Below are 113,849 nucleotides of genomic sequence, written 5' to 3'. Positions count from 1 at the left end.
CTTCTGACGCTGGCGGCGATGTGCCTGGGCGTGATGATGACGTTCCTGCTCGTCACCGCCACGATCTCGGCGCTGTCGGCGATCCAGGCCGATCTGCACGTCGGCCCAGGCGCGCTGATCTGGATTCCCAGCGCGTACACGCTGGTCGTGGCCGCTCTGGTGCTGTCGGCCGGCACGCTGGGCAATCTCCTGGGCCGCAAGCGGATGTTCTGCGTCGGCGTGGTGATCATGATCGCGGGAGGCGTGCTGGCCGCGACCGCCGACACCACTGCCACGGTGATCGCCGCGCAGCTGGTCTCCGGTGTCGGCGGTGCGCTCGTCCTGCCCAACAGCCTGGCCGTGCTGGGCGCGGCCTTCGCCGATCCGCAGCGGCGGACCGAGGTGATCACCGTGTGGGCGGCGTCGTCGGGCATCGGCCTGGCCATCGGCCCGCTGCTCGCAGGTGTCCTGCTGGACCGTTTCAGCTGGCACGCGGTGTTCGTGTCGAACCCCGTCCTGGGTGTGATCACGCTCCTGGTCGCGGTCCCGTTCGCCGCGGAGTCCCTGGCGCCCGACGGCCGTCTGGACGTGGTCGGCGCACTGCTGGGCACCCTCACCATCGCGAGTCTGGTCTACGCCCTCATCCAGGGCGGCCAGGACGGATACACCGCCGGTCCCGTCATCGCCGCCTGGGTCGCGGCCGCGGTCGGCGCGGTGGTGTTCGTCGCCGTGGAGCTACGGGTGGCGGCGCCGATGCTCGATGTGCGGCTGTTCGCCTCACGCTCGTTCAGTGCCGTGATGCTCATCGCCGCGGTGTCGCTGTTCGGCTTCACCGGCGTGGCCGTCCTCGTGGTGATGTTCTACAACAACGTCCAGCACCTGAGCGCGCTGGACACCAGCTGGCGCATGCTGCCCCTGTTCGGCGTCTACGTCGTCTCGGCGTTCCTCACCGGCAGAGTCATCCGGCGTACCGGCTTCAAGGCGCCTCTGACAGTCGGTCTGCTGCTCGGCGCCCTCGCCGTTCTGGGCCTGACCACGGTCGGCGCGGACACCCCCTACAGCCGGGTCTGGCCGCTGTTCGCCCTGTTCGGCGCCGCATCCGGCCTGGTCATCGCACCCAGCACGGCCGCCGCGCTGGTCAGTGTCACCCCTGAACGCGCGGGCATGGCCTCCGGCGCCGTCAACACCGCCCGGCAGGTCGGCGCGGTCATGGGCACCGCGCTGCTCGGCTCGCTGCTCGCCGGCCGCGTCACCGCGGACCTGCCCCAGCAACTCGCCGAGCACGGCATCCCCGCCTCAGCCCGCGCACCCGTCGAGCAGGCCGTCGCCTCCGGGACGACCAGCACCACTGCGCCGCCCGGCGACGCCGTGCGCGCGGCGATCGCGGACGCCTTCACCTCAGGCGTGCACACAGGCCTGGCCGTCACCGCGGCCGTCTTCCTCGCCGCCGCCGTCGTGGCCCTGACCGCCGTACACAACCGCCCCCACCAGAACGGAACGCACATGCCCGCCCCCACGACCGCCCCCACCACCTCATGAGCACGCACGCCAACCCTCAGCACCGCGCCTACACCTGGCAGGACCCCCGCCCGACCGCCGAGGCCATCGGGCAGCTGAGCGGCCTGGAGGTACTCCAGGGAATCGGCAAGGGAACACTCCCGACCCCTCCGGCCATGGACACCCTCGCCATCGAGCCCCTCGAGATCGAACCGGGCCGCACCGTGTTCGAGCTGACCCCCGCGGGATGGCACTACAACGCGCTCGGCACCGTCCACGGCGGCGTCCTCGCGACACTCGCCGACAACGCCCTGGGCGCTGCCGTCTTCACCCGCCTCCCCGCCGGAACCGGCTACACCACGCAGGGCCTCACCATCACCTTCCTGCGCCCGGTCACCGTCGACACCGGCCGTATCCGCTGCGAGGGCACGGCTGTCCATGTCGGCCGCCGTAGCGCCTATGCCACCGCCACGGTCACCGACCTCACCGGTCGGCTGCTCGCCCACGCCACCACCACGTGCCTGATCTTCCCGGCCGACGGCCGACAGCCCGCTCGCACCAGTCACCACGCTGCCCACGGCACCGGCCCGACCGCCTGACCCACCCGGACCGGCAGCCAGACACAGCCTGCCGCCCCCATCCGACCAGTACTCCATCCCCTCATTCAGCACCTGCACCAAAGCACCAGGAGCTTGCTCATGGACCTCTCCGCCAGCACCGTCCTCGTCACCGGAGCCAACCGGGGCCTCGGCCGCGCACTCACCGCCGAACTGCTCAGCCGCGGCGCGACCGTCTACGCCGGTGCCCGTAACCCCGACCAGGTCGACCTGCCCGGCGCCACGCCGATCGCGCTCGACATCACCGACCCCGCCTCCATCGCGGCCGCAGCCAAGGCCACGGGGGACGTCACCGTTCTGATCAACAACGCCGGCATATCCGTCGGCGGCAACCTGCTCACCGGCGACCCGGACGGCATCCGCCGGGACATGGACACCAACTTCTACGGCACCCTCTCGGTGGTCCGGGCCTTCGCACCGCAGATCACCGCCAACGGCGGCGGCGCGATCCTGAACGTCCTGTCCGTCCTGTCCTGGTTCACCTTCCCGGATCTCGGTGCCTACTGCGCCGCCAAGTCCGCCCAGTGGTCGCTCACCAACGCCCTGCGCGTGCAGCTCGCCGACCAGGGCATCCGGGTGGCCGGCCTGCACGTCGGCGGCATGGACACCGACATGTCCCGGGACCTGGACGGGCCCAAGACCGCCCCCGCCGACGTCGCCCGCCTCGCCGCCGACGGCCTCGCCGAGGGCGCCTACGAGATCGTCGTGGACGACGTCAGCCGCCAGGTGCTGTCCGGTCTGTCCGGAGGCGTCGCCGCGCTGTACCCGCAGCTGCCCTGACCGACAGCCGGCCCGCACGCCGATGAGTGAGACCACCGATCCCTCCGCCCAAACCGTCGCCGAACGAAGAGAGTGGCCATGTCCACCGAACTTCCCGAGTCATACGGCCCTCCCCCCGAAGGGCAGCCGTCGCCCCCGTCCCGACGAACGTTCATCGCCACGACGACCGCCGTCGGTGGCGCCGTGATGGCGGGCGGCCTGGTCGCGGGAGCCTCTCCGACCGGCGCCGCCGAGACGTCCGCGGCCGAAGTTCCACCCAGCGGCCGTGTCTCGCTGACCGTCAACGGCAAGCGGCACACCGCCGTGATCGACAACCGAACCTCACTGCTGGACCTGCTGCGCGAACAGCTCGGCCTGCCCGGCACGAAGAAGGGCTGCAACGCCGGTGCCTGCGGGGCCTGCACGGTCCTGGTCGACGGCGAGCGCAGCGAGATGGGGGTCCCCCCGGCCGGAGGCTGGGGGAGGGTCAACTCCTGCCTGACGCTGGCCGTGCGCCTGGACGGCGCCGAGGTCACCACCATCGAGGGCCTGGCCGACGGCGACGAACTGCACCCACTACAACAGGCGTTCGTCGACCAGGACGCCTTCCAGTGCGGGTTCTGCACCCCGGGTCAGATCATGTCCGGCGTCGGCTGCATCGAGGAAGGCCACACGGACTCCGCCGAGGAGATCCGGGAGTGGATGAGCGGCAACATCTGCCGCTGCGGCTGCTACGTCAAGATCGTGCGGGCGGTCGAGCAGACCGCCCGCCGGAAATGAGGCCCGGCCCCCATGTACCCCTTCTCCTTCACGAAGGCCGCGGACACCCGGAGCGCACTCGCGGCCGGGCAACGCGGCGGGCGCTACATAGCCGGCGGCACCACCCTGGTCGACCTGATGCGCGAGACCGTCGAACGCCCCGAGACGCTGGTCGACATCAGCGCGCTGCCCCTGCGCAAGATCACGGTCACCGAGCGCGGAGGCCTGCGCATCGGCGCTCTCGTGCGGATGGCGGAGGCCGCCGCCCACCCCAAGGTGCGCACCCTCCACCCGGTCATCTCCCAGGCACTGGAACTGAGCGCCTCCGCCCAACTGCGCAACATGGCCACCATCGGCGGCAACATCATGCAGCGCACCCGGTGCACGTACTTCCGGGACGTGACGGCCGCCTGCAACAAGCGCGAGCCGGGCTCGGGTTGCGCGGCACTCGAAGGCTTCAACCGCACCCACGCGATCCTCGGCACCTCCGACGACTGTGTGGCCACGCACCCCTCCGACGTCGCCGTCGCCTTCGCCGCGCTGGAGGCGAAAGTGCACCTGCTCGGCCCGGACGGGGAGCGCAGCGTCGCCTTCGCGGACTTTCTGCTGCGGCCCGGCAGCACCCCGAACCGTGAACAGGCGCTGCGCAAGGGCGAGTTGATCACCGCAGTGGAGATCCCGGCCCATCCGCGCCCGCTGAAGTCGGGTTACCTGAAGGTCCGCGACCGGCAGTCCTACGAGTTCGCCCTCACCTCCGCGGCCGTCGCCCTGCACATCCGCGGCGGGGTGATCCGGGAAGCGAAGGTCGCCGCCGGGGGCGTGGGCACCGTGCCGTGGAAGCTGCCCGCCGTCGAGCGGCACCTGATCGGCGAACGCCCCTCGAAAGCCCTGTGGACGGCCGCTGCGGAGCGAGCGGCGGAGGGAGCCCGCCCCCTGGAGCACAACCGCTTCAAGCCCGAGCTCCTGAAACGCACCGTCGAGCGTCAGCTGCGCATCGTAGGAGGCACCGCATGAGTCCGCAGCCGCAGGCAGCCGTCGGCGCCCCGCTCTCCCGGGTGGACGGCCGGCTCAAGGTCACCGGGAAGGCGCTGTACGCCGTCGATCACGACATCGACGGAGCCGTGCACGCGGTCGTCGTCGACAGCAGCGTCGGTCGGGGCCGCATCACCGGCATCGACACCCGCGCCGCCCTCGCCCACTCCGGCGTCCTGAAGGTGATCAGCCACCTCAACGCGCCCACACTGCCCTACCAGCGCAACCCGCTCCCGGTCGCTCCGCCCGGCGAGCGGCTGCACGTCTTCCAGGACGACCAGGTCCTCTTCCACGGTCAGCCGGTCGCCGTCGTGGTGGCCACCACGCTGGAGGCAGCCCAGCACGGCGCCAGTCTGGTGAAGGTGACCTACGACGCCGAGCAGCCGTCGACCGACATGGCCGACGCACCGGCAGGCGAGCCCCAGAAGTACGCGCGGGGCGACACGGCAAAGGCGCTGGCTTCGGCCGCCGTACGCATGGAGATGACCTACCACCTCGCCCGCAACAACCACAACGCGATGGAGCCGCACGCCACCACCGCCCGCTGGGACGGCGACAAGCTCACCGTGTGGGACAAGACCCAGTGGGTGTTCGGCACACAGATAGAACTCGCCGTGGTGTTCGGTGTCGCGCCGGAGTCCGTCCGCGTCATCTCGCCGTTCGTCGGCGGCGGCTTCGGCAGCGGGCTGCGGGCCTGGCCTCACGTCACCATCGCGGCGCTCGCCGCCCGCGAGACGAACCGCCCCGTCAAACTCGCCCTGACCCGCAAACAGCTGTACTTCGGAACGGGCTTCCGGCCCACGTACGAGTACGCGGTCCGCCTGGGCAGCGACCGGCGCGGCCGCCTGACCGCCATGGCTCACGACGTGCGCGCGGAGACGTCGTCGTACGAGACGTTCATGGAGTCCGTCCTGACCCCGGGCCAGATGCTGTACAGCATGCCCCACGTGAGCCAGGAGTACCGGACGGTACCCCTGGACGTGCACACCCCGCTGTTCATGCGCGGCCCCGGATACACCACCGCCTCGTACGCCATCGAGTCGGCGATGGACGAACTCGCCCACAAACTGGGCATCGACCCGATCGAACTGCGACTGCGCAACGAACCCGACGAGGACGAGTCCAGCGGGCTGCCGTTCTCCACCCGCAAGCTGCGCGAGTGCTACACCGTCGGCGCCCGCGAGTTCGGCTGGCACCGGCGCGACCCGAAACCACGCTCCACCCGGGACGGCGACTGGCTGATCGGCACCGGCATGGCCACCGGCGTCTACGACACGGCCCGCAACGACGCCCAGGCGTCGGTCAGGCTGGACGCCGACGGCACCGCGCTGGTCCAGTCCGCGGCCAGCGACATGGGCCCGGGCACCTACACCTCCAACACACAACTCGCCGCGGACGCACTCGGCCTGACGATGGGCAAGGTGACCTTCCGCCTCGGCGACTCCCTCATGCCGCCCGCACCGCCGCACGGCGGCTCCTGGACCATGGCCAGCGTCGGATCGGCCGTCCAGGACGGCTGCGACACACTGCGGAAGCAAGCCATCAAGCTCGCCGTCGAGGACGAAGAGTCGCCGCTGCACGGCGTCGACCCCGAGACCGTCGTCGTCCGCGCCGGCCGACTGCACGTGAAGCACAACCCCACACGCGGCGAGACCTACCGGCAACTCCTGACCCGCAACAAACGCACCCACCTCGAAGCGATGGGATCCTTCACCCGGCCCACAGGACCGGAACGGCACTCCCTGTTCGCCTACGGCGCGGTCTTCGCCGAGGTGGCCGTCGACGCCCGCCTGGGTCTGGTGCGGGTCCGACGGATGCTCGGCGTCTACGACGCGGGCCGCATCATCAGCCCCAAACTCGCCGACAGCCAGGCCCTCGGCGGCATGGTCGGCGGCATCGGCCAGGCCCTCCTGGAACACACGGTCACCGACCACCGCGACGGCCGCATCGTCAACGCCGACCTCGCCAACTACCTCGTCCCCGTCAACGCCGATGTCCCCGCCCTCAAGGCCATCTACCTCGACGGAGACGACCGCGAGGCCGACCCCATCGGCGTCAAGGGCCTGGGCGAGATCGTCCAGGTCGGGGTGGCGCCCGCCATCGCCAACGCCGTCTTCCACGCCACCGGCCGCCGTATCCGCGAGCTGCCCATCACCGCGGAAGCCCTGCTCTGAGCACCAGGGCGCCCCCGGGCGCCCCTCCGACCGTCCGGCGGCAGGTGAGCGGCCCACCGCCGGACACCAGGGCCGCCGCGGTGTCGCCTCTCCCGCGCCGACACCGCGGCGGCCCGCCCACCACCACGTCCCTCACGGAGACCCGTCCATGCTGAACATCGCCGACACGCTGCACGCCTGGTGCCACGAGGCCCGCCCCTTCGCCCTCGCCACCGTCGTCCAGGTCAGCGGCAGCGCACCCTTGCCGCCAGGCACCTCACTCGCCGTGGACATCGCCGGCGAGGTGGTCGGCAGCATCTCCGGCGGCTGCGTGGAAGGAGCCGTCTACGACCTGTGCCGACAGGTGCTCCAGGACCACGGCCTCCCCGCCCGCGCCCGCTTCGGCTACTCCGACGACGACGCCTTCGCCATCGGCCTGACCTGCGGAGGCGAGATCGACGTCCTGGTCCAACGCATCGAGCCGACAGACCTGCCCCACCTGACCGCCGCCCTGAACGAAGCAGTACGGGACAGACCCGCCGCCGTGGCCCAGATCGTCGACGGCCCCGCCGAACACCTCGGCCGCACCCTCACCCTCCTCGGCGACGGCAGCGCGTACGACGGCACCCTGGGCGGCGAGAACGAGGACAGGGCGGTCGCGGCACAGGCCCGCGCCCTGCTCAGAGCAGGACGCACCGCCCGGATCGACATCGGCGGCCACCCCGACACCTGCCCCACCAAGCTCTCGGTCCTCGTCCACACCCACGCCACTCCACCCCGCATGCTGATCTTCGGCGCCATCGACTTCGCCGCCGCCCTCTGCCAGGCCGGCCGCTTCCTCGGCTACCGCGTCACCGTCTGCGACGCCCGCCCCGTCTTCGCCACGCGTGCCCGCTTCCCGCACGCCGACGAAGTCATCGTCGACTGGCCCCACCGCTACCTCGCAGCCACCGAGACGGACGCCCGCACCGCCATCTGCGTCCTCACCCACGACGCCAAATTCGACATCCCCCTCCTGAGCCTGGCGCTGAGCCTCCCCGTCGGATACATCGGCGCGATGGGCTCCCGCCGCACCCACGCGGACCGCAACCAGCGGCTGCGCGAGGCCGGCGTCACGACAGCACAACTCGCCCGCCTCAACTCCCCGATCGGCCTCGACCTCGGCGCCCACACCCCCGAGGAGACAGCCATATCCATCACCGCGGAGATCATCACCCACAGCCACCGGGCCACCGGCCTGCCCCTGTCCCACGGCACCGGACCCATCCACCGCTCCGGCCCTGCGGCCCCGATGCCCGCACAAGCAACTTCAACCGCAGCGTGACCCGCTGTCCGGGCCTGGCGACCACACCGCGCCCGAGGACGGCCCGGACGTCCACACCCAGCTGATCGAGTGTCGCGGCGACGCCCACCGACAGGTAGAGCCGCCTACTCGAAGGTCCCCGGACAGCACTTCTGACGTCCTTGCGTCCTACCGGCGTCCCGCGTATGGGGCGAGTGGGACTCGAACCCACGGCCGACGGATCATGAGTCCTTTGAGGATCTTGGCGGTCCTTGCCGATCAGTGCCTATTCACGCCGTTCTCGCAGATCAGGCAAGTGCACCTGCGTCGGCCTCGCGCAGTCCTTGGCGGTTGGTTCCTGTCCTTGCGGTCCCTTCGTGGTCCCTGCCGCTCCCTGAGAGACTGCCCATGGGGAATCCCGGACGTCGCTCCTGCTCAGCGGACACGGTCGAAACATGGCACAACGGATTCTCCTTCCACCGCGCAGAGACTCCGCCCGCGCAGGCTCTGCGGCGGGTGCCGCTGTCCGCCGAGGGAGCTACGCGCAGGTGTCCACCATGAGGTGACGATTCCGGGCCGTTTCCGGCGAACTCGATGTCGCCGAGTTCGGCGACAGCGGCCCACAGTGGCCCGGCTCAACACCGGATGCCCACCGGTCTGCGGAATCGAAGACCAGGTGCTACCACACCCGCGTCCCGAGCCACGCGACGACCATCCCGACCGCGGCCCGACTGGAGTACTGGTCCGCCCCCGCGGGACATACCGGCCCGGCATGACGGGTGCGGCCGTGAAGCCGGTGACGCGGCGGGAGGGCCGCGTCACCGGCGGGTCGGGACGGCCGTACAACGGGCCCTGGCTGCTACGAAGAGATGACCTTGCCCTGCCGGGCGTTGCGTGCCAGCCGCTCGCGGACCAGCGCGAAGGCCACCACGGCCCCGGCCACCAGGGTGGACAGGACGACCTGGTCGCGGCCGCCGCCGTCGGCGGTGTCGGTCAGCATGTAGACCAGAACGAACGTGATCATCGCGATGGTGGCCCAGGTCAGGTACGGGTAGAGCCACATCCTGACGACCAGCTTGTCCGGCGACTCCCGCTGGATGATCTTGCGCATCCGCAGTTGGGAGAAGCAGATCACCAGCCAGACGAAGAGAGCGATCGCGCCGGAGGCGTTCAGCAGGAACTGGAAGACCGTGTCCGGCCAGAGGTAGTTGAAGGCGACGGCGACAAAGCCGAAGACCACCGAGGCCAGGATGGCCGCCTGCGGGACTCCGCGTCCGGTGGTGCGGGCAAAGGCGGCCGGGGCGTCGCTGCGACGGCCGAGCGAGAACGCCATCCGGGACGCGGTGTAGAGGCCGGAGTTGAGACAGGACAGCACGGAGGTGAGCACGATGGCGTTCATGATCTCGCCGGCGTGCGGGATGCCGACGGAGTTCAGCGCGGCGACGTACGAGCCGTCCTTGAGGATCGCCGGGTCGTCCCAGCGCAGCAGCGACACCACGACCAGGATCGAGCCCAGGTAGAACACCGCGATCCGCCAGATGACGCTGTTGGTGGCCTTGGTGACCGCGGCCTGCGGGTCGGCGGTCTCGCCGGCGGCCAGGGTGACGATCTCGCTGCCCATGAAGGAGAAGACCACCATCAGGATGCCGGTGAGGATCGCCCCCGGCCCGTTGGGCAGGAACCCGCCGTGCTCGGTGAGGTTGGTGAAGCCGGATGCCGGGTGGTCCGAGCCGGGCAGCAGGCCGAAGATCGCGAGTCCTCCGATCACGATGAACGCGGCGATGGCGACGACCTTGATACCGGCGAACCAGAACTCGAACTCGCCGTAGGAGCCGACGGAGACGAGGTTGGTGGCGGTGAGGACGACCATGACGAGCAGGGCCCAGCCCCACTGCGGGACCGCAGGGATCCACCCGGCCAGGATCTTGGCGCCGGCGGTCGCCTCGACGGCGAGCACCACGACCCAGAAGAACCAGTACAGCCAGCCGATGGTGAAGCCGGCCCAGCGACCCAGCGCACGGTCCGCGTAGGCGGAGAACGAGCCGGAGGTGGGGTTGGCCGCGGCCATCTCGCCGAGCATCCGCATGACGAGGACGACGAGAGTGCCGACGAGCAGGTAGGAGATCAGGATGCCGGGACCGGCGGCGGCGATGCCCGATCCGGAGCCGACGAACAGGCCGGCACCGATGACACCACCGATCGCGATCATCGACAGGTGACGGTTCTTCAGTCCGGCTTGCAGGCCGGATCCTTCTGAGGCGCTCTCGGTGGTGGTCACCGGATCGGGGGCGGGACGCGGGGCTTGTGTTGTCATCTCGACATCCAGGAGGCAGGTGGGGACGAGGGAAGGTGCCGGCGGGATCGGGCGGGATCGCCGCGTGGATGCCGCCGGGCGGGGTGCCGGGTAACGGTGCTGGTGGCGATCACGGTCGGTGGGAGGGCATGGTGGACCGTGGCCTCCGGGTCCGGTGCCTGCTGGACCGGTCGAACCGGCGGCGTTCAGGAAAATAGTTCAGGACGATCGAATAAAACAAGGGGTCCAGTCGCCCACCCCATGGCGTCAACGCGCCGCCTCCCCAGGGCACGCATGCCTCGCACCCGCCCCCCTCTCACCCCGTCGGCGGACCCCGACGACGGGCCCACCGGGGCGTAAATCCCCAGGTCGGGGCTACGACGAGTCGGCCGCCACCCCTGCCCCCTCCTTCCCCTTCCGGACCGGTCGCGACAGGGTCTTGTTTAACTGTTCACCTTGCTCTAATTTTTTCCTGCATCGCGACCCGCTCCTCCCGTCGCGACGCCCGTACCCGCGCCATGCCGTGTCCCGGCTGTTCCGGGCCGATTCGGAACCTCCTCGGGAGTCCCCATGCACCACACAGTGGCGTCGTCGCCGGAACCACCGGCGGACCTCCCCCCTCACCGAGCGCGAGCTCGCCCTCGGCGTCGACCCGGCGCACCGCACGAGGGCCGTCGTGGGCAGCGACCGCGATCAGTAGGCCGTTAGGGTGGCGCCGTGGCGAATGCAGCGGGCAAGTTCGGGCCTTACAACCCGCCAGGCCCGGCCCAGACGACATCGGTCACCGGCGTGGGACACGCCCGCGCCCTGCCCGGCGGGGGCCAGAGCGGATCCGATCTCGTCCGGTCACGGATCGCACTGCGGGTACGCCTGCGATCCGTGCAGCCTGGAGACCGGCTGCCGGACGCCGGGGTCCTCGCCGAGGAGCTGGGAATCGGCGAGATCACCGTGCGCCGCGCACTGGAGGGCATGTGCCAGGACGGCCTGCTCGACCGCCGGCGCGGACGGGCGGGCGGAACCTTCGTCGCGCAGGACTGGGCCACCGTCGTAGCCCTGACCCACGACCCCGAGGAGGCGGCTTCGCTGGACGCCTTCCAACTCCTGCTCGAATGCGGCCTCGTGGCGCACAGTTCGGGAGAGGTCCCGGCCGAACGGCTGGACGGGCTCCGGGCACTGGTCGAGGAGATGGAACAGACCGACGACCCGGCACGCCTGGCCGAGCTGGAGACCCGATTCCACCTGGACCTCGCGGTGGCGCTCGGCGGCGCCGCAATCCGCGAGTTCGCCGCCGATCTGCTCGGCCGGCTGTGCCTGCTGCTGCCCGCACCGGAACCCGCGGTCGTACGGGCGCAGAACCGCTGCCACGCCGAACTTCTCACCGAACTCGGGCGGGGGGCGACCGATCCGGCCGTGCAGGCGGTGAAGGCACACCACCGTTCCCAGCACCGCTGACACCCGGTCCGTGCCGGCCCGGCCGCCGAGAACCCGCGCATCCGTAACCCGCGCATCCGTAACCCGCGCATCCATCACGCCGCCACACCGCACGAGGAGTTGCCGCCATGCCCAACCCCGGAGCCGGCCCGCTCTCCCCGCCGGGTCCCGTCGGCGGCGCGCCGCAGCGGCTGCGCGGCGGCGTCCTCGGCATGGCAGACATCGCCGCCGCCACGATGGCCAACGTCGGCCCGGCCATGAGCTTCTTCTTCGGTTTCGCCTTCCTGGCCACCACCGCGGGCGTGGCGTCACCGCTGACCATCCTGGCCGCGGGCATCGCGGTGGCGCTCCTCGGCAACACGCTGGCGGAGTTCTCCCGGGCGCACCCCTCGGCGGGCAGCTTCATCACCTTCGTCGGCAAGACCTTCGGGCCGGTCAGCGCGGTGACCACGGCGCTGCTGGCGGCGCTGGGCTACATCATCGCGATGGCCGGCGTCATCTCGATCTCCGGCGGGTTCGTGCAGATCACCCTGCGCCACTACACCGGCGTAGACCTGCCGTGGATCATCTGGACGCTGCTGCTCACCGGGCTGGCCGTCACGCTGATGCTGCGCGGGGTGGTGGTCTCCACCAAGTGGGCCGGCTACTTCTTCGGCGCGGAGATGCTCGTGCTGGTCGTGGTCTCGGTCGCCGCGCTGGTGGAACACCGCGGCGAGCTGTCCTTCGACCCGTTCCTGCCCAGCCACATCAGCGACGGCTTCAAGGGGCTGGCGGCCGGCTTCCCGCTGGCGGTGTACCTGTTCATCGGCTGGGAGAACTCGGCGGCACTCGCCGAAGAGACGGAGAATCCGCGTCACAACGTCGGCCGTGCGGTGTTCTCCTCCGTCACGATCATGACGGTGAGTTACGTCCTCTTCGCCTACGCCACGGTGACGGGCTTCGGCTACGACGTGACCCGACTCGGCGCCTCCCGGATCCCCTTCATCGAGGTGGCCCACCACACCCTCGGCGCGCTGGCGTTCCTCGCCTACCTCGGCGGACTGACCTCCACCCTCGGCGTGCTGATCGCCGGCATCAACTCCCAGGCCCGCCTGGTGTTCAACGCCGGACGCGAGGGGCTGCTCCCCTCCTTCTTCGGTTACGTGCACCCCATCCGCCGCACACCGAACAAGGCGATCATCACCTTCACCGCCACCGCTCTGCTGATCATCGGCGGCTGGGCCCTGGGCCACCTGCTGGGGTCCTCCGGCGACTCGATGAACCCGGTGGTCTTCTTCACCGAGTCCTCGACTCTCGGCGCCATCCTGATCCTGCTGGTCTACCTCGCGTCCAACATCGCCCTGCCGCTGTACTACCGCAGGTACCGGCCGCAGGAGTTCCGGGTGGTCCGGCACCTGGTACTGCCCGCGCTCGGTACGGCGGCCATCCTGATCCCGCTCTACTACCTCGCCAAGCCGGGCCAGCCCGCGCCTTACAACTGGTTCCCCTACGTGGCGGTCGCCACCCTGCTCGCCGCCGTCGGCTACGCGGCCCTCCTGGTCCGACGCGACCCGACCCTCGCCGAACGCGTCGGCTCCATCGTGGCCGACGCGGACTGAGCCCTCACGACCGGCAGAGCGCGTGAGGACGGTGTGCCCGTGGTGAACCGCGGTCGCACACACCGACAGATCGATCGCTCCAGCCGCGCGATGTTGGCCCCGCTGGGTCAGTTTGTACTGGGCAGTGTCGACCCAACGCCAGTCGTTCTTCGGCACGGGAGAGAGCAGGCAGAGTGCGTCCAACTCCTTCGCGAGCTCGTCCCGGTGGGACGGGCTGGTTGCCGAGTAGCGACATTCGGCCCGTGTCGGCTCGCAGAGGTGGAACACCCCAGCGGCGATGTGCCCCTCCCAGGGCGGCAATGCCCCATGGGTGCGGAGCAGATGCCACAGGGCGGAGGTGTCGAGCAGGTACGTGATCACTCGAAGGCCTCGCGTCGGGCACGCTTGCCCGCGTCATGTGCCGCCGCGGCCTGCTCGAACTCGCCGCGCGCGGCCAGCTTCTCGGCGGCCTTGAGGCGCTCGCGACGGTGGCCGACCCGGATCACCTGCTCACCGATCTGCTGGCGACGCCTGAACTCAGCTGTCGACCTCCAACTTTTCTTCAGGGTGCGGTGACACCCGCGATGACGGCGGTCGTCAGCACCCAACCAAAGGCGATCAGCAAGTAGGTCGGTGAGCTGCCGGTGCAAACCCGTGCCGCTCCGTTTGGTAGCGGCTTGCTCAGCAAAACTACAGATGCGGAACAGGGTCGGTTCATCGCCCACGGAAATCGTCTGCCGGGTCCCCACCCGACGCAAAAGGATACGCACCTCACATGAGCTTTGAGAGTTCTGGCCAAATGTCCCGGAGGGCCGTCGTCACCGGGGCAGCCGCGACTGCTGTGGCCCTGACGGCTCCGTTGACGGCGGCGTCCGCGCAGGCCGCCACCTCAACCACCGGTGCCGGCCCGGTCATGGTCGTCTCCCCGTGCGGGCGCGTACGAGTGACACTGCGCCTGGACGCCGGCACCCCGACGCACACCGTGGCCGTGGACGGTGTCGAGGTCGTTCCGCCCAGCCCGCTCGGGCTCATCCTGGACGACGCGGACTTCGCCTCACGTCTCACGCTCACCGACCGGGGCCGTCCGAGGACGGTGGAGGTCGACTACGAGCTGCTCCAGGGCAAGGTCTCCCGGGTCCGCAAGACGATGACCGAGCGCGTCGTGTCGGTGCGCAACGCCAAGGGCCTGCCGATGGACATCGTGCTGCGCGCGGACAGCGAGGGGGCTGCCTTCCGGTACCGCTTCCCGGACCGCGGTGACGGCGCCACACACACCGTGGTCAGTGAGGCCACCGGTCTGACGCTGAACGTCCCGGCCGACGGCGGCGCGCAGTTCACCCTGCCGTACACGGTCCAGAAGCCCAAGTACCAGGAGTGGTACATCCCCCGCGACCACCACACCGTCCCCGCGCTGGGTGACGCCACCGCCTCCCCGCGCGGCGCCTCCTTCCCGCTGCTGGCCCGCACCGCCGCACGGGACGGCCAGGAGTGGTGGGTGCTCGCGAGCGAGTCCGGCATGGACGGCACGTACCCGGCCTGCCACCTCACGCAGCCCACCCTCGACGCGGCCGCCGGCCACGTCACGTACTCCGTCGCCTTCCCCTACGACGACGAGGCGCTCGGCACCCTCGGCCCCGGCACCCCCCAGGTCAGCGGCGCCTGGCAGACCTCCTGGCGCTTCGTCGCGGTGTCCCGTACCGCCGCGCAGGTCGCCAACACCACCCTCGCCACCGACCTCGGCGTCCCCTGCGCGCTGGACGACACCTCCTGGGTCCGCCCCGGGGCCGCAACGTTCAGCTGGATGATGGACCACGCCAGCCCCAGGAGCCTGGAGCAGACGATCCGCTGGTTCGACCTGGGCAAGGAGATGGGCTGGCCGTACGCGCTTGTCGACGCCCGCTGGGACCAGATGACCGACGCTGCCGGCAACCGGATCCCGCTGGAGCGCATCGTCGCCGAGGCCGACCAGCGCGGAATGAAGCTCTTCCTCTGGCACAACTCCGGTGGCGCCAACAACACCGGCACCGGCACCCCGCGCGACCTGATGACCGACGCGGCCACCCGCCGTGCCACCTTCAAGCGGCTGCGCGATCTCGGGGTCGCGGGCGTCAAGGTCGACATGTGGGAGGCCGACAAGCAGCAGCTCATCGTCTGGCAGCGGGAGGTCGTCGAGGACGCCGGCCGCTACCGGCTGCACATCGTGCTGCACAACACCACCATCCCGCGCGGCTGGGACCGCACCTACCCGCACCTGCTCGGCGTCGAGGCGGGCATCGCCAGCGAGCACTACTCCAACACCAAGGCGCTCGCCGACCAGATCCCCGAGCAGACCACCATCGCGGCCATCAGCCGCAACATCGTCGGCGCCTTCGACTACGGCACCACCCTGCTGTCCCCGTACGCACTCCCGGAGAGCCCGCGGCACACCACCGATGCCCATGAGCTCGCCCTCACCGTCGTCTACCAGTCCGGCTTCAACGGCTTCGCGGACGCCCCCGAGGCCTACCTCAGCCAGTCGCCCGAGGTACGCGAGCTGCTCAGCACGGTCCCGGTCGCCTGGGACGAGACCCGCTTCCTGGCCGCCGACCCCGGCAGCCATGTCGTCGTCGCCCGCCGCAAGGGCCGCGCCTGGTACATCGCCGGTGTCAATGGCAAGACCCTCACCATCGCGCCCGGCCTCGACTCCTCGGCCTCCGGCTACGCCCCGCCCACCGGCCGGGCCCAGCAACTGACCGTCGACCTACGGGACCTGGGCATTCACACCCCGGCCACGCTCCAGCTCTTCTCCGACTCCTCCGTCACCGACCCGACCCTGCGCCTGACGACCCGGCACGGCCGCAAGTTCACGATCGACACCGCACCCTTCGGCGGATTCATCGCCGTCCTCTGACGGCCCCGGCAGAAACCCGGCCCCGGCAGCTTTCCCCTGCCACGTGCCCCGACGCGGCCGACCCTGGAACCCAGGGTCGGCCGCCACCGGGTTCCGGCGCGTTTCTGATGCTCTCCAGATACTTCCGTCCCGGTTTCCCCCTCCTGCGGAAGCGGCAGCACGGGCGGTAGCACGGGGAGCTCCACGGTCACCGGAGCCCCGCGGCAGCGGCTCGCTCGCCTTCGCAGGCACGGCGTCCTCCTCCCGGCGGCGGCCGCGGTCGTGCTACCGCTCACGTGCGGCAGCGTCCGTCTTCCCTCGCCGCAGGCCGGGTACGCGCGTTCGGCCGGGCGCCGCGGCGTCGTGAACGCTGGCGCGCGGTGTGGAGGACGAAACCTCCGCCGGGGGCTCTCCCGACTTCTTCCCCTGGGGGTACATCTCGGTCACATGGAGCCGCCAGGTCCTCCGGCTCGGGGCCGACGACGCTCACCTCGGCGATCAGCCGGATCACCCCCGGCGGCACGTGCCACCCGTCCACCTACAGGCCAGGGCCCACTCGTGCCGTATTCGGCCGTGCCCGAGCCCGCTAACGTGGCACAGGCGAGAGGGGGGAAGCGATGCGTCTGCCCGTCGGGGAGCGAATCTTCCTGGTGCTGGTGGTGTTCGCACCGGAGAGCGGGTTCCTGGCCGCCTGGTTCACGGCCATAGTCATGGAAGGCCCTATGGATCGGCGACCCACGGCGTCACTACTGTGGACAGTCGGGCTGTCGGTCTTCATGTTCGTCGCCTGTCTGGTCTGGTACCTGACCGGCCGTCCGAACCAGAACGCCTCGGGGCCCAGATCACTCGGTGAGGCGGAGAGCGCCTGGGCCGCCGAGGAGGGTGGCGGTGGCGCCGACAGCTGCGGCAGCGGCGGTGGCGACTGATGCCCCCGTTTGCGTTTCTCGCGGTCCCGCAATGGGCCGCTGGCCTCCGTGCCAGACATGAACGCGTCCCCCTGTCGAAGGGCCAGGTAGTCACGGTCTCGTGGCCGAGGCCGAGGAGATGGCGGGTGGCCTGAGCAGCGGTCGCCCGGTCGTCCAGCCAGAGCTGGGGCCGGTCGCCGGGGCGGCCGTCCTCGGGCCGTTCCACCGCCGCCGCTGCCGGGAACCCGGCGACGCACGCGGCCAACGGCGGCATACGTGCACCCCGCCCGCCACGCACACCGCCCCCTTGTGCGCCAGTGTGCCTACCTGCGAGCAATCTGCACACGTTGCCCTAAAAATTACCTATCGGACCGATAGGGGGCGACGGCGCCGCCGGCTCGGCATGCGCGAACGCGTCACCGCCCTTGGCGGCCGGCTGCGCGCGCGGCCGCGCGCCGAGCACGGTTTCACCGTCCAGGCCGAACTTCCCGTGGAACGAGCCTCATGATCCGTGTCCTGCTGGTCGACGACCAGCCGCTCATCCGCAGCGGCTTCCGCGCGCTCCTCGGCCTCGAAGACGACATCGAGGTGGTGGCCGAAGCCGCTGACGGCGCAGAGGGTCTGGCGCTCGTCGAGGAGCACCTGCCCGACGTCGCGCTCATCGACATCCAGATGCCGGTCATGGACGGCATCGAGACGACCCGGCGCATCGCCGCGGACCCGGCCCTGGCCGGCGTGCACGTCGTCATGCTGACCAACTACGGCATGGACGAGTACGTCTTCGAAGCGCTGCGTGCCGGCGCCGCCGGGTTCCTGGTCAAGGACATCGTGCCGGAGGATTTCCTGCACGCCGTCCGGGTCGTCGCCCGCGGCGACGCCCTGCTCGCCCCGTCCATCACCCGCAAGCTGATCCACCGGTACGTCACCCAGCCCCTCCCCACCCCCGGGACGGCACTGGAGGAGCTGACCAGCCGTGAACGCGAAGCGGTCGCCCTGGTCGCGCGGGGCCTGTCCAACGACCAGATCGCCGCCCACATGGTGATCAGCCCGATGACCGCGAAAAGGGCGGACTGCGCCAGGGCGAGCTGAGCAGCCCTGCCCGATGCGTGGACCATCCCCGTAAGCGCCGGTAGCAGCCGGACACGACGCGGTCAGACCGCGACGGCATTGGGAACCATCCCCGCGGGCGGCCGAGAGGCGGACCGGCGGTGACCACGGTCACGGCCGCGTGGGTGGCCGCTGTCGAAGGCACACGCGCCGGCGCCCTGAGCCAGTCACCCAACTGGAAGATCGCTCCCCGGGGATCCCAGCGATGGCCGGGAAGGGACGCGGACAACGTGGGAACGGGTGCGGCCGGCCTGGACCGGGAACTGGCACAGCAGATGGTCGAGCGGGCCCGTGCGCCAAGTGCGCCTGGGCGCCGCCCCTATGCCGAGCGGGTCAGGGCGGCTCGAACCCTTCGACAGGCCCTCGTGATCGAGTGGCCGCGTATCCCGTCGGAGTGCTCACGCAGGAGAACGGTGGGATCGGAGCGCCGGGTGAGTTGTCGTAGCTTGGTGCGGCTGCAGTGCTCGACGAGGATCGGCACGTAGTTGGGAATACGAGCGTTGCTGAGTGGCTGGTAGCAGTCCTGCACCACATCCCGCACGATTGCAGCCGTCAACAGGTTGGCGTAGGCGGCCGTCAGTCGGTCCGTCAGCTCCTGGATAGCGTCAGGTACCGCGGTTTCGGCCGTGTTCGCGCCCATGGGGCGCTCCTCACTGTCGCAGATGGCCGACCGCGGCGTCCGATCACGATCCGGGTGCTCGGTGGCGGCCTGTCCACTTCCCATAGTTGCACGGACCGCGTCCGTGCAACGGCCCACCGGATCTGTTCATGAGCTCGACATGTCGGATGGGTCGACCCGCGGGCTGGGCGGCCGAGGGGGTTCGCGACAGCAGCAGTCGCGGTTGCCTTGTTCACAGCACCGGCAGGTCAGGCGACGGGTGTCGCTACCGACTCCGGCACGGGATTTACGCGACTGATCGGCGCCGTCCGGGGCACCCGGCATGTACATGTAGCGGCGCAGCCACCGGGATCACGTGTGGTTCGTCGTCCACCGACAGGGGTAGACAGATGCTCGCATTCGTGGCCGCCGCACTCTTCGTCATCGCCTTCGTCATCCGTGTCACCGAGACGTCGACCGAGGTGATCTTCAGCCCGACGAGCCTCATGCTTGCCGGGCTCGCTTTCCTCGCTGTGCATTCGGCCGGCGTGGGGTCTGGCTGGTCCTCCCGGGGAAGCGGGCGTCGGCGCTGAGGAAGTGATGCGCTCCATCCTCGTGCCGGCGGATCCGAACGGGGAGCGGCCGGGTATCTCCCATCAGCGGAGCGGAGTTGCGCCCGGATCAGGCGATCACCGCCTGCAGTCGGTGGCTGACCCTATGCCGGAGGATCGATGGGGCGGAGTCCTTGCCCTGGCCGCCTCGCGACCAGAGCACGCGGTCCTCGCTGGTCTGCGGCGTGCCCCCGTCCGGCAGGCGCACGTCGTTGTTCGGCGATGTTCACCTCGACGGCTTCCAGGCCCGCCTCCGTTCCACCGCCGCGATCACGTTCTCGCGGACCTCTGCGGCAACCTGGCGGATACCGACCCCGTATGCGACGACGACCTTGAGGTCGATGGCGGTCTGCTTCTCACAGACCTCGACCTGACGCCGCGCCCCGCGCTCCCGTGCCCGCCCGGGACCCGGTCGCGCACGGCGCCCATGGTTCGAGTGAATCCGCCGCCCAGTTCGTTGATTCCGGGGACCTCCCGTGCGGCGATCCCGGCGATCTTCTCAACCACCCCGTCCGCTATGGTCGTTTCGTCACGTGGCCCCGGTGGTTCCTGAGGCCGGCCGTGCGGCCTGCAGCATCGTGCCGACGCCGGTGCGGAGCTCATCGGGATCGGACTCGTGCAGGGTTGAACTGTTCGGCCCCGTCATGCGAAGCCACCACCTCGGGCGGTGCACGGACTGCCGTGCCCGGGCGGCCGTCGGCCGACAAGTCTCGTGCTGCACCCGCCAGTACCTCACGGTGCGCCGGATATGCGCACCACCGCGTTTCGACACCACCCACATCCTGGGAATGGGCGGCTTCCGCCCGTCCACCGGACCGGGTCAAGGACTATGCTGCTGTACGGACGCCCCAGACCCCGGCGGCTTGTCGTTGCTCTACACAGATGGCTCCGGGGAGCGGACCTTTCGTCCGTCACCCGGCGCATCCCTGGAGGGAACCGGGTGGGGCCGCTGTCCTGTCGCACAGGCTGTGGGACCGACCGTTGTTCCACCTCCGCCGAACGTACGTCCCTGCCGACAACACACCGAGGGGGCCGGGAATCCCGGCGTCACCGCGTGCACTGCCGGATGGTCATCCGAACCGAGGCGTCATGCCCCTTCCGCAGCTCACCGTCCACCGCCATGCCCGAAGGCACCGGGCACTGATCACCCTGGCCGGTGAGATCGACCTGGAATCGGCGCCGCTGGTGCGCGCGGCACTGGCGCGGTGTCTGGGCGACGGTATCCGCATCATCGACGTCGACCTCACCTGCGTCACCTTCTGCGACTGCAGCGGCCTCAACGCCTTCCTCGACGCCGCGCAGAAGACCACCGAGGCCGGCGGGACCCTGGGACTGCACCACCCGCCACCGACACTGGGCCGGATACTCAATCTCACCGGCTGCGGCTTCCTGCTCCTTGGCCTGCCCTTCGGGCCCCTGTCACCTCCTCTCGCGACGGGTGTCCCAGACCCGGCCGCCCAAGCCCCGCCGCACCGGCATGTTCCGCTTGTGCCTGTCCTCTCGGGCGATGTGCGGTGACGGCCCGGCCCATGCGGGGGCAGTCGTACGGGCCCAGTGGCGGCGAGTCGCCCGCGCTGGACGCGGTGCGGTTGCGTCGGGTGAACCGCTGGCAGGCGCAGGGCCTGGGCGAGGAGCCGGCGGATCTGTACGTGGACTCCCGCGAGACGTCTCCCCGTGAGACCTACCGTGCTCCCGGCCGCCAGGACTTCCTGAACCGTCTCACCAGCGACATCCGCCGACCGGGGTTCGCCATGGTGATCGCTGAAACGGATGGCCTGGTGGGATGCGCCTTCGGCTTCCCGGTGCGCGGCGACGGCTCCTGGTGGCTCGGGTTCGACGGGGCGCTGCCGCGCAGCATCGAGCAACTCACCGAGTCGGGCGGAGTCTTCGCGATCACCGACATCCTGGTCCGCCCGCACCCGCAGGACGAGCACGTGGCCCGCCGGTTGCAGGAGCGGCTGCTGACAGATCACCAGGCGTCGCTCGGCGCAACCTTGGTGGACCGGGCTGATCGCCCGACTCTCACCGCGCTCCGTTCCTGGGGATGGCTGGACGTGGGAGAGATCTGGCGGCCGATCAGCGCCACGCTGCTCCGGGTGCTGGTCCTTCCCGTCGGGGAACGTACCGCGGCGAGGCTGGAGGGCCTGGCGCACGATGCCTGGACGCGGTGGCCCGCGTGAGGTCCGACAGCCGCTCGGCCCGTATACAGGCGCTGGTCGCCGAGCAGGCGGCCGGACGCGGCGCCCGGGTCGGCGTGGTGGACGTGTGCACCGCGGCCGTGGCCGCGCTCCCGGTCGGCGGAGCCGGAGTGTCCGCGATGTCCCGGACCACGACAAGCCACCCGCTGTGCAGCACCGACGACATCAGCGAGCAGTTGGAGGAGCTCCAGCTCACGCTGGGCGAGGGACCCTGCGTGGACGCCTTCACACAGGGGTCCGCCATCCTGACACCCGATCTACTGACCCGCGCAATGCGGGACCGCTGGCCGGTGTTCGCCGATGCGGCGCTGGAAGCCGGAGCACGCGCGGTGTTCGCGCTCCCCCTGCAGATAGGGGCGATCAGCCCGGGAGTCCTGGACCTGTACGCCAACGTACCGACCGTGCTGGACGCGGAGGAGTTGGCCGACGCGCTGGCCTTCGCCGATCTCGCGACACTGCTCCTGCTCGATACTCGGGCCGGGGAGACGGGAACGCCGACCGCTGGACCGTTGCCGGACCGTGGCTTCGAGGACCTGGGCGGATACCGGCCGGAGATCGACCAGGCCACCGGCATCCTCACCGTCCAACTCGGCGTCGGCATCGACGAAGCCTTCGTCAGGCTCCGCGCCTACGCCTATACCCAGGGACGCCGACTCGCCGAGGTGGCCACCGACGTGGTGGCCCACCGGCTCCGCTTCTCCCCCGACGCGGAACCGAGACGGACCGACGAAGAAACCTGACGCACGGGTGGCGACCGACGAACGTGCTGCACTTCCCGCCCCCTCCCGGCGGGACCAGTCTCAAGCGAGGGTGTCACGATGAATCAGCAGCTCCTGGCCAAGACCTTCGTCGAGCTGGCGGACAACCTGGTCGCCGACTTCGACCTGATCGACTTCCTGCGCCTGCTCACCGACCGCTGCGTGGGCATGCTCGGCGCCAGTGCGGCCGGGGTGCTGCTCGCGGACCGCGACGGCGAACTCCGCGTCATGGCCGCCTCCGACGAACAGGTACGCCTGCTGGAACTCTTCCAACTCCAGAACGACGAAGGCCCCTGCCTCGAGTGCTTCCGCGCCGGCACACAGGTGATCGTCCCCGACCTGACCCGGGAGGTCGACCGCTGGCCGCGTTTCGTCGCGGCAGCCCACCGCAGCGGATTCGGGGCCGTCCAGGCCCTGCCCATGCGCCTGCGCGACGAGGTCGTCGGCGCCCTGAACCTCTTCCGCGCCGCCCCCGGCCCCTTCGACCCGGCCGCCACCCTCATCGCCCAGGCCCTCGCCGACGTCGCCACCATCAGCCTCCTGCAACAACGCACCACCCACCGCAGCACCGTCCTCAACGAACAGCTGCAGACCGCACTCAACAGCCGGGTACTGATCGAACAGGCCAAGGGGAAACTCGCCGAACGCCAGAACATCGACATGGAGCAGGCCTTCACCGCACTGCGCGGCTACGCCCGCGCCCACAACCGACGCCTGTCCGACGTCGCCCGCGCCTTCATCGACGACTCCGAACCCCTCCCCGGCCTGGTGGCCTGACACCGACGCCGAGGCGGCGACCGCACGCAGCTGCCCAAGCACGAGGAATCACGCTCGGATCACGGGCCTTGCTTCTGGAGGCGCGGTGCTGCTGCACGGCTGTCGGCTGACGCCCGCTGTGGTGCGCCGCCCGCTGCGGGGCTGATCCCGGGCTCCGGGCCCTCGCCCTCGGCTGTCTCGCCGGACCGCACCGCCGTCCCCGCTCCTGTCGCTGTCCAAGCGGCGCAGTACAGCAGCAGCCTGGCCATGAGGTTGATCCACAGCACGACGGCGACCGGCACGGCGAAGGCGCCGTACATGCTCTTCGCCGCAACGCCCTGCAGGTAGCCGGTCAGCAGCCACTTGAGTAGTTCGAAGCCCACCGCACCGATCAGCCCGGCGACCACGACCGCACGTCGGTCGGGATGCACCCGCGGCAGCCGGGTGAGCATGTAGACCAACAGCAGGAAGTCGACAACCAGGGCGATGGCCAGGCCGGCGAAGAACAGCAGGGCCCGTCCCGCCCCGCCCTCGATACCGGCCTTGTCGGCGGCCCAGCCGACGGCACTGTTCGCGAACACCGAACTACCGATCGCGACCAGCCCGACCGCGCCGAGACCGACCAGCACCACGGAGTCCTTGAACTTGAGCAGGAACGGATTGCCCGGGTCCTGCTCCTTCTCCCACACCGCACGCAGGCAGCCGCGCACGGCGCCGACCCAGTTGATGCCGATCACGAGCAGCAGCGCGCCCGCGATCAGTCCGACGGATCCGGCATGCGCGACGAGACTGTCCAGGTCCAGCAGGTCGGAGAGGCCCGGCGCCTGGGAGGCGATCTCGTCCTGGAGTTTCCCCAGCTGGTCGTCGCTCAGCAGCTTGGCACCGATCGCCGCGCCCACGGTGATCAGCGGAAAGAGCGCGACGAAACTGGTGAAGGTGATGGCCGCGGCGAGCCGGGCCCAGTGGACGGCATCCAGCCGCTCGTACGCCCGCCAGGCGTGCGTACGCATCAGCTTTCCGATCACAGGCAGCCTTCTCAGCCATTCCATGAGCAACACCCACTCCCTGCGTACCCACAGACGGGAAGAGAGGCATCCAACGGGGAACCCGCGCGCTGCAGTTCGCCAGGCGGCCGACCGGGATCGTCAGTGAGCGGCCCTGTGGCGGAACCAGTGGTCCTTGTGGCGGGGGCGTTCGACCGGTCCGGCAGGGTCTTCGGCATCCCTCTCCGTCCGCGCCGTCCGCGCGCTGGCGGAGTCGCGTTCGTGGAGCAGAACGCGACGCTCCTGTTCGGCTGCGGCTGTCTCGCGCCGAGACTGCTTGAGCCCGTGACGTGCGGTGCGGCCGCGACGAGCGGTGCGGCGTGTACCGATCAGGAGCAGGCTCAGCCCGAGGAGAGCCGCCGCCCCGACGACGATGCCGTAGAGGAAGAGGGTGCCGGTGGAGCCGGTGACGTCGACTCCGAAGACGGAGAATCCGCCGGTGAACTCGTGGGCGCTACCACTGTTGGAAAGAACGCCGGCGACGCCGATGACTACCGCGGCAACGAGAATGATGAGTCCGAGGATGATCATGACGTGCTCCTGGGATCTGCTGCCTGCCCTCACGGTAGAACCGTTCTACCCGGCACGCCACCGCCAGAGGTTGCGTCTACCCTGAAATTGAGGTAAGGGCGCGTCCGGAGGACGCTGGCACTACTGGTGGACGACCTCATGGTCCGCCCATCCGCCACGACCCCAGGAGGCATAGCGCCATGGTCTTCTTCCTGGTTCTTCTTGGGGGGGGCGCCATCGCTCTGGTCGTCATCGGCGCTGTCGTCGACGGCGTGCTGTATCTGCACTCCATCGCCGTGCTGCTCCTCATCGCCGCCGTGCTGTACCTGCTCGTGCGCTCCGTATCGCGCTCGCGCCGACGCCAGGCCCACTGACGCGTGGTGGTAGACGGACCGCCACTCCACGGGCGAGCCGCGCATCCCGCCCATCCGTTCCCGCCGCGGCCGCCGACGGCGCAGGCCCGCCAAGCTCCACGCCGACCAAGGCTGCGACTACCCCCACCTGCGGAAATGGTTATGTCAGCGCGGCATTCGCCACCGTATCGCGCGTAAGGGAATCGAGTCCTCCCAGCGGCTTGGACGCCTGGACCATAGAACGGACCATGGCCTGGCTCGCCGGCTGTCTCCGACTCCACCGCCGCTACGAACCCGCTCAATGAGCGGTGGTGGCGGAACTGCTCGCGGCACCGCTGCTGGACGGCCCGGACGACGCCGAAGACCTGGGACCGGAGCTGGGACGGTGACTCGGGCTGGGACTGTGACTCGGGCTGGGACTCGTGCTGGGACCAGAACTGGTGTCCGGCGCCGCGCTCGCGTCCGGCGAGGCAGAGCTGCCCGTCTGCGGCGCCCCGCCGCTGGACGCACCCGGGGTGGGGGGTGTCCGGCTGGCGGCGGGACCAGGAGTACCGGCCGAGCCACCGCCCACCGAGGTTCCCCTGCCCGGCTCATTCTTGACGACGGCCGCCACCGGCTTACCCATGATCAGCTCCACCGCGGTCACCATGACCATCGCCAGGGCGAACACCAGGCCCGTCGCCAGGGCGTACTTCTTCCAGCCGATGGTCCTCCGGACGGAGCCCCCCCGATAGGTGGTGACCGACTCACCTTCGGAGGGCGTGGAGGGCGGTACCGCGTCGACAACCGAAGCGTCGGCCGGTAACCCGAACGCCGCCCGGGCGTCCGCGCGGTGTTCCGCCCGCTCCTCACCCGGCGTCCTCGGCGCTCCTACCGGCGGCACCCGGCTACGAATCCCCTCGCCTGTCCGTCGGAAAGCATGCGAGAAGACCGCCGCGCCGGTGGTCGCGCTGGCACTGACCACGGCGGCGCCGATGATCGTCCCGGTCACTCCCAGCAGGGACGCCAGCACCGCGCCCACCACCGTCGCGAGTGCGCTCGCCACCACCTGCACAACAGTCAGGTCGAGCACCTTGCGCTTCGGCGCCCGTCCCTCTTCTTCTCTGCGATTCTCCATCAATATCCCTTGATAGTTCCGGAGCCGAGGGCCATCGACACCGTGACCATCGGCGTGATGGCGGACAGCGAGGACGAAGCCGAGCGACAACTCGCCGGCCACTGCGTGACGGCCGGACTTGTCCCGCTCACGGTGGCGTTGACGCGAGCTTGACGGAGGTCCGGGAGCGTTTCGCGGTCGCGTGGAAGCACCCCCTGCGCGGATGGAGCTGTTCGCACCGGACGAGAAAAGGTCGATACGGGTTGACCCAGGCGCGAGTTGTGCGGTTTCCGCTGAGCGCAGGGGTATGGAAGGCGCCTTCGACGGTGCGGACGGTACAACGGGACGACTGCCCGGTTGACGGTGTTTCACCCTGCGATCAGCGACCCCAACCGGTGTGCTGTCAGCCGCACATGGCACTCACGTCACCAGCATGACGACCAACCGAATCGCCGACCGTGTCGGTGGGCAACGCGGCAGAGCAGCCCGGCATCGGAGCCGCCCGATCACCACCGTGTAAACATCGTGGTGCCCCTCTCCCGGACCAACCGTGGGACCGGCCTCAGGACTATGCTGTGTACGGACGTCCCAGACCCCGGCGGGCCACCGCTGCTTGGCTTACATGCCTGCGGAGAGCGGATCACTCGTCCGGTCGCCCCGCGCATCCCCGAGGGAACCGGCTGGGTCCTACGCCCCGGAACATCGGCTGCTGGATCGGTCATTCACCTGCCTGCACGACAGTACGACCGTACCGGGAGCCCGGCACGGTCTCGTGAACCGAGGCACCCTGCCCATGAGTGTCCCACCCATCCTGAACGTCTACCGGCACGACACCGACAACCGGGCGCTGGTCACCCTGACCGGTGAGATCGACCTGAATTCGGCGCCTCTGGTGCACGCATCACTGGAGCGGTGCCTCCACGATGGCATCCGCACCATCGACGTCGATGTCACCGCCGTGACCTTCTGCGACTGCAGCGGCCTCAACGCCTTCCTCTACGCCTTGTTGCGCACCGCCGCGGCCGGAGGATCCCTGCAACTGCACCACCCCAGCCCGGCGCTGAAACGCCTCGTCGCCCTCACCGGCTCCAACTCCCTCTTCCTCGCCCTCCCGGATGCCTTCGCCGGGAGCCGACCGCCCCCGCGGCCCTCTCCCGTACACCAGGTCGCGCAGCTGCTCGCTCCAACCCTGCCTGCTCTCCCGGGCGGTGTGCTGTGACAGCCCCGCCCGGGCCGATCCGATCGCGGAGACCACCAGCCGCTCGCCACGCGCACGATGCCCCCGAGCCTGCGGCGGCTCAACCGCTGGCAGGCCGAGGAACTGCGGGAGGACTGGCGGACCTGTACGTGGAGTCCTGGTGCCACGCCACCCGGTTGGGAGTACCGGGGCCGGAAGGACTTCCTGCGCCGTGGCACGCATGACACCTGGCGACCGGGGTTCGCGATGCTGACCGCTGAAGCATCGAACCTGGTGGGGTGCGCGTTCGGATTCCCCGTGCCGCGTGACGGCTCCTGGTGGAGGAGCTTCCGTGGAACACTCCCGCAAGACGTCGAGCAGCTCACCGCGTCCGGACAGGTCTTCGCCAACAGCGGGATCGTGGTCCGTCCCTCCGAGCGATATCACGGCCTGGCCGACCGTTTACAGGAGCTGCTGCTCGGCGACCACCGGGCTCTGCTCGGCGCGACCCTGGTGGACCGGACCCCTCGTGCGGCCTGTGCCGGGTTCCGGTCGCGGGGCTGGCGCGACATCGGCCTGGTCCACAGGCCACCGGGCCCCACGGTGTTGCGGGCCCTGATCCTTCCCCTCGGAGAGCGGACGGCGGCGGAGCCGGGCGGCCTCGAGAACCGCCGGCCATGTCCTGCTCATCGGCGACGCCGCGGGCCACCTGGATGCCCTCGCCGATGAGGGCATCGCCCTCCTCAGCCGCGGTCGACCCACTGCAGTAGTGGTCCGGCCCCTTTTCCATGCCGTCCATGGCGTATCGCCAACACCTCATCGATACGGGGCAGTTGGCTGGCACGACCAGCAATGACCTGTCCGAACTGGCTGCGGCCCGCAAGCGTATCGCCGAGCTGGCTGGTCCGGGGCTACACGGCGATCGCGCCAGCTCGGAGGGGGTCTCGAACCCGCCTGCAGCGGATTCCCCTTCCAACGCACGGAGGCTCCGCCCGTATTCGGGGGCGGAGCCTCTCTGGAGCGAGCAGCTGAGTGCCTTACCGGCGAGATGGGCACCGCCCGCCTCGCCCGCGGGTGGAACCGCGCGGCTTCTTCGCAGGTCAGCCACCGCCCGGAGTGGATCAGATCGCCAGAGACCGTCTCGGCGACGGCCGAACACGGGCCCTCTTCAGCCGCCGAACAGACCGGGGCGGCGCTACAGCGAGCCTGCCGATGCCCGGGAAGTATTCACGGCAAAGTGGGCACCACTCTTGGCGCAGTGAACTCTCACGCCCTGAAAGGGCTCCGACATCGCGTGCCGCGTCACGAACGTCCTACGACCAGAACTCGTCGTACATCTTCGGGTCGGCCGTCAGCACCCAACCCTCGGTGATCTTGTCGTCCCTGATGTGGAAGACGAGGGCGTAGTCCATATCGAGCTCCTTGCCCTCACGTGACGCCGTGACGTGCAGGAGCGCGACTGTGTGGTCATCGTTGGCGAGCACATCGTGGAGCTGTGGACGGTACGTGCCCTCTGCCAGCTGGAACTCCCGCTCGAACGCCGCGAAGGTGTCCTCGCGTCCTCGGTACTCTCCCGCCAGTGGGTTGCTGCCTCCGATATGCCACACCACCTCGGGGTGAAAGACCTTCGCCAGGGCATCCATGTCGCCGACCGCGAAGGCAGCCATGGCGCGCTGGAACACAGCGATGTTCGGGTGATCGGTCATCAGCGCCTCTCTCGGCCCCCTGGGGAGCGTACGTCGCGCGACACACCATGGCTCTGCGGCGCTAGGCCGTCAGGCTGAGCGGCACACAATCGAGCTGCGCGGCCGCGGTGACACTCCGCCCCGGCCAGCGTCCACCAGCACGCCACGCTGCCGGGAAAGGCGGTCCTCTGAATCTCACGGGGGGGGCGGCGCTGCCCCGGCGCAGGTACCCGGATGGCGGCCTTAGGTTGGCTCTCCGGCGGGGACACATGGGGGCACCGAGGAAGGAGCGGTCCCATGGCGAAGAACGCGCATGTGCGTCATAGCGGTGACGGCAAGGCATTCTGGATGCTGAACGGCTTGTACGAGGTCAAGGCGTCGAGCGACGAGACCGACGGCGCGATGACCGTCGTGGAGATGACCATTCCGGAAGGGATGGGCCCACCGCCCCACACCCACCCTGGCACCGAGAGTGTCTACGTCATCGAGGGGACGCTCCGCTATCACATCGCCGGCGAGACGGTTGAAGGCGGTCCCGGGTCCTTCTTCCACATCCCTGAGGGCACCCTGGAGCGGTTCGAGCCCACCAGCACAGTACGGATGCTGATCACCTACACACCGGGCGGCATCGACAAATTCTTCGCCGAGGCGGGTGAACCCGCCCAGCGACGCGAGTTGCCACCCCAGTCGGACACACCGCCGGACGTTGACCGCCTCATCGAGATCGGCAAGCGGCACGGAATTCAGATGCAGCCGATGCCTGAGTAGCTGTTGGTGTCCCGAACCATGACTGCGGCGCTTGCGATGGTCAGGCATAGGGGCGGTGGTTCCTTGGGAGTGGTGGCCTGTCGCAGACATCTTCGCCACCACCGGATAGTCGCACTTTGAGCTGTCCGATTCATTCCCGCAAGTCACAGGCCCAACCGGACTGTCGGACAGCTGGGACCCCCTCCACCTCAGGGCGTGATCCCCAGCGAGGGTCGGCCTGGTGCCGGAGCAGGGGCGGCGGAAGTACGGGCGACGTAACATCGAATGGGAGGCAGCGCACCACCGTGAGGAGGTGTCGTCCATGCCCGTGGCACCTGGAATCGGGCACATCGCCCTGACCGTGAGCGATGTGAAGCGCAGCGCGGAGTTCTACAACCGCCTGCTGGACACTCAGACGGTTCTCGACGTGGAGGACGAATACGGCCCGTTCGTGGCCAACGCCTCCCCGTCATTCATTCTCGGTTTCCGCAAGCATGAGGCGACGAACGAAGCCGATGTGTTCGACCCGGCGCGCGTCGGGCTCGACCACTGCGGGTTCCACGTCGCCGACCGGGGCCAACTGGAAGTCTGGGAGGCCCGGCTCGACGAGCAGGGAGTGTCGCACTCCGGAATCGTCGAGGACCCGTTCGGACTCCATCTCAGCTTCAAGGATCCGGACAATATCGCTCTGGAGTTCTTCTGCCCGGCGGGACAGGGCTGACCCAGGACTGATCCGCACGGCAATGACAACCAGTCTCCCAGCTCAACCGGACAGCCGGGCAGCCGGGCAGCCGGGCAGCCCGGACACCTTCGCCGGGTGCGGGAGCGGTGTCCGTCTCGGATGGGCGAAACCGTCTGGTGGAAGCCCGCGCTCGGCCAAGGCCCGGACGTGGTCGGCTGAATGCAGCAGTGACGGCTTGGCGTTGCTCACCAACAGCCGTCCGCGTAGGCGCGTCTTGGCACGGCGAAAGGAGCGGCCATGACCAGCCATACAGTGCAGGATCGGCTCTTCATTGGCGGGGACATGATCGCGCCTGCCTCGGAAGACGTGATCGATGTCATCTCCCCCTTCTCGGAGGAGCGGATCGGTACCGTTCCCTCATCGACGCCTGCCGATATCGACCGCGCAGTACGCGCGGCGCGCGCCGCCTTCGACAATGGCCCCTGGCCCCGCATGTCTCCACAGGAGCGTGCGGACGCGCTGGGTCCGTTCGGCGAGTACCTGCGCGCACGTGTCCCCGAGATCGCACAGCTCATCACCACAGAGATGGGCTCACCGATCAGCTTCTCGAACCAACTCCAGGCACCGGTGCCCGTGATGCTTTTGGACTACTACCGGGAGCTTGCCTCGACGTTCCCCTTCGAGCAGGATCGACCAGGTCTCAGCGGGCCCGCGCGGATCCTTCGGGAGCCTGTGGGTGTCGTGGGGCAGATCGTGCCGTGGAACGCGCCGCTCATCCTGACGATGGTGAATCTTGCTCCCGCCCTGATCGCCGGCTGTACCGTCGTGCTGAAGCCCGCGCCCGAGACCCCGCTGGACGCGTACCTGCTCGCCGACGCTGCCATGGAGGCCGGTCTGCCCCCGGGTGTCCTCAACATCGTGCCCGCCGGCCGGGAGAACAGTGAGGCGCTCGTGCGGCACCCGCTGGTTGACAAGATCAGCTTCACGGGCAGCTCCGCCGTAGGGCGGCGGATCGGCGCGCTGTGCGGCGAGCAGTTCAAGCGCGTCACCCTCGAGTGCGGCGGGAAGTCGCCCGCCATCATCCTCGAGGACGCCGACATCGACAGCGTCGTGCCCGCCCTCATGCCGTACGCGATCATGATGTCCGGCCAGCACTGCCTGGCACAGACCCGGATCCTCGCTCATCGCAGCCGCTACCAGCAGGTTGTGGATGCGATCTCGCAATCAGCTGCTGCGCTGCGGGTCGGCGATCCGGATGACCCCTCGACCGAGGTCGGCCCCCTGGTGGCCGAGCGCCAGCGGCGGCGGGTCGAGGACTACATCGCCGGCGGACGGAAGGACGGCGCGACGATCACGGTCGGCGGCGGCCGGCCCGCGCGCCAGTCGAAGGGCTGGTACGTCGAACCGACGATCTTCGCAGACGTCGACAGCTCCATGCGCATCGCGCAGGAGGAGATCTTTGGCCCCGTGCTCGTCGTGATCCCCTTCGACGACGACAACGACGCGGTCCGTATCGCGAACGACTCGAAGTACGGCCTGTCGGGAAGCATCTGGACCAACGACCTGGACCGGGCCATGCGCATCGCTCGCCAGGTGCGCACGGGGACCTTGACGCTGAACGGGTACCGGATCGAGTTCGCCGCCCCCTTCGGCGGATACAAGGAATCCGGGATCGGCCGAGAGTTCGGGCCCGAGGGCCTCAGCTCGTTCCTGGAGTACAAGACCATCAATCTGCCAGGCGATCTAGGCAGGTGAACTGCCGTACCCACCCGCCGTATTTCGTCGATCACTTGTCGGTGGTCGCGCCACCGGGCGCAACGCCGGGGTCACACGTCAGGAGTACCGGCAGGCCACGGTACCGGCTCAGCTGTCGACCGCTGTTGGTTACTGGTAGGACCGGTCGCGCTCGCCGCTCTTCGTTGTCGGTCGAGTCACCCATACGTGTACCTGTCCCGGAGGACGACGTATCGGGGTCCTTGCAGCGTGAACTGGTGGTCCAGGGTTCAGGATCCGGTGCGATAGCGGGTGAGCATGAGGGCGACGGCTTCGTCCACGATCGCGGTGTCGGTGGGGTCGGGCGGGACGAAGTCGGTGCGTACGAGCTGGGGCCACAGGAGCTGGCCGCAGATCATGCCGAGGAACTGTTCGGCCACTGCGGAGGTCTGCTGTGTCTGTCCGTCGGCCGAACGGAAGTCGAGTGTGCCGGCCTGCGCTTCGGCGTCCAGGTAGTCGCGGAGCCGGTCGAAGAAGGGTCCGCGGTCGATGGCGAAGCCGGTGCCGACGATGTCGGCGAGTTCCGGCATCTGGGGAAGTTCGGTGATGATGAGGCGGCACAGTGCCGCCGTGCCGGGCCGCGAGACCAGGCAGGCGCAGTCGCGGCCGATGTGGTCCAGACCTTACCGGGGATCGCCGGGCGGGGGCGGTGCGGCGTACTGCACGTCCAGTCGCCACTGTTCGGAGGTGACGGCTGCGAACAGCGCGGCTTTGGAGAGGTACCGCTTGAAGAGGGTGCCGGTGGAGACGCGCGCCTCCCTGGCGATCTGGGCCAGGGAGGTCTTGTCGTATCCCCGGGCGAGGAAGAGGTCGCGGGCGGCGCGGATGATGCGCGCGCGGTTCTCCGCTTTGATCTGCGCGTGATACCCGGCCTGGCACGTATCGCCACCGGTTTCCGCTCGGTCACGGTCCGCCACCGACATACCCACGCCCTTCGCCCGTCTCCCAGCCGCATCCTCGCTGTCAGAGAACGGTCTGGCCACCGGCTCGCACAGGCCACTTGCGGCGGCTTGCCTCGGTGGTGGGCTACCACGTCTGCGCAGGTCACGTGCCCGCCGTGTGGCCCACACCTGCGGAGCTGTCCCCCTGTCGCCGACACGTGCGCGAGGCCGACATGATGGCGCTCTGTGAAATCGGCCACCCCCTGCTCAGGGGTGTCCCCACACCTGCTTGCGATTCCCCAGCTGTGAAATGACCTCCTGGGGCAGGGGCCCGTTTGTCCTCGGCCGATGATTAGGTCTGGTTTGCGATCCGGCGGCCGAGCTGTTCGAGGAACTCCTGCAAGCTGGACGCGGTGACCTCGGAGCGGGGCCGTACTCACGGAAGTGCTCCGCCGCCGTCGCAGGTGAGTGGATGAAGCACCCGCTGTCGACGTCGAGCAGCGAGGCCTCACCGATCACCCAGTAGAGCGGGGTGGGCCGTTCGAGGGTGGGGCTGAGCTGGGGCTTTGACAGAACTCAAACCGCCGTTCCCAATCGCGTGGAGATCATCACCCGACTGCGTGCATATCGCAATCATGTAGGCCTCCGGCCCTCCGAAGCAGTGTCGCTCCGCCGACCTGATCGGCTGCAGCGTCCTGTGTTTTCTCGTTATTCCACAGCGCGGCCGATGAGTTTGTGGCTCCCGGCCGGTCCAAGCTCGTGACACCCCAGGAAAGGACACCGCCATGTCGGAGCTTCTCGTCGACTTCATCACCTCCCTAGACGGCCACGCATCGGGAGAGGGATGGCCCGGGTTCTGGGGCCTCGAGGGCCCGGAGTACCTCGCATGGCTCGGCGAGCAGCCCGAGGCCACCTACCTGATGGGAGCGAACACCTACCGCCTGATGTCGGGCTTCGCCGCAGGCGAGGTCCCGAATGGCCAAGACGAGTTCAGGCCCGAAGAAGAGGCGTCCGTCGACGAGCTCACGCAAGCGTCCAAGGTGGTGTTCTCCTCCTCACTCGAGGAGCCACTGACGTGGGCCAACTCCACGCTTGTCCGCGACGACGCCGTCGAGGCGGTCCGCGCCATGAAGTCGAGTGGCTCGGGGCTCCTCAGCACGATCGGCAGCCTCAGCCTGTCTCGGTCCCTGCTACGAGCCGGACTCGTCGACCGCTTCCGGGTCGTGATGTTCCCGGTGATCACCGGGGCCACGGGCGAAGAACGTATCTACGACGGCTATCCGGACGTTGCCCTCGAGATGATCGAGCACCGCACCTTCGACGGCCGCATCCAGCTGGTCGAGTACAAGCCCCGCGTGCTCGAGCACCCGCCGCTCGGCGTCCCTGCGTGACGTCGCCCCGTCCGCCGGTCTGAACGGCCGCCAGACCGGCGCCGGCGGCTTCAGTCGCTAGGCCCTCACACGCGCTCTCTTCACTCCCCACATTCCCCACACGCTTCAAGACGCAACGAAGTGGACGGAAGAGCGTCCCTGGCCGATTTCAGGGCTCTGGCCGCGGTTCCGTGTCGCGTTTACGGCTTGGCCCGCTCGGCGCGTTTGCGCAGGCAGTCGCGGTGCTGGTGGCAGGTCTTCTCCACCGCGGCGGACAGGTTCTGCAACAGGTGCCAGCGATCAGCGACTTCCAGGGCATGAGGGGCGGCTTCCTTGACCGCCTTGGTGTATGCGGTGGCCCGGTCACGGCAGATGATCTCAGCTCCGGGATGCTCGGTGAGCCAGGCCGCGAACGTTTCGGAGGTGCGGTCGGGCAGCACGTCCACGACCTGGCCGGCCTCGACGTCGACCAGAATGGTGCCGTAGGTGCAGCCCTTGCGGAAGGCGAACTCGTCCACCCCCAGCACCAGCGGCGCACGGTCCCGCACCGTCGGCGCCGTTAACAGCCTGAGTAGCCGCGTCCGGCCTGCGGCCAGCCGCAGGCGGCGGCACAACCGCGCGGCTGGACGCCCGCCGAGCTCGATCGCGATCGAACGCAGCCAGCCTGTCAGCCCGGTGCTGGAGCGGACGTGCCGCTCGGACAGGCCCGGCACCTACTCGACGAACGTCTTGCGGCAACAGCTTTTCCGGTCACAGAAGTATCGGCGACCCGTAGCCGGACTATGACCCGGCGAGAGCCCAACGGCCTTTCATTCAGGGCGCGTTGGTACGTGCTGTGGATGCGCCTCGCCTGTTTCCGGCAGTCCGGGCACCGGCCCGGGCGAGCGATGGACACCGCCTCCACCACAAGGACGTCGGAGGAGTCGCTGACGCGCTCCACTCGCACATCGATCCCGGGAAACAGCACAGCCTCTACCGTCTTGCTCGCCATGGCAGGCGCCCGCTCCGTCACCAAGTGGTACGGCGCCCCGAAAGAAATCGCCCCGGGCTCCCCACGACTGGAGGGGACCGGCCAGGCGTAGCAGAAGCACGGAGGTCCAAGTAGTTCAGCCAGCGGACCCGCGAGAGCTAGGGTGCTTTCCTGGCCCCACACGGGCATAGGTCAAGAGCGCGTCCATTCTGACCTTCGGCCTCGCACACGCGGGGATAACTCCTACGTCGCCACAACGCTGGACGACCTGCACACGTAGGCCTCGCACACGCGGGGATAGCTCGCCGACACCGGTTCCGTTCATCAGAACGTATAGGTCGGCCCCGCACACGGGGAATAGCTCTGCGGTGACCATCCGCTCGAAGGCCCCCACCAAGTGGGCCATGTGTGCGCGGGGATAGCTCAGTCGGGCTGTCCCGGGTGGCGGCACCTGTTCAGTCGGCCCCGCACACACGGGGATAGCTCCATCCTGTCCGACGAGCGGCGGCTCAAGAGCGCCTCCTTCGGTCTGCGGGCTTTTTCGCCGCTGGCAGCGCCGGGGAGTGTGAGCAGCCCTGCCCACGCTCCCCGGCGCGAACCAACGGGCGCGGTCGCATCGAGTGGTCGGCGAACGTCGCCCCCCCGATCTGCCGGACTCACCAGCATGCCGCCGGGGCACGCCAGGTCGGCCAGGCCCAGTAGGAACCGCCTTGGCCCGAGCGATCCCGCGAGCCACGAGGAGTCCCGTGGCGTGCGGTGGTGCGTATGGTCGAACCCCTTACCGAAAGGACTGCTGGTGCCCCCCTCGGAGACATCGATCACTGAGGTCAGAGGCCGACAGACGTGATCCTGCTCCGGAGATCAAGCTCGTGCGTCTCGCTGCTGGACTTCCTTGAGGACTCCGGCCACCGTCGCGAAGTCATTGTCCACGTGGAGGACGGTGTGCCCATGGTGTACAGCTGTTGCACACACCAACAGGTCGATCGCTCCCGCCGCCCGATGCTGACCCCTCTGGGTCAGTTTGTACTGGGCGGTGTCGACCCACCGCCAGGCGTTCTTCGGAACCGGGGAGAGCAGACAGAGCGCGTCCAGTTCCTCGGCCAGCTCATCTCGGTGAGACGGGCTGGTCGCCGAGTAGAGGAATTCGGCACGTGTCGGCTCGCAGAGGTGGAACACCCCGGCGGCGATGTGTCCCTCCCAGGGGCGCAGCGCACCTGGGGTACGGAACAGATGCCACAGAGCCGAGGTGTCCACCAGATACGTGATCACTCGAAGGCCTCGCGCCGCGCACGCTTCTCGGCTTCATGCGCCGCTGCGGCCTGCTCGAACTCGCCGCGCTCACCTCGCGCGGCCAGCTTCTCCGCGGCCTCAAGCCTCTTGATCCGCGCCACGTAGTCCCGAAGCGCCGCGTTGACGGTCTCCTTCTTCGTCGTGGCACCCATGAGCCGCATGGCCTCGGCCAGCGCCTCGTCGTCGAGATCAATCTGAGTGACGGACACCGGGGACACCTCCAACATATGCAATGTATGCATCCAAGATACATCGCCAACATTACATACGACCACTGATCACAAAAGACCGCTCAAGGGAGGTGCGCAGGATGGCGAGGCGTTTCCATTCGGACCGCTTCCCGACACAGGACGGATCAGCGGGGCCTGCTGCACCCCGACATGAATCACCCCATGGACCCCATGACCGACTTGACCGTAATCGGCGTCCCGAATCTGTCCTGCCGATCATGAAAACACGTGTCGAGACGCTCTACGAGCGTCCCTCAACTCGCTGCCCAGCTCGCATAGTTACTGGTCAGATCGATTCTTCTCGCGTAGCGAGTGGTGGGGCGGGTGGGACTCGAACCCACGGCCGACGGATTATGAGTCCGCTGCTCTAACCGGCTGAGCTACCGCCCCGTACGGCGTGTCGCGCACATTTGTGCGCGCCGTCTGCCGCAGCATAGCCGCTCATACGATCTCCTGCTTCGGATGGTCGGCCTTCGCATGCGCTTGTTGACCTTGAGGACTTCGGCTCGGCGCGCGCGGTTCCCCCGGACATGAAAAAGGACCCCGACGGGGTCCTCTTCCGGTTGCTCTCCCGACTGGACTCGAACCAGTAACCTGCCGGTTAACAGCCGGCTGCTCTGCCAATTGAGCTACGGAAGATCGAAGCTCCCCCGACTGGACTCGAACCAGTAACCTGCCGGTTAACAGCCGGCTGCTCTGCCAATTGAGCTACGGAGGATTGCCTCGTTGCATCGAACGTACCTCCCTGGGTATTCGCCAGGGGGCGTGCGCTCGCTGCGACACATACATTAGCGCAAGCAGGGGGGTGCTCCGCCAATCGGTATCCCCCACGCCCGTCGCCCACGCAGGGCAACGCAAGGGACCGACGCAGACGTAAGGGAAGGGTGACCGCCATGCGGTATCGGCTCACGTTCTTTGCCGGACTGGCCCTGGGTTACGTGCTCGGCACACGCGCCGGACGCGAGCGCTACGAGCAGTTGAAGAAGTCCGCCCAGCAGGTCGCGCAGAACCCCGCCGTGCGCAACACCGCGGAGTCGGCGGCCCAGCAGGGGCGCGTGTTCGCCGGCAAGGCGTACCACGTGGTCAGCGAGAGGGTCGGGGACCACGTGCCCGACTCGGTCGCCGAGAGGGTCCGCTCCCTGCGCGCACGCAACGGGCACGGCTCCGCCGGAGACGACTGGGGTACCAGTAATACATAGCGACCGGATTGGGTCGGCCGGACCGACGCGCGGCGCTCCCACCTCTTCCCGTGCGGCAGAATTTCTGCCATGGGGATAGTCGCCGGGCTGGACAGTTCGCCCGATTTTACGCGCATTGTCGTCTGTGACTCGGACACAGGGGCCGTGCTCAGGCAGGGGTATGCCCCGCACCCGTTGGAGGCGGCGGAGGGCGGGGCGCGTCCGTCGGACGTCGATCCGCAGGCGTGGCTGCTGTCTCTGGGGGAGGCGGCCACAGGCGGGCTGCTGGAGGGTGTGCAGGCCATCGGGGTGTCGTCCCAGCAGAACGGGCTGATCGCGCTGGACGCGCAGGGCAACACCGTGCGCCCGGCGATGGTCGGCGCCGACAGGCGGACCCAGGTCGCGGCGGCCGACCTGGTCGACGCGCTCGGGGGGCGCGGGGCGTGGGCGGAGGCCGTCGGCTGTGTGCCGGGGGCCGCGCAGCCGGTGACCAAGCTGCGCTGGATGAGCCGTACGGAACCGGATGCCGCGATGCGGACCGCCGTACTGCTCCAGGCTCACGACTGGCTGGTCTGGCAGTTGCTGGGGCGGCCGGTGCGGCGGACCACCGACCGGGGCGGGGCGTCCGGCACCGGGTACTGGAACGCGGCGACCGGGCAGTACCGCACCGATCTCGTCGAGATGGCCCTGGGGCATCAGGTCATGCTCCCCGAGGTGCTCGGGCCCTCGGACGCGGCCGGTACGACGCCGGAGGGGCTCCTCATCTCCGCCGGCACCGGTGAGACCATGGCCGCCGCGTTCGGACTGGGCATCGGGCTCGGTGACGCAGTGGTGTCGCTGGGGGCCTCCGGGTCCGTCATGGCCGTACACACCGAGGCGCTCGTCGACTCCTCCGGGATGATCACCTCGCTGGCCGACGCCACGGGGATGCATTTGCCGGTCGTCACCACGCTGAACGCCGTACGGACGCTGCGCGGGGCCTCCGAGATGCTGGGCGTGGCCGATCTGGAGGGGCTGTCCGAGCTGGCGATGAAGTCGACGCCGGGGTCGCACGGGCTGGTGATGCTGCCGTATCTGGAGGGCGAGCGGACGCCGAATCTGCCGCACACGGCCGGGACGCTGGCCGGGCTGCGGCGGGAGTCGATGAAGCCGGAGCACTTCGCGCGGGCAGCGTTCGAGGGGATGCTGTGCGGGCTCGCGGACGCGCTGGACGTGCTGCGCGGCCGGGGCGTCGACGTACGGCGGATCTTCCTGCTGGGTGCGGCGGCGGAGCTGCCCGCCGTGCAGGCGGCGGCGCCGGCGCTGTTCGGCGTGCCGGTGGTCGTGCCGCAGCCCGCGGACTACGCGGCGGTGGGCGCGGCCCGGCAGGCGGCCTGGGCGCTGGGCGTGACCCAGGGGACGCTCGACCCACGGACACCGCCGCTCTGGCCCGGTGCGGCCGCTCAACTGCTGGACCCGGGGGACGAGTTGGCTGTGGGGCAGGCGGTTCGGCAGCAGTACGTCTCGGTGCGTGAGCAGACTCACCCCGGGGCGTTCCGGGCCTGATCATCTGCGCAGACACGGCATCGGACCTTCACCGTTGGGTTAATTCGGTTGAGGTAACGCGGGTGGAGTGTTCGACGATGGGGGGTGGTGCATCCCGAACCCCGTCCTCGACTCCGAGAGATCTCGCGTGCTCATACGATTGCTGAGAAGTCATCTCCGTCCGTACCGGACACCGATCGTCCTGCTGGTGCTGCTGCAGTTCGTGCAGACGTGCGCCACGCTCTACCTGCCCACGCTGAACGCGGACATCATCGACGAGGGCGTGGTGGAGGGGGACACGGGTTACATCCTGTCCTTCGGCGCGTTGATGATCGGTATCTCGCTGGTGCAGGTCGTCTGCAACATCGGGGCCGTGTACTACGGCGCCCGTACCGCTTCGGCGGTCGGCCGGGACATCCGGGCGGCCGTGTTCGACCGGGTGCAGTCGTTCTCGGCGCGTGAGGTCGGTCACTTCGGTGCGCCGTCGCTGATCACGCGGACGACGAACGATGTGCAGCAGGTGCAGATGCTGGTGCTGATGACGTTCACCCTGGTGGTGTCGGCGCCGATCATGTGTGTGGGCGGCATCGTGCTGGCCCTCGGCCTGGATGTGCCGCTGTCGGGGGTGCTGCTCGCCGTCGTACCGGTGCTCGGCGTTTCCGTCAGCCTCATCGTGCGCCGGCTGCGCCCCCTGTTCCGCACGATGCAGGAGCGGCTCGACATCGTGAACCGGGTGCTGCGGGAGCAGATCACCGGCAACCGGGTGATCCGGGCCTTCGTGCGGGACGACTACGAGAAGGACCGGTTCCGGAAGGCGAACGTCGAGCTCACGGACGTATCCCTGGGGACCGGGCGGATGCTCGCGCTGATGTTCCCGATCGTGATGACGGTCATCAACCTGTCGTCGATCGCGGTGGTGTGGTTCGGCGCCCATCGGATCGACAGCGGCGGGATGGAGATCGGCGCGCTCACCGCCTTCCTCGCCTATCTGATGCAGATCGTCATGGCCGTGATGATGGCCACCTTCATGTTCATGATGATGCCGCGTGCGGAGGTGTGCGCCGAGCGCATCCAGGAGGTGCTCGACACCGAGACGAGTGTCGTGCCGCCGGTGGAGCCCGTGCGGGAGCTGCGGCGGCACGGGTTCCTGGAGGTCCGGGGTGCGGGCTTCCGCTATCCGGGTGCCGAGGAGCCGGTGCTCAGGTCGATCCAGGTCGTGGCGCGGCCGGGTGAGACGACCGCCGTCATCGGGTCGACCGGCAGCGGCAAGTCGACGCTCCTCGGGCTGGTCCCCCGACTGTTCGACGCCACCGAGGGCGAGGTGCTGGTGGACGGTGTCGACGTACGGACGCTCGATCCGAAGCTGCTGGCCAGGACGGTGAGTCTGGTGCCGCAGAAGCCGTATCTCTTCTCGGGGACCGTGGCGACGAACCTGCGGTACGGCAATCCGGACGCCACGGACGAGGAGCTGTGGCACGCGCTGGAGGTGGCGCAGGCGAAGGAGTTCGTCGAGCGGCTCGAAGGCGGGCTGAACGCGCCCATCGCGCAGGGCGGGACGAATGTGTCGGGCGGGCAGCGGCAGCGGCTCGCGATCGCGCGGACGCTGGTGCAACGGCCGGAGATCTACCTCTTCGACGACTCCTTCTCCGCGCTCGACTACGCGACCGACGCCGCCCTGCGCGCGGCGCTGGGGCGGGAGACCGCCGACGCGACCGTCGTGATCGTCGCCCAGCGGGTGGCGACCATCAGGGACGCCGACCGGATCATCGTGCTCGACGAGGGCCGGGTCGTCGGTACCGGCCGCCATCACGAGCTGATGGCGGACAACGAGACCTACCGGGAGATCGTCCTCTCCCAGCTCACGGAAGCGGAGGCAGCCTGATGGCCGGGCCGTTGGGACGGATGGCGGGGGCCGGAGGCGGCCCCGATCAGCACACCATGGACTTCAAGGGGTCCGGGAAGCGGCTGCTCGCGCAGTTCAGGCCCGAGCGATTGACGATGTACGCGATGGTCGTGTGCGCGGTGCTCAGCGTCGGGCTGTCGGTGCTGGGACCGTGGATCCTCGGCAAGGCGACCGACCTGGTGTTCGCGGGGGTCGTCGGGCGGGAGATGCCGGCGGGCCGGACGAAGGCCGAGGTGCTGGAAGGGCTGCGGGAGCGTGGGGACGGCGCGGTCGCCGACATGCTGTCCGGCACGAACTTCACGCCCGGCAAGGGCATCGATTTCGACGCCGTAGGCGCCGTGCTGCTGGTTGCCCTCGGCATCTTCCTGGTCGCGGGACTGCTGATGGCGGCGGCCACGCGGCTGTCCAACCGGGCCATCAACCGGACCGTCTACCTCATGCGCGAGGAGCTCCAGGCGAAGCTGTCGCGGCTGCCGCTGTCGTACTTCGACCAGCGGCAGCGGGGTGAGGTGCTGAGCCGGGCGACCAACGACATCGACAACATCGGCCAGACGCTGCAGCAGTCGATGGGGCAGCTCGTCAACTCGCTCCTCACCATCATCGGTGTGCTGGTGATGATGTTCTGGGTGTCGCCGCTGCTGGCGCTGGTCGCGCTGGTGACCGTACCGGTGTCGTTCCTGGTGGCCACGCGGGTGGGCAAGCGGTCGCAGCCGCACTTCGTCGCGCAGTGGCGGACCACCGGGAAGCTCAACGCGCACATCGAGGAGATGTACACCGGGCACACACTGGTGAAGGTGTTCGGGCGGCAGGAGGAGTCGGCGAAGCAGTTCGCCGAGGAGAACGAGCGGTTGTACGAGGCCGGGTTCAAGGCCCAGTTCAACAGCGGGATCATGCAGCCGCTGATGTTCTTCGTGTCGAACATCAACTATGTGCTGGTGGCGGTGGTGGGCGGGCTGCGGGTCGCTTCGGGTGCCCTGTCGATCGGCGATGTGCAGGCCTTCATCCAGTACTCCCGGCAGTTCTCCATGCCGCTGACGCAGGTGGCGTCGATGGCGAACCTCGTGCAGTCGGGCGTGGCTTCGGCCGAGCGGGTCTTCGAAGTGCTGGACGCCGACGAGCAGGACGCCGACGCCGTGCCCGGGGTGCGGCCGGAGGAGCTGCGGGGGCGGGTGGCGCTGGAGGGCGTGTCCTTCCGGTACGACGCCGACAAGCCGCTGATCGAGGATCTGTCGCTGGTCGTCGAGCCCGGGCACACGGTGGCGATCGTGGGGCCGACCGGGGCCGGGAAGACGACCCTGGTGAACCTGCTGATGCGGTTCTACGAGGTCACCGGTGGGCGGATCACGCTCGACGGGGTCGATGTCGCGTCCATGTCCCGGGACGAACTGCGGGACGGGATAGGGATGGTGCTCCAGGACACCTGGCTGTTCGGGGGGACCATCGCGGAGAACATCGCGTACGGGGCGTCGGCCTCGCGGAAGGTCACGCGGGGGGAGATCGAGGAGGCTGCTCGGGCGGCGCACGCGGACCGGTTCATCCGGACGCTGCCCGACGGGTACGACACCGTGATCGACGACGAGGGGACGGGGGTGAGTGCGGGTGAGAAGCAGCTCATCACGATCGCTCGGGCGTTCCTGTCGGATCCGGTGATTCTGGTGCTGGACGAGGCGACGAGTTCGGTCGACACGCGTACGGAGGTGTTGATCCAGAAGGCGATGGCGAAGCTCGCGCATGGGCGGACGTCGTTCGTGATCGCGCATCGGTTGTCGACGATTCGGGATGCGGACACGATTTTGGTGATGGAGGGTGGGGCGATCGTGGAGCAGGGGGCGCACGAGGAGTTGTTGGCCGCGGATGGGGCTTATGCGCGGCTGTACAAGGCGCAGTTCGTGGAGGCTGTGGCTGAGGTGGACTGAGGGCGGCGGGGGCGCGCGGGGGCTTTTCTCGCCCCCGCCGCCCCTACCCGTCCCATCCCCAGGGGCTGCCGCCCCTTCGACCCCGCTCAGGTGTGTCGGTTGTCTGCGGGCGGGTGGGGGCTGGTCGCGCAGTTCCCCGCGCCCCTAAAAGACCAGCCCCTGCTTTCCAGGGGCGCGGGGAACTGCGCGACCAGCCCCCACCCACCCCGCACCCGAAGACGACAGCCCTCAGTCCAGGTAGCCCCTCAGTTGGTCCGCGAAGGCGTGGTCCCGCAGCTTGTTCAGCGTCTTGGACTCGATCTGCCTGATGCGTTCGCGGGTGACGCCGAAGATGCGGCCTATCTCCTCCAGCGTGCGGGGGCGGCCGTCCGCCAAGCCGTAACGCAGCTGGACCACCTTGCGTTCGCGTTCGCCGAGGGTGGAGAGGACCGCTTCCAGGTGTTCGCGGAGCAGCAGGAACGCGGCCGATTCCACGGGGCTCGCCGCGTCGCCGTCCTCGATGAGGTCGCCGAGGGCCACGTCGTCCTCCTCGCCCACCGGGGCGTGGAGCGACACCGGTTCCTGGGCGAGGCGGAGGACCTCGCTGACTCGCTCGGGCAGCAGGTCGAGGTGGGCGGCCACCTCCTCGGGGGTGGGCTCGTAGCCCCGCTCCTGGAGCATGCGGCGCTGGACGCGGACGACCCGGTTGATGAGCTCGACCACGTGGACGGGGACGCGGATGGTGCGGGCCTGGTCGGCGAGGGCGCGGGACATGGCCTGGCGGATCCACCAGGTCGCGTAGGTCGAGAACTTGTAGCCGCGCGCGTAGTCGAACTTCTCGACGGCCCGGATGAGGCCCAGGTTTCCTTCCTGGACCAGGTCCAGCATGGTCAGGCCACGGCCTACGTAACGCTTCGCCACCGACACGACGAGCCGCAGGTTCGCCTCGATCAGGCGGCGCTTGGCCATGCGGCCCATGACGACCAGCTTGTCGAGGTCGAGGGCGAGTTGGGTGTCGAGGTCGGGGGCGCTGCCCAGCTTCTCCTCGGCGAAGAGGCCGGCCTCGACCCGGCGGGCGAGTTCCACTTCCTCCGCCGCCGTGAGCAGCGGGATGCGGCCGATCTCGCGCAGGTACTGGCGGAACAGGTCGGAAGACGGGCCACTGGTGTCCGGGCGGCTGCGCGGGAGTTCGACGGGTTCGGGGGGATCGGCCGTCTCGATGGCCTCCACCACGGCGGCCGGTGGCTCGTCGAGCTCGGGCGACGCCTCCGGCGCCGCCTCGGGGTGGTGCGCGGCGCGGCTCTGGGCGGGCACCGCCGTGATGACGTCGGTCTCCGCGTCCGGCTCCGCGCCGTCGGTACTGACGGCCGTACTGATGTCGTTCTGGTCGGTACTGATGGCCGTACTGATGTCGTTCTGTATGAGGGTCTGGGTCTGCACGGGGGCGACCTCCAGGAATGTCGCTGCCAGGGCGTACGGCAGCGGTACGTCTGGGATGGCGCGGGCGGCCTCGCCGCCGTCCATCCCGTACTCATCGAGCGGAACCGCGGGGATCTCGAACCCATGGGCGGGTCGGCCGCGCTCCGAGGACTCAGGCACCGGAACCCAGTGTGGAGTACGACACACAGCCGCCACGAGGGGCGTGCGGTGACTTTTTGCGTCCGGTCCGTGACCTCACGGTTACTCTGCCGTACGAGTGCGCTGCTGAGAGGGCTGTAACCCGCTTGAAGGCCGTACGGAGAGGGGGTGCTCCGGCGCGGATTGGCATGTGCGCCAGGGACGTTCACGCGGGCGGGCGCCGCCGGGCACCGCCTCAGAGCGCCTCCGCGCCCCGCTCCCGCAACGCCTGGTCGTACTGCTGGAGGACCCACAACTCGTTCTGTACGGCGGCCAGCTGGGCCGGGTCGCCCTGGGCGGCCGCCCTCGCCAGGCTGCCCTGGACGTCACGCACCCGACGTTCGACGGCCCGGCGGCGCACGGTGACCAGCTGGGCCCCGGCATACACCTCGTCGACCGTCTTGCGCATGATCGCCTCGACGGCCAGCTCGGTCACCATGGCCCGCACCGTGTCGTCCGGTGCGGCCTCGCGGACCCGGACCAGATACTCCTGCGGGTCCTCGGCGCCGTACTCGACACCGCCCGCCTCGATGATCGTCTGGCGGACGGCCGCGTACTGCTCGGCGGTGAACTCGTCGACCCCGTAGGCGTCGAAGGCCGGGGCGACCAACTCCGGGCGCTGGAGGGCGAGTTTGAGGAGTTCCCGCTCGGTGGCGAAGACCGGGTTGCGGAGGGTGAGGGCCGGGCCGGACGGGGGCCGGGCGGTGGACTCGTACGGCTGTGACGGGCGCTGGGCGGCCGGGGCGGGGCCCTGGCCGCCGCGGTCGCGGGCCCAGCGGGCCAGCTGGGCGACGCGCTTGACGACGAACTGGGTGTCGAGGATGCCGAGCATGCCGGCGAGCTGCACGGCGACCTCGTGCTGGGCGCCGCTGTTCTTGATGCGGGCCACGACGGGCGCGGCCTCGTCGAGGGCGGCGGCGCGGCCCGCCGGGGTCTCCAGGTCGTAGCGGGCGACGATCTGGCGGAGCGCGAACTCGAAGAGCGGGGTGCGGGGTTCGGTCAGCTCGACGACCGCCTCGTCGCCCTTCGCCAGCCGCAGCTCGCACGGGTCCATGCCGTCCGGCGCGATCGCGATGTACGTCTCGGCGGCGAACTTCTGGTCGTCCTCGAAGGCGCGCAGGGCCGCCTTCTGGCCGGCCGCGTCGCCGTCGAAGGTGAAGATCACGCGTGCGCTGCCGTTGTCCATCAGCAGCCGGCGGAGGATCTTGATGTGGTCGCCGCCGAAGGCCGTACCGCAGGTCGCGATGGCCGTGGTCACCCCGGCGAGGTGGCAGGCCATGACGTCCGTGTACCCCTCGACCACGACGGCCCGGCTGGCCTTGGCGATGTCCTTCTTGGCGAGGTCGATGCCGTACAGGACCTGGGACTTGCGGTAGATCGCCGTGTCCGGGGTGTTCAGGTACTTGGGTCCGTTGTCCGACTCGTAGAGCTTGCGGGCGCCGAAGCCCACCACGTCGCCGGCGATGTCGCGGATGGGCCACATCAGACGGCCCCGGAAGCGGTCGATGGGGCCGCGGCGGCCCTCCTGGGACAGCCCGGACAGGAGCAGTTCCTTGTCGGCGAAGCCCTTGCCGCGCAGAAAGCGGGTGAGGTGGTCCCAGCCCTGGGGGCTGTAGCCGACGCCGAAGTGGACGGCGGCGGCCTGGTCGAAGCCGCGCTCGGCGAGGAAGATCCGGCCCGTGTCGGCCTCCGGGCTGGTGGCGAGCTGCTCCGCGTACCACTCGGCGGCGATCTTGTGCGCCTCTACCAGGCGGATCCGCTCGCCGCGCTGGTGCGACGGGTTGTACCCGCCCTCCTCGTAGCGAAGGGTGATTCCGGCCTGTCCGGCCAGCCGCTCGACCGCCTCCGAGAAGGACAGGTGGTCGACCTTCATCACGAACGTGATGGTGTCGCCGCCCTCCTGGCAGCCGAAGCAGTGGAAGAGGCCCTTGCTAGGGCTGACCTGGAAGGACGGCGACTTCTCGTCGTGGAACGGGCAGAGTCCCTTGAGGTTCCCCCCGCCCGCGTTCCGCAGCTGGAGGTACTCGGACACCACGGCGTCGATCGGGACCGCGTCCCGTACCGCCTTCACGTCCTCGTCGTTGATCCGTCCTGCCACGCGGTGATTCTACGGTGGTCCACCGACAGTCTTGGGGTCACACAGGGGCGCGAGGAACCGCGCGACCAGCCGCGGACGGCCCGCGGTCGCCCCGCATCCCCACCCGGCAGACGCCTAGGCGATCAGGCTCTCCAGCGGTACTTGGGGGTTCGACAGTGCCTCCACGTCCACCGCGGCCCGCGCCCGGATCAGCTTCTGGATCGGCTCAGTGACATCCCACACGTTCACGTTCATCCCGGCCAGCACCCGCCCCTCCTTCACCCAGAACGCGATGAACTCCCGCTTCCCGGCGTCCCCCCGAATCACCACTTGGTCGTACGACCCGGGCGGCGCCCACCCCGAGTACTCCATCCCCATGTCGTACTGATCGGAGAAGAAATAGGGCACGCGGTCGTAGGTGACGTCCTTCCCGAGCATCGCCCGCGCGGCCGCCGGCCCGCCGTTGAGCGCGTTGGCCCAGTGCTCCACCCGTAGCCGGGTGTCGAACAGGGCGTGCGGGAAGGACACGACGTCCCCGGCGGCGTAGATGGAGGGGTCGGACGTACGGAGCCGGGCGTCGACCACGATGCCCCCGCCGTGCGCACGGTCGGCGATCTCCAGCCCCGCGGCCTCGGCGAGACCGATGCGTGGGGCGGCGCCGATGGCCGCGAGGACGTCGTGCGCCGGGTGCTCCTCCCCCGTGTCCGTACGGGCGGCGAGCACCATCCCGTCCTGGCCGACGATCTCCGTGAGCTTCGCCCCGAAGTGGAAGCGGACGCCGCGCTCGCGGTGCAGTTCGGCGAAGAGGTTGCCGAGCTCGGGGCCGAGCACGCCGTGCAGCGGTGTCGGTTCGGGCTCCACTACGGTGACCTCCGCGCCGTACTCGCGGGCTGCGGCCGCCACCTCCAGGCCGATCCAGCCGGCGCCGGCGATGACCAGATGGCCGTTGTCGCGGCCGAGGGCGGCGAGGACGCCCTTGAGGCGCTCGGCGTGGGCGAGGCGGCGCAGATGGTGGACGCCCGCGAGACCGGTGCCCGGGATGTCCAGGCGGCGGGGCTCGGCGCCGGTCGCGAGCAGGAGCGTGTCGTAGTGGACGAGGGTGCCGTCGTCGCCGAAGCGGACGGTCTTGGCCGTGCGGTCGATCGCGTCGACGGTCTGGCCGAGGTGCAGTTCGATGTCGTTGCGCGCGTACCAGGACGGCTCGTGGACGAAGACGCTGTCGCGCTCCTCCTTGCCGAGCAGATAGCCCTTGGAGAGCGGCGGGCGCTCGTACGGGTGGTCTCGTTCGTCGCAGATCAGTATCACGCGGCCGGTGAAGCTCTCCGCTCGGAGCGTCTCGGCCGCCTTCGCGCCGGCGAGACCACCTCCGACGATGACGAATGTCTGATCCGCGTCGACCACTTGATGCCTCCTCTTAAGGGTGCGTCCACATGCGAGCGTCCCGCACACAGCGTGATGCGGGAAGAGGTAGTGACCCGATCAGGCCACGGAGGGTCACGTATCGGTCATATCCCTGTCACATCCGCCCCGTCAGTCTCGCGTGCAACGAGCGGGCCGAGGTGTCGGTGAGGGAGGCGATCTGGTCGACGATCACCCGCTTGCGGGCGCGGTCGTCCGGAGCCGCGTCGAACAGTGCGCAGAACTGGGGATCGAGGCCCTCCGGCGCGCGGGCGGTGAACGCCTCGGCCAGTTCGGCGACGATGATCCGCTGGTCGGCGCGGAGCAGCTCCTGCTCGGCCCGCTGCATGACATACCGGTCGGCGACGGCCTTGAGGACCGCGCACTCCAGGCGCGCCCCGCGCGGGACGACCAGTTCGGCGGCGTACCGGGTGAGGGGGCCGCTGCCGTACGCCTCCCGGGTGGCGGCCTCGGCGGCCAGGCAGAAGCGGCCGATGAGCTGGCTGGTGGCGTCCTTCAACCGGGCCTGGGCGACGGCCGTTCCGTCGTAGCCGTGCGGCCACCACTCCTGGTCGAGGAGGCGGTCGAGGGCCTCGGCGAGTTCGGCCGGGTCGGTGTCGGCGGGCACGTAGCGGCCACGTGCCACCTCGAACACCGACTGCCGTTCGGGCTCCGCGTGCAGGCAGCCCGGGTCGATGTGGCCCGCGTGCAGGCCGTCCTCGACGTCGTGCACGGAGTACGCCACGTCGTCGGCCCAGTCCATGACCTGGGCCTCGAAGGTCGTGCTCGTGCCGGGGGCGTCCTTGCGGACCCAGTCGAAGACGGGGCGGTCGTCGTCGTACACGCCGAACTTGGGCGACTTCGGGTCGGTGGGGTGGGCGCCGCGGGGCCAGGGGTACTTGGTGGCGGCGTCCAGGGCGGCGCGGGTGAGGTTGAGGCCGACGCTCATGAGGTCGCCGGTGGTGTCCGACCGGACGAAGCGCTTGGGTTCGATCCTTGTCAGCAGGCGCAGGGACTGGGCGTTGCCCTCGAAGCCGCCGCAGTCCTCGGCGAATTCGTTGAGGGCCTGTTCGCCGTTGTGGCCGAAAGGGGGGTGGCCGAGGTCGTGCGAGAGGCAGGCGGCCTCGACGAGGTCGGGGTCGCAGCCGAGGGCCGCGCCCAGTTCTCGGCCGACCTGGGCGCACTCCAGGGAGTGGGTCAGGCGGGTGCGGGGGCTGGCGTCCCAGGCGGGGACGTTGCGCTCGCCTGGTGGGACGACCTGGGTCTTGCCCGCGAGCCTTCTGAGCGCGGAGGAGTGCAGGATGCGGGCGCGGTCGCGTTGGAAGGCGGTGCGGCCTGGGCGTTTGTCGGGCTCGGGGGCCCATCGTTCTGCCGAGGGGGTGTCGTAGTGGGGGGGTGCGGTGCCTTCCATGATTCGACAGTAAGGGGAGGGGGTGACAAATGGGTGCCTACTCGTCTGCCGGGTTCTGTCGGGCGGCGAGTGCGGGTTGTTTGGGGCTGGTCGCGCCCACGCGGCGGAGCCGCATATCGATAACGCCCCGCGCCCCTGACGGGGCGCTCCTGTCGGCCGGGAGTTCTACAGCCTCCCCTATGCCGACGCGAGAGCCGGCAGCGTCTTGGCTTCGGTCGCCAGGGCCTGGTCGTAGCGGTGCAGGACCAGGCTTGCCATCGCCGGGTGCGTGCCCAGGGGGGCCGAGGCTATCCATGGGGCCGCTGCCGCGCACTCCGTGGCGAAGCGGCCGGGGGCGGTGAAGTAGGAGGCGACGGCTATGCGGGTGCGGCCTCGGGTGGTGAGGGCGCGGATGGTGTCGGGGACGTTGGGCGCGGCGGTGGTGGCGTAGGCCGGGACCACGGGGACGCCGAGGCGTTCGGCGAGGAGCTGGGCGGTGCGGCCCGTGTCGACCTTCGACTCGGGGTCGCGGGAGCCCGCGGCGGCGAGCACCACGGCGCTGGTGCGGCGGGTGGCGTCGTCCATCCGGGTGCGCCAGCCGGCCTCGACGAGGCGGGTGTACAGGGTCTCCACGAGGAGGGGGTGCGGGCCGAGAGGGGCGGCCAGCCGGGTGCGGGTCTTCGCCGCCGCGGCCATCGCGGGGATGTCCTGCTTGATGTGGTAGCCGCGGCTGAGGAGGAGGGGGACGAGGACCGCTTCCCGGTCGCCGAGGGCGGCGAGGGTGTCGGGGAGCAGGGGCTCGTTCAGCTCGATGTGGCCGAGGTGCACGGCGAGGCCGGGGCGCTGCTCGCGGACGCGGTCCATGAGGGTGCGCACCGTCGTCAGGGCGCGCGGGTCGCGGCTGCCGTGCGCGACCAGGACGAGCGCGGGCGGGGCGGGGCGCCGGGTCCCGTCGCGGGAGACGAGGCTGAGCTGGCTGGCCAGCTGGTGGGTGATCCGGTTCATGATGTGCGCCGTACTGTCGAGGTCTGCGTTCGACTTGCTCGTCGTCGCCGTCATGAACAAAGGGTGTCCGGGAGAGGTTGCCTCCCCGTTGCACCGTGGTGACGGGTCTTTTCCGGGGGTTCACGCCACGCCGTCGGGTCGTGTGAGCCGCTGTGACCTGGCGTTTCGACCCTGTCGAGTGAAACTTGTCACGCTTGCGGGTGAACCGGATCACCGCGGACGGCGTCTTCGTTGGTCGGAGAGGACGGGCGCTGTCGGGTCCGTCGGAAACAGCCAGGACACATACGGGAGTCCGACGAACGGGGGTCGCGGTGGGGCGTGTCGGACGTGTTTTGCGAGCCGTTCGGCTGCCGCGTACGCGCGCTGGGCGGCGGCGGGCCGTGCAGGCGGTGATGCTGCTGTGCGTGCTGGCGCTGCTGCCCGCGACCTGGATGTTCACGGCCGCCGACGACCGGCTGCGGACCACGGCCGACGTACCGCGCACCGAGGTCGCGGTGGTCTTCGGCGCGGGGCTGTGGCAGGGCGAGCCGTCGCCGTATCTCGCGCGCCGGCTGGACGCGGCGGCCGAGCTGTACCGCACGGGCCGGATCAAGGTCGTCCTGGTCACCGGGGACAACAGCCGCGAGGAGTACGACGAGCCGGACGCGATGCGCGCCTACCTCACCGAGAACGGGGTGCCCGACGACCGCATAGTCAGCGACTACGCCGGGTTCGACACCTGGGACTCCTGCGTCCGCGCCAAGAAGATCTTCGGCGTCGACCGCGCGGTGCTCATCAGCCAGGGCTTCCACATCCGCCGGGCGGTGGCGCTGTGTCAGGAGGCGGGCGTCGAGTCGTACGGCGTCGGGGTGCGGGACCGGCACGACGGGACCTGGTACTACGGCGCCACCCGGGAGCTGTTCGCCGCGGGCAAGGCCTCGCTGGACGCCCTGTTCGAGCCGGACCCCCGGTTCCTCGGGCCGGAGGAACCGGGGGTCGAGCGGGCGCTCGCGTCGGCGAGTTAGTGCTTCACGGTGCCCCAGGTGCCCTGGTCCACGGCGCAGCCCCACCGCTTGCCGTTCGTGGTCTTGCCGTACACCTCGAACTTCACCTCGTACTGGTCGGTCCGCAGCATGTGGGTGCTGACCTTGAAGGCGGCGCTCTTGCCCGGCTTCAGGGTCTTGGCGGCGATTTTGACGATCTGGTTCGTCTTCTGGGTGATCCGGCCGATCGGCCGGGTCGTCACGGTCGCCTTGCCGAAGCGGAGGCTCTTGGTGTTGGTCACCTTGAGGCTGACGTCCTTGAAGGTGACGTTCTTGCTGGAGTTCTTGAGACCGAAGCGGAGACCGCCGTTGGTCACCCAGTTGTTGTTGTCCACATAGAACTTCGTCAGATAGGTGATCTTGATCGGGCAGTTCGCGGCGGCCTGAGCGGCCTGCGTCTCGGGGCCGGCGGCGGACGCGGCCGACGCGGCTCCGGCGAGGCCCAGCTGGGCGGCGGTGAGCGCGGCGGTGGCGCCCAGGACGGCGACGGTGGTGCGCATGCGGTTCACGGTGGTGCTACCTCTTCCCCCTACGGCCCTCACGGGCCACGTGACATGACGTACGCCACACGGGGTTCATGACCTGACCCCCGTGTCCGTGGCGCCCGTAGTTCTTAACACGCAAGCCCCGAACAAGTGGACGGTAAGCGCGTGAACGACCGCATACGGTGACAGAATCGGGACATCGGCGCACCGTCCGTTCACCAGGGCGCGGGGGCGCTCGCGCCGGAGTTCGTCATCTGGTCCCGACGGGTCCTCACGCCGGGCCCGGGCGCGCCGGGAGGTCCCCGTGCCGGTGGCGTAACGGGGAGCGTCCCGGCGCGTAACACGCCCGACGCACGCTGAGCGGTATGCCGAACTCCGCGACGCCCACCCACTGCCCGTACTGCGCCCTGCAGTGCGGGATGAACCTGACGCCCGGTGCGGACGGGTCCGACGGTGCCGTAGTGGTGACGGAGCGCGCGGACTTCCCGGTGAACCGGGGAGCGCTGTGCGGCAAGGGCCGTACGGCGCCGGCGGTGCTCTCGTCCCGGGTCAGGCTGACCGGTCCCTTGGTCAGAAGGGCGGGCGTCCTGGAACCCGCCTCCTGGGACGAGGCACTGGACCGGATCGCCGAGGGCCTCACCCGCACGCGTACGGAACATGGCCCGGACGCGTGCGGAGTGTTCGGCGGCGGCGGGCTCACCAATGAGAAGGCCTATCTGCTCGGCAAGTTCGCGCGGGTGGTGCTCGGCACCTCGCAGATCGACTACAACGGCCGCTTCTGCATGTCCTCGGCGGCGGCCGCCGGGATGAAGGCGTTCGGGCTCGACCGGGGGCTGCCGTTCCCGCTGGAGGACATCCCGAAGACGGGGTGTGTCGTCCTCGTCGGCTCCAACCTCGCGGAGACCATGCCGCCGGCGCTCCGCTATCTCACCGAACTCAAGGAGAACGGCGGCACGTTGATCGTCATCGATCCGCGCCGCACCCGTACGGCCGAACAGGCCGACCTGCATCTCTCGCCGCGCCCCGGCACCGATCTCGCCCTGGCCCTCGGCCTGTTGCACCTGATCGTGGCCGAGGGGCGGACGGACGAGGAGTACATCCGCGAGCGGACCAGCGGCTGGGAGGAGACCCGGGCGGCGGCCATGGCGCACTGGCCGGAGTACGTGGAACGGATCACGGGGGTGTCCGTTCCCGAACTCCGCGAGGCCGTACGGCTGTTCTGCGAGCCGGAGCACGCGATGGTGCTCACCGCGCGCGGGCCCGAGCAGCAGTCCAAGGGCACGGACACGGTCGGCGCGTGGATCAACCTCACGCTGGCGACGGGCCGGGCCGGGCGGCCACTGTCCGGGTACGGCTGCCTCACCGGGCAGGGCAACGGGCAGGGCGGGCGCGAACACGGCCAGAAGGCCGACCAGTTGCCCGGCTACCGCAAGCTCGTCGACCCCGAGGCCCGGCGGCACGTCGCCGAGGTCTGGGGCGTGGACCCGGACAGCCTGCCCGGGCCGGGCCGCAGCGCGTACGAGCTGCTGGACGCACTCGGCACCGACATCAAGTCCCTGTTGCTGATGGGCTCCAACCCGGTGGTGTCGGCGCCGCGTGCCGCGCACATCGAGGAGCGCGTCAAGTCGCTGGACTTCCTCGCCGTGTGCGATGTCGTGCTGTCGGAGACGGCGGAACTCGCGGACGTCGTGCTGCCGGTGACCCAGTGGGCGGAGGAGACCGGCACGATGACCAATCTGGAGGGCCGGGTGCTGCTGCGGCGGCGTGCGATCACCCCTCCCGAGGGCGTCCGCAGCGACCTGGAGATCATGCACGAGCTGGCCGACCGGCTGGGCGTCGAGAAGGGCTTCGCGACCGACCCCGAGGAGGTCTTCGAGGAGCTGCGCCGGGCCAGCGCGGGCGGGCCCGCCGACTACTCGGGGATCACCTACCGGCGGCTGGCGGAGGAGAACGGGGTGTTCTGGCCCTGTCCCACCCCGGCGGCCGAGGTGCACCCCGGCACCCCGCGCCTCTTCCTCGACCGGTTCGCCACCGAGGACGGCCGGGCCCGGTTCGTGCCCGTCTCGCACCGGGCGATCGCCGAGGAGCCGGACGCGGAGTACCCGGTGCTGCTGACCACCGGGCGGGTGGTCGCCCAGTACCAGTCGGGCGCGCAGACGCGGCGGGTCGACGAGCTGAACGCCGCCGCGCCCGGCCCGTTCGTGGAACTGCACCCCCGGCTGGCCGAGCGGCTCGGTGCGGCGGAGGGCGACCCGGTGGCCGTGGTGTCCCGGCGGGGCCGGGCCGTGGCCCCGGCCCGGATCACGACCGCCATCCGCCCCGACACCGTCTTCATGCCGTTCCACTGGCCGGGCGAGGGCCGCGCCAACACCCTGACGAACCCCGCCCTCGACCCCACCTCGCGCATGCCGGAGTTCAAGGCGTGCGCGGTGCGTCTGGAGGCGGTGGGGAAGTGAGGGCGGGACCGGGAAGGCGGACCTGTCCGAGCCCGAGCCCGGGGGCGGGCTCGGAACCGGACCGGGGGATCTGGTCGGAACAAGGGACCCGGTCGACCCAGGCGCTCCGGTCGGCCCAGGCGGTCCGTCGGCTCAGGCCACGGTCAGCACGGTCGCCGCGTCCTCGCCGAACTTCGCGATCTCCTCGTCCGTGAACTCGCGGTGCTCCGCGAAGCCCAGGCCGACCACGGCGACGAGCTTCTCGGGGTCGTCCGGCGCGAAGACGGGCAGCGTGACCGAGCCCTTGGCGTGCGAGGCGCGGGCCGGCGGACGGGCGACGCCCGAGGTGTCGGTCTGCAGGTCGCTGATGCCGATCGGCGCCCGGCGCTCGGCGGTGACCCCGGCCATGCCCTTGCCTATGACGACGACGGCGGCGCCGTTCACCACGCCCGGCGGCAGGTTGTACGCGGCCACGAGGACGATCTCGCCGTCCTCGGCGGGCTCGGAGAGATGGACGGATCCGACGAAGCCGCCATGGCGCACCACGTACTCGGCGAGCCACTCGGCGACTTCGGGACGGGCGTTCTCCAGGACGGTCTCGCTCAGAGCTACGGCATTCATGGGGGCTCCTCGTGCTCATGGGGCTGATGGTGCCGGGTGGCGCCGATGGTGCTGTCAGAGCTGGTGTGATCAACATCAGTACCCGACCTGCTTGAACATTCATGCTTTTGGATACGTAGATCTCGTGTGGCATACCGACGCTTGACAGAGGATGGGGACAGCGGACGCACAGCCAGCCGTGAACACTTGGGAGTTCAGCCGACCCGGGGGGATCGCATGCCGCAGCACGACAGCCACGAGTGGACCGACTCGTTCCCATGGAGCCTCTCGTACCGCTGGGGCCACTCCGCGCTGACCGCCGACTTCGACCTGAGCGGCGACACCCCCCGGCTGCTGCGCGTCCGGCGCCCCGGTGAACCGGAACCGGGCCCCGAGGACGCCAAGAACGACGCCTCGCTGCCCCTGGTCGACCTGGTCCTGCTCGGCGACGGCACGGGCTGGGCGAGGCCGCGTTTCACCGGCACGGCGATCGGCGGCCGCCTGAGATACCGCGCGCACCACTCCACGTGCGGCGCCACCCACGGCTTGGGCGACGGCACGGGCTGGCACCGGCTGACCTTCGAACTCCACGATCCCGTGAGCGGGTTGACCGCCTTCGTCGAGTACGCCTCACCGGACGGCGTCCCCGTCCTGCGCTCCCGGGTCCGGCTGCGCAACGACGGCACCGAGACGGTCACCGTACGTTCCGTCGGCAGTCTGCTCCTCGGCGGACTCCCCTCCCCCGACGAGCTGTCGGTGTTCCGGGCGCGCAACGACTGGCTCGCGGAGTGCCGTTGGTACGCCGAGCCGCTGCGGGACTCCGTGCCCGACATCAACCACACGGTGCACGGGGGCACCGGACACGCGGCGGCACGCCTTGCCGGGCAGGGCAGTTGGCCCACCGACGGGCACCTCGCGATGGGCGCGCTCCTGCACCGTACGGACGCGCGCAGCTGGCTGTGGCAGATCGAGTCGGCGTCGAGCTGGGTCTGGGAGGCCGGCGCGTCGGCGGGCCGGACGTACCTCGCGCTCGGCGGCCCGACGCACGACACACACCAGTGGCGCGAAGTCCTCGCGCCGGGCGGGGAGTTCACGACCGAGTGGGCCGCCCTCGCCCTCGGCACCTGCTTCGACGGGGCCCTGGCCGCGCTGACCTCCTACCGCCGGGCCGTACGCCGCCCGCACCCGGACCACCACCAACTGCCGGTGATCTTCAACGACTACATGAACACCCTCATGGGCGACCCGACCACCGAGAAGCTGCTGCCGCTGATCGACACGGCGGCGGAGGCGGGCGCGGAGTACTTCTGCGTGGACGCGGGGTGGTACGACGACGGGGAGTACGGCGGGAGTGGTGGCGACGGGGAACACGTCGGGAGTCGTGACGACGGGGAACACGTCGGGAGCGGCGAGGTGGAGAACGTCGATTCGCCGGGAGGCTGGTGGGAGAGTGTCGGCGCCTGGCTGCCGTCGGCGCGGCGCTTCCCCGGTGGTGGGCCCGGTGGGGGCGTCGAGGGCATCCGGGTCGTGCTCGACCGGATCCGGGAGCGCGGGATGGTGCCGGGGCTGTGGCTGGAGCCGGAGGTCATCGGGGTGCGCAGCCCGCTCGCCGAGGAGCTGCCCGCCGAGGCCTTCCTCCGCCACGGGGACGGCACGCGGGTCACCGAACAGGGCCGCCACCAGCTCGACCTGACCCACCCGGCGGCCCGGGCCCACCTCGACGAGACGGTCGACCGCATCGTCGGCGAGTGGGGCGTCGGCTATCTGAAACTCGACTACAACATCACCACCTCGGCGCCGGGCCACCTCGCCCACTCCCGGGCCTGGCTGTCCTGGCTGTCCTCGGTCCTGGACCGCCACCCCGGCCTCGTCGTCGAGAACTGCGCCTCCGGCGGCATGCGCATGGACGGCGCCTCCCTGGCCGTGGCCCAGCTCCAGTCCACCTCCGACCAGCAGGACCCCCTGCGCTACCCACCCATCGCCGCGTCCGCCCCCACCGCCGTACCCCCGGAACAGGGCGCCGTATGGGCCTACCCGCAACCGACCTGCACGGATGCGGAGATCGCCTTCACCCTGGGCTCCGCGCTGCTGGGCCGCATCCATCTGTCCGGCCATCTGGACAGAATGACGCCTCATCAACTCGATCTGGTCCAGGACGCGTTGACGACCTACAAATCCATCCGCGCCGACCTGCGCACCGCCCTGCCCTTCTGGCCCCTCGGTCTTCCGGGTTGGACGGACGACTGGATCGCGCTGGGTCTGCGACCGCCGGTCGCGGGCACGGGTCCGGTGTACGTGACGGTGTGGCGCCGGGCCGGAGCCACCGAACGGTCCTTCGCGCTCCCGCACTTGGCGGATCAGCATGGCGCGGACGGGGGAAGTGTGCGGGTGGAGATCCTTCATCCGAGGGCGACGAAGGCGACTGCGGAGTGGGACGGCTCAGGGCTCCGAGTGAGCATGCCCGAAGCCCCCTCGGTCCTCTTGCTACGGCTCACAACAGCCGCGCCCTAAAGGGGCGCGGGGCTGAGTCGATATGCGGCTCCGCCGCGTGGGCGCGACCAGCCACAAACCACCCGCACCCGCCGGACGCACTCAGCCACCCGAACTCTTAGGCATCGTTTCTTTTGGTGTGATCGTTCGTTGAACCGTGCATGACGGATTTGGTTGAGCGTCTGGTACCGGACGAGTTGTGGGTGCTGTTTCGGCGGGTGGTGCCGCCAACGGAGGTGGTACGTCCGCAGGGTGGGGGCCGGCGGCGGGCCGGTGATCGCGAGACCCTGGCCGCGATCATCTTCGTGGCCACCTCGGGCTGTACCTGGCGGCAACTCCCACCGGTGTTCGGTCCGAGTTGGCAGACGGCCTACCGACGGTTCGCTCAGTGGGGCCGGGCCCGCGTCTGGGCAAGGCTCCACCGCGTCGTCCTCGACGAACTCGGCGCCCGCGGCGAGATCGACTGGTCGCGGTGCGCGATCGACTCCGTCAGCTTCCGGGCAGCAAAAGGGGGCCACTGACCGGACCGAATCCGACCGACCGCGGCAAGCTGGGATCGAAAATCCACCTGATCACGGACCGGAACGGACTCCCACTGTCGCTGGGCATCTCGGCTGCCAACATGCACGACAGCCAGGGCCTTCAGCCGCTCGTGCGTGGCATCCCGCCCATTCGTTCTCCCCGCGGACCCCGTCGCCGCCGCCCGGCGAAGCTGCACGCAGACAAGGGCTACGACTATGACCACCTGCGCCGATGGCTCCGCAAGCGAGGCATCCGCCACCGCATAGCCCGCAAAGGGATCGAGTCCTCACAGCGGCTCGGCCGCCACCGATGGGTTGTCGAGAGGACCGTTTCCTGGCTCGCCGGCTGCCGCCGGCTCCACCGCCGCTACGAGCGCAAGGCAGAACATTTCCTCGCCTTCGCCGGCATAGCCGCAGCCCTCATCTGTCACCGCCGACTCGTCCGTGTGGACGGGCATAACCAGTCAGCGTGAGGCTCCGACCCTGCTGACCCAGACACCGAAGGGCCTGATGTCCGGCTCGGTCTCGGTCTTCTCCGAGAGGCTCTGCGCGTCGTCCAGGCCCGACCAGGCGATGAAGCCCGGCTCGCTGTCGGCCAGAAATCCCTCGACGACCGGACCGAGGTCGTCGGAAGCCACATAGGTACCGCTGAACGGCAACGCATCCGGGGGCACAGAACCGGTCGAGCACCGGAGCTGTCCTGCCTGTTTGTCGTGCCACACGTAGAACGTCGCTACCCCAGAGAAGCCCAGATCGCGAATGCGTTCCCGGATGGCAACAGCAGTCCGCTCGAAGGCAGCCACCACCTCGGCGACGGACAACGAACTCCTGTCCTCGTCAGCCGCACCCAGCGACCAGGTGTTGGTCTCCCACTCCACCCGCCGGTCAGCCGGCTCCAGCACCAAAGGCTCGTCCGCCACCTCAGCGATCCACGTCAACAACACCACAGCAGTATCCCTGCACAGCTCGACCCGAGAACCACCAAAAGAAACGACGTCTTAGGCGCACGGCAGCCCCCGGTCGCGGCGCCCGCACCAGTCCCCACCCTCGATCCGCTTCCCCCGGCCCCGCAGCCCCGCGGCGACGGCCGGGGCGGCGACGTACACCCAGGCCCGCACGGCCGTGCCGTCGTCGAGCGTCGCCGCCCGTTCCACCCGCTCGTACAGGTTCGTGGGGTCGCCCGGCGTGTAGTCCTCCAACCGGTCGAGGTCACGCAGGAGTTCGTCGTAGGCCTCGGGCCGGGCGGTGACGAGTTCGCCGCTCACCGTGGCGCCGCGCCCACCGCCCCCGCCGGTCTCCTCCACGGCGTACGGGTACCCCGGGCCGTGGTACAGGACCAGGCCGCGCATCCGGGCGGGTTCCTCGGCGCGGGTGCGGCCGCGGAGGAAGAGGTCGTGGTTGTGCTCGCCGGGGCGGAGGGTGCCGTAGACGAAGAAGGGGAGCACCGTTCTCCTCTCCAACTGTTCGTCCGACTGTTCGGACGCGGCTGAGTGTGCCGTGCGCGGGCCTTTGCAGAAACGATTCTCACCCCTCACACATCCCACCACCGGCGCTCTGGACGCGCATCTGTCATGCCCACTTAAATCGTGCGACACCAGTGGTCAGTCCCCCACCCCCCACTCAGTCCCCCCACCCCACCGTCTCTGGGAGACAGATGAGCCGAATACGGCACCTCCGACGCCCGCACCTCGCCACCACCGGTACCGCCGTCGTGGCCGCCGCGCTGCTGGCGGCGACGCTCACCCCCACCGCCGGGGCCGCCGACAGACCGACCCGGAGCACGGCGATCGCCAACGCCGCCGACGTCCTGCGGGACCGCGCGGCGAGCCTGGGGCTCACCTCCGCCCAGGACACCACCGTACGAGACGTGATCGTGGACGCGGACGGCGCACAGCACGTCCGCTACGACCGGACGTACCGTCAACTGCCGGTACTGGGCGGCGACTTCGTCGTCCATCTCACTCCCGGCGGCGAGTACCGGAGCGCGAACCGGGCGACGATCCACGAGATCACCGTCCCCACCGTAACCCCCACCGTGAAGGCGCCCAAGGCCGCCGACATCGCCGCCGCCGCGCTGCGCGCCGCGAACGTCGGCGAGACGCTCCGCAAGCTGACGTCCAAGCCGCGGCTGGTCGTCGACGCCCTGCACGGCGCCCCGAAGCTGGCCTGGCAGACGGATGCGCTGGCGCAGGACGAGGCCGGCAACCCGGTCGCCCGTACGGTCGTCACCGACGCCGCCACCGGCAGGCAGATCGACGCCTGGGACGCGCTGGAGACGGCGACGGGCGACGGCCGGTCGCTCTACGGCGGCACGGTCCCGTTGGAGACGACGCTCTCCGGGGCGACGTACCAGCTCAAAGATCCCACGCGCGGCAACACGTACACCGGTGACGCCGCGAACCAGACCGACCTCTGCCTCCTCGGCATCTGCGTCCGTCGCGCCCCCGCGACGCTCTTCACGGACGCCGACAACCACTGGGGCACGGGCACGACCGCGGACCGCGCCACCGCGGCCGTCGACGCCCAGTACGGCACCGACACCACCTGGGACTACTACAAGAACGTCCACAGCCGGAACGGCATCGCGAACGACGGCCGGGGCTCGTACAACCGCGTCCACTACGGCAACGCCTACAACAACGCCTTCTGGGACGACAGTTGCTTCTGCATGACGTACGGCGACGGTGACGGGAACCTGCTCGGCCCGCTCGTCTCGCTGGACGTGGCCGGCCACGAGATGACCCACGGCGTCACCTCCGCGACGGCCGACCTGACGTACTCGGGTGAGCCCGGCGGCCTCAACGAGGCCACGTCCGACATCTTCGGCACGCTGGTCGAGTTCTACGCGGGCAACGCCTCCGACCCCGGTGACTGGCTCGTCGGCGAGAAGATCGTCCGCTCGGGCTTCGGCGAACCGGCGCTCAGGTTCATGGACCAGCCTTCGAAGGACGGCTCCTCGGCGGACTGCTGGAGCTCGTCGGTGGGGAACCTGGACGTCCACTACTCCTCCGGCGTCGCCAACCACTTCGCGTACCTCCTCGCCGAGGGCAGCGGCACGAAGACCATCGGCGGCGTGGAGCACTCCAGCACCACCTGCGACGGCTCGACGGTCACCGGCATCGGCAAGGACAAGCTGGGCGCGATCTGGTACCGGGCGCTGACGGTGTACATGACCTCGTCGACGAACTACGCGGCGGCGCGTACGGCGACGCTGAACGCGGCGCGGGATCTGTACGGGGCGGAGAGCACGGAGTACAGCGCGGTGGCGGCGGCGTGGAGTGCGGTGTCGGTGGGCTGACGGTTCGTCACCGCCTTGGGATGACGATCCGTCACCGCGTCGGCCTCCGGCCGTAATTCCGTGGCTGTGGGGGCGCGGTCGTGGCTACGCTCCACGGCTGTCCCCCGGCCACGGAATTCACGGAGACCCATGTCGTCCTTCCAAGGGAAGCTGCACGCCGACGAGTTCGACATCGACGAGGCGCTGGTCCGGCGGCTGATCGCCGCGCAGTTCCCCGAGTGGGCCGGGCTGCCGCTCGCCCCGGCGCCCGCCGCCGGGACGGACAACGTCATGTACCGCCTGGGGGACGACATGGTGGTACGACTCCCCCGGAAGCCCGACGGCGCCCACCAGGCCGACAGGGAACACCGCTGGCTGCCGCTGCTGGCCCCGCACCTGCCGCTCGCCGTACCGGAACCGCTCGGCAAGGGGCGGCCCGGTGAGGGGTACGGGCTGCCGTGGTCGGTGCTGCGCTGGCTGGACGGCGAGAACGCGTACGACGCGCCGGTCGCCGATCCCGGCTGCGCGGCCGAGGAGTTGGGCCGCTTCGTGGCGGCGCTGCGGAAGGTGGACGCGACCGGCGGGCCGGTGTCCTTCCGTGGCGGCCCGGTGAGTGCGAACGACGACGAGGTCCGGGACGCGATCCGTGGGCTGGGCGCGGACGGCTCGGTGGACGGGGCGCTCGCCACCGCCGTCTGGGAGGAGACCCTCCGCCTCCCCCAGTGGACCGGCGCCCCCGTCTGGGTCCACGCCGACCTCCTCCCCGGCAACCTCCTCACCACCGCCGGCCGGCTCACCGCCGTCATCGACTTCGGCGGCCTGGGCATCGGCGACCCCTCCTGCGACCTGCTGCCAGCCTGGACCCTCTTCACAGCCGAGACCCGCACCGCGTTCCGCGAGACCGCCGACGTCGACGACGCGACCTGGGCGCGGGGGCGGGGCTGGGCCCTGTGCTTCGGGATCGTCGCCGAGCACTACTACCGCGACAAGGGGCATGTGCTGGCGGAGGTGGGGCGGCGGGCTGTGGGGGAGGTGTTGGCGGAGTACGCGTAGGAGCGTGGCGTGGTCGTCCCCCATACGTGAGCGGGTCAGGAGGCTGGGAGCGGGAGGGCGTCCGTGTAGCCGTTGGACGGGCGGTCGACCTTCTCGACGGTGAGGGCGTCCAGGGCGGCCTGGGCGGAGTTCGTGCCGAGGGTGCCGGTGGGGTGCCAGGTGCCGGTGACGGTGACCCAGGTGTCGGCGGGCGGGGGTGGGGTGCCGTGGACGCGTACCTTCACGAACTGGGCGTCCGCGGCGCAGCAGGAGAAGATCGTGCGGGTCAGGTACCAGCTGCTCTCCCTCTCATCGCCCTCTTTGTCGGGCGTGACGAAGCCCGTCATCCGGACGGTGCGGCCGTCGATGGCGTGGTCGCGGTCCTGCTGCACCCGGCGGGTGAAGTCGGTGAGGGTCATCGGGAGCGGTGAGGTGGCCGGCAGGGGGTCGAAGTCGTCCTGTTCCGTGACCGTCACCGCCTTGGGGGCCTCGCGGGAGGCGGTGTACGCGCCGATGGCCGGTGGGGCGTAGAAGAGCAGGCTCAGGGCGGGCAGGAGCAGGAGCCAGGCGACTCGGGGTGGGGTGGAGTGGTCATGGCCGTGGGCGTCACCGTCAGCGTGGTCGTCGTCGTTCTCCTGCTCGACCGTCCCGCGTGGTCTCCGCAGGGACCATGCCTCCGCCGCGCCCAGCACGAGCAGCAGCAGGCCCGAGGCGATGAGGAAGGGGAACATGCCCTCCTTGACGTATCGGAGGTAGTGGTCGGTGAGGACGGTGGCGTGGAGCAGGCCGAGGCCGCTGAGGAGGAGCAGGAGCGCCTGTAGGGGTCGTTTCACAGGAGTACGGCTCCGATCAGGACGCTGCACAGGATCGCGACGACGACCGTCGCGGAGGAGAAGCGGAGGGCGAAGGCCCGGCCGAAGGTGCCCGTCTGGAGGGCGATCAGCTTCAGGTCGACCATCGGTCCGACCACCATGAACGTCAGCCGCGCGGTGGGCGAGAAGCCGGTGAGGGACGCGGCGACGAAGGCGTCGGCCTCGGAGCACACCGACAGGAGGATGGCGAGCGCGGCGAGGAACAGGACCGACAGCCAGGGCGAGTCGGCGAAGGTGTCGAGCACGGTGCGCGGGACGAGCACGTTGAAGGTGGCCGCGGCCATCGCGCCGACGACGAGGAAGCCGCCCGCGTGCAGGAAGTCGTGCTGGAAGCCGACCCGGAACTCGTGCCGGCGGCTCTGCCCGGGCCGGTGTCCCGTGTGCCGCGCGACCGGCTTGAGCCATTCCTCGCGCCCCAGCCAGAGCCACAGCCAGCCCATCGCCGCGGCGGTGACGAGCGAGGCGAGCAGCCGGGCCAGCACCATGGCGGGGCTGCCGGGGAAGGCGATGGCCGTGGCGGTCAGGACGATCGGGTTGATGGCGGGGGCGGAGAGGAGGAACGCGAAGGCCGCGGCCGGATTGACTCCCCGGCCTATCAGGCTGCTCGCGACCGGCACCGACGCGCACTCGCAGCCGGGCAGCACGACCCCGGCGGCACCGGCGACCGGCACGGCGAGCGCCGGCTTGCGGGGCAGCACCCGGGTGAACACCCGCGCCGGCACGAACGCGTTGATGGCACCCGAGAGCGCCGTACCGAGCAGCAGGAACGGCAGCGCCTGCACCGTGATGGAGAGACAGACGGTCCGCCACGCCTGCACGGCCGGCTCCTCCATCCACCGGCCCACGGCGAACAGCGCGAGGCCGGGGACGACGGCCGCGCCGAGGAGCAGCAGGGGCCAGTGACGGGGCCAGTTGTGGTCGTGGGTCTCGTCGGAGTCCTCGTCGGTGGGCTCACCTGTGGCCTCGTCCGTGGTCTCGTCGGTGGTCTCGTCGGTGGTCTCGCCTGTGGTCTCGCCTGTGGCCTCGCCCGTGGTCGCCGTGAGAACCACGACGGCCGGCTCAGGCCCCGCCTGCGCCGCCCCTTCGGCTGGTTCATCTGTCTTCTGCATGCCAACTCCGATTATCCGGATGATCGGATCGAACATAGCGGTCGATCCGGGCCGGGCGTTTCAGACGCCGCCCAGCAGGGAGGCGAGGCCGTCGTCGAGTGCCGGTTCCAGGTCCTCGCCGCCGAGCGCGACGACGGCGAACGAGCGGCGCAGGAAGCGGCGGAGCGCCGGGGTGTCGAAGCGGATCATGGCCATGCCGTGCGGCGAGTGGAGTTCGACCACCGTGTGGGCCGGGCCGCAGGGCCACAGGTGTACGTCGCCGATCCCGGCCGGGGTGGTCAGCCCCTCCGCCAGCAGGGCGCGGGCGAACGTCCACGTCACGCTCGCGCCGTCGGTGGAGGCGCCGGCCGGGAAGTCGATGTGCACGGCGAAGGGGTCGTCGGGGGTGTAGCGCAGGGTGGTGCGGACCGGGACCTCGTCGTAGTGGGGGGTGATCAGGCGGGCGTGGGCGCCTTGTTCGAGCGCGGGAGGTGTGGGCCGGGTGGGCTGTGCGGGGTGCATGGGCGGTCTCCAGTTCGAGCACTTCGGGTGCTTCGTTGTGCTTCGTTGTGCTTCGGGTGCGTGGTCGGCCGGTTGTGTCGACGTACCCTCTCGACCGCGCCAGGGGCCCATGCATTACGCCGTTTTCGAAGTTACGCACTGTGATGCGTGCCACTTTGTGTGATTGATTGAGATTTTTGTCATCTCGGCATACAAAATCAACTCGTCCCATCAGCAGGCGACTGGAGAGCGTCTCTGCCATGACCGACGGTCCCGCCACCATGCCCGCTGTTCCCGCTCAGGGATCCGCGCCCAGTTCCATGTCCGCTTCGGCGACGGCCGCGTACACCCGGATCTACGAGGAACAGCACCCGCGCCTCGTCGCGTACGCGCGCTCCCTCACCAGGAACGCCTGGACCGCCGAGGACCTCGTCTCCGAGGCGCACTTCCGTGTGTGGCGGCGGCTGTCCGCGGGGCACGAGATCGACAACGTGCCCGCGTATCTGATGACGACGGTGCGGCACCTCGCCGCCGCCGTCGGCAGCGCGGCGCGTGAGACGCCGCTGGATCCGACGGCTCCCGAGCGGGTCGAGGCCGGCGTCCACACGGACAGTGCCGCCGACCCGGCCGAACAGGTGTCCTCCGTCGATCTGTTGGTGCGGGTGCTGGGCCAGTTGCCCGAGCGGTGGGTGCGGGCGCTGTGGCTGGCCGAGGCGGAGGGCCAGCCGCTGGAGACGGTCGGGCAGCGCATCGGCGCCAAGCAGGGCGCGACCGCGGTGCTGCTGCACCGGGCGCGTGAGGGTATGCGCCAGGCCTTCCTGCGCGAGCAGCCCGGGGCGCCGGTCGATCCGGCGTGCCAGGTGCGTTGGGGGCGTATGCCGGCGTATGTGCGCGGTACGGCTACTCCGCGGCAGTCCGAGCAACTGCTCAGCCATGTGGACGCGTGCGACGACTGCCGGGCCCGGCTCGCGGTCCTGATGCGCACGAACGACCGGCTTCCCGCGCTCGTCGGTCCGGCCCTGCTGGTGTTCGTCGTCGGCGGGGGTGGGGGCAAGTTGCTGCTCTCCCTCACGGCGGGCTCCGCCGGTACGGGCGCCGCGCTGGGTGCGGCGGCGGGCGGGCACGGTGGTGGTCACCTGCTGCACGCGGTACGGCAGGCCGCGGTGGGTGGGGCGAAGGCTCCGACGGTGGCCGCCGTCAGCACGGCCGTCGCTGCCGCCGCCGTCGTGGCCGGCATCGTCCTCGGTCCCTTCGGCTCGGCCACGGTGCCGCCCCAGCGGGTGCCGGTCGCCGAGGCTCCGGCGCCGCATCGGCCCGAGGCCGCCATCCCCGGGGTCGGCGACCGGCGGAACGCCGTGACGGATGCCGCGGTCGCGTCCCGGGGGTCGGGTGCGGTCGGCAGTGAGGGTGTGTCCCCCGCGGACCGCGATGGCCGCGACACCGTGGTGATTCAGGCGTCGGACGACGACGAGGCCGTGGAGGAGCCGACGGTCGAGATCCCGGCGGGCGACGACACGACACCGGACGACGAGGCCGCGCCGGACGCCCCGACGGGGCCTGGCGCGGACGCGCCGACGGACGGCGGGGACGAGGGCGTGGGCGACGGGCCCGGGGACGGTGACACGGGCGGCGAGGGGAACAAGCCGGAGGGAGGTGCGCCTGAGCCGCCGGAGGCCGGGGCCCCGGATACACCGGGCACTCCGGAGAAGCCGGAGAAGCCCGGGGCGCCCGAAACTCCGGGCGGGCCCGGGGCGGATGTGCCGACTGGGGATACGCCGGGGGCTGAGGAGCCTGGGGCGGAGACGCCGGGTGCGGAAGAGCCGGGGGCGGAAGAGCCGGGGGCCGAGGAGCCGGGGGCCGAGACACCGGGCGTGGAAGAACCCGGTGCGGAAGAGCCGACGACCGAGACACCGGGCGTACAAGAACCCGGTCCGGAAGAGCCGGGCATCGAGGAGCCTGGGGCGGAAGAGCCTGGCACCGGGTACCCGGAGGGCGACGAGCCGGGGGCCGAAACGCCTGAGCGTGACGAACCAGGGGTGGAGAACCCGGGGACCGATGCTCCGGAGGCGGGGACGCCGGGTGCGGATGGCCCGGAAACCGAGGTGCCGGACTCCGAGACGCCGGACGCGGACGAACCGGAGACCGAGACACCGGACACGGACAACCCCGGGGGCGGTTGCTGAGTCCGAGAGAGGGCGCGGTCGGGGGTGCCATCTCGGTTCTCGCCCCCGCCGCCCCTACCCGTCCCATCCCCAGGGGCGCTGCCCCTTCGACCCCTGGGAGTTTCCTGGGGGCCGCCGCCCCCCCCAGACCCCACCGGGGAGGCGCGGCAGGTTCGTTGGCTGCCGGTGGGTGGGGGTCGCTCGCGCAGTTCCCCGCGCCCCTAAAAGACAAGATCAGCCGCCCCCAGACCCCACCGGGAGGCGCGGCAGGTTCCTTGGCTGCCGGCGCGTGGGGGTCGCTCGCGCAGTTCCCCGCCCCTGAAAGATAAAGATCAGCCACGACGGACCCGCACCCACCCACACACCTCAGTCACCCGAGTCCGTACGGGCGCCTCTCCTTCGCCTCCCGCAGCGCGCGTCCCCACCATGCCAGCTGGTCCAGCATCACCTGGGCCGCGGTGTTCGGGCCGGACGGGTCCTTCAGCCGGCCGGTGTCGTCGAACGAGCCGTGGGCGTTGTGGAAGGACACCGTGTCGCGGACGGTCATGGCGTGGAGCTCGGCGAACACCTGCCGGAGGTGTTCCGCCGCGCGGAGGCCGCCCGACAGGCCGCCGTAGGAGACGAGGGCGACGGGTTTGGCACGCCATTCGTGGAAGTGCCAGTCGATGAGGTTCTTCAGGGCCGCCGGGTAGGAGTGGTTGTACTCGGGCGTCAGGACGATGAACGCCTCCGCAGAGGCCAGCTTCGGGGTGATCTCGGACAGCCGTGCCGTGGCCTCCGGCGTCGGGGCGAAGGTCGTCGGCAGGTCGGCGTCCGCGACGTCCACGACGTCGACCTCGAGGTCGTCGTGCTCCCGCACCCGGCCCAGCAGCCATTCGGCGATCACCGGCCCGAAGCGGCCGGCCCGGTTGCTGCCGATGATCAGCGTCACCCGGACCGGGGTGGCGGAGGAGGGGGAAGAGGAAGCGTCAGGGGCCGTGGCCGACTCGCCGCGGGCGGCCGTATGGGTATCCGTAGCGGTCTTCATGGCGACCACCCTCGTACCTCGACTTCGCTTGAGGTCAAGCCGTCGTCGGGGGACGTCACGCCCCACCGCGATGCGAGGCCACCGCTCCACCCCCACCACACCCCCGGGTCACCCGTTCACACCCCCGGCGGCCCCCCATCGCGTCCTCTTCTCCGCCGCACCCCAACCCACCCGTTGACCTGCCCAAACACCTCCAGCTTCGCCCTCAGCCCCGACCCTCCTGACACCCATTCACATCATTTCTGACACACCATCAGGAAGCGCTCGGGGTGGTGTGCCACTTACCTCGGAAGAGCACGGAGGAGCACGGAGGACTCTCGGAGGAGGAAGCACGATGCGACGTATCGCCCGGCCGCTGACCGGAACCGCGCTCGCCGTCGCCGTCGCGGCCCTCGCCGCCGCGCCCGCGTACGGAGATGAGGGCACCGGGCGACTGGAACTGTCCCCCGCCGGTGTCGTCCCCGGCGACGAGGTCACCGTCCGTACGGCGGCCTGCGGCGCGGCCGGTACGGCGACGGGGGACGCCGGCGCGGTCGGAGCCGGTCTCTTCCCGCTCGCGCCCGACGGCGGGCGGTTCGAGGTGCCGCCGAGTGCGCAGCCGGGGACGTACGAGATCGTCGCGACCTGCACGTACGGTGGCCGACGGGTCACCGGCGACCTCGTGGTCACGCTCACCGGCACGCACACCGGGCAGCCGATGTATCCGAGGGGAAGCGTGAAGACGGGGGTCGGTGGCGCACTCGGTCCCGACCCCGTGCAGACCGCGGCGGGTGTGGCGGCTCTGGCCGTCGCCGCCGCGGGCGGTACCTGGCTCCTGCATCGCCGGGCGAGAGGCGACGGGATCTGACGGACACCCTCCGCCGTCCGTCCGCCGGTACCGCCGTCCCCCTCCCCTCCGGGCCCGACGCCCCTCGGCCCGGAGGGGAGGAACGACCAGCCGACTCCGAGGGGGGGTCCGGCCCCGAGAGGAGGTCCGTGTGCGCCGGTTCGCCAATGCCTGCATAGCGGGCGTCACCGTCGTCGCCCTCTGTTCCGGCGCGTGGTTGCTCCGCAGCGGGACCGCGTGGCACGCGCCGCCGCAGCCGTCGGCCGCGCAGGCCCACAGCAGCCCGGGGGCCGGGAAGCCCGCCGGGCGCCGCCCCGCCACGGCCACCACACCCGCGCTTCCCCCCTCCCCTCCCGACCGCGTGCGCATCCCCTCCATCCGCGTGGACGCCCCGCTCATGGGGCTCGGTCTCACCCCCACCGGCAGCCTCGACGTCCCGCCCGCCGAGAAGGAGAATCTCGCGGGCTGGTACGAGGCCGGCACCACCCCGGGTGAGCGGGGCACCGCGATCGTCGCCGGGCACGTGGACAACGCCGACGGTCCCGCCGTCTTCTACGACCTCGGCGCGCTGAAGCGGGGCGCCACCGTCGAGGTGGACCGGCGGGACGGCGGGATCGCGGTGTTCACCGTGTACGCGGTGGAGGTGTACGACGCGCGGGACTTCCCCGACGCGAAGGTGTACGGGGCGGCGCGACGGCCGGAGTTGCGGGTCATCACCTGTGGCGGGGGGTATTCGAGGTCGACCGGCTACCAGGGGAACGTGGTCGTCTTCGCCCACCTCACGGGCAGCCGCGCCGGATGATCACCGGCGGACTTCCTCCTCAGCCGTCCGCTGTCGCAGGCCCGGGACTCATGACCTCCGCTGTCGCAGGCCCGGGACTCATGACCTCCGCTGTCGCAGGCCCGGGACTTATCCCATCCACTGTCGCAGGCCCGGGACTTATCCCGTCCGCTGTCGCAGGCCAGGCGCTCACGCCACCCACTGCTCGTACCCCATCTTCGCCACCAGCGTGAACACCACCGTCAGCAGCACGACCCGGACGAAGCCGCTCCCCTTCTTGAGCGCGGTGTGTGCCCCGACGGTCCCGCCGACGAGGTTGAAGACCGCCATCAGGGCCGCCAGTTGCCAGTAGACCGTGCCTTTCCAGGCGAAGGTGGCGAGGGCGCCGGCGTTGGTGCAACAGTTGACGATCTTGGCGGTGGCGGAGGCGGTGACGAGGTCGAGGTGGAGGACGGCGGTGAGGGCCAGGACGAGGAAGGTGCCGGTGCCGGGGCCGACGAGGCCGTCGTAGAAGCCGATGCCCACGCCCGCGAGGCCGATCGCGGCGAGGACCCGGCGGGCGGAGACGGGGCCGGTGCCGGGGGCCGTGCCGAAGGAGGGGCGGAGGATCACGAAGGCGCCCACGGCGAGGAGGACGACCATGACCACCGGTTTCAGGACCTCGGTGCTCATTCCGGCGGCCACGAAGGCGCCGGCCGTGGACCCCGCGAGCGCCGCCAGGCCGATCCGTACGGCGATCTTCACGTCGACGGGGGTGCGGCGGGCGTAGGTCACCGCCGCGCCCGTGGTGCCGACGATCGCGACCGCCTTGTTGGTGCCGAGCGCGTACTGCGCGGCCGAGGCGCCGTTCGGCAGGCCCAGGAGGAGGGTGGGGAGCAGGAGGAGCCCGCCGCCGCCCACCACCGCGTCGATCCAGCCGGCCGCGAGGGCGGCGAGGCACAGGACAACGATCATGGTCAGCGATATGTCGGGCATGATCGCGACCCTATGCGGCGGGACAGGTGCACCGTCCATCGACCTGAGGATCTTCTGAGGTTCGGCGTCCCCGATGTCTCGCCGCGGACCCGCCGCTCCCCCGCCGATCCGCCCCGAATGTTTCACCGCCGCACCCGACCCGCCGCTCCGCGACGTGACCTACGGCACCGCGCCCCGGCGCGCCCTCCGCTCCCCGCGCCCTCCCCCGTCCTCCCGTATACGCCCGCACAGCCGCCGTATCGCCAGGTCAGCAGCGTGAACCCGGGTGTCCTCACACCCTGCCCCGCCCTCCCGGAAACCCCTCACACTCCCCTCGGGGCCACGGGGAGGGCAGCGTTCCCCGTGGGAAACAGACGTGATGCGGTCGGGTAACACCGGCACCGCACGCTCAAGGGCATGACCTCGAATGAGCGTGTGGTGGTGATCGGCTCCGGCCTCGCGGGCGTACGTCTCGCCCGGCGGCTCGGAGAGCTCGGCATGCCCGCCACGCTGGTGGGCGAGGAGGAGCACACACCGTACAACCGGGTACTGCTCGCCGAAGTCCTGGCCGGGCGGTACGCGCCCGAGGTCATCGCACTGCCCGCCCCCGCCGAACTGACGCGCGGCCGGGTGGTCCGTATCGACCGCGAGATGCGAGCCGTACATCTCGCGGACGGTACGGAGATCGCATACGACAAGCTGGTCCTGGCGACCGGCTCCAACCCGGTGCTGCCGCCGCTGCGCGGCCTCTGGGACCCGGAGCGGCACGAGTTCCCCGACGGGGTGCACGCGTTCCGGACCATGGACGACTGTCTGGGTCTGTCGAAGGCCGTGCGGCCGGGTGTGCGGGCCGTCGTCATCGGCGGTGGACTCCTCGGGGTCTCCGCCGCCCGCGCGCTCGCCCTGCGCGGCGCCCAGGTCGTCCTCGCCCAGCAGGGCGAGCGGCTGATGGAGCGTCAGCTCGACCCGTCCGCCTCGAAGTTGGTCCGTCGGCACCTCGTCGACCTGGGCGTCGAGGTGCACACGGAGACGCGCGTACGTGCCGTGCGCAGCGTCGGCGGGACCGTGCGGTCGGTGGCGATGGCCGACGGGTACGCGCTCGACGCGGACCTGGTCGTCATCGCCTGCGGGGTCCACCCGCGTGTCGGTCTCGCCCAGGACGCGGGGCTCGCGGTGCACAAGGGCGTCATCGTCGACGAGGAGCTGCGCACCTCCGACCCGCACATCCACGCGATCGGCGACTGCGTCCAGTTCGAGGGCACGGTGTACGGGCTCGCCACTCCGGCGCTCGAACAGGCCGACGTACTCGCCGAGTTGCTGGCCGGGAACATGGCCTCCCGCTACACCGGCACCCGTGCCCTGACCCGCCTGACGCTCGCAGGGGCGGACTTCCTCGACCTCGCCGCGTTCGGCGAGACCGAGCCCCGGCCCGGTGACGACGTCATCCAGCTCGCCGACGCCACCCGCGGCACCTACCGCAAGGTCGTCGTCCGCGACGACCGCCTGGTCGGCGGGGTGCTCGTCGGCGAACTCGGCACCGTGGGCACGCTCGCCCGCGCCTGGGAGGGAGCAGAGCCGCTCCCCACGAACGGCGCTCCTCTGCTCCACCTGCTCACCAACGATGGAGGCTCCTGAATGACCGCCACCCTGGGGGCCACCCCCACGATCGTGCTCGTCGGCCACGGCATGGTCGGCCAGCGCTTCCTCGAAGCGCTCGCCGAGCGCGGCCTGACCGCCACGCACCGCGTGGTCGTGCTGTGCGAGGAGCCTCGCCCGGCGTACGACCGAGTGGCGCTCACCTCGTACTTCGCGGGCAAGACGCCCGAGGACCTGTCGATGACCGACATGGAGTTCATCGAGACGCACGGCATCGAACTGTTCGTCGGCGACCCGGCGGAGACGATCGACCGCGAGGCCAAGAAGGTCACCGCGCGCTCCGGCCAGGTCTTCGAGTACGACGTCCTCGTCCTCGCCACCGGCTCGTACCCCTTCGTGCCGCCGGTCCCGAACAAGGACGCCGCGGGCTGCTTCGTCTACCGCACGATCGAGGACCTGCTCGCGATCGAGGAGTACGCGAAGAAGGTCGACGTCGGTGCCGTGGTCGGCGGCGGGCTGCTCGGGCTCGAGGCGGCCGGTGCGCTGAAGGGCCTCGGACTCACCTCGCACATCGTGGAGTTCGCGCCTCGGCTGATGCCCGTGCAGGTCGACGACGGCGGCGGCGCCGCGCTGCTGCGCACCATCGAGGACATGGGCCTGTCCGTCCACACGGGTGTGGGCACGCAGGAGATCGTCGTCGGCGAGGACGGCGCGGTCACCGGCATGAAGCTGTCCGACGGCTCCGAACTCGCCACCGGCATGGTGGTGTTCTCCGCCGGTGTCCGCCCCCGCGACCAGCTGGCCCGCGACTGCGGTCTGACGGTCGGCGAGCGCGGCGGCATCAGCGTCGACGAGCAGTGCCGGACCGTCAACGACCCGCATGTCTTCGCGATCGGGGAGTGCGCGCTGGCCTCCGACGGCCGGGTGTACGGCCTGGTGGCCCCGGGTTACGAGCAGGCCGAGACGGCCGCCGCGACGATCGCCACCGACGAGGCCTCGTTCACGGGCGCCGACATGTCCACCAAGCTGAAGCTGCTCGGCGTCGACGTCGCCTCCTTCGGTGACGCGCACGGCGCGACCGCCGACTGCCTGGACGTCGTGTACTCCGACTCCCGCTCGGGCGTCTACAAGAAGCTGGTCATCGGCCGCGACGGCGAACTGCTCGGCGGCATCCTGGTCGGCGACGCGGAGGCGTACGGCACGCTGCGGGCCTTCACCGGCTCCGTCCCGCCCGTCTCCCCCGAGTCCCTGGTGCTCCCTGCGGGCTCCGGCGGCGGCGCGCAGCTCGGCCCGTCCGCGCTGCCGGACGACGCGATCATCTGCTCCTGCCACAACGTGTCCAAGGGCGCGATCCGCGGCGCGGTCACCGACCACCAGTGCACCACCGTGCCCGAGGTCAAGAAGTGCACCAAGGCCGGCACGGGCTGCGGCTCCTGCGTCAAGGTCCTCGGCCAGCTCGTCACCGCCGAGCTGGAAGCCAGCGGTGTGGTCGTCGACAAGGGCCTGTGCGGCTGCTTCGGGCAGACCCGCGAGGAGCTGTACGAGATCGTCCTCGCCCTGCGCATCAACACGTACCAGGACCTGCTGGACCGTTACGGCCGCGACGGGGCCAAGGGCGGCGACGGCTGCGAGATCTGCAAGCCGGCGGTCGCCTCGATCATCGCCTCCCTCGCCCCGACCATCGGCGCGAGCGGCTACGTCCTCGAGGGCGAGCAGGCGGCCCTGCAGGACAGCAACGACCACTTCCTGGCCAACCTCCAGAAGAACGGCTCGTACTCCGTCGTCCCGCGCATCCCCGGCGGTGAGATCACCCCCGAGGGCCTGATCGTGATCGGTGAGATCGCCCGCGACTTCGGTCTCTACACGAAGATCACGGGTGGCCAGCGGATCGACATGTTCGGCGCGCGGGTCGAGCAACTGCCGCTGATCTGGGCCCGGTTGGTGGACGCCGGCTTCGAGTCCGGCCACGCCTACGGCAAGTCCCTCCGTACCGTGAAGTCCTGTGTCGGCCAGACCTGGTGCCGCTACGGCGTCCAGGACTCGGTCCGCATGGCGATCGACCTGGAGCTGCGCTACCGGGGCCTGCGCTCGCCGCACAAGCTGAAGTCGGCGGTCTCCGGGTGCGCCCGCGAGTGCGCCGAGGCCCAGTCGAAGGACTTCGGCATCATCGCCACGTCGAACGGCTGGAACCTGTACGTGGGTGGCAACGGCGGCGCGACTCCGCGCCACGCGGACCTCCTGGCCCAGGACCTCGACGACGCCGAACTGATCAAGCTGATCGACCGGTTCCTGATGTTCTACATCCGCACCGCGGACCGCCTGGAGCGCACCTCGACCTGGCTGGAGCGCATCCCCGGTGGCCTGGACCACATCCGGGACGTGGTCGTGGAGGACTCCCTCGGCATCTGCGAGGAGCTGGAGTCCCTGATGACGGCGCACGTCTCGAACTACGCCGACGAGTGGGCGTCGACCATCAACGACCCCGAGAAGCTCGCCCGGTTCGTGTCCTTCGTCAACGCCCCGGACACCCCGGACCCGGTCGTCGGCTTCGTCCCCGAGCGCGACCAGATCAAGCCCGACCTGCCGCTGCTGTCCATCGGCCTGCGGCCCGCCGATGTCCTGGAAGGAAGCGCCCAGCGATGACCCTCGCTCCCGAGAAGACCGATGTGAAGGTCCAGCTGCGGCTGGCGGACGGCTGGTTCACGGTCTGCGACCTGACCCTGCTGATCCCGGGCCGCGGCGTGGCCGCCCTGCTCCCCGACGGCAACCAGGCCGCGCTCTTCATGGACCGCGCGGGCAAGCTGTACGCCATCGACAACCGCGACCCCTTCGGCGGCGCCGCCGTCCTCTCCCGCGGGCTCACCGGCACCCACCAGGGCCGCCCGTTCGTCGCCTCCCCGCTCCTGAAGCAGCGCTTCGACCTGGAGAGCGGGCAGTGCCTGGACGACGAGACGGTGCGGATCGCGGCGTACGAGGTGCGGGCCGCGTAATCCTGGGCAGTCCCTTTCGGCGGGCCCCGGCCTCAGTCGCCGTACCTCTGCACCTCGTCGTAGGACGGGGTGTACGGGTCCGTCGGTCGGCCGTCACGGACGGCGGTCGCGGTGGTGACGGTCGCGGCCAGGGCGGCGCGGTAGAGGAGTGAGCCGAGACTGACCCGGCGCACGCCCAGTGCGGCCAGTTCGGCGAGGGTGGGGCCGGTAGGGGTGTACAGGATGTTCAGCGGTACGACGAGGCTGGCCGTGAGTGCGGCGATCCCGTCCGGGTCCGACAGCCCCGGCACGAACACCCCGTCCGCGCCCGCCTGTTCGTAGCTCGCGAGGCGCGTCGCGGTGTCCTCCTGCTCGCGGTCCAGCCAGTGGGTGTCGGTGCGGGCGTTCACGAACAGCCCGGGCGCCGCGGCCTTGACGGCGGCGATCTTCGCGGCGTGCGCCTCCACCGGGGCGAGCGTGCCGTCGGGGCGGCCGTCTTCCAGGTTGATCCCGGCCGCGCCCGCCTCGTACAACTCCCGGGCCAGCGCGGCCACTTCCGCCGGGTCGTCGCTGAAGCCGCCTTCCGCGTCGACGGTGAGGAGGAACGAGCCCTGTCCCAGTCGGCGGGCCAGCGCCACGGTCGCGTCGAGGGTGGCGGCGGCCCCGTCCGGCAGTCCGGCGCCGGCGGCGACGCCCAGGCTGGTGGTGCCGACGGCCTCGAAGCCGTGCGCCACGAGTGCGGCGGCGGAGGCGTGGTCCCAGGCGTTGGGCAGCAGCAGTGGGGCCGGCCGGTGGTGCAGGCGGGCGAAGGGGGTCAGGGGGCGCCGGAGCAGTCCGTCGGCCGGCGCGAGGGCGTGGCGACGGCCGGGGCGGACTCGGGGCGGGGCACCGAAGGTCGGCGTGTGCGTCATGGTCCGATGCTGGGGCCGGAACAGTTCGGCGCCGCCCGAACCGTCCCCGCGGCATCATGGCCGTATGTCCCCGCTCGCCGAGACCGCCGGTCTGCTCGCCGACCGCACCAGGGCCGCCTTCTGTCTGGCCCTGCTCGACGGCCGTGCCTGGACCGCGGGCGAACTCGCCCGGCACGCCGGGGTACGGGCGTCCACCGCCAGCGAACAGCTCACCCGTCTCGTCGAGGGCGGGCTGCTCGCCGAGGAGCGCCAGGGCCGACACCGCTACGTCCGGCTCGCCGGCCCCGACGCGGCAGCCCTGATCGAAGCCCTCGCCTCGTACGCCCCGGACGGCACCCGCCCACGGAACCTGAGCCAGTCGGTACGGCTCGACGCCGAGGCCAGGGCCCGTACCTGCTACGACCACCTCGCGGGCCGACTCGGCGTGGCCCTCGCCGACGCGATGATCACCCGTGGCCTGGTCGCCGACGACTCGGGCCTCGCCGTCACCCCGGCGGGCCGGACCTGGCTCGCCGACACCCTGAACCACCGGCACCCCGAGGGCACCCGCCGCCCCTTGGTACGAAGCTGCCTGGACTGGACCGAACGCCGGCCTCACCTGGCCGGAGCCCTGGGAGCCGCCCTGTGCGCCACCGCCCTGGAGAGACAGTGGGTACGCCGCGTCGGCTCCGGACGCGCGGTGAAGGTGACCCCGGCGGGGAGCGAGGCGTTCGGGGAGCTGCTGGGCATGAGGATCGCGTAGAGCAGCCGTACGCGTCAGGCCTTCAGCTCGTCGTACGTGACCCCGGTGAGTTGCTCGGAGGCGGACCAAAGGCGTTCGCCCGCTTGGTCGTTGAGGGTCCAGGGCGCTCGTTTCGACGGTCCCGGCGTGCCGCGCCACATGACGAAGGACGGGCCGATGAACGCATCCGGTCCGACGTCCGGCGCGGTCGCCGCGTACAGCGTGGGCAGGGCGCCCGCCTCGGCGGACTGGGCGAAGAAGCGGTTGCCGATGCGCATGAAGCGTTCGACGCCCTTGCGGCCCTCGGCGCTGGGCCCGGCCGTCTGGAGGTTGGTCGCCGCGTAGCCGGGGTGCGCGGCCGCGGCGACGACGTCCGAGCCATGGGTCGCGAGCCTTCGGGCCAGCTCGTGGGTGAAGAGCAGGTTGGCGGTCTTGGAGCGGCCGTAGGCGAGCCAACGCCCGTAGTTCCGCTCGCTGTTGAGGTCGCCGATGTCGATGTTCGCCCTCATGTGCATGCTGCTGGAGACGGTCACGACGCGCGCGCCGGGCGCGGCGAGCAGCATCGGCAGCAGCAGGCCGGTGAGGGCGAAGTGGCCGAGATGGTTGGTCCCGAACTGTGTCTCGAAGCCGTCGGCCGTCCGTGACTGCGCCACGGCCATCACACCGGCGTTGTTGACGAGCAGATCCAGCCGGTCGTTCGCGCTCCCGTAAGCCTCCGCGAACTCCCGCACAGAGCCCAGGTCCCCGAGGTCGAGCCGCATCAGCTCGACGCTCCCCTCCGGCACTTCGGAACTCATCCGCTCCAGCGCCGCCGCACCCCGCCCCTCACTGCGACAGGCGAGGACGACGTGTGCGCCACGACGGGCGAGCTCCCGGGCGGCGACGTATCCGATACCGCTGTTGGCACCCGTCACCACAGCGGTACGGCCACTCTGCTCGGGGATGTCACGCACGTTCCAGCCGGTCATGACGCCACCCTCTCGAAGCTCCGAAGCCCGCTCTCAGCGTAGTCCCCCCGAGGGGTTTGTGGCAGGTGGGTCAGCTGCGGGTGAGTGGGGGTTGCTCGCGCAGTTCCCCGCGCCCCTTGACGGCATGGGTCGCGCCCGGTGCTTTCAGGGGCGCGGGGAACTGCGCGATCAACCACAACGAACCCGCACCCGCCAACACACAGAACCCCCCGAGCTATAAGGCGCTCAAGGGGGTGGAAGGGGCACAGCCCCTGGGGATGGGACGGGTAGGGGCGGCGGGGGCGAGAAAACACCCGCCCCCACCCTGCCGACTACTCCGCCCAGTCACGCCCCCGCCTCAACAACGGCGGCCGCGACTCGGGCACCCCAGGCATGGGCCGAGTATCGAGGTAGAACCACTCGGCGGTGGGCCCGGGCCCTGCCCCGGAAGGCATCTGTCCGGTGCCCCCCACCGCCGCCGTACCGACGGTCGCGTAGTCCCACACGTCCGCCGGATCCAACTCCACATCCGGCACCGGCCCCGGCCCCGGCACGGAAACCGCCGGCTCCTCGTCGAGCCCCACCGGCCTCGCCCCCGCAGGCACCCTCGTCCCGGTGTCCGTAAGGTCCGGCATCAACAGCTCCACCCGCAACCCGGCCCCCCGCTGCTGCGCCACGAACTCCTCGACCTGACTACGGCAGGCATGGTCGAGATGGGTCACCCCGAGCAGATCGAGCCGGATGCGCGGCTTGCCGGAGGCGGCCGCGCCCTCCAGCGCGTCGATCAGCTTCGGCAGCCGCAGGAACGTCGCGTTGCCCGCCATCACGACCTTCGCCGTGTCGTCCTCGATGTGCTGCCGGATGACGGTCTGCGACATCCGCAGCGCGGCCAGCACCACACCCGCGGCCAACCCGAACAGCACCCCTTCGAGCAGCGCGGTCGCCGTGATGACGAGCGTCGTCAGCGTCATGACCGCGAACTCGCCCCGGTCCTGCCGCCACATCTTCGGGAACTCCTCCGGCGCGAACAGCTTCCACCCGCTGTGCACGAGGACACCCGCGAGCACCGAGATCGGGATCAGCGCCAGCACCTGCGGCAGCAGCAGCGCGAAGGCGAGCAGCCAAAGGCCGTGCAGCGTACGGGAGATACGGGTCTTGGCCCCGGCCTGGACGTTCGCCGAGCTGCGCGCGACGACCGCCGTGACGGGCAGCGCGCCGAGGACGCCGGCGATCGTGTTCCCCGCGCCCTGGGCGATGAGCTCGGTGTTGTAGCGGGTGCGCGGCCCGTTGTGCATCCGGTCCACGGCCGCGGCCGTGAACAGGCTCTCCGCCGAGGCGATGACGGTGAAGGTGAGGATCGCCGTGATGATGCCCGCGTCGGCCAGTCCGGCCAGTTGCCCCGGCCCCGGCACGTCCACGGACGCCAGCAGATTGCCGACCTGGAGCGTCTTCACCTCGACGCCCGGCAAGGAGGCGACCGCGATACCGATCCCGACGGCCACGAGCGCGGCCGGGACCTTCTTGACCGGCCCCGGCGCCTTCTTCCACAGGAAGCTCAGCACGATCGTGACGACCCCGAGCCCGGCGGCGATCAGCGCCTGCGGGTTGCTCACAGTGTCGACGATCAGTCCGGGAACGCCCGCCATGTTGTCCAAGGGGGTGCCCGGCGCCTTGGAGTCGGACATCGGGTACAGCTGGCTGAACATCAGCGGCAGTCCGATGCCCGCGAGCATGCCCTGGACGACCGCGAGGGAGATCGCCTGGAACATCCGGCCCAGCTTCACCAGGCCCAGCACGATCTGGAGGATGCCGGAGAACAGCACGATCACACCGAGCATCGCGACGCCGAACTCCAGGACCGTCTCCGCGACGAGCGCGGCCAGCCCGGCCGCCGGCCCGCTGACCTGGAGCGTGCTGCCGCGCACCGCGCCGACCACCAGACCGCCGATCACCCCGGAGATGATGCCCAGCTCGGCCGGCACCCCCGAGGCCACGGCCACACCGATACAGAGGGGCAGCGCGACGAGGAAGACGACGAGGGAGGCGGTGATCTCGGTGGCGAAGTCGATACGGCCGCGGGCGCCTGGTTGCTTGGAGCCGTTGGAGCCGTTGGAGCCGCTTGAGCCACCGGAGCCGTCCCGCCCCGATGAGCCGCCCTTGTACCCAGTCCCGTTGGCGGCGTGACCGCGCGCTTCGGGGGCGTGGCCGGGCATGTCGGGGGCGTGGCCAGGCATGTCGGGGGGATGGCCAGGAATGTCGGGGGGATGGCCAGGAATGTCGGGGGGATGGCCGGGCATCCCAGCCGTGCCGGTCGCACCGAACTGGCCGTTCCTGACGGCCCTGCGGGCGCCCGCCGCGTGCCGTCGTCCGTGCGCTCCGCTCATGAGCCGTGCACCTGGAAGTCGCCGTCCGCGTCCAGCTCGTGGACCTTGCCGGTGTCGATCTCGTAGTACCAGCCGTGCAACCGGAGCCGTCCGGCGTCGAGTTGCTGCCGGGCGACGGGGTAGTCCCGCAGGACGGCGAGCTGGTTGCGGACGTTGAGCTGGACGACCTCGCGCAGGGCGGGATCCTCGGACGACGACGTGGCGTCACGACCACGGTCAGCGCCGCTGCCGGCGCCACTGCCGACGCCCCTGTCACCGCCGCTGCCGCCAAGCACCGGTTCGAGCGCGGGCCTGGCGTAGTCGAGCCAGGCGTCCACCCTGGGCAGGCCGGACAGGTCGGCGCCGTACTTCAGCGCGCCCATCGCGCCGCAGTGGGAATGACCACACACCACGATGTCCTGAACGCCGAGCACCTCCAGTGCGTACTCGATGGTGGCGGCCTCACCGGAGGCGGTCCCGTACGCGTCGTGCGGCGGCACGATGTTGCCCGCATTTCGCAGCTCGAATATCTCGCCGGGCCGCGCTCCGGTGATCAGGGCGGGAATCACCCGCGAGTCCGAGCAGGTAATGAACAGCGCCTCGGGAAATTGCCCGACGGCCAGTTTCCGGTATTCATCGCTCTCGAAGTCCACCCGTCGCTTGAACGACCGGGCGCGATCCAGCAACGCCTTCATCCTGCCTCCCGACAGTGGTTCCGACCAGCTCTTACGACCGTAGGGGGGCGATGACCAGAGGAAGGTTAAGCGAACACTAAAACGCCGCCAGGTTTTCCACAGATTTCGGCCGGACACCCCTTCGCCGCAGGTCGGGCGACCGAATACAAGCGGTTTCTGAGGGTCATTTCACAATGCTCCGGATTCCCTGACGTTGCTGTGCGGTCTCTTGTAGCGTGTCGACCCCACAGCACGGACTCGTGTTGTCCCGACTTTTTGGAGAGACAGGCCGCCATGGGCGTACGAGTGCTGCTCATCGAGGACGACGAGACGATCGCCGAACCGCTCGCCGACGGGCTGCGGCACTTCGGCCTGACGGTCCACCACGTGGCCACCGGCGCGGACGGGTTGAGAGGTCCGCACGGCGATGTCGTCCTGCTGGATCTCGGCCTGCCCGACATGGACGGCATCGACGTCTGCCGCGGTATCCGCCGGACCTCCGACGTCCCGATCATCATCCTCAGCGCGCGCGGCGAGGAGGCCGACCGCGTGCTGGGCCTGGAGCTGGGCGCCGACGACTACTTGGCGAAACCATTCAGCATCCGGGAACTGGTCGCCCGGATACGAGCGGTGTCACGACGCCACCAACGGCCGGGGGGCGGCGGGGTCGTGGCGGGCGTCGTGGTGGCCGAGGGCGGGGTCGAGGTCGAGCCGTACGCTCAACGGGTCGTGTCGGCACAGGAGTTGGCGGCTCGGGAGGAGGCGGCCGCCGGGTTCGATGTGGGTGTGGGTGCGGGTTCCGGTGCCAGTTCCGGTGTCGGGAACGGTTTCGGCGCCAGGAACGGCTTCGGCGCCGGCAGCGACTTCACGACCGGGAGCGATTTCGGCGCCGGGAGCGATCTCGGGGCCGAGGGCGCGGGTCGCGTCGGCGGCGTGGGCAGCGTCAGGAGCGGGGGCGGTGGGACCGGCGCCGGCGGAGGTGGGGGCGGTGCCGGAGCCGAATACGACTGGTCGGCCACGTACGAGACACCCGCTCAGGCGACACCAGCGCGGGGAACGCCGTTCGAGGGCACCCCGGCGCACGGCACCCCCATGTACGGAACCCCGGCGCACGGCACCCCCATGTACGGAACCCCGGCGCACGGCACTCCCGCCTCTGGGAACCCCGCCTTCGAGGGCCCGACGTACGGAAGCCCGGCGTACGGCACTCCGGCGCACGGCGTCCCGGTCTACGAACCCCCCGTCTACGAAACCCCCATCTACGAACCCCCGGTCCACGAGCCCCCCGTGTACGCCCCCCCGGCCTACGAGCAGGCCCCGCCCGAACCGCGTGACTCCTCCGCCCCGGCGGCGCCCGGCGACGGTTCCGCTCCGCCGCCCGGCCCGCTGGTCGTGGACCGACGGACCCGCCAGGTGTGGGTCGGCGAGGTGCCGGTCGCGCTGACGCCGAAGGAGTTCGAGCTGCTGGCGCTGCTCACCGAGGACCCCGGGGCGGTCTACTCCCGGCAACAGATCCTCAACCGCGTCTGGGACGACCACTACCAGGGCCCGACCAAGACCCTGGACGTCCACGTCGCGACCCTGCGCCGCAAGCTGGGCGACCCGGCGTGGATCCAGACCCTGCGCGGTGTCGGCTTCCGGCTCGCCGTACGCGCCCCCGGGCAGGCGCCGGGACCGGGTCAGGGCCGGCCCCAGGGGCATGGCCATGGGCGCGGCGGGCAGGCACCGGGGAGGCATCGCACCGCCGAGGCCAGGGCGTCATGACCCGCCGTCTGCTGCTGAGTTACCTCAGCCTCGCCGCCCTGGTCCTGCTCGGCCTGGAGATCCCGCTGGGCTTCGTCTACTCGCGGGCCGAACGCGAACGGATCGTCAACTCGGCCAACGACGAGGCCGAGTCGGTGGCCGCGTACGCCGCGCTGTCGCTCGCCGCCCACCGCCGGGACGAACTCGTCGAGCGGGCCAGGCACTGCGCCGAACGCATCGGCGGACAGGTCGTCATCGTCGACGCGGACGGGAAGCTGCTGGCCAGCTCACACTCCCTGCCCGACGGCGAGGAACAGACCCTCGCGTCCCTCCCCGAGATCTCCGCCGCACTCCGGGGCCACGCCACCACGGACGTACGTACGACGACGACCGGCGGCGTGCACTACCTGTCCGTGGCGGCTCCGGTGGGCCCCACGACGGCGAGCACGGGCACGGGCACGGGCTCGGGCGCAGGCGCGGACACGGCCTCGCGCACAGTTACAAGCACCGGTTCAGACACCGACTCAGGCCCGCGCTCGGACTCGGACTCGGACTCGTACTCGTACTCGGACTCGGACTCGGGCACACGGTCATACTCGGGCTCGTACTCGAACTCGAACTCGGCCGAGTCCGCGCAAGGCGCCGTACGCGTCACGCTCCCCACCACCATGGTGCACGCCCGCGTGTTCGCCGTCTGGCTGCTGCTGGCCCTGGCCGGGCTGACGGTGCTCACCGGGGTGGCCGCGGTGGCGTTCGCGTTCGCGCGCTGGACGGGCCGTCCCATCCGGCAGTTGGAGGAGGCGACGCACCGGCTGGCCGAGGGCGGTACGGCCACCAGTGTCGTGGTCACCTCGGGCCCGCCGGAGGTACGGAGTCTCGCGGCGGCCTTCAACAGGACCGCCGCCCGCCTGGAACATCTGCTGGCCTCCCAGCGGGCCTTCGCCGGCGAGGCCTCGCACCAGCTGAAGACCCCGCTGGCCGCGCTGCGGCTACGGCTGGAGAACCTGGAGCCGGACATCGCCCGGCGCGCCCGGCCGAGCCTCGACGCTGCCGTCACCGAGACGGACCGGCTGGCCCGGATGGTCGAAGGACTGCTGGCGATGGCCCGCCTGGAGGAGGCGGCGGCCATCCCGGCCCAGGTCGACCTGGGCGCCATCTGCGCGGAACGGCACCGTACGTGGGGGCCGTTGTTCGAACGCGAGGGGGTCTCGCTCGTCCTCTTCGCCGGCAGTGTGGGCCCGGTCATGGCCCTCCCGGGCGCCGTGGAACAGATCCTCGACAACCTCCTCTCCAACGCCCTGCGCGCCTCCCCGGCCCACAGCACGGTCACCATGGAGCTGCGGCTCCTCGTCCCGGCCCGCCGGGCGCTGCGCGATGCCCGGCCCAGTTGGGTCGACCTCCATGTCACCGACGAGGGCCCGGGCATGACGCCCGAGCAGCGCGCCCGCGCCTTCGACCGCTTCTGGCGCGCCCCCGGCGCCCCCAAGGGCGGCACCGGCCTCGGTCTCTCCCTCGTCCAACGCCTCGCCCACGCCAGCGGCGGCGAGGTCTCCCTCCGCGAGGCCGCCACGGGCGGCTTGGACGCCGTGGTCCGCCTCCCGTCGGCGGAACCCCCGGCCCAGCCGCACGGCCACAGCTTCGGCGGCCGTCCCGGCCAACGCCGCCGGCAGAGCTCCGCTGAGCCGGCCGCCGCCCAATAAATAGCTCGGGGTGCGACGTTGTACGGCGACCGCGGGTAGTACGTGGCTGATCGCGCAGTTCCCCGCGCCCCTTTCGGGCCTGCGGCCCGCCCACCCCTGTGCGCCACCTGTGAACGCCGTCGCGGAGTCACGGGCTGTCCATGCTCCGTCAATCACGCTCCCCTAGGTTCCAAGACCGCGCGACCCCGCCGCCGACCGGCAGGCGGGCAGGTCACAGCACCCTTTGGAGCGACAGTGGAACGTCGTACTCTCCTCCGCGCGGCCGTCCTCGGCGGCTCTTCGACGGTCTTCGGCGGGACCCTGTGGCGCGGCGCCGCGTACGCCGCGCCCGCCCAGCCGGGCACCGGCCCCTACGGAGCACTCGGCTCGGCGGACGCCAACGGCATCCGGCTCCCGAGCGGCTTCACCAGCCGGGTGATCGCCCGCTCCGGCCAGACGGTCCCCGGTACGTCGTACACCTGGCACAACGCCCCCGACGGCGGCGCCTGCTACCCGGACGGCACGGGCTGGATCTATGTCTCCAACTCGGAGATCAATCCGTCCGGCGGCGCGAGCGCGGTGCGGTTCTCGTCGACGGGCGCGGTCACGTCGGCGTACCGCATCCTGTCCGGCACCCGCCAGAACTGCGCCGGCGGCCAGACCCCCTGGAACACCTGGCTGTCCTGCGAGGAGGTGGACCGCGGCTACGTCTACGAGACCGACCCGTGGGGCGCGAAGGCGGCCGTCCGCCGGGACGCCATGGGCCGCTTCAAGCACGAGGCGGCGGCAGCCGACCCCACCCGCGGCGTCGTCTACATGACGGAGGACGTCACCGACGGCTGCTTCTACCGCTTCCGGCCGACGACCTGGGGCGATCTGTCGGCGGGCACGCTGGAGGTCATGGTCGCCGGCACCGCCACCAGCGGCCCGGTGACCTGGTCCCGCGTCCCCGACCCGACCGGCGCCACCGCCACCCGCAACCAGGTCTCCGGCGCCAAACGCTTCAACGGCGGCGAGGGCTGCTACTACGCCGACAACACCTGCTGGTTCACGACGAAGGGCGACAACCGCGTCTGGCAGTACAACGCGGCCGCCCAGACCATCGAACTCGCCTACGACGACTCCCTGGTCACCAGCGGCACGGCCCCGCTCACCGGCGTCGACAACGTCACGGGCACCTCCTCCGGCGACCTCTTCGTCGCGGAGGACGGCGGCAACATGGAGATCTGCGTCATCACCCCGGGCGACGTCATCGCCCCCTTCCTCCGGATATCCGGCCAGTCGTCGTCGGAGATCACCGGCCCGGCCTTCTCCCCCGACGGCCGTCGCCTGTACTTCTCCAGCCAGCGCGGCACGAGCGGCAGTTCCTCGGGCGGCATCACCTACGAGGTGACGGGCCCGTTCCGGACCTGACGGACCGAGGGGGGCTCGGGGCGCTCTCTCCGCGCGGGCGCCCCAAGCCCCCCACTTTTCCCAGCGCTCCCCAGCGCCCCCACCCCGCGGAAACGATCAACACATCGAATACCAGAACCCATAAACGAAAACCCCGTAATTCTTCGAACTCATAACCGCGCCAGACTTGTTCGATTTTCCTTCTGCTAGGTTCAGCGCGTGGTCATGCCCAACACATTGGGGCCGGAGAGCCTCGGAGGCGGCGCTCGCCCGCGCAAGGTTCTCCTGGCGGCCTGCGGAACTCGCGGGGACGTACAACCCTTTCTCGCACTGGCCGTGGCGCTGCGCCGTCACGGCCATCACCCGTTATTGGCGGCCCCTTCCTCCTACGCGTCCGACGCGGCCGCATACGGCGTCGATTTCGCGGCGATCGACGACGGCCCCACCCGGATCCTCGAGGACACGGCGACCCGCAGAATCATCGACAAAGGTCTCATGGGCGTACGCGGGAAAATCGCGGCGGCGCGGGCCGTCGCCCGCCTCAAGAAACTCCTCATCGCCCCGTTGCGAGACGTCGCGGCCATCGCCCACGACCACGGCGACGTGGCGGCGGTGGTGCATTCGGCGGCGTTCCCCGCCCAGCATGTGGCCGACATGCTGGACGTACCCGCCGTCGTCGTGGCGCTGCAACCCGGCTGGATCCCCACCGACGCGTTCCCCTGCCAGTTGCTGCCCCTCCCCCAGGTGCCACGCTTCCTCAACCGGAGCACATACGCCCTGGTCACCGCGGCCCAGCGGTCCCGTGAGGTGGAGCGCTGGCGGGCGAGCGAACTGGGCCTGGCCCCGCGCCGGCACGGCGCACGGCGGTGGCTGCGGGACCCCGAGGGCCGACGGCGCCCCGTCCTGCAGTCGTTCAGCCGGCACATCACACCGGTCGACCCGGCGTGGGGCGACGCCGTACGCACCACGGGTTTCTGGTTCCTGCCCGCCCGCCCCGACTGGACACCGCCCCGGGAGCTGACCCGGTTCCTGGACGAGGGGCCACCGCCCGTCTACGTCGGCTTCGGCAGCATGACCGGCACCCAGGCGCGCCGGAACAACGCCCTGGTCACCGAGGCGGTCCGCCGCACCGGTGTACGGGCCGTGATCGCGACCGGCTGGGGTGGCATCGGTGCGTCGGCGAGTGACTCCGGCCCTCCGTCACACGACGTCCTCACGATCGAACAGGCCCCGCACGACTGGCTCTTCCCCCGCATGGCCGCGATCGTCCACCACGGCGGCCCCGGCACCGTCGGAGCCGCCCTCGCCGCCGGCCGCCCCCAGGTGCTCTGCCCCCACATGGGCGACCAGACCCACTGGTCCGCCCGTATGGGAGCACTGGGCGTGGCCCCCACCCCCCTCACCGCCCGCACGCTCACCGCACACGAACTGGCGGAAGCGATCACCACGTCGGTGACGGACCGGCACCTGCGACACCGCGCGAGTGAAGTCGCCGTCCTCATCCGGGCCGAGGACGGCGTGAACACGGCGGTGAATTCCCTACTGGCCCACATCACGTAACCCCCGACTTCCCACCCCCCACTTCGGTACAGGAATTCCCCCCTCTCCCTCGACTTCCCCCCACAAGTCACGAACAGAAAGCCTCGGAGTGCTGCAAATCCCCTTCTCTGACGCCACCATCGCGCCCGGAACCGTTATCTCCTGGTCCTTGCGCACAAAGCACTCCCCCCACGGCGAGCAGGATTCTCCTTCGAAATCCGCTTCCAAATCCGCCTCGTTCAACCAGGACAAGCATCACTTGTCGTCCGAGGCGACCCGGAGTACGAGCGACGGCATCGCCAGCTCGATCGCGGTCACCTTCGAGATCACGGGCCGACCGGACACCGCGGCACTCGAATCGGCGCTCCTTCTTCTCGTACGGCGCCACGAGGTGCTCCGCTGCGAGTTCCAGCGCCTGGCCGGTGACCTGAACTGCACGGCGCCGGACCCCGAGTCCATCGCCCTGGAGGCGGAGGAGGTCGGCCACTTCCACACCGGGGACGATCTGCACACCCATCTCGACAAGACGTTCAAGAGCATGGACACGCTCTCCTGGCCGCTGTTCCTCATGGGCGCGGTGGTCCGGGAGACGAGTGCGACGGTCTACCTCTGCTTCGACCACATCGTGTGCGACGGCCTGTCCATGCCCGTCGTGGTGAACGAACTCCAGACCGCGTACGCCGCCCTCACCGCCGACCGCACCCCGGAACTCCCCTCCGCGGGCAGCTATCTGACCTTCGGTGACGACCAACGCCGCCGCTACGCCTCCCTCCGCCCCGACGACGACCGTCTGACGTACTGGAAGGACTTCATCCGCGGCAACGGCGGCTTCTTCCCCAGGTTCCCCTTCGACCTGGGCGTGCCGGAGGACCGCCTGTACCCCGTGGTGAACCGGTCCCTCCCCCTCCTGGACCACCACCGGACCGACGCCCTGGCAGCGGGCGCCCGCGCGTCGGGAGGCAGCGTCTTCACGGCCGTACTGGCGGCGGCCGCGACGGCCCAGCACCGCTTCGGGGGGCCGGAGGTCTACCGGGGCCTGCTCCCCATCAGCGAACGAAGCACCGACACCTCAGGCGCCCCGGTCGCCCCGAACCCCTGGCAGCACTCCATCGGCTGGTTCGTGAACACGATGCCCATCGAGTTCCAGGTCGGCGAGGGCGGCACGGACCACGCCACCACCATCGCGCGGGCACGCACGGCCTACGGCGAGTTGCAGCGGCACGTGGGCATCCCCTTCGTCCGGGCGTGGGAACTGCTGGCCCCGGAGACCTTCTCCCTGCACCACTGGCCGTTCCCGGTGAACTTCTTCTCCTACATCGACTTCCGCAGGACCCCCGGAGGCGCCCAACACCCCCTCTGGAACCCGATGCTGCACGTCTGGGCCGCCCGCGGCAACGGCATCAGCCACTGGTTCCACCGCACCGCCACCGGCCTCCACGTCAACATGCTGCACGTCGACACACCCCAAGCACACGAGATCAGCGAGGCCCTGCACGACGAACTCGTCCGAGTCCTCCTGGAGATCGCCGGCGAACGAGGCACGACGCCGGTGTCCATCCCCCGCCCGTCCCGGGGGACGACGACCGTACGGACCTGACCCAGCCCGGAGCCCGCCGGACGGGGCCCACGAAAGAGGCGGCGCCCCGCGCGGGGCGCCGCCCTGTCTCCCCTCACCACCGCCACCGCTCAGTCCCGCCGGATCAGCTCCGGATCGATCCGCCGTCCGACGAGTGGCAGCGCACCGATCGCGGCCACAGCCACCGCGCCGAGCGCGCAGGCCAGAAGCAGGGGCACCCCGGCGCCGTCCCAGTAGATGGCGCCGCCCCCGGTCACGAGGTAGCTGGACTCGGCCAGCTTGCCGGTGATCACGGCCAGGGCGAGGCCTACGGCCAACGGTACGACCACTTGCGCGACTTGCACGGTCCGCAGCGTGCGGGGGCGGGCGCCGAGCAGAGACAGTGCGGTGACCTGGGGCTTTCGCTCCACGGCACGGTCTGTGGCGGCCACCAGGTAGGCGGCGACGCCGATGATCAGCCCCAGGACCATGCCGATGCCCAGGAGACTCCTGACCACGGTGATCTGCTGAAGCGCCGTGACGACCACGCCCGGTGTGTCGACCTCCGTGGTGGGGTCCACGCCTCCGATGCCGTCGAGGACCGCCCGGACGGTTTCGGGGGCTGAGCTGCTGAGGAGGGTGAGGGTGGCGACATCGGGGCGATGCTCAGCGGGGACTGCCGAGGGAGGCAGCAGTACGTCGCCGCTGTTGAAGACCGAGAGCTCGACGTCGTCGCTGTACCGAAGTACTTCTCGCGGCATCTTCACGTGCATGACACGCCGATGCCCCTCGTGCCACAGGTCGAAGGCAAACCGTGTCCCTGGCTTGCTGTCCTCTGCCTGCACCTGTTTCGGATCCCACAACCGCATGGGGCGGCCGTCCACACAACCGTCGACCTTCGGCACCATCCTGCGCAGTTGCTCGCAGGTGGCGACCACCGCTTCGAGGCTGGGAGCCCATCGATCGACGTCGGAACTCGACCGCGACTCCATGACGACCGCGTGCCCACGGACACCTTCCACCCCCTCCCAGGCTCGCTGCCGCTCTGCTGTGGTGCCCGCGAGCGAGATTCTGTACGTCTGGACAGGGGACGTGTTCTTGGAGACCTGATCGAGTTCGATCAGCACTCCCTGCACCAACGATGCCGCGAAGACCAGGATCACCAGCCCGGTCGCCACCCGCAGCGCACCGCCGGGTTCGACCTCGTTGCGCCTCATGGCGAGACCCAGGGAGACCGAGCCGGTGGAGCGGGCCACCTTCTGGGCAAGGGCCCGCGAGAAGACCGGCAGCATCATCACGAGCCCGATGCCGACCAGAACGACGGCGAGGGGCATGAGGATCGACGAGAGTGCAGTGTCCCTGGGCGGGTGGCCTGTCGCACCTGCCACGCAGTATGCGGCCACGATGCTCAGTCCTGGAACGAGCATGAGCAGGCCCCACTTGCCAGGTGCCTTCTCCACAGCGCTGCGCCGTACCGCCAGCGGCCGGGCCGCGGCCTTCCTGGCCCCGGCCCGGCCCACGAACCACGCGAGCACCGGACAGCCAACGACGCAGGCCACGACGGTGGACACGGACAGGGCTCCGTCGGAGGGGTACCACTTGAGGCCGGGCAGACCAATCCGCGATACGAGTTGATTGGCAACCCAGTAGATACCCAGGCCGAGTACGGCACCCGACAACGCCGCGGTGACAGTCTCGGCTGCATTGACCCGCTGGGTGCCCTTCACGCTCAGCCCGAGCAGTCGTAGAGCGGCCAGCCGCCGGGCTCGAGCCGCTGCGGAGAGCCTGGCGCAGACGGCCAGGAAGACTGCGAGAGGCAGAAGTACGACGCCGGCGAGGGTGAAGCGCACCATATCGAGCGTCGAGGGCTCCACGGTGGGAGAGCTCGCGAACGGCTTGCCGAACATCGTCACGCGATCGCCTCCGCCCTCAAGCTCCTCTGGGCTGACGCCTACATACGCGTACAACTCGTCGGGGTGAGCCAGGCCTTGGGTCGTGATGAGTCCGCTCTCTCTGCCCGGCAGCAGCTGCGCCAAGGCGGGCTCTCGTTGGAGCACCTCGCGCAACCGGGGGGACACGAACAGCTCGCCTGGGGCAGGTAGCTCTGTCAGCCCCGGCGGCGGCTCGATGGGTCTGTCCCCCCGAGCCAAGAAGACCCGAGTGAGGGGCTCCGCACCGTAGGGATCTGTCCTGGTGAGTTCGAAGGAGTCTCCTTCGGAGGCCGGACAGGTCATGGCGACCGGATCCGCGACACAATCTGGCTCACGCGCCGCCTTGCGCCCGTCCTGTGCAGCCAGTACGCCGGGGATCGCCAGTACGACGGCCAGGCAGCACACACCGATCGCGCTGCCGATGACCATGAGCAGGAAGCGCACCCGATTGCCGCGCCCACCTCCCAGCAACAGCCGGATCCCCAGGAAAAGCTCCCTCACGGCGCCTCCCGTACCTGAGCCGAGAGGATGCCGTCACACATCGTGTAGCGGCTGTCCGCGCGGGCCGCCACCTGGGAGTCGTGTGTCACCAAGACGACCGCCGTTCCTTGGGAACGGGCAAGAGTCAGGAACTCCTCCAATACAGCCGTCGCGTTGGAGCTGTCGAGTGATCCGGTCGGCTCGTCGGCGAAGACGACCGCCGGCTGGTGCACCAATGCGCGGGCCACGGCGACACGTTGGCTCTGGCCGCCGGACACCTGTGAGGGCCGTCGCTCACGCAGGTCCGCGAGACCTAGCCGCCTCAGCACCTCTCCGGCTGCGGCGAGCGCCTCCTTCTTCCGCTGTCCGGCGAGCCGCAGCGGAAGCGCGGTGTTCTCCTCCACCGTCAGCTCCGGCAGGAGTTCGCCGTACTGGAAGACGAACCCGAACCGCTCACGGCGCAGTTCACTCAGCTCTTCGTCGTCGAGGTCGCCGAGATCACGGCCTTCGAAGCGAACTTCACCACGAGCCACCGGCAGCACCCCGGCCAGGCAGTACAGCAGCGACGACTTTCCGGATCCGCTCTGACCAGTGATCGCAGCAACCTCGCCCCGGCGGAGGGACATTTCGGCGTTCCTGACGGCAAGAGTCTCGCCGTAGAGGAGGTCGATTCCCTTGGCAGAAAGGACTTCTGATGTATTGATCGCGTACCCCTAGGAAGAGCACGAGCCCAGGCGACCTCGCCTGGGCTGTGGATGCTGAATCGACTCAGTCACGCTGGTATCCGAAGTGCTCGGTCCGCGAGCAATTGTCCGGATGCAGGACGCCGCGGTCGCGACAGACTCGCATCGATGCGTCGTCCGTGTAGCGCTGAGATCCGCTCCAGTCGGAGTGGTGCAACCGGACCGCACTCCGCTGCTTCCCGTAGTACCGCGCCCAGCCATGGCCTTCGACCTTGACCTGCACGTACACGTTATGCCCGTCGCGCAGGTTCGTGTCCTTCAAAGTGCCGGACCACTCGAAGGCACCGTGATTGGTACCGGGGGGATTGAACTTGTAGACCCCCTTGCTGAATTGGCCGCCCACGGACTGGAGCACCGGGATCCTGCCCTGCTCCACCGCGAGCGCCGCTCCCGCAGCCGCGAAGATCAGTCCGGCCGCGACCATGCCTACCGCTGCCCTCTTCATGCGCACCTCCGTGATCACCGGGTGCCCCAACAGACACCCGTAATCACAGAAGGTAACTATACGGATGCGCACAGAAACGATCTGCCTGCTTGATCACCACCGATTCAGGTGATCTTGAAGCACAGGAAGCGCACCCCCCACACAACCAAGAGGGCGGCACCCCCCGCACGGGATGCCGCCCTCTCTTCGTGATCCGGAACCGCCGCCCATCGGTGAGGGTCGGTCGGGGACAAGCGACGGTTCCGGGGCTCAGGGTCGTGCCGGGGTCAGCGGTGGTCGCTGCCCGTCGACTGTGAAGCCGCGCGCCCCGCCTCCAGGCGGGCCACCGGGATGCGGAACGGGGAGCAGGAGACGTAGTCCAGACCCACCTCGTGGAAGAAGTGGACGGACTCGGGGTCACCGCCGTGCTCGCCGCAGACGCCGAGCTTGAGGTCGGGGCGGGTCGCGCGGCCCGCCTCCGCCGCCAGCTTCACCAGCGAACCGACGCCGTCCTTGTCGATCGTCTCGAAGGGGGAGACGCCGAAGATGCCCTTCTCCAGGTAGGCCGTGAAGAAGGAGGCCTCGACGTCGTCGCGGCTGAAGCCCCAGACCGTCTGCGTCAGGTCGTTCGTGCCGAAGGAGAAGAACTCCGCTGCCTCCGCGATCTGGCCCGCCGTCAGGGCGGCCCGCGGCAGCTCGATCATCGTGCCGATCGACAGCTTCAGCGCCACGCCCGTCGCCGCCTCGACCTCCGCGATCACCGCGTCCGCCTCCTCGCGGACGATCTCCAGCTCCTGGACCGTACCGACGAGCGGGATCATGATCTCGGCGCGCGGGTCGCCCTTGGCGTTCTTGCGCTCGGCAGCCGCCTCGGCGATCGCCCGTACCTGCATCGTGAAGAGACCGGGGATCACCAGGCCCAGACGTACACCGCGCAGGCCCAGCATCGGGTTCTGCTCGTGCAGGCGGTGAACCGCCTGGAGCAGGCGCAGTTCGTTCTCGTGCGGTTCCTGGCGGGACTCCGCCAGGGCCACGCGGACCGACAGCTCCGTGATGTCCGGCAGGAACTCGTGCAGCGGCGGGTCCAGGAGACGAACCGTCACCGGGAGGCCGTCCATCGCCGAGAAGAGTTCGACGAAGTCCTGCTTCTGGAGCGGGAGCAGCGCCTTCAGCGACTCCTCGCGCTCCGTCTCCGTGTCGGCCAGGATCAGGCGTTCCACCAGCTCGCGGCGGTCGCCGAGGAACATGTGTTCCGTACGGCACAGACCGATGCCCTGGGCGCCGAAGCGACGGGCGCGCATCGCGTCCTCGGCGTTGTCCGCGTTGGCCCGGACACGGAGCCGGCGCTTGCGGTCCGCGAAGGCCATGATCCGGTGGACCGCCTCGACCAGTTCGTCGGCGTCCTGGGCACCCGCGTGCATCCGGCCCTCGAAGTACTCCACGACGGGGGACGGCACGACCGGGACCTCGCCCAGGTAGACCTTGCCGCTCGACCCGTCGATGGAGATCAGGTCGCCCTCCTCCACCACATGGCCGCCGGGGACCGTCATACGGCGGCGCTTGGTGTCGACTTCCAGTTCCTCCGCGCCGCACACGCACGTCTTGCCCATGCCGCGCGCGACCACGGCCGCGTGGGACGTCTTGCCGCCGCGCGACGTCAGGATGCCCTCCGCCGCGATCATGCCGTCGAGGTCGTCGGGGTTCGTCTCGCGGCGGACCAGGATGACCTTCTCGCCGGAACGCGACCACTTCACGGCCGTGTACGAGTCGAAGACCGCCTTGCCGACCGCCGCGCCCGGGGAGGCGGCGATACCGCGGCCGACCTGCGCGACCTTCGCGTCCTCGTCGAAGCGGGGGAACATGAGCTGCGCGAGCTGGGCGCCCGTCACCCGCTGGAGGGCTTCCGCCTCGTCGATCAGGCCCTGGTCGACGAGCTGCGTGGCGATACGGAACGCCGCGCCCGCCGTCCGCTTGCCCACCCGCGTCTGCAGCATCCACAGCTGGCCGCGCTCGATGGTGAACTCGATGTCGCAGAGATCCTTGTAGTGGTTCTCCAGGGTCTCCATGATCTGCATCAGCTGGTCGTACGACTTCTTGTCGATCGACTCCAGCTCCGCGAGGGGGACGGTGTTGCGGATGCCCGCGACCACGTCCTCGCCCTGGGCGTTCTGCAGGTAGTCGCCGTAGACGCCCTGGTGGCCGGAGGCGGGGTCGCGGGTGAAGGCGACGCCCGTGCCGGAGTCCGGGCCCAGGTTGCCGAAGACCATCGAGCAGACGTTGACCGCCGTGCCGAGGTCGCCCGGGATGCGCTCCTGGCGGCGGTAGAGCTTGGCGCGGTCGGTGTTCCAGGAGTCGAAGACCGCGTGGATGGCGAGGTCCATCTGCTCGCGCGGGTCCTGCGGGAAGTCCCGGCCGGCCTCGGTCTTGACGATCTTCTTGAACTTGGTGACGAGCTTCTTGAGGTCGGCGGCCTCCAGCTCGGTGTCGACGAGGACCTTCTTGGCCGTCTTCGCCGCCTCCAGCGCCTCCTCGAAGAGGTCGCCGTCGACGCCGAGGACGGTCTTGCCGAACATCTGGATGAGCCGGCGGTAGGAGTCCCAGGCGAAGCGGTCGTCGCCGGCCTGCCTGGCGAGGCCCTGGACCGACTTGTCCGACAGGCCGATGTTCAGGACGGTGTCCATCATGCCCGGCATCGAGAACTTCGCGCCGGAGCGGACCGAGACGAGGAGCGGGTCGTCGGCCTGGCCGAGCTTCTTGCCCATCTTCTCCTCGAGGGCCACCAGATGGGCACTGACCTCGTCACGGAGTGCCGCGGGCTCGTCGCCGCTGTCGAGGTAGACCTTGCAGGCCTCGGTGGTGATGGTGAAGCCGGGGGGTACGGGGAGACCGAGGTTGGTCATCTCGGCGAGGTTCGCGCCCTTGCCGCCGAGGAGGTCCTTGAGGTCCTTGTTGCCTTCGGTGAAGTCATAAACAAACTTCACGCCCTCAACACTCTGAGCTTCGTGGCCTACGTGGGGATCTTTGTTTTCCGACACAGGTCCCAACTCCTTGAGGACGCGGTGGCTGCCCTGACGGCGAGGAACATACCCAGATCGAAGGCTCCTGGGTACGTCCACTTGCGCGTCATGCGCCTGTAACCACCCGTCCGCCAGTGGATCGAAAGTCAAGGCTTGGCAAGGAACAACGCGGGCATGTGTTCACCTCTTGAACGCGACCGACCTCACCTCCGCCATCATTATGCTCACATGAGCGGTAATCCGCGCGCCTGAGTTCGCCCGATGAACGATCAAAGGGTGGCACCGAGTGCCACCCTTTGAAGTCACGGAACCGCCCATGATTCGCTCATCTGAGCGGAACCCTGATCAGGGGTGGCGAGAATCACGCCGTTCGAAGGGCCCGGATTTCACCATGCGGACCGGTCTCCGGGACGGAAACACGCTCGTCACACGGCTCGGGGCGGCATGCGGGAACGGCTTCACCCGGCGGCGGGCGCCGCACGACCGGCTCACACCCCCAGCGCCGCCAGCCGCTCCTCGGCCCGCCGTGGCGCGTACAGGTACTCGACGACCAGGGCACCCGCCCCGACCAGGCCCGCCCGCTCCCCCAACCGGGAGGTCACCACGTCCAGATGGGCCGTGGAGCGGGGCAGGGCCCGCTGGTAGAGCAGTTCGCGTACGCCCGTGAGGAAGGGGGTTCCGGCCAAATCCCCGGCGATCATCAGGACGCCGGGGTTCAGCAGGGTCACGACCGTCGCCAGGACGTCCCCGACGGCCCGGCCCGCGTCGCGCGCGAGCGCCATTGCTCCGGGGTGGCCGGCGACCAGCAGGTCGCGTACATCTGAGCCCGAGGCCGCCGGAACCCCCGTCTCCGCCAGCCGTCGCGCCACGGCGCCGCCGCTCGCGACCGCCGCCAGACAGCCGTACGAGCCGCACCTGCACAGCGCCTGAGCGCCCTGCGGGACGCGGATGTGGCCGATGTCGCCGGCGCCGCCGTCGACACCCCGGTATATCGAGCCGCCGACCACGACTCCCGCGCCGATACCCGTCGACACCTTGACCAGCGCGAACGCCGAGCAGTCGGCGTACGCCGTGCGCTGTTCGCCGTACGCCATGAGGTTGGCGTCGTTGTCGACGAGGACCGGGACGCCGGCCGGGCCGGCCGCGTGGTCGGTGAAGGCGCGGGACAGGCGGCTCCTTATGTCGTAGCCGTCCCAGCCGGGCATGATCGGCGGCTGGACGACACGGCCGGTGTCGGTGTCCACCGGCCCGGGGACCGCGAGGCCGATGCCGCAGACCGCGTCCGCCGGGCGCCCCGCCTTCTCCAGGAGTTCGGCGAACCAGTGCCCGAGTTCGTCCAGTACGGCGTCCGGGCCTTCCTCGATGACCAGGATGCCGGTGTGCTCGGCCTGGATCTCCCCGGTGAGGGAGAGGACGGCGGCTCGGGCGTGCCGCGTGTCGAGGTCGGCGGCGAGGACGACCGCGTGTTCGTCGTCGAATTCGAGGGTGATGGAGGGCCGGCCGCCGAGCGGGGAGTCGACGGGGCCGCCGGCGCCCTCACGGAGCCAGCCCGCACGGAAGAGACGGTCCAGGCGCTGGCCGACCGTGGCCCGGGACAGGCCCGTGGCCTGCTGGAGTGCGCCACGGGTGGTGGCCCGGCCGCTGCGGACCAGCTCCAGCAGATCTCCGGCACCGGCGTGATTGCCCACCTTCACGGCCCTTCTGCTCATCCCGCCATTGTCGCGGCCCGTCGGGAAACCGTGCCCACACACCCTCTTGCGCTCACCAACTCTGCATTACATATTGAGTTTTGCGTGTTAAATAGACGTAACCCTACGGTAGCTACTGCCGAACCGATCGGCACCTTGTTCTCAGGGAGCCCCACGTGGACCGCACAACCCAGCTCACCGCCCTTCGACCAGGCACGAGCACACCTCACGTGGCCGACGTATACGATCCGGCCGCGTCGACGGCGGCGACCACAGCGGCCGGTGCGCTGCACCGCGGCGCGGCGGAGGTGCTGGCCGGCAACTGGACGGGACGGTCCACGGTGCCGTCGCACCAGCTGTATCCGCACCAGTGGTCGTGGGACTCGGCGTTCATCGCGATCGGGCTGCGCCATCTGTCGCCGCTGCGGGCGCAGACCGAGCTGGAGACGCTGCTCGCCGCGCAGTGGGGCGACGGACGCATCCCGCACATCGTGTTCAACCCCGCCGTGCCGCTCGACGCGTACTTCCCGAGCCCCGACTTCTGGCGCTCCTCGACCGCGGGGCGCGCCGCGGGCGCCCCGCGCACCACGCAGACCTCGGGCATCGTGCAGCCGCCGGTGCACGCGCTGGCCGCGTGGCTGGTGCACCGGGCCGACCCCGGGCTGTCCCGGGCGCGCGGCTTCCTGTCCCGGGTGTATCCGCGGCTGGCGGCCTGGCACCGCTATCTGCTGCACCGCCGCGATCTGGGCGGGGGCGGGCTGGCCTCCGTCGTCCACCCCTGGGAGCAGGGCATGGACAACAGCCCCGCCTGGGACGCGCCCCTCTCCCGGATCACCCCGGCCCCGGCCCGCTCCTTCCGCCGCGCCGACCTGGCCCACGGCGCGGCCGAGGACCGGCCGACGGATCTGGACTACGGACGGTATGTGCGGCTGGCGACGGACTACCGGGACGGCCACTATGCCGACGGCGACAGTGACTTCGCCGTCGAGGACCCCGCCTTCAACGCCCTCCTCATCGCCTCCGAGCACGCCCTCGCCCGTATCGCGAAGGAGCTGGGCGCACCGGGGACGGCCCGCCACGCGCGCGCGGAGCGTCTGACGGCGGCGCTGGTGGAGCGGCTGTGGGACCCGGCGGAGGGGATGTTCTTCTGCCGGGACACCATCACCGACGCCCTCATCCCCGAGCGCGGCGTCTCCGGCTTGATGCCCCTCCTGCTGCCCGACCTCCCCCGGGACATCACCACCGCCCTCGTACGGACGATCCACGGCCCCCGCTTCGGGCTCGGCGACGCCACCCGGCTCGTGCCCTCGTACGACCTCACCGGCGAGGCCTTCGATCCGCACCGGTACTGGCGTGGGCCCGCGTGGTTCAACACGAACTGGATGCTGGAGCGGGGGCTCCGGCTGCACGGGGAGTGGGGGCGGGCCGACGCACTGCGGGCGGCACTGCTGGAGACGGCGGGGGCGTCCGGGTTCGCCGAGTACGTGGACCCCTACACCGGCGAGGCCTGCGGAGCACTCGGCTTCAGCTGGACGGCCGCGCTCACGCTCGACCTGCTGCACCAGGACGACCACGGCCACGATCACGATCACGGCCATGGGCGGCACCACGGACGGCACCACGATCAGCGAGCCATGCTCGGCATGAGTGACAAGGGAGGGGACCTGGGATGACGGACCGGCATCATCTGCTCGTGCGGGGCGGGACGTTCGCCGCCGTGGGCGACGGCGGCGACATCAGCGGGGTGCGGGGCGGCAGCGCCCCGGACGGATTGTTCGTACGGGACGCCCGGCATCTGAGCCGATGGCAGCTCACCGTCGACGGCGCGGTCCCCGAGACGCTCACACCGGTGGCGGACGGCGACACCGCGCGCTGTGTGCTCGTGCCCCGGGGCGGCCGCCAGGAGCCGCCCGCGTACACGCTCTTCCGTGAACAGGCCGTCTCCGACAGCGCGTTCGTCGAGTCGCTGCGCGTCACGAGCAACCGGCCGGTGGCGACGACGGTCCGGATCGCGGTCACCGCGGACGCCGACTTCACCGACCAGTTCGAGCTGCGCTCCGACTTCCGTACGTACGCCAAGAGCGGTGTCGTCAGAGGGCGCGAAGTCCTCGACGACGGTGTGGAGTTCAGCTATCGGCGCGGCGAGTGGCGATCCTGTACGACGGTGACGGCCGAGCCCGCGCCGGACAGCGTGGAGGAGACCGGGACGGGGGCGCGGCGGCTCGTCTGGGCCCTCGATGTCGAACCGCACGGCTCGGTGGAGCTGACCCTGCGGGTGATGGCACGGCCGCACGGCGACCGGCGGGCCCTGCGGGTGCCGCGGTCACCGGCCGCCGTACAGGACCAACTCCTCGCGGTGGAGGGCGAGTTCATGGAAGGCGTGGCCTTCCCCACCGGCTGGCCCGAGCTGGCCGCCGCCTGCGCACGCGGCCTCTCCGATCTCGCCGCGCTCCAGGTCCCGGCGACCGGCCCGGACGGCGAGCCGCTGCGCGTACCCGCCGCCGGAGCGCCCTGGTTCCTCACCCTCCTCGGCCGCGACGCCCTGCTGACCTCCCTCTTCACGCTCCCCTACCGGCCGGAGCCGGCCGCCGCCACGCTGCTCGCACTCGCCGCGGCCCAGGCGACCGAGGTCGGCGTGGACTCGGTGGCCCAGCCCGGCAAGATCGTGCACGAGGTGCGGCACGGCGAGCTGGCGCACTTCGGGCAGGTGCCGTACGGGCGGTACTACGGCTCGGTGGACGCGACCCCGCTGTTCCTCGTCCTCCTCGGCGCGTACGTCGAACAGACCGGGGACGTCACCCTGGCCCGCCGTCTGGAGCCCAACGCCCGGGCCGCGATCGGCTGGATGCTCGACCACGGCGGCCTCACCTCGCGCGGCTACCTCGTCTACCGCGCCGACCAGGGCGGCCTCGCCAACCAGAACTGGAAGGACTCCCCCGGCTCGATCTGCTCCGCCGACGGCAGCCGTCCCGCCACCGGGCCGGTGATGGCGGCGGGCGCGCAGGGCTACGCGTACGACGCGCTGCGCCGTACCGCCGTCCTCGCCCGCACGGTCTGGGAGGACGAGGTGTACGCGGCGCTCCTGGAGCAGGCCGCGGGTGACCTCCGTGACCGTTTCCAGCGGGACTTCTGGATGCCCGAACACAGCTTCCCGGCGCTGGCGTTGGACGGTGAGGGCCGGCAGGTCGACGCGCTCGCCTCGGACGCGGGGCATCTGCTGTGGTCGGGGCTGCTGGACAAGGAGTACGGGAAGCTCGTGGGCCGGCGGCTCCTCGAACCCGACTTCTTCTCCGGGTGGGGGGTGCGGACGCTGGCCTCCGGGCAGCCCGCGTATCACCCGCTGTCGTATCACCGGGGGTCGGTCTGGCCGCATGACAACGCGCTGATCACGTTGGGGCTGGCGCGGTACGGGCTGCATGACGAGGCGCGGGGGGTTGCCTCCGGCATGGTGGACGCGGCGACGGCGGCCGGGCATCGGCTGCCGGAGGTGTTGGCCGGGTACGGGCGGGATACGCATCCGGAGCCGGTGCCGTATCCGCATGCGTGTGTGCGGGAGGCGCGGTCCGCGGCGGCTCCCTTGGCGCTGCTCACCGCCGTGGGAGGAGCGTAGGCGCCGTAGGGGTGTGGGTTGTTTGCGGGCTGCGCGTGCGTTGTGGTTGCTCGCGCAGTTCCCCGCGCCCCTATGGGGCGCGCCGCACCTCAGCGGAGTCCGGCCAGCAGCCTTCCCGCTGTCTCCCTCGCTTCCATCTCCGTCCACGCCCACGCGGTTGTGGGCGGCCGATGCGCGGTCCACGTGTCCCAGTAGCTGCGGATCTTGCCGTAGCGGTCGGCTACCAGGACGTGGGGGAGGCCCAGGAGGAGGGCCAGGACGTGGCCGTGGAGGCGGTCGGTGACGGCGACGCGGCCTGCGGTCAACAGGCGGCAGCCTCGGGCGAGTTGGAGGCGGGCCAGGCCGTCGTAGGCGGCGAGGAGGCCGGGAGCCGCTCCCGCCGGGTCGCCGGAGCCGGCGCGGCACAGGGCGCGGGCCCGGCTTCGCCAGAGGGTCTCCTTCGCCTGGCGCCACTCGGCGTCGGCGCCCTCCTGGGTCCAGTCGAAGACGTACGGGCCGCCCTGCTCCTTGTGGGTCGGGCCCCGTCCGGCCGGTGGGCCCTTCGCCGACTCCTTGTCCTCGCGGGCCAGCCAGACGACGTCGTGGGCGACCATGCCGCCGGCCAGCGCGTCCGGTGGTACGGCGAAGGCCAGGTCGGGGACGAGCAGTGCGGGTGCCTCGAAGACGGTGCGGCAGCGGTGCAGGCTGTGGCGGTCACGCAGCAGCAGCGTGAGGTCGGGGTGGGCGTCGAAGACGCGGCGGGCGCGGGTGAGGTTGGCGTGGTCCGTGAAGTGCACGGACTGGGGCAGCTGGACGATCCGGCGGTCCGGGAAGTCGCGCAGTACCTGTTCGCGCAGGAGTTGGCTGTCCTCCCACAGGTCGCCCAGGTTGCCGCCGCCCGTCAGCATGATCGGCCCGTCGGGGAGGCAGGCCGCCAGGTGCCCGGCGTCGTACGACATCAGGTCGCAGGCGTAACGCACCTCGGCCCCGAGCGCACCGAGCAGCGCGCGCTGCCCGAGCCAGATCGCGCTGTCGCCGACGTTGGAGTTCAGCGGGGCGCCGATGAGCGCGCACCGGGTGCCGGCCGGGACCAGCCGGTCCAGGACGGTGAGGACGTACGAGACGTAGTGCGCGCAGTGGGCGACGTGGGAGGGAGGCTCCGACGGTTTCCGCGTCGGCCGCTTCGAGGGCCTCTTCGTCGGCTTCTTCGGTGTCTCATTCGCTCCGCACACCAAAACGCGCTACCCGGACATTTCCCCACTCATTCCGAGATGACGGAAACCGGCCGCACAACGACCGGATATCCGACAGAACGGGGCAACTGGGCCCTTCTGATGGATCTCCGTGGAGGAAGGAGCGGCGTTCGGTGCGTGCGCTCGGCGTGCGGCGTGGAGGGTCATGTGGCGGAGCCACCTGTCCCTTCGCGCCGTGCGGCGAGGGTGCGTGCCGGGCGTCGCGACGCCGCGGAGATCCATCAGAAGGGCCCTAGCCCCCGGACGTATCCTGTTCGGCTTCCTCGCCCACGCCCGCGCAGTCGTACGGGTCCTTGAGCCAGCCGTCCGGGAGGACGACGCGGTTGTTGCCGGAGGTGCGGCCGCGCGGGCCGTCGGCGCCGGTCGGCCAGGGCTGGTCGAGGTCCAACTCGTCGAGGCCGGAGCGGAGTTCGGCGAGGGAGGAGGTGATCGCGAGACGCTTGCGCATCTCCGAGCCGACCGCGAAGCCCTTGAGGTACCAGGCCACGTGCTTGCGGAAGTCGACGACGCCCTTGGACTCGTCACCGATCCACTCGCCGAGGAGGGTGGCGTGCCGGACCATGATGTCCGCGACCTCGCGCAGCGAGGGCTGGGCGATGGCTTCCGTACGGCCCTCGAACGCCGCCACCAGGTCGGCGAACAGCCACGGCCTGCCCAGGCAGCCGCGCCCCACGACCACGCCGTCGCAGCCGGTCTCGCGGACCATCCGCAGTGCGTCCCGTGCGGACCAGATGTCGCCGTTGCCGAGGACCGGGATCTCGGGGACGTGCTCCTTGAGGCGGGCGATGGCGTCCCAGTCGGCCGTGCCGCCGTAGTGCTGGGCGGCCGTACGCCCGTGCAGGGCGATCGCCGTGACGCCCTCCTCGACGGCGATGCGGCCGGCGTCGAGGTAGGTGATGTGGTCGTCGTCGATGCCCTTGCGCATCTTCATGGTGACCGGGAGGTCCCCCGCGCCGCTCACGGCCTCGCGGAGGATCGCGCGCAGCAGGTGCCGCTTGTACGGGAGGGCCGAGCCGCCGCCCTTGCGGGTCACCTTGGGGACCGGGCAGCCGAAGTTCAGGTCGATGTGGTCGGCGAGGCCCTCCTCCGCGATCATGCGGACGGCCTTGCCGACGGTCGCCGGGTCCACGCCGTACAGCTGGATCGAGCGCGGCTTCTCGGTCGCGTCGAAGTGGATCAGCTGCATGGTCTTCTCGTTGCGCTCGACCAGCGCCCGCGTGGTGATCATCTCGCTGACGAACAGCCCCTTGCCGCCACTGAACTCCCTGCACAGCGTGCGGAAGGGCGCATTCGTGATGCCCGCCATGGGGGCCAGAACGACGGGCGGCGAGACGGTGTGCGGGCCGATCGGCAAGGGGGTCACGGGCGTGGACATTCCCCCATTGTCACGCACACGGAGGCATGCTCGCCATTCATTAGTTAGGCGCACTATCGACCCGGGCGTACGATGGAGCGCATGCCCGAGCTCAGCCGCCGCCACCGCCTGCTGGTCCTCGCGATCTGCTGCAGCAGCCTCCTGATCGTGAGCCTCGACAACACCGTCCTGAACGTCGCCCTGCCCTCGATGCAGCGCGACCTGGACGCGAGCCTCGCGGGCCTGCAGTGGACCATCGACGCCTACACCCTGGTCCTCGCGGCCCTGCTGATGCTGGCCGGCTCCACCGCGGACCGGATCGGCCGCAGACGGGTCTTCATGGCGGGCCTGGTCGTCTTCACGCTCGGCTCGCTGCTGTGCTCCCTCGCCCCGAACCTCGAATCGCTGGTCGCCTTCCGCATGGTGCAGGCGGTCGGCGGCTCGATGCTCAACCCGGTCGCGATGTCGATCATCACCAACACGTTCACGGATCCGCGCGAACGGGCCCGGGCGATCGGCGCGTGGGGCGCGGTGGTGGGCATCTCCCTCGCCGCCGGACCGATCATCGGCGGGGTCCTCGTGGAGTCGGTCGGCTGGCGCTCGATCTTCTGGCTCAATCTTCCGGTCGGCCTGGCCGCCCTGCTGCTGACCTGGCGCTACGTCCCCGAGTCCCGCGCCCCGAAGGCCCGCCGCCCCGACCCCGTCGGACAGCTCCTCGTCATCGCGCTGCTCGGCTCCCTCACATACGCGATCATCGAGGCGCCGACCGCGCCCGTCGCCGAGACCCTCGCCTTCGGCGGCGTCGCCCTCGCCTCGCTCCTCGGCCTCCTGTGGTACGAGCCCCGCCGCGACGAACCCCTCATCGACCTGCGCTTCTTCCGCTCGGCACCCTTCAGCGGGGCGACGGTGATAGCGGTCAGCGCGTTCGCGGCGCTCGCCGGCTTCCTGTTCCTGTCCACGCTGTATCTGCAGAACGTACGCGGCCTCGACGCCCTCCACGCCGGCCTGTGGATGCTTCCGATGGCCCTCCTGTGCTTCGTCTGCGCGCCGGTCTCCGGACGGCTGGTCGGCAGCCGGGGGCCGCGCCTGCCGCTGCTCGTCGCCGGGGTGGCGATGACCGCGAGCGGGGTCCTCTTCGCCGCGTTCGAGGCCGAGACGGAGAACGTCACCCTCGTCATCGGCTATGTCCTGTTCGGCCTCGGCTTCGGCTTCGTCAACGCGCCCATCACCAACACGGCCGTCTCCGGCATGCCCCGCACCCAGGCCGGTGTCGCGGCCGCCGTCGCCTCCACCAGCCGCCAGATCGGGCAGACGCTGGGGGTCGCGGTGATCGGGGCGGTGCTGGCGGCCGGGATCGGCTCGTCGTCGTACGCGAGCGCGTTCGTGGCGGCGGCCCGGCCCGCGTGGTGGATCGTCGCGGCGTGCGGACTCGCCGTACTGGTGCTGGGCGCGCTGACGACGGGGGCGTGGGCCCGCGCGACCGCCGACCGCACGGCGAAACGGCTGGAGTCGGCGGAGGTGCGGGACGCGGCGGGGGTCGGCCGTAGGGCCGATGCCTGAGCACCAGAGCCCGGTGCTCACCCGGCAGCCCGCTCCAACGCCATCACGTGCAGCTTCTCCAGCCTCCTCCGGGTCTCCTCGTCGGCCGGTACGTACGTCACCATGCGGGGGCCGGGGCGGGGGCCGAGCCACAGGTCGGTGTGGTCGACGTCGAGGAGACCGACGTGGGCGTTGCGGTACTGCTTGCGCTTGTTGAAGGTCTCGACGACCTCGTGCCGCTCCCAGGCGGCACGGAACTCGGCGGACTCGGACCGCAGCCGCTTCAGCAGCGTCTTCCAGGCGGGGTCGGCGAGGTGGTCGGCCATCGCGGCGCGCAGCTTGGCGGCGAGGAAGCGGGTGGTCTCCTCCAACTGGACCATGGAGGAGCGCCATTGCTCGTTCGTGTAGGCCAGGATCATGCAGTTCATGTCCTCCGGCGGTACCTCGGAGAGGTCGCAGAAGAGCAGGCCGAATGTGCGGTTGTGGGCCAGGATGTCGTAGCGGCTGTTCTGGATGGAGGCGGGGATCGGCTCCAGCTGCTCCAGCAGGGCGTACTGGGCGTCGCTGATCGCGTGGCACCTCGACCCGGGCGCCGGGTCGGCGGCCCCGGCCAGGTTGAAGAGATGGGCGCGCTCGCTGGGGTCCAGGAGCAGGGCGCGGGCCAGGGCGTCGAGGACCTGGCCGGAGACATGGATGTCGCGGGCCTGCTCCAGCCATGTGTACCAGGTGACGCCCACCGCCGAGAGCTGCGCGACCTCCTCGCGGCGCAGGCCCGGTGTACGCCGACGGCGGCCCCTGGGCAGTCCGACCTGCTCGGGTGTGATGTGCTCGCGGCGGTGGCGGAGGAAGGCGGCGAGCTCCTTCCGGCGGATCACCGACTCGGGGGCTGTGGGCGCGCGTTCACCGATCCCGGCCTCGGGCTGTGCCTGGGTCTCCGGTTCGGCCATGGTCGTCATGCCTCCAGGGTGCCGCCGCGCGGATCCTGTTGCCAGGTACCGCTTGTACCAGGATAGAGAGACTCTGGTACCAGTCTGAGCGGCGCGCGAACCTGCCTGATGTGACCGAAAGCCTCACGACACCGACCCAGTCCCCGTCCCCCGACCGCTCCTCCGCCTCCCCCGCCTCCCCGTCCGCCCTGGGCGACCTCGGGCTCTTCACGGTCCTGCTCGGCGCGGCGCTCCCGCTCATCGACTTCTTCATCGTCAACGTCGCCCTGCCGACGATCGGCCGCGACCTCGCCGCGGGCGAGGCCGTGCTGGAGCTGGTCGTCGCCGGGTACGGCGTCTCGTACGCCGTGCTCCTCGTCCTCGGCGGCCGCCTGGGCGATCTGTTCGGCCGACGGCGGCTGTTCCTGTGGGGCATGGCCGCGTTCGGCGTGACCTCCCTGGCGTGCGGCCTCGCGCCGGACGCCTGGACGCTCGTCGTGGCGCGGGTCGCCCAGGGCGCGGCGTCCGCCGCGATGCTCCCGCAGGTGCTCGCCACCATCCAGTCGGCGACGGCCGGCGCCCGCCGGGCCCGCGCGATGAGCCTGTACGGCGCCACGGCCGGACTCTCCATGGTCGCCGGGCAGATCCTCGGCGGGGTGCTGGTCTCCGCCGACATCGCGGGCACGGGCTGGCGTTCGGTGTTCCTCGTCAACGTCCCGGTGGTCGTCCTCGGGCTCGTCCTCACCGCCCGCTCCGTGCCCGAGACGCGCTCCGCCCGCCCGGAACCGGTGGACGGCGCCGGCACGGTCCTGCTGGCGGTCTCCCTCCTCACCCTCCTGGTCCCGCTCACCGAGGGCCGGGCGGCGGGCTGGCCCCTGTGGACCTGGCTGGCGCTGGCCGCGTTCCCGTTCGCCGCGACCGCCTTCTACCTCGTCGAGCGCCGCGCCGACCGTCTCGGGCGTACGCCGCTGGTGCCGCCGAGCCTGTTCGGCCTGACCTCGCTGCGGCGCGGGTTGGTGATGATCCTGCCGTTCTCGATCGGGTTCAGCGGGTTCATGTTCGTCATCGCGGTGGCGCTCCAGGAGGGCGCACGGCTCGGGCCGACGGCGGCGGGGCTCGCCCTCTCCCCCATGGCGGCCGTGTTCTTCGTCGTCTCGCTGGCGGGGCCGCGCCTGGTCGCGCGGTACGGCACGCGTGTCGTGACCGTCGGCGGTGTGGTCCAGGGCGTGGGCATCGCCCTCATCGCCCTCGCCGTATGGCGGGCCTGGCCCGAGCCGGACTGGCCGCTGCTGCTCACGGGCGCGGCGGTCGCGGGCGGCGGCCAGGCCCTGCAACTCCCCATCGTCTTCCGCATCGTCCTCTCCGAGGTCCCGGCCGCGCGGGCCGGGGTCGGCAGCGGCGTGATGATCACCACCCAGCAGTCGGCGCTGGCCTTGGGGGTGGCGACGCTGGGGTCGCTGTTCCTGGGGCTGGCACCGGGGATGGGGATGCGGGACGCGCTGGTGACGACCCTGCTGGTGCAACTGGCCGGGGTGGGGCTGACGGTGGGGCTGAGTCTGCGGTTGCCGCGTGTGGTGGGATGACTCCTGGCACGGCGCGTGGGAGAACTCATCGTTGAATCTCTCCCATTGATGTCGGTCTTGCCGCAGACTCCTCACCGACAGGGAACCGCGAAGCCTCGACTGGGGACCTCATGCTGGAGATCAACACGAGCAAGGTGAGCCGCTGGGACCAGCACGGGCGGGAGCACACCGTGCGGGTCCAGCGCTCGGGAGTACAGCGCACGATCCGGTGCGACACCTGCGGCTGGCGCAAGGGCGCGCAGTTCCTGCCGTGGCTGAAGGCCGAGGAGCACCTGGCCGAGGCCCACCAGGCGACGGTGGACCCGACGGACTCGTAACCCGGCCTCCGGCCAAGGCGGTTGTCCGGCCACTCGTCAGGCCAGGTCGTCGAGCGCGTCGGCGACCTGGTCCATCACCCGCTGCCAGTGCGCCCGTTGACGTTCACGCTCCTCGGGGCTCGCCATGCGTTCCTGATGGAAGACGAGCACGGACCGGCCGCCGCCGGCCGCCGAGACGGCGACCTGGAGGGTCGTGTCGCCGTAGGTGACACGCATCCGGTCACCGGGACGGTAACCGCGCACCTCGCCGGTGACGCCCGCGTCGGTTTCGTACGGGGCACCGGGCTCGGGGGCGAACCGCGCCCCGGCCCCGAGCCACAGCGCGACTCCGCGCGACCCGCTGATGAACTCCCATACGGCGGCGGGTGAGTGGGGCAGGGTGCGGGAGACGCCGACTTCCCATCCGGCGTCCTTGGTGAGTCCGGTGGATCGAGTGGACATGAGGATCACCCCTTCTTCTCGACCGGCGTCGGCTGTCGTTCCTCCTCCGGCTGTTGTTCCTCCTCCGGCTGTTGTTCCTCGGTGACCGGCTGCTCCTGCCCGACCGGGCCCACTGCTCCTGTGCGGCGCACACGATGGGCGCGGACCTTGCTGCGGTTGCCGCAGTGCTCCATCGAGCACCAGCGGCGGCGGCCGGGCCGGGAGGTGTCGACGTAGAGGAGATAGCAGCGCTCCCCGGCGCACATGCGGATCCGTTCCGCGTACGGCCCGGTGAGGAGGTCGACGGCGTCGCGGGCGACGGTGGAGGCGAGCTGCGCCCCGGTCGCCGGGCCGGCGGCCCAGCCCCGGGTGCCGTCCGCGCCGATGGCGGGGGCGAGCGGCGGCCGGGCGGCGGCTTCGTTGATGACGTCGAGGTCGGCGGTGTCCGCCGTGGCTATGCCCAGCTCGGGGAGCCCGCCGCCGACGACGCGCGAGAGAGCCGTACGGGTCAGCGCGTCGCGCAGCCGCCGGGCGTACGCCACGTCGTCCGCCGTGATGTGGAGCGCGGGGGGCGTGGGGGTCAGCCGGGACTGATCGGCCCATCGGACCAGGTCATCGGGGGTGTGCAGCACCTCGTAGCGGGTCAGGGCGCCGGGGCCGCCGGTGACGAGCAGCTCCAGGCAGAGGGTGCCCGGATCGAACCGGTAGACGTTCCCGGAGTAGGACCGCAGCACGATGCCCGACACTCCCGAGACCCCCTTCGGAGCCGATGCCCTGGACGAAGAAGCCATGTAACCAATATAACCGGTTACATGACTCCTGCCACCGCGCTGAACTGGAAACTGGTCATCGACACCCGGGACGCCCAGCCCCTGGCCGACTTCTGGGCCGCCGCGCTGGGCTATGAGGTGGAGAATCCGAGCACCCTGATCACCCACCTCCTCGCCACGGGCGACCTCCCCGAGGCCGCCGTCACCGAGCACAACGGCCACCACGTCTTCCGCGGCTACGCCGCCGTCCGCCACCCCGACGACCCCTACGACCCCTTCACCGGCATCGGCAAGGGCCGCCGCCTCCTCTTCCAGGACGTCCCCGAAGCCAAGACGGTCAAAAACCGCCTCCACATCGACATCCACGCCGAACCGGGCGGCCGGGACGCCCTGGCCACCCGCCTGGAAACCCTGGGCGCCACCCGCGTCGAGGAGTTCGACAAGGGCCCGGCGGGGCACTGGTGGCTGATGCGGGATCCGGAGGGGAACGAGTTCTGCGTGGCCTAGGCGTGGGCCGGTGGGCGTAGGCGTTCGCCGGTGGGCGTAGGCGCCCCGCTCACCTCCGCAGCCCCCGCACCACCAGCTCCACGACCGCCTCGAACTGCTCCTCGACGTCCGGCTGTTGCCAGACGGGGGCGTAGGAGGGGTCGTGGAAGCGGGCGGTGGCGTGGAAGATGGCTCGGGCTGTGGCGGTGGGGTCGGTGGGGGTGAAGGTGCCGGAGTCGATGCCGGACTGGATGATCCGGGTCACTTGGCCGGTCAGGTCGGCGATATGGGCGCCGACGGCCTCGCCGTTCTCCTCCGTCAGGACCTGGTAGGTGGCGAACAGCTCCGGGTCGCCGCCGGCCTTGCGACGCTTGGCGGTGAAGAGGGCGGCCAGCCAGTCGCGCAGCCGGGCCTCCGGGTCGCGGTCCTCGGCGGCGATGGCGGTCAGGGTCGCCGTCGTACGGTCCAGCCAGCGCTTGGTCACCGCCTCGCGCAGCGCCGCCTTGGTGCGGAAGTGGCGGTAGACGCTCCCGTGGCTGACGCCGAGTGCGCGGGCCACGTCGACCACGGTGGCCTTGGCGGGGCCGTGGCGGCGCAGGACCTCCTCGGTCGCTTCGAGGATGCGCTCGGCGGTCAGGGTCTCGGAGGTCGGTGCCATGAGGGGAACCGTACCGGGCGGAACGATCAGCGCTCGCTGTCGAGGTGTGCCATCTGGGCCGCGGGGTAACGGTCGCCCGCCGCCGCGTCGGCCGGTACGGCGCCCTCGATCGCCGCCAGGTCGGTCGCGTCCAGGGTCACCTCCAGCGCGCCCAGCGCCTCGGCCAGACGGTCCCTGCGGCGGGCACCCACCAGCGGGACGATGTCCTCTCCGCGCGACAGGACCCACGCGATCGCGATCTGCGCGACCGACACCCCCTTCTGCTCGGCGATCTTCCGCAACGCCTCGACCAGGTCCAGGTTGCGCTGGAGGTTCTCCCCCTGGAAGCGGGGCGAGAAGGCCCGGAAGTCGTTGGCAGCCAGTTGGCGGTCGCGGGTGAAGTGGCCCGAGATCAGGCCCCGGGAGAGGACTCCGTACGCGGTCACGGCGATGCCCAGTTCGCGCGTCGTCGGCAGGATCTCGTCCTCGATGCCGCGCGAGATGAGGGAGTACTCGATCTGGAGGTCCACGATCGGGGCCGTGGCGGCCGCGCGGCGGATCGTCTCCGCGCCGACCTCGCTCAGGCCGATGTGGCGTACGTACCCCTTCTCGACCAGTTCCGCGATCGCGCCGACCGTCTCCTCGATCGGTACGTCGGGGTCGACCCGCGCGATCCGGTAGACGTCGATGTGGTCCGTGCCGAGGCGCTGGAGGGAGTACGCGGCGAAGTTCCTGACCGCCGCCGGACGGCCGTCGTACCCCACCCAGCCTCCGTCCGGGTCACGCAGCGCCCCGAACTTGACGCTGGTCAGCGCCTGCTCCCGGCGGGCGGCGGGAGCGGCGCGCAGGGCCTCGCCGATCAGCAGTTCGTTGTGGCCCATGCCGTAGAAGTCGCCCGTGTCGAGCAGAGTGACGCCGGCTTCGAGGGCCGCGTGGATGGTCGCGATGGACTCCGCCCGGTCGGCGTCGCCGTACAGCGCGGACATGCCCATGCAGCCGAGGCCGAGGGCGGAGACCTGGGGGCCGGTGGTTCCGAGAGTGCGCGTTCGCATCGTCATGCATCCCACGATGACATGACAGCTGACAGATTTCAATATCTGTCAGCTGTCATGTGTCAGCACTGTCTATCCGTCAGCCGCTCCCCCTACACCTCATCCCTGTCGCAGCACTTCTCATCCCTGTCGCAGCGGAATCGCCAAGTCCACCACCTGCCTCCCCTTCCCGAAGCTCCCCGTCGGACTCGCCTTCCCCGTCAGCAGGTTGACGCTGAACACCCGCTTCCCCGTCACCGCGTACCCGGCGTTCACCCCGCTCCTCGTCGAGCTGTAGATGTCGAAGCCGGAGTTCAGCGGAGCGTCGACGCCGAGCTTGCCGGTGGGGGCGAGGTTGCCCGCGTTGGCCGGGGACTGGACGGAGATCTGGTCCTGGGCGGTGTCGAGGTCGAAGAGGGTGGTCGCGGTGGTGGTGTCGAGGTCGTTGTTCGTGTACGCCGCTCCGGTCACCCCCTGGGCGGTGGTACCGGCCGTGGCGGGCGGGACCGGCGGGTTGGTGAGCGTGCCGTCGACGGCCGTGGTGCCGGCGGCCGGGGCGCCCTGGGGGTCGTCGAGGTTGTGGCGGAGGTTCTGACCGGTGTCGCTGATCACGCGGAGGCGGTTGGCGGCGGGGTTGAAGTCGACGCCGTACGCCTTGCCCTGGAGGGCGACCGTGAGCTGGGAGACCTTGGTGGCCTTGGCGCCCACCTCGCGGATCGTGTAGATGCCGCCCTGGTCGCCGACGCCGTACAGCTTGTTGTTCTGGACGCGGTAGTCGATGCCGACGAGCTTCGTGTCGCCCTTGAGGCCGCCGACCTTGCCGAGCGGGACCGCGGCGCCGGGCTTGTCGACGCGGAAGACGACGAGCCGCTGGTCGGCGGTGAGGCCGATGGCCTTCAGGCCGCTGGGAACCTGCGCCCCGCCGCCCAGGCCGCCGCCCTTGGCCTCGATACCGGTACCGGTGCCGGTGCCGGTGCCGGAGGAGTCGCTCTCCGACACCCCGGTCGACGCCGACGATCCGCCCAGCGCCCCGGATCCGACCGCGCCGACCGTCCCGATCGCCACCGCCATGGTGAGTACGCCGATGACTGCTTGCTTGCGCATGTACGCCCCCGTGAAGATGCGCGACCCGCCCCGTGCGGGCCGTATGCCCTCTCCTTCGGAACAGGGGGCAGGGGCGGATTGGTGGGTCGTACGCGAATTTTCCGGGAACTACGGAAGTTTCCCCGCCCTTCCGTTGGACACCATTCGTCCCCTCTCGGAGAATTCGAGGTGCCTGTCACCGGCCTCGCGGCACCAGGAGGGCACATGACCATCCGTATCGCCACGTTCAACGCCGAGAACCTCTTCCGTCGGCCCACGGTGTTCGGCCTCGATGACGCGGAGCGGCGCAAGGAGATCCTGGACGACTTCAACGAGCTGGTCGGTCTCCTGGGCAAGGAGATCTACCAGGAGGCGGACAAGGAGCGGATCGCCGAGCTGATCGTGAAGCACGACGCGCACAACTCGGCCGCGGACAGCCGCCGCCCGTTCTTCGTCAACCAGCCCCGCGGCGGCGCGAAGCTCTACACGGTGCCCCCGACAGGAAGTCCGGCCGTCAAGATCGTCGCCAAGGGGCGGTCGAAGTGGTCGGGCTGGGCCGAGATGGTGCGCGACGACATCCGCTGGGACGCGGTGGAGAACACCGCACGGGTGATAGCCGAGGTGAACGCGGACATCCTGCTCACGGTCGAGGTCGAGGACCGGCTCACCCTGGACCGCTTCAACACCCAGGTGCTGGGCGGGGCGGTGGGGCACGAGCCGTATCCGTTCAACCTGCTCGTCGACGGCAACGACAGCCGTGGCATCGACGTGGGCATCCTCAGCCGGTTCCCCATCACGTCCGTGCGGTCGCACATCTTCGACCTGGGCGCGTCCGGGACCCGGGTGTTCAGCCGGGACTGCCCCGAGTTCGAGATCGACGTCGCCGGCGAGCCCCTGTGGATCCTCGGCAACCACTTCAAGAGCAAGGGCTTCGGCAACGCCTCCGAGAACGACAAACGCCGCAAGGCCCAGGCCGAGCGGGTCAAGGAGATCTACGAGGACGCCCTCGAACGCTCTCCCCGCGTCATCGTCGCCGGCGACCTCAACGACACACTCGCCAGTCCCCCCATCAAGCTCCTCCTCGACGCCGGCCTCCGCGAGGCCATGACCCACGAGAGCTACGGGATCAACCCCCCGGGCACCCACGGCACCGGCAAACGCGACGAGCAGAAGCTCGACTACCTCATGTTCAGCCCGCAGTTGTGGGACCTGGTGACCGACGTGGGCGTGGAGCGCCGGGGCATCTGGGCCCCCAACACCTTCCAGTCCTTCCCCACGGTCACCTCAAAAACCAACCAGGCCTCGGACCACGCGGCCCTGTTCGCCGACCTGGCCCTGTAAACGCCGAGTTCCCCGGCCCCGTCAGGGGCGCGGGGAACTGCGCGACCAGCCACGAACAACCCGCGGCCGCTCCCTCACACAAGCCAGGCAGACGCTCAGG

The 113,849-nt window shown here is 70.4% G+C and carries 95 protein-coding genes, 3 tRNA genes and 6 pseudogenes (2 of these 104 running past the window's edge); 55 read left to right on the top strand and 49 right to left on the bottom strand.

Translation table 11 applies throughout. The annotated features are described in order from the left end of the window. The 7 genes from JIX56_RS32160 to JIX56_RS32130 all read left to right on the top strand — a co-directional run. Positions 1-1,518: the 3' portion of an MFS transporter gene (locus JIX56_RS32160; protein ID WP_257545720.1), read on the top strand. Its footprint begins 120 nt before the window's first position; only the last 1,518 of its 1,638 coding nucleotides appear in the window; its start codon lies beyond the left edge, outside the window; its stop codon occupies positions 1,516-1,518. Then, positions 1,515-2,075, top strand: coding sequence for a PaaI family thioesterase (locus tag JIX56_RS32155; RefSeq protein ID WP_257545718.1), 561 nt, complete (start codon positions 1,515-1,517; stop codon positions 2,073-2,075). Before JIX56_RS32160 ends, JIX56_RS32155 begins: the two co-directional genes overlap by 4 nt. 99 nt (positions 2,076-2,174) lie before the next feature. Continuing rightward, the gene (locus JIX56_RS32150; RefSeq protein ID WP_257545717.1) at positions 2,175-2,873 is read left to right on the top strand and encodes an SDR family oxidoreductase; all 699 of its coding nucleotides are present in this window, start codon (positions 2,175-2,177) and stop codon (positions 2,871-2,873) included. Between the two features lie 78 nt (positions 2,874-2,951). Then, positions 2,952-3,632 (top strand): (2Fe-2S)-binding protein, encoded by a 681-nt coding sequence (locus JIX56_RS32145; protein ID WP_257545715.1) that lies wholly within the window; start codon positions 2,952-2,954, stop codon positions 3,630-3,632. A 12-nt stretch (positions 3,633-3,644) separates the two neighbouring features. Continuing rightward, complete coding sequence (locus JIX56_RS32140) at positions 3,645-4,625, top strand: FAD binding domain-containing protein (RefSeq protein ID WP_257545713.1); 981 nt, start codon at positions 3,645-3,647, stop codon at positions 4,623-4,625. Beyond that, on the top strand, positions 4,622-6,817 hold the full coding sequence (locus tag JIX56_RS32135) for a xanthine dehydrogenase family protein molybdopterin-binding subunit (protein ID WP_257545711.1): 2,196 nt from the start codon (positions 4,622-4,624) through the stop codon (positions 6,815-6,817). The genes JIX56_RS32140 and JIX56_RS32135 overlap by 4 nt, the downstream gene beginning before the upstream one ends. A gap of 148 nt (positions 6,818-6,965) precedes the next feature. Next, entirely contained in the window at positions 6,966-8,120 is a 1,155-nt protein-coding gene (locus JIX56_RS32130; protein ID WP_257545709.1) for an XdhC family protein, read from the top strand. A gap of 817 nt (positions 8,121-8,937) precedes the next feature. On the opposite strand, the gene JIX56_RS32125 is transcribed toward JIX56_RS32130, so the two are convergent. Further along, positions 8,938-10,392, bottom strand: a complete 1,455-nt coding sequence (locus JIX56_RS32125; protein WP_257545707.1) for an amino acid permease — start codon at positions 10,390-10,392, stop codon at positions 8,938-8,940. 696 nt (positions 10,393-11,088) lie between these two features. On the opposite strand from JIX56_RS32125, the gene JIX56_RS32120 reads away from it, so the two are divergent. Then, on the top strand, positions 11,089-11,823 hold the full coding sequence (locus JIX56_RS32120; RefSeq protein ID WP_257545706.1) for a FadR/GntR family transcriptional regulator: 735 nt from the start codon (positions 11,089-11,091) through the stop codon (positions 11,821-11,823). Positions 11,824-11,930: 107 nt separating this feature from the next. After that, positions 11,931-13,400, top strand: coding sequence for an APC family permease (locus tag JIX56_RS32115; protein ID WP_257545704.1), 1,470 nt, complete (start codon positions 11,931-11,933; stop codon positions 13,398-13,400). A 24-nt stretch (positions 13,401-13,424) separates the two neighbouring features. On the opposite strand, the pseudogene JIX56_RS32110 reads toward JIX56_RS32115, so the two are convergent. Continuing rightward, positions 13,425-13,760 (bottom strand): annotated as a pseudogene (locus tag JIX56_RS32110) (PIN domain-containing protein); the annotation flags it as partial. Next, positions 13,757-14,149 carry a hypothetical protein gene (locus JIX56_RS48130; protein ID WP_257545702.1) on the bottom strand — a complete coding sequence of 131 codons (393 nt, stop codon included), beginning with the start codon at positions 14,147-14,149 and terminating at the stop codon, positions 13,757-13,759. The pseudogene JIX56_RS32110 and the gene JIX56_RS48130, both read right to left, overlap by 4 nt. Positions 14,150-14,154: 5 nt before the next feature. Between JIX56_RS48130 and JIX56_RS32100 the strand changes: the two genes are divergently transcribed. The 4 genes and pseudogenes from JIX56_RS32100 to JIX56_RS32090 all read left to right on the top strand — a co-directional run bounded on the left by JIX56_RS32100 (position 14,155) and on the right by JIX56_RS32090 (position 18,242). Then, complete coding sequence (locus tag JIX56_RS32100) at positions 14,155-16,269, top strand: glycoside hydrolase family 97 protein (RefSeq protein ID WP_257545700.1); 2,115 nt, start codon at positions 14,155-14,157, stop codon at positions 16,267-16,269. A gap of 596 nt (positions 16,270-16,865) precedes the next feature. Beyond that, entirely contained in the window at positions 16,866-17,174 is a 309-nt protein-coding gene (locus JIX56_RS32095) for a hypothetical protein (RefSeq protein ID WP_257551568.1), read from the top strand. 376 nt (positions 17,175-17,550) lie between these two features. Beyond that, a pseudogene (locus JIX56_RS48125) lies at positions 17,551-17,661 on the top strand (sensor histidine kinase); the annotation flags it as partial. Further along, positions 17,658-18,242 (top strand): response regulator, encoded by a 585-nt coding sequence (locus JIX56_RS32090; RefSeq protein ID WP_257545699.1) that lies wholly within the window; start codon positions 17,658-17,660, stop codon positions 18,240-18,242. The pseudogene JIX56_RS48125 and the gene JIX56_RS32090, both read left to right, overlap by 4 nt. Positions 18,243-18,579: 337 nt before the next feature. Here JIX56_RS32090 and JIX56_RS32085 read toward each other — a convergent pair whose 3' ends face one another. Further along, entirely contained in the window at positions 18,580-18,900 is a 321-nt protein-coding gene (locus tag JIX56_RS32085; RefSeq protein ID WP_257545697.1) for a three-helix bundle dimerization domain-containing protein, read from the bottom strand. 380 nt (positions 18,901-19,280) lie between these two features. Between JIX56_RS32085 and JIX56_RS32080 the strand changes: the two genes are divergently transcribed. After that, complete coding sequence (locus JIX56_RS32080; RefSeq protein ID WP_443031923.1) at positions 19,281-19,451, top strand: hypothetical protein; 171 nt, start codon at positions 19,281-19,283, stop codon at positions 19,449-19,451. Between the two features lie 196 nt (positions 19,452-19,647). On the opposite strand, the pseudogene JIX56_RS32075 reads toward JIX56_RS32080, so the two are convergent. Further along, a pseudogene (locus JIX56_RS32075) lies at positions 19,648-20,072 on the bottom strand (Asp23/Gls24 family envelope stress response protein); the annotation flags it as partial. Between the two features lie 486 nt (positions 20,073-20,558). Between JIX56_RS32075 and JIX56_RS32070 the strand changes: the two are divergent. From JIX56_RS32070 to JIX56_RS32055, 4 genes are all read left to right on the top strand, one after another. After that, positions 20,559-20,987 (top strand): STAS domain-containing protein, encoded by a 429-nt coding sequence (locus JIX56_RS32070; protein ID WP_257545694.1) that lies wholly within the window; start codon positions 20,559-20,561, stop codon positions 20,985-20,987. Positions 20,988-20,998: 11 nt separating this feature from the next. Next, entirely contained in the window at positions 20,999-21,649 is a 651-nt protein-coding gene (locus tag JIX56_RS32065; protein WP_257545692.1) for a hypothetical protein, read from the top strand. Continuing rightward, positions 21,646-22,407, top strand: coding sequence for a GAF and ANTAR domain-containing protein (locus tag JIX56_RS32060; RefSeq protein WP_257545690.1), 762 nt, complete (start codon positions 21,646-21,648; stop codon positions 22,405-22,407). The genes JIX56_RS32065 and JIX56_RS32060 overlap by 4 nt, the downstream gene beginning before the upstream one ends. 78 nt (positions 22,408-22,485) lie before the next feature. Then, positions 22,486-23,202, top strand: coding sequence for a GAF and ANTAR domain-containing protein (locus tag JIX56_RS32055; protein ID WP_257545688.1), 717 nt, complete (start codon positions 22,486-22,488; stop codon positions 23,200-23,202). Positions 23,203-23,261: 59 nt separating this feature from the next. On the opposite strand, the gene JIX56_RS32050 is transcribed toward JIX56_RS32055, so the two are convergent. Next, entirely contained in the window at positions 23,262-24,230 is a 969-nt protein-coding gene (locus tag JIX56_RS32050; protein WP_257545686.1) for a YihY/virulence factor BrkB family protein, read from the bottom strand. A gap of 96 nt (positions 24,231-24,326) precedes the next feature. After that, complete coding sequence (locus JIX56_RS32045) at positions 24,327-24,755, bottom strand: hypothetical protein (protein WP_257545685.1); 429 nt, start codon at positions 24,753-24,755, stop codon at positions 24,327-24,329. Positions 24,756-24,934: 179 nt separating this feature from the next. Here JIX56_RS32045 and JIX56_RS32040 point away from each other — a divergent pair, with 179 nt between their 5' ends. After that, positions 24,935-25,108: a hypothetical protein gene (locus JIX56_RS32040; protein ID WP_257545683.1), complete on the top strand. Its 174-nt coding sequence runs from the start codon at positions 24,935-24,937 to the stop codon at positions 25,106-25,108. 43 nt (positions 25,109-25,151) lie between these two features. Further along, positions 25,152-25,380: pseudogene (locus JIX56_RS32035) on the top strand (IS5/IS1182 family transposase); the annotation flags it as partial. A 5-nt stretch (positions 25,381-25,385) separates the two neighbouring features. Here JIX56_RS32035 and JIX56_RS32030 read toward each other — a convergent pair. Further along, positions 25,386-26,204 (bottom strand): hypothetical protein, encoded by an 819-nt coding sequence (locus JIX56_RS32030; protein ID WP_257545681.1) that lies wholly within the window; start codon positions 26,202-26,204, stop codon positions 25,386-25,388. A 772-nt stretch (positions 26,205-26,976) separates the two neighbouring features. Here JIX56_RS32030 and JIX56_RS32025 point away from each other — a divergent pair. Then, positions 26,977-27,402 carry an STAS domain-containing protein gene (locus JIX56_RS32025; RefSeq protein WP_257545679.1) on the top strand — a complete coding sequence of 142 codons (426 nt, stop codon included), beginning with the start codon at positions 26,977-26,979 and terminating at the stop codon, positions 27,400-27,402. A 1,271-nt stretch (positions 27,403-28,673) separates the two neighbouring features. Here JIX56_RS32025 and JIX56_RS32020 read toward each other — a convergent pair. After that, positions 28,674-29,066 (bottom strand): nuclear transport factor 2 family protein, encoded by a 393-nt coding sequence (locus JIX56_RS32020; protein ID WP_257545677.1) that lies wholly within the window; start codon positions 29,064-29,066, stop codon positions 28,674-28,676. A 276-nt stretch (positions 29,067-29,342) separates the two neighbouring features. Between JIX56_RS32020 and JIX56_RS32015 the strand changes: the two genes are divergently transcribed. From JIX56_RS32015 to JIX56_RS32005, 3 genes are all read left to right on the top strand, one after another. After that, entirely contained in the window at positions 29,343-29,813 is a 471-nt protein-coding gene (locus JIX56_RS32015; RefSeq protein WP_257545676.1) for a cupin domain-containing protein, read from the top strand. A gap of 301 nt (positions 29,814-30,114) precedes the next feature. Then, positions 30,115-30,513, top strand: a complete 399-nt coding sequence (locus tag JIX56_RS32010; protein ID WP_257545674.1) for a VOC family protein — start codon at positions 30,115-30,117, stop codon at positions 30,511-30,513. Between the two features lie 258 nt (positions 30,514-30,771). Continuing rightward, positions 30,772-32,229: an aldehyde dehydrogenase gene (locus tag JIX56_RS32005; RefSeq protein ID WP_257545672.1), complete on the top strand. Its 1,458-nt coding sequence runs from the start codon at positions 30,772-30,774 to the stop codon at positions 32,227-32,229. Positions 32,230-32,477: 248 nt separating this feature from the next. On the opposite strand, the gene JIX56_RS32000 is transcribed toward JIX56_RS32005, so the two are convergent. Next, the gene (locus JIX56_RS32000; protein WP_257551251.1) at positions 32,478-32,858 is read right to left on the bottom strand and encodes a TetR/AcrR family transcriptional regulator C-terminal domain-containing protein; all 381 of its coding nucleotides are present in this window, start codon (positions 32,856-32,858) and stop codon (positions 32,478-32,480) included. 12 nt (positions 32,859-32,870) lie between these two features. Then, positions 32,871-33,170, bottom strand: a complete 300-nt coding sequence (locus JIX56_RS31995; protein ID WP_257545670.1) for a helix-turn-helix domain-containing protein — start codon at positions 33,168-33,170, stop codon at positions 32,871-32,873. 743 nt (positions 33,171-33,913) lie between these two features. On the opposite strand from JIX56_RS31995, the gene JIX56_RS31990 reads away from it, so the two are divergent. Next, entirely contained in the window at positions 33,914-34,519 is a 606-nt protein-coding gene (locus tag JIX56_RS31990) for a dihydrofolate reductase family protein (RefSeq protein ID WP_257545668.1), read from the top strand. 179 nt (positions 34,520-34,698) lie between these two features. Here the strand turns inward: JIX56_RS31990 and JIX56_RS31985 are convergent, their stop codons facing one another. The 6 genes from JIX56_RS31985 to JIX56_RS31960 form a co-directional block, all read right to left on the bottom strand. After that, a complete protein-coding gene (locus JIX56_RS31985; RefSeq protein ID WP_257545666.1) occupies positions 34,699-35,211 on the bottom strand; it encodes a transposase in 513 nt (170 codons plus the stop codon). A gap of 1,118 nt (positions 35,212-36,329) precedes the next feature. Continuing rightward, positions 36,330-36,737: a PIN domain nuclease gene (locus JIX56_RS31980; RefSeq protein ID WP_220651769.1), complete on the bottom strand. Its 408-nt coding sequence runs from the start codon at positions 36,735-36,737 to the stop codon at positions 36,330-36,332. Continuing rightward, the gene (locus tag JIX56_RS31975; protein WP_031111806.1) at positions 36,734-36,967 is read right to left on the bottom strand and encodes a type II toxin-antitoxin system VapB family antitoxin; all 234 of its coding nucleotides are present in this window, start codon (positions 36,965-36,967) and stop codon (positions 36,734-36,736) included. Before JIX56_RS31975 ends, JIX56_RS31980 begins: the two co-directional genes overlap by 4 nt. A gap of 334 nt (positions 36,968-37,301) precedes the next feature. Next, positions 37,302-37,378 (bottom strand) — tRNA-Ile (locus JIX56_RS31970). 176 nt (positions 37,379-37,554) lie between these two features. Next, positions 37,555-37,627, bottom strand: a tRNA-Asn gene (locus JIX56_RS31965). Between the two features lie 6 nt (positions 37,628-37,633). Further along, a tRNA-Asn gene (locus JIX56_RS31960) sits at positions 37,634-37,706 on the bottom strand. Positions 37,707-37,881: 175 nt separating this feature from the next. Here JIX56_RS31960 and JIX56_RS31955 point away from each other — a divergent pair. From JIX56_RS31955 to JIX56_RS31940, 4 genes are all read left to right on the top strand, one after another. Continuing rightward, positions 37,882-38,187 (top strand): YtxH domain-containing protein, encoded by a 306-nt coding sequence (locus JIX56_RS31955; RefSeq protein ID WP_257545664.1) that lies wholly within the window; start codon positions 37,882-37,884, stop codon positions 38,185-38,187. A 69-nt stretch (positions 38,188-38,256) separates the two neighbouring features. Then, entirely contained in the window at positions 38,257-39,711 is a 1,455-nt protein-coding gene (locus tag JIX56_RS31950; RefSeq protein ID WP_257545662.1) for an FGGY family carbohydrate kinase, read from the top strand. Positions 39,712-39,838: 127 nt separating this feature from the next. Next, on the top strand, positions 39,839-41,572 hold the full coding sequence (locus JIX56_RS31945; protein WP_257545660.1) for an ABC transporter ATP-binding protein: 1,734 nt from the start codon (positions 39,839-39,841) through the stop codon (positions 41,570-41,572). Next, entirely contained in the window at positions 41,572-43,509 is a 1,938-nt protein-coding gene (locus JIX56_RS31940; RefSeq protein ID WP_257545659.1) for an ABC transporter ATP-binding protein, read from the top strand. Before JIX56_RS31945 ends, JIX56_RS31940 begins: the two co-directional genes overlap by 1 nt. Before the next feature lie 228 nt (positions 43,510-43,737). Here the strand turns inward: JIX56_RS31940 and JIX56_RS31935 are convergent, their stop codons facing one another. The 5 genes from JIX56_RS31935 to JIX56_RS31915 form a co-directional block, all read right to left on the bottom strand. Further along, positions 43,738-45,087, bottom strand: a complete 1,350-nt coding sequence (locus JIX56_RS31935) for an RNA polymerase sigma factor (RefSeq protein WP_257545657.1) — start codon at positions 45,085-45,087, stop codon at positions 43,738-43,740. 214 nt (positions 45,088-45,301) lie between these two features. Beyond that, positions 45,302-47,203 (bottom strand): DNA primase, encoded by a 1,902-nt coding sequence (gene dnaG / locus JIX56_RS31930; RefSeq protein WP_257545655.1) that lies wholly within the window; start codon positions 47,201-47,203, stop codon positions 45,302-45,304. A 114-nt stretch (positions 47,204-47,317) separates the two neighbouring features. Beyond that, on the bottom strand, positions 47,318-48,583 hold the full coding sequence (locus JIX56_RS31925) for an NAD(P)/FAD-dependent oxidoreductase (RefSeq protein WP_257545653.1): 1,266 nt from the start codon (positions 48,581-48,583) through the stop codon (positions 47,318-47,320). A gap of 115 nt (positions 48,584-48,698) precedes the next feature. Beyond that, positions 48,699-49,991 (bottom strand): deoxyguanosinetriphosphate triphosphohydrolase, encoded by a 1,293-nt coding sequence (locus tag JIX56_RS31920; RefSeq protein ID WP_257545651.1) that lies wholly within the window; start codon positions 49,989-49,991, stop codon positions 48,699-48,701. Between the two features lie 177 nt (positions 49,992-50,168). Then, positions 50,169-51,029, bottom strand: coding sequence for a sirohydrochlorin chelatase (locus tag JIX56_RS31915; RefSeq protein WP_257545649.1), 861 nt, complete (start codon positions 51,027-51,029; stop codon positions 50,169-50,171). A gap of 338 nt (positions 51,030-51,367) precedes the next feature. On the opposite strand from JIX56_RS31915, the gene JIX56_RS31910 reads away from it, so the two are divergent. Further along, positions 51,368-51,979: a SanA/YdcF family protein gene (locus JIX56_RS31910; protein WP_257551249.1), complete on the top strand. Its 612-nt coding sequence runs from the start codon at positions 51,368-51,370 to the stop codon at positions 51,977-51,979. On the opposite strand, the gene JIX56_RS31905 is transcribed toward JIX56_RS31910, so the two are convergent. Beyond that, on the bottom strand, positions 51,976-52,497 hold the full coding sequence (locus tag JIX56_RS31905) for a hypothetical protein (RefSeq protein ID WP_257545647.1): 522 nt from the start codon (positions 52,495-52,497) through the stop codon (positions 51,976-51,978). The genes JIX56_RS31910 and JIX56_RS31905 overlap by 4 nt on opposite strands. A gap of 350 nt (positions 52,498-52,847) precedes the next feature. Here JIX56_RS31905 and JIX56_RS31900 point away from each other — a divergent pair, with 350 nt between their 5' ends. Next, positions 52,848-54,938 (top strand): molybdopterin oxidoreductase family protein, encoded by a 2,091-nt coding sequence (locus JIX56_RS31900; RefSeq protein WP_257545645.1) that lies wholly within the window; start codon positions 52,848-52,850, stop codon positions 54,936-54,938. 132 nt (positions 54,939-55,070) lie between these two features. Here JIX56_RS31900 and JIX56_RS31895 read toward each other — a convergent pair whose 3' ends face one another. After that, entirely contained in the window at positions 55,071-55,538 is a 468-nt protein-coding gene (locus JIX56_RS31895) for a GAF domain-containing protein (RefSeq protein WP_257545643.1), read from the bottom strand. A gap of 216 nt (positions 55,539-55,754) precedes the next feature. Between JIX56_RS31895 and JIX56_RS31890 the strand changes: the two genes are divergently transcribed. Then, positions 55,755-58,028 (top strand): alpha-galactosidase, encoded by a 2,274-nt coding sequence (locus JIX56_RS31890; RefSeq protein ID WP_257545641.1) that lies wholly within the window; start codon positions 55,755-55,757, stop codon positions 58,026-58,028. Positions 58,029-58,168: 140 nt separating this feature from the next. After that, positions 58,169-59,001, top strand: a protein-coding gene (locus tag JIX56_RS31885; RefSeq protein WP_443031721.1) for an IS5 family transposase whose coding sequence is annotated in 2 segments (ribosomal slippage) — positions 58,169-58,526 and positions 58,526-59,001 — 834 coding nt in all. Because the reading frame shifts where the segments join, the coding sequence is not laid out codon by codon here. Here JIX56_RS31885 and JIX56_RS31880 read toward each other — a convergent pair. Together JIX56_RS31880 and JIX56_RS31875 are read right to left on the bottom strand one after the other, a co-directional pair. Then, complete coding sequence (locus JIX56_RS31880) at positions 58,993-59,475, bottom strand: hypothetical protein (protein WP_257536777.1); 483 nt, start codon at positions 59,473-59,475, stop codon at positions 58,993-58,995. The genes JIX56_RS31885 and JIX56_RS31880 overlap by 9 nt on opposite strands. Before the next feature lie 51 nt (positions 59,476-59,526). Beyond that, positions 59,527-59,973, bottom strand: a complete 447-nt coding sequence (locus JIX56_RS31875; RefSeq protein WP_257545639.1) for a gamma-glutamylcyclotransferase family protein — start codon at positions 59,971-59,973, stop codon at positions 59,527-59,529. Positions 59,974-60,182: 209 nt separating this feature from the next. On the opposite strand from JIX56_RS31875, the gene JIX56_RS31870 reads away from it, so the two are divergent. Together JIX56_RS31870 and JIX56_RS31865 are read left to right on the top strand one after the other, a co-directional pair. After that, positions 60,183-61,826: a M4 family metallopeptidase gene (locus tag JIX56_RS31870; protein WP_257545637.1), complete on the top strand. Its 1,644-nt coding sequence runs from the start codon at positions 60,183-60,185 to the stop codon at positions 61,824-61,826. 129 nt (positions 61,827-61,955) lie between these two features. Further along, entirely contained in the window at positions 61,956-62,858 is a 903-nt protein-coding gene (locus JIX56_RS31865) for an aminoglycoside phosphotransferase family protein (protein ID WP_257545635.1), read from the top strand. 35 nt (positions 62,859-62,893) lie between these two features. Here the strand turns inward: JIX56_RS31865 and JIX56_RS31860 are convergent, their stop codons facing one another. From JIX56_RS31860 to JIX56_RS31850, 3 genes are read right to left on the bottom strand one after another with little or no spacing between them, the layout of a single operon-like run. After that, positions 62,894-63,670 (bottom strand): TIGR03943 family putative permease subunit, encoded by a 777-nt coding sequence (locus JIX56_RS31860; protein WP_257545633.1) that lies wholly within the window; start codon positions 63,668-63,670, stop codon positions 62,894-62,896. After that, the gene (locus tag JIX56_RS31855) at positions 63,667-64,818 is read right to left on the bottom strand and encodes a permease (RefSeq protein WP_443031922.1); all 1,152 of its coding nucleotides are present in this window, start codon (positions 64,816-64,818) and stop codon (positions 63,667-63,669) included. The genes JIX56_RS31860 and JIX56_RS31855 overlap by 4 nt, the downstream gene beginning before the upstream one ends. 60 nt (positions 64,819-64,878) lie before the next feature. Then, positions 64,879-65,319: an SsgA family sporulation/cell division regulator gene (locus JIX56_RS31850; protein WP_257545630.1), complete on the bottom strand. Its 441-nt coding sequence runs from the start codon at positions 65,317-65,319 to the stop codon at positions 64,879-64,881. Between the two features lie 239 nt (positions 65,320-65,558). Here JIX56_RS31850 and JIX56_RS31845 point away from each other — a divergent pair, with 239 nt between their 5' ends. Then, complete coding sequence (locus tag JIX56_RS31845) at positions 65,559-67,481, top strand: sigma-70 family RNA polymerase sigma factor (RefSeq protein ID WP_257545628.1); 1,923 nt, start codon at positions 65,559-65,561, stop codon at positions 67,479-67,481. Between the two features lie 349 nt (positions 67,482-67,830). On the opposite strand, the gene JIX56_RS31840 is transcribed toward JIX56_RS31845, so the two are convergent. Further along, entirely contained in the window at positions 67,831-68,487 is a 657-nt protein-coding gene (locus JIX56_RS31840) for an NADPH-dependent FMN reductase (RefSeq protein ID WP_257545627.1), read from the bottom strand. 334 nt (positions 68,488-68,821) lie between these two features. Between JIX56_RS31840 and JIX56_RS31835 the strand changes: the two genes are divergently transcribed. Both JIX56_RS31835 and JIX56_RS31830 read left to right on the top strand, forming a co-directional pair. Continuing rightward, entirely contained in the window at positions 68,822-69,334 is a 513-nt protein-coding gene (locus JIX56_RS31835; RefSeq protein WP_257545626.1) for a hypothetical protein, read from the top strand. Positions 69,335-69,464: 130 nt separating this feature from the next. Continuing rightward, positions 69,465-70,115, top strand: coding sequence for a class F sortase (locus JIX56_RS31830; RefSeq protein WP_257545624.1), 651 nt, complete (start codon positions 69,465-69,467; stop codon positions 70,113-70,115). Positions 70,116-70,283: 168 nt separating this feature from the next. Here the strand turns inward: JIX56_RS31830 and JIX56_RS31825 are convergent, their stop codons facing one another. Then, complete coding sequence (locus tag JIX56_RS31825; protein WP_257545622.1) at positions 70,284-71,069, bottom strand: sulfite exporter TauE/SafE family protein; 786 nt, start codon at positions 71,067-71,069, stop codon at positions 70,284-70,286. Between the two features lie 396 nt (positions 71,070-71,465). On the opposite strand from JIX56_RS31825, the gene JIX56_RS31820 reads away from it, so the two are divergent. From JIX56_RS31820 to nirD, 3 genes are read left to right on the top strand one after another with little or no spacing between them, the layout of a single operon-like run. Next, the gene (locus tag JIX56_RS31820) at positions 71,466-72,683 is read left to right on the top strand and encodes an NAD(P)/FAD-dependent oxidoreductase (protein ID WP_257545620.1); all 1,218 of its coding nucleotides are present in this window, start codon (positions 71,466-71,468) and stop codon (positions 72,681-72,683) included. Further along, a complete protein-coding gene (gene nirB, locus JIX56_RS31815; protein ID WP_257545618.1) occupies positions 72,684-75,287 on the top strand; it encodes a nitrite reductase large subunit NirB in 2,604 nt (867 codons plus the stop codon). Beyond that, positions 75,284-75,634 carry a nitrite reductase small subunit NirD gene (gene nirD / locus JIX56_RS31810; protein ID WP_257545616.1) on the top strand — a complete coding sequence of 117 codons (351 nt, stop codon included), beginning with the start codon at positions 75,284-75,286 and terminating at the stop codon, positions 75,632-75,634. The genes nirB and nirD overlap by 4 nt, the downstream gene beginning before the upstream one ends. Before the next feature lie 47 nt (positions 75,635-75,681). On the opposite strand, the pseudogene JIX56_RS31805 reads toward nirD, so the two are convergent. After that, positions 75,682-76,509: pseudogene (locus JIX56_RS31805) on the bottom strand (isocitrate lyase/PEP mutase family protein); the annotation flags it as partial. Positions 76,510-76,588: 79 nt separating this feature from the next. Between JIX56_RS31805 and JIX56_RS31800 the strand changes: the two are divergent. Next, a complete protein-coding gene (locus JIX56_RS31800) occupies positions 76,589-77,266 on the top strand; it encodes an ArsR/SmtB family transcription factor (RefSeq protein ID WP_257545613.1) in 678 nt (225 codons plus the stop codon). Positions 77,267-77,280: 14 nt separating this feature from the next. Here JIX56_RS31800 and JIX56_RS31795 read toward each other — a convergent pair whose 3' ends face one another. From JIX56_RS31795 to JIX56_RS31785, 3 genes are all read right to left on the bottom strand, one after another. After that, positions 77,281-78,213, bottom strand: coding sequence for an oxidoreductase (locus tag JIX56_RS31795; RefSeq protein WP_257545611.1), 933 nt, complete (start codon positions 78,211-78,213; stop codon positions 77,281-77,283). 311 nt (positions 78,214-78,524) lie between these two features. Further along, entirely contained in the window at positions 78,525-80,426 is a 1,902-nt protein-coding gene (locus JIX56_RS31790) for a SulP family inorganic anion transporter (RefSeq protein ID WP_257545609.1), read from the bottom strand. A 146-nt stretch (positions 80,427-80,572) separates the two neighbouring features. Continuing rightward, positions 80,573-81,250 carry a carbonic anhydrase gene (locus JIX56_RS31785; protein ID WP_257545607.1) on the bottom strand — a complete coding sequence of 226 codons (678 nt, stop codon included), beginning with the start codon at positions 81,248-81,250 and terminating at the stop codon, positions 80,573-80,575. Positions 81,251-81,523: 273 nt separating this feature from the next. On the opposite strand from JIX56_RS31785, the pseudogene JIX56_RS31780 reads away from it, so the two are divergent. The 6 genes and pseudogenes from JIX56_RS31780 to JIX56_RS31755 all read left to right on the top strand — a co-directional run. Beyond that, positions 81,524-81,880 (top strand): annotated as a pseudogene (locus JIX56_RS31780) (response regulator transcription factor); the annotation flags it as partial. Between the two features lie 441 nt (positions 81,881-82,321). Next, positions 82,322-82,993: a winged helix-turn-helix domain-containing protein gene (locus tag JIX56_RS48120; protein ID WP_443032074.1), complete on the top strand. Its 672-nt coding sequence runs from the start codon at positions 82,322-82,324 to the stop codon at positions 82,991-82,993. Beyond that, positions 82,990-84,672, top strand: a complete 1,683-nt coding sequence (locus JIX56_RS31770) for a sensor histidine kinase (protein WP_257545605.1) — start codon at positions 82,990-82,992, stop codon at positions 84,670-84,672. Before JIX56_RS48120 ends, JIX56_RS31770 begins: the two co-directional genes overlap by 4 nt. Before the next feature lie 234 nt (positions 84,673-84,906). Continuing rightward, entirely contained in the window at positions 84,907-86,064 is a 1,158-nt protein-coding gene (locus JIX56_RS31765; RefSeq protein WP_257545603.1) for a PhoX family protein, read from the top strand. Between the two features lie 204 nt (positions 86,065-86,268). Then, positions 86,269-87,603, top strand: coding sequence for a glycosyltransferase (locus JIX56_RS31760; RefSeq protein ID WP_257545601.1), 1,335 nt, complete (start codon positions 86,269-86,271; stop codon positions 87,601-87,603). A 238-nt stretch (positions 87,604-87,841) separates the two neighbouring features. Then, positions 87,842-89,179, top strand: coding sequence for a condensation domain-containing protein (locus JIX56_RS31755; protein WP_257545599.1), 1,338 nt, complete (start codon positions 87,842-87,844; stop codon positions 89,177-89,179). 89 nt (positions 89,180-89,268) lie between these two features. On the opposite strand, the gene JIX56_RS31750 is transcribed toward JIX56_RS31755, so the two are convergent. The 5 genes from JIX56_RS31750 to JIX56_RS31730 form a co-directional block, all read right to left on the bottom strand. Beyond that, positions 89,269-91,569 (bottom strand): FtsX-like permease family protein, encoded by a 2,301-nt coding sequence (locus tag JIX56_RS31750; RefSeq protein ID WP_257545597.1) that lies wholly within the window; start codon positions 91,567-91,569, stop codon positions 89,269-89,271. After that, positions 91,566-92,174 carry an ABC transporter ATP-binding protein gene (locus JIX56_RS31745; protein ID WP_257545595.1) on the bottom strand — a complete coding sequence of 203 codons (609 nt, stop codon included), beginning with the start codon at positions 92,172-92,174 and terminating at the stop codon, positions 91,566-91,568. The genes JIX56_RS31750 and JIX56_RS31745 overlap by 4 nt, the downstream gene beginning before the upstream one ends. A gap of 142 nt (positions 92,175-92,316) precedes the next feature. Continuing rightward, positions 92,317-92,736 carry a hypothetical protein gene (locus tag JIX56_RS31740; RefSeq protein ID WP_257545594.1) on the bottom strand — a complete coding sequence of 140 codons (420 nt, stop codon included), beginning with the start codon at positions 92,734-92,736 and terminating at the stop codon, positions 92,317-92,319. A 266-nt stretch (positions 92,737-93,002) separates the two neighbouring features. Further along, positions 93,003-95,750, bottom strand: a complete 2,748-nt coding sequence (gene ppdK / locus JIX56_RS31735; RefSeq protein WP_443031921.1) for a pyruvate, phosphate dikinase — start codon at positions 95,748-95,750, stop codon at positions 93,003-93,005. A gap of 470 nt (positions 95,751-96,220) precedes the next feature. After that, entirely contained in the window at positions 96,221-97,441 is a 1,221-nt protein-coding gene (locus JIX56_RS31730; protein WP_257545590.1) for an ROK family protein, read from the bottom strand. Positions 97,442-97,596: 155 nt separating this feature from the next. Between JIX56_RS31730 and JIX56_RS31725 the strand changes: the two genes are divergently transcribed. Then, positions 97,597-99,093, top strand: coding sequence for an MGH1-like glycoside hydrolase domain-containing protein (locus tag JIX56_RS31725; protein WP_443031920.1), 1,497 nt, complete (start codon positions 97,597-97,599; stop codon positions 99,091-99,093). After that, complete coding sequence (locus JIX56_RS31720) at positions 99,090-101,030, top strand: amylo-alpha-1,6-glucosidase (RefSeq protein ID WP_257545586.1); 1,941 nt, start codon at positions 99,090-99,092, stop codon at positions 101,028-101,030. Before JIX56_RS31725 ends, JIX56_RS31720 begins: the two co-directional genes overlap by 4 nt. Positions 101,031-101,119: 89 nt before the next feature. Here the strand turns inward: JIX56_RS31720 and JIX56_RS31715 are convergent, their stop codons facing one another. Together JIX56_RS31715 and dusB are read right to left on the bottom strand one after the other, a co-directional pair. Beyond that, the gene (locus JIX56_RS31715) at positions 101,120-102,241 is read right to left on the bottom strand and encodes a polysaccharide pyruvyl transferase family protein (protein WP_257545584.1); all 1,122 of its coding nucleotides are present in this window, start codon (positions 102,239-102,241) and stop codon (positions 101,120-101,122) included. Between the two features lie 253 nt (positions 102,242-102,494). Next, complete coding sequence (dusB, locus tag JIX56_RS31710) at positions 102,495-103,637, bottom strand: tRNA dihydrouridine synthase DusB (RefSeq protein ID WP_257545582.1); 1,143 nt, start codon at positions 103,635-103,637, stop codon at positions 102,495-102,497. Between the two features lie 81 nt (positions 103,638-103,718). Here dusB and JIX56_RS31705 point away from each other — a divergent pair, with 81 nt between their 5' ends. Then, complete coding sequence (locus JIX56_RS31705) at positions 103,719-105,176, top strand: MFS transporter (RefSeq protein WP_257545580.1); 1,458 nt, start codon at positions 103,719-103,721, stop codon at positions 105,174-105,176. Positions 105,177-105,193: 17 nt separating this feature from the next. Here JIX56_RS31705 and JIX56_RS31700 read toward each other — a convergent pair whose 3' ends face one another. Beyond that, entirely contained in the window at positions 105,194-106,111 is a 918-nt protein-coding gene (locus JIX56_RS31700; RefSeq protein WP_257545578.1) for an MmyB family transcriptional regulator, read from the bottom strand. A gap of 101 nt (positions 106,112-106,212) precedes the next feature. On the opposite strand from JIX56_RS31700, the gene JIX56_RS31695 reads away from it, so the two are divergent. Both JIX56_RS31695 and JIX56_RS31690 read left to right on the top strand, forming a co-directional pair. After that, entirely contained in the window at positions 106,213-107,664 is a 1,452-nt protein-coding gene (locus JIX56_RS31695; RefSeq protein ID WP_257545576.1) for an MFS transporter, read from the top strand. A 110-nt stretch (positions 107,665-107,774) separates the two neighbouring features. Continuing rightward, positions 107,775-107,981 (top strand): hypothetical protein, encoded by a 207-nt coding sequence (locus tag JIX56_RS31690; protein ID WP_200302358.1) that lies wholly within the window; start codon positions 107,775-107,777, stop codon positions 107,979-107,981. Between the two features lie 36 nt (positions 107,982-108,017). Here JIX56_RS31690 and JIX56_RS31685 read toward each other — a convergent pair whose 3' ends face one another. Then, positions 108,018-108,422: an SRPBCC domain-containing protein gene (locus JIX56_RS31685; protein ID WP_257545574.1), complete on the bottom strand. Its 405-nt coding sequence runs from the start codon at positions 108,420-108,422 to the stop codon at positions 108,018-108,020. A gap of 5 nt (positions 108,423-108,427) precedes the next feature. Then, positions 108,428-109,192 (bottom strand): CGNR zinc finger domain-containing protein, encoded by a 765-nt coding sequence (locus tag JIX56_RS31680; RefSeq protein ID WP_257545572.1) that lies wholly within the window; start codon positions 109,190-109,192, stop codon positions 108,428-108,430. Between the two features lie 21 nt (positions 109,193-109,213). Between JIX56_RS31680 and JIX56_RS31675 the strand changes: the two genes are divergently transcribed. Then, positions 109,214-109,678, top strand: coding sequence for a VOC family protein (locus JIX56_RS31675; protein WP_257545570.1), 465 nt, complete (start codon positions 109,214-109,216; stop codon positions 109,676-109,678). A 49-nt stretch (positions 109,679-109,727) separates the two neighbouring features. On the opposite strand, the gene JIX56_RS31670 is transcribed toward JIX56_RS31675, so the two are convergent. From JIX56_RS31670 to JIX56_RS31660, 3 genes are all read right to left on the bottom strand, one after another. After that, on the bottom strand, positions 109,728-110,315 hold the full coding sequence (locus JIX56_RS31670; protein ID WP_257545568.1) for a TetR family transcriptional regulator: 588 nt from the start codon (positions 110,313-110,315) through the stop codon (positions 109,728-109,730). A gap of 26 nt (positions 110,316-110,341) precedes the next feature. Then, complete coding sequence (locus JIX56_RS31665; protein WP_257545567.1) at positions 110,342-111,352, bottom strand: aldo/keto reductase; 1,011 nt, start codon at positions 111,350-111,352, stop codon at positions 110,342-110,344. 114 nt (positions 111,353-111,466) lie between these two features. Beyond that, positions 111,467-112,429, bottom strand: coding sequence for a DUF4394 domain-containing protein (locus JIX56_RS31660; RefSeq protein WP_257545565.1), 963 nt, complete (start codon positions 112,427-112,429; stop codon positions 111,467-111,469). Between the two features lie 204 nt (positions 112,430-112,633). On the opposite strand from JIX56_RS31660, the gene JIX56_RS31655 reads away from it, so the two are divergent. Beyond that, positions 112,634-113,749 carry an endonuclease/exonuclease/phosphatase family protein gene (locus tag JIX56_RS31655; protein WP_257545563.1) on the top strand — a complete coding sequence of 372 codons (1,116 nt, stop codon included), beginning with the start codon at positions 112,634-112,636 and terminating at the stop codon, positions 113,747-113,749. Between the two features lie 95 nt (positions 113,750-113,844). Here the strand turns inward: JIX56_RS31655 and JIX56_RS31650 are convergent, their stop codons facing one another. Next, positions 113,845-113,849, bottom strand: partial view of a glycine--tRNA ligase gene (locus JIX56_RS31650; protein ID WP_257545561.1) — the end only. 1,378 nt of this gene lie beyond the right edge of the window; only the last 5 of its 1,383 coding nucleotides appear in the window; the start codon falls outside the window, past its right edge; it ends in the stop codon at positions 113,845-113,847.

This window comes from Streptomyces sp. CA-210063 (genome assembly GCF_024612015.1).
In the GTDB taxonomy this organism is placed as follows: domain Bacteria; phylum Actinomycetota; class Actinomycetes; order Streptomycetales; family Streptomycetaceae; genus Streptomyces.
This window is presented reverse-complemented; position numbering and strand designations above follow the sequence as displayed.

Bases quoted from the DNA above. Each gene is read 5' to 3' on its own strand.
- JIX56_RS31920 (WP_257545651.1), bottom strand. From the start codon at position 49,991: ATGGAAGGCACCGCACCCCCCCACTACGACACCCCCTCGGCAGAACGA.
- JIX56_RS31900 (WP_257545645.1), top strand. From the start codon at position 52,848: ATGCCGAACTCCGCGACGCCCACCCACTGCCCGTACTGCGCCCTGCAG.
- JIX56_RS31915 (WP_257545649.1), bottom strand. From the start codon at position 51,029: ATGACGGCGACGACGAGCAAGTCGAACGCAGACCTCGACAGTACGGCG.
- JIX56_RS32090 (WP_257545699.1), top strand. From the start codon at position 17,658: ATGATCCGTGTCCTGCTGGTCGACGACCAGCCGCTCATCCGCAGCGGC.
- JIX56_RS32135 (WP_257545711.1), top strand. From the start codon at position 4,622: ATGAGTCCGCAGCCGCAGGCAGCCGTCGGCGCCCCGCTCTCCCGGGTG.
- JIX56_RS32005 (WP_257545672.1), top strand. From the start codon at position 30,772: ATGACCAGCCATACAGTGCAGGATCGGCTCTTCATTGGCGGGGACATG.
- JIX56_RS31705 (WP_257545580.1), top strand. From the start codon at position 103,719: ATGCCCGAGCTCAGCCGCCGCCACCGCCTGCTGGTCCTCGCGATCTGC.
- JIX56_RS32145 (WP_257545715.1), top strand. From the start codon at position 2,952: ATGTCCACCGAACTTCCCGAGTCATACGGCCCTCCCCCCGAAGGGCAG.
- JIX56_RS31760 (WP_257545601.1), top strand. From the start codon at position 86,269: ATGCCCAACACATTGGGGCCGGAGAGCCTCGGAGGCGGCGCTCGCCCG.
- JIX56_RS31665 (WP_257545567.1), bottom strand. From the start codon at position 111,352: ATGACGATGCGAACGCGCACTCTCGGAACCACCGGCCCCCAGGTCTCC.
- JIX56_RS31845 (WP_257545628.1), top strand. From the start codon at position 65,559: ATGACCGACGGTCCCGCCACCATGCCCGCTGTTCCCGCTCAGGGATCC.
- JIX56_RS32030 (WP_257545681.1), bottom strand. From the start codon at position 26,204: ATGGAGAATCGCAGAGAAGAAGAGGGACGGGCGCCGAAGCGCAAGGTG.
- JIX56_RS32015 (WP_257545676.1), top strand. From the start codon at position 29,343: ATGGCGAAGAACGCGCATGTGCGTCATAGCGGTGACGGCAAGGCATTC.
- JIX56_RS31835 (WP_257545626.1), top strand. From the start codon at position 68,822: ATGCGACGTATCGCCCGGCCGCTGACCGGAACCGCGCTCGCCGTCGCC.
- JIX56_RS32020 (WP_257545677.1), bottom strand. From the start codon at position 29,066: ATGACCGATCACCCGAACATCGCTGTGTTCCAGCGCGCCATGGCTGCC.
- JIX56_RS32085 (WP_257545697.1), bottom strand. From the start codon at position 18,900: ATGGGCGCGAACACGGCCGAAACCGCGGTACCTGACGCTATCCAGGAG.
- JIX56_RS31790 (WP_257545609.1), bottom strand. From the start codon at position 80,426: ATGCCTGGCCACGCCCCCGACATGCCCGGCCACGCCCCCGAAGCGCGC.
- JIX56_RS31890 (WP_257545641.1), top strand. From the start codon at position 55,755: ATGCCGCAGCACGACAGCCACGAGTGGACCGACTCGTTCCCATGGAGC.
- JIX56_RS31940 (WP_257545659.1), top strand. From the start codon at position 41,572: ATGGCCGGGCCGTTGGGACGGATGGCGGGGGCCGGAGGCGGCCCCGAT.
- JIX56_RS32140 (WP_257545713.1), top strand. From the start codon at position 3,645: ATGTACCCCTTCTCCTTCACGAAGGCCGCGGACACCCGGAGCGCACTC.
- JIX56_RS32125 (WP_257545707.1), bottom strand. From the start codon at position 10,392: ATGACAACACAAGCCCCGCGTCCCGCCCCCGATCCGGTGACCACCACC.
- JIX56_RS32040 (WP_257545683.1), top strand. From the start codon at position 24,935: ATGGTCTTCTTCCTGGTTCTTCTTGGGGGGGGCGCCATCGCTCTGGTC.
- JIX56_RS31730 (WP_257545590.1), bottom strand. From the start codon at position 97,441: ATGAGCAGAAGGGCCGTGAAGGTGGGCAATCACGCCGGTGCCGGAGAT.
- JIX56_RS48120 (WP_443032074.1), top strand. From the start codon at position 82,322: ATGTACGGAACCCCGGCGCACGGCACCCCCATGTACGGAACCCCGGCG.
- JIX56_RS31905 (WP_257545647.1), bottom strand. From the start codon at position 52,497: ATGCGCACCACCGTCGCCGTCCTGGGCGCCACCGCCGCGCTCACCGCC.
- JIX56_RS31770 (WP_257545605.1), top strand. From the start codon at position 82,990: ATGACCCGCCGTCTGCTGCTGAGTTACCTCAGCCTCGCCGCCCTGGTC.
- JIX56_RS32010 (WP_257545674.1), top strand. From the start codon at position 30,115: ATGCCCGTGGCACCTGGAATCGGGCACATCGCCCTGACCGTGAGCGAT.
- JIX56_RS31685 (WP_257545574.1), bottom strand. From the start codon at position 108,422: ATGTCCACTCGATCCACCGGACTCACCAAGGACGCCGGATGGGAAGTC.
- JIX56_RS31690 (WP_200302358.1), top strand. From the start codon at position 107,775: ATGCTGGAGATCAACACGAGCAAGGTGAGCCGCTGGGACCAGCACGGG.
- JIX56_RS32095 (WP_257551568.1), top strand. From the start codon at position 16,866: ATGCGTCTGCCCGTCGGGGAGCGAATCTTCCTGGTGCTGGTGGTGTTC.
- JIX56_RS31745 (WP_257545595.1), bottom strand. From the start codon at position 92,174: ATGTCCCTCCGCCGGGGCGAGGTTGCTGCGATCACTGGTCAGAGCGGA.
- JIX56_RS31825 (WP_257545622.1), bottom strand. From the start codon at position 71,069: ATGCCCGACATATCGCTGACCATGATCGTTGTCCTGTGCCTCGCCGCC.
- JIX56_RS31800 (WP_257545613.1), top strand. From the start codon at position 76,589: ATGTCCCCGCTCGCCGAGACCGCCGGTCTGCTCGCCGACCGCACCAGG.
- JIX56_RS31950 (WP_257545662.1), top strand. From the start codon at position 38,257: ATGGGGATAGTCGCCGGGCTGGACAGTTCGCCCGATTTTACGCGCATT.
- JIX56_RS32130 (WP_257545709.1), top strand. From the start codon at position 6,966: ATGCTGAACATCGCCGACACGCTGCACGCCTGGTGCCACGAGGCCCGC.
- JIX56_RS31675 (WP_257545570.1), top strand. From the start codon at position 109,214: ATGACTCCTGCCACCGCGCTGAACTGGAAACTGGTCATCGACACCCGG.
- dusB (WP_257545582.1), bottom strand. From the start codon at position 103,637: ATGTCCACGCCCGTGACCCCCTTGCCGATCGGCCCGCACACCGTCTCG.
- JIX56_RS32070 (WP_257545694.1), top strand. From the start codon at position 20,559: ATGCCCCTTCCGCAGCTCACCGTCCACCGCCATGCCCGAAGGCACCGG.
- JIX56_RS32065 (WP_257545692.1), top strand. From the start codon at position 20,999: ATGCGGGGGCAGTCGTACGGGCCCAGTGGCGGCGAGTCGCCCGCGCTG.
- JIX56_RS32055 (WP_257545688.1), top strand. From the start codon at position 22,486: ATGAATCAGCAGCTCCTGGCCAAGACCTTCGTCGAGCTGGCGGACAAC.
- JIX56_RS32045 (WP_257545685.1), bottom strand. From the start codon at position 24,755: ATGATCATCCTCGGACTCATCATTCTCGTTGCCGCGGTAGTCATCGGC.
- JIX56_RS31795 (WP_257545611.1), bottom strand. From the start codon at position 78,213: ATGACCGGCTGGAACGTGCGTGACATCCCCGAGCAGAGTGGCCGTACC.
- JIX56_RS31865 (WP_257545635.1), top strand. From the start codon at position 61,956: ATGTCGTCCTTCCAAGGGAAGCTGCACGCCGACGAGTTCGACATCGAC.
- JIX56_RS32050 (WP_257545686.1), bottom strand. From the start codon at position 24,230: ATGGAATGGCTGAGAAGGCTGCCTGTGATCGGAAAGCTGATGCGTACG.
- JIX56_RS31670 (WP_257545568.1), bottom strand. From the start codon at position 110,315: ATGGCACCGACCTCCGAGACCCTGACCGCCGAGCGCATCCTCGAAGCG.
- JIX56_RS31910 (WP_257551249.1), top strand. From the start codon at position 51,368: ATGCTGCTGTGCGTGCTGGCGCTGCTGCCCGCGACCTGGATGTTCACG.
- JIX56_RS31820 (WP_257545620.1), top strand. From the start codon at position 71,466: ATGACCTCGAATGAGCGTGTGGTGGTGATCGGCTCCGGCCTCGCGGGC.
- JIX56_RS31850 (WP_257545630.1), bottom strand. From the start codon at position 65,319: ATGCACCCCGCACAGCCCACCCGGCCCACACCTCCCGCGCTCGAACAA.
- JIX56_RS31720 (WP_257545586.1), top strand. From the start codon at position 99,090: ATGACGGACCGGCATCATCTGCTCGTGCGGGGCGGGACGTTCGCCGCC.
- JIX56_RS32150 (WP_257545717.1), top strand. From the start codon at position 2,175: ATGGACCTCTCCGCCAGCACCGTCCTCGTCACCGGAGCCAACCGGGGC.
- JIX56_RS32115 (WP_257545704.1), top strand. From the start codon at position 11,931: ATGCCCAACCCCGGAGCCGGCCCGCTCTCCCCGCCGGGTCCCGTCGGC.
- JIX56_RS31680 (WP_257545572.1), bottom strand. From the start codon at position 109,192: ATGGCTTCTTCGTCCAGGGCATCGGCTCCGAAGGGGGTCTCGGGAGTG.
- JIX56_RS31660 (WP_257545565.1), bottom strand. From the start codon at position 112,429: ATGCGCAAGCAAGCAGTCATCGGCGTACTCACCATGGCGGTGGCGATC.
- JIX56_RS31895 (WP_257545643.1), bottom strand. From the start codon at position 55,538: ATGAATGCCGTAGCTCTGAGCGAGACCGTCCTGGAGAACGCCCGTCCC.
- nirB (WP_257545618.1), top strand. From the start codon at position 72,684: ATGACCGCCACCCTGGGGGCCACCCCCACGATCGTGCTCGTCGGCCAC.
- JIX56_RS31855 (WP_443031922.1), bottom strand. From the start codon at position 64,818: ATGCAGAAGACAGATGAACCAGCCGAAGGGGCGGCGCAGGCGGGGCCT.
- JIX56_RS31955 (WP_257545664.1), top strand. From the start codon at position 37,882: ATGCGGTATCGGCTCACGTTCTTTGCCGGACTGGCCCTGGGTTACGTG.
- JIX56_RS31700 (WP_257545578.1), bottom strand. From the start codon at position 106,111: ATGACGACCATGGCCGAACCGGAGACCCAGGCACAGCCCGAGGCCGGG.
- JIX56_RS31740 (WP_257545594.1), bottom strand. From the start codon at position 92,736: ATGAAGAGGGCAGCGGTAGGCATGGTCGCGGCCGGACTGATCTTCGCG.
- JIX56_RS32155 (WP_257545718.1), top strand. From the start codon at position 1,515: ATGAGCACGCACGCCAACCCTCAGCACCGCGCCTACACCTGGCAGGAC.
- JIX56_RS31655 (WP_257545563.1), top strand. From the start codon at position 112,634: ATGACCATCCGTATCGCCACGTTCAACGCCGAGAACCTCTTCCGTCGG.
- JIX56_RS31840 (WP_257545627.1), bottom strand. From the start codon at position 68,487: ATGAAGACCGCTACGGATACCCATACGGCCGCCCGCGGCGAGTCGGCC.
- JIX56_RS32100 (WP_257545700.1), top strand. From the start codon at position 14,155: ATGAGCTTTGAGAGTTCTGGCCAAATGTCCCGGAGGGCCGTCGTCACC.
- JIX56_RS31785 (WP_257545607.1), bottom strand. From the start codon at position 81,250: ATGAAGGCGTTGCTGGATCGCGCCCGGTCGTTCAAGCGACGGGTGGAC.
- JIX56_RS32025 (WP_257545679.1), top strand. From the start codon at position 26,977: ATGAGTGTCCCACCCATCCTGAACGTCTACCGGCACGACACCGACAAC.
- JIX56_RS31995 (WP_257545670.1), bottom strand. From the start codon at position 33,170: ATGTCGGTGGCGGACCGTGACCGAGCGGAAACCGGTGGCGATACGTGC.
- nirD (WP_257545616.1), top strand. From the start codon at position 75,284: ATGACCCTCGCTCCCGAGAAGACCGATGTGAAGGTCCAGCTGCGGCTG.
- JIX56_RS31990 (WP_257545668.1), top strand. From the start codon at position 33,914: ATGTCGGAGCTTCTCGTCGACTTCATCACCTCCCTAGACGGCCACGCA.
- JIX56_RS31870 (WP_257545637.1), top strand. From the start codon at position 60,183: ATGAGCCGAATACGGCACCTCCGACGCCCGCACCTCGCCACCACCGGT.